This window comes from Kocuria oxytropis, assembly GCF_040981195.1.
GTDB lineage: Bacteria > Actinomycetota > Actinomycetes > Actinomycetales > Micrococcaceae > Kocuria > Kocuria oxytropis.
Map to the genome: position 1 here is coordinate 55,617 of NZ_JAVFXA010000006.1, position 112,533 is coordinate 168,149.

Sequence of the window (112,533 nt, forward strand, 5' to 3'; positions counted from 1 at the left end):
CTCCGTGTCGTTGGAGCCGGTGCCGGCCAGCAAGGGCACCCGGGAGCCGACGGCGTCCTTGACCGCGCGGAACACGGAGAGGTTCTCGTCGTCGGTCATGGTCGAGTACTCGCCCGTGGTGCCGCACACCACCAGGCCGTCGCAGCCGTCGTCGACGAGCTGCACGGCCAGGGCCGCGGTGGCGTCCAGGTCCACGGAGCCGTCCTCGGCGAAGACGGTGATCATCGCGGTGAGCAGCGTCCCGAACAGGGGCCGGGGCCGGGCCGCGGTCAGGTCGGCGGGGGAGGGCGAGGCGTTGGCAGTCATGGGTGCCAGGTTACCGTCTTCGCTCCCCCGGCACCGCCCGCGGACGGGTCCGCGGCGCCCGTGCGGTGGGCGGTCCCCGTGCCGGTCACGGGCCCGGGGCGCCCGGGCACGGCTCAGGCCCGCCCCTCGTCCGGGGTGTCGGCCGGCTCCACGTTGCGCGCGGGACGCCCGCGGGACAGGGCCACCGCGTCCCGCATCGCGGAGCGGGCACGGCTGCGGTCCCCGGCGGCCGAGTAGGCCAGCGAGAGCCGGTACCAGGTGCGCCACTCCCCCGGGTCCGCCTCGGTCTGCGCCCGGTAGGTCGCGAACCGCTCGTCGGCGGCCTCGCGCACGACCCGCCCGCCGGGGGTCCGCGGCAGGTCGTCGGGCGGCAGCCCGCCCTCCTCCTGCAGGACGCGGCCCAGCTGCTCGGTGCGGACCCCGAAGAGGACCTCGCGCACCAGCGCCCACACCCCGACCGCCGGCAGGACCAGCATGGCCACGCCGAACGCCTTCGCGATCCATCCCTCGGTGCCCAGCAGGAGCACGGCGCGGTGCAGGCTCAGCCCCAGGTAGACGACCAGCAGCGAGACCATGGCCGCGGCCAGCAGCTTCGCCCGGCTCGTGGACTCCAGGAGCGTGAAGACGCCCGCGAAGACGAGCACCGCGAGGATCCACAGCTTCGAGCCCCCGGGGATGGGCAGCAGCCACAGGGTGAGCAGGGCCGCCGCGAACAGGCCGCGGGTCCAGGCGCGGATCGAGTCCATCGGCGCTACAGGCCCAGCTGGAGGTAGTCCTCCAGCCCGTGCGTGAGCCCGGGGTGGGAGACGACCTCCCGGACGCCGAGCACCACGCCGCTCATGAAGGAGATGCGGTCGAAGGAGTCGTGGCGGATGGTGAGCTGCTCGCCGGTCCCGCCCAGGAGCGTCTCCTGGTGGGCGACCAGGCCCCGCAGCCGCACGGAGTGGACGTGCACGTCGTCGACGACCGCGCCGCGGGCCCCGTCCGGGTCCTGCTTCGTGGCGTCCGGGGACGGGCCCATCCCCGCGGCCCGGCGGGCCTCGCCCACGAGGGCGGCCGTGCGCGCGGCCGTGCCCGAGGGGGCGTCCACCTTCTCCGGGTGGTGCAGCTCGACGATCTCGACGGACTCGAAGAACCGGGCGGCCTGCGCGGAGAAGCGCATGGCCAGGACCGCGCCGATCGAGAAGTTGGGGGCGATGAGCACGCCCACGTCCGGGTGCTGGGCGAGCAGCGCCCGGGTCCGGTCCAGGCCCTCCTCGTCCCAGCCGGTGGTGCCCACGACGGCGTGGATGCCGTGCTCCACGGCGAAGCGCACGTTGTGCTCGGTGACCGACGGGACCGTGAAGTCGACGACGACCTGCGCGCCGGCGGGCACGAGGGCCTCGAGCGAGTCCTCGTGGTCCAGCTCCGCGACGAGCTGCAGCCCCTCGGCGCGGCGGACCGCCTGCGCGGCCTCGCTGCCCATGCGGCCCCGGGCGCCGAGGACGGCGACCCTCAGCTCCGCGGCGGGTGTCGCCGGGGCGGTGCTCGCCGGGGCGGTGGTGGTCTCGGGGGCGGTGCGCTCGGTCATGGCTCCAACTCTAGGTCACGGTGCGGGAGGGCCGCCGCCGGTGCTCCCGGCGGCGGCCGGTCAGCGGCGGGTGGGCGCCACCACGGTGGTCACGACGGGCCCCTCGGCCAGCCACGCGGCCAGCTCCCGGACCTGGTCCGGGCTCACGGAGCGGACCCGGTCCAGGGACTCGTCGATGTCGAGGAACTCCCCGGACTTCAGCTCCGCGGAGCCGAGGCGGGACATCCGCGAGCCGGTGTCCTCGAGGGCCAGGACGGTGCCCCCGCCCAGCTGGCCCACGACCTTGCGCAGCTCCTCCGCGCCGATGCCGTCCCGGGCGAGCGTCTCCAGCTCGCCCGTCATCAGCGCCACGACCTCGTCGGTGCGCGCGGGCAGGCACCCGGCGTACATCCCGAAGTAGCCGGCGTCCGAGTAGGCCCCCGAGAACGAGAACGTGCTGTAAGCGAGGCCGCGCTTCTCGCGGACCTCCTGGAAGAGCCGGGAGGACATCCCGCCGCCCAGGGCCGCGTTGAGCACGGTCATCGCGAACCGGCGCTCGTCCCCGGCCACGAGCCCGGGCCGGCCGACGATCACGTTGGTCTGCTCGACCGGCCGCTCCAGGAAGTGCTCGCCCCAGTCCGGCTCCAGGGGCGCCGGGGTGCGCTCCCGGCGCGGGAGGGGGGACGCGGGCACGGACGGGTCCCAGCCGGCGCGCTCCAGGGCCTCGGCGACGAGGGCGACGACGACGTCGTGCTCCAGCCCGCCGGCGGCCGTGACCACGAGGCCCTCGGGCCGATAGTGCCGGCGGTAGTGCTCGGCCACCGCCTCGCGGGGCACCGCGAGAATCTCCTCGGCGGTGCCGCCGATCGGCCGGCCCAGGGGGTGGGCGCCGAGCACGCGCTGGGTGAACTCCTCGAAGGCGACGTCCTCGGGGTCGTCCTTGTCCATCGCGAGCTCCTCGAGGATGACCCCGCGCTCCCGCTCGAGCTCGTCCGGGTCCAGGACCGCGGACGTCACCATGTCGGTGATGACGTCGATCGACATCGGCAGGTCCTCGGCCAGCACCCGCGCGTAGTAGCACGTGTGCTCCTTGGCGGTGGCCGCGTTGGACTCGCCCCCCACCTCGTCGAAGGCCTCGGCGATCTGCAGCGCCGAGCGCCGCGCGGTGCCCTTGAACAGCAGGTGCTCCAGGAAGTGCGTGGAGCCCAGCCGCCCGGGCTGCTCGTCCCGGGAGCCGACGCCGACCCAGAAGCCGACCGTCACGGCCCGCTGGGCGGGCATCCGCTCGGTGAGCACTCGGGTGCCGCACGGCAGCACGGTGCGGCGCACCACGTTGCCGCCCGCGCCCTCGTGCAGGGTGTGGCTGAAGCCCGCGGCGGCCGTGGTCAGGGCCGCCGCCGCGGCGGAGGGGGAACTGCGGGGAACCGCCGAGAGGCGGGCGTCCGGGCCCGGGGTGCTCCCCGGGCCGCGGTCACCCGCCTCCAGCGGCAGGTCGACTGCCGTCATCCAGCTGTGCTGCTTCCTGTGCTCGTGTCGGTGCGGTGCGCGGGACGGGCCCGGCTCAGGCCTCGGCGGCGTCGTCGTCCTCGGCGAAGACGTTCGGCTCCTCCGCGACCACGGGGGCCAGGGAGAGCTTGCCGCGGTCGTCCACCTTGGTGATCTCGACCTGGACCTTCTGGCCCACGCCCAGGACGTCCTCGACGTCGGTGACGCGCTTGCCCTCGTTGAGCTTGCGCAGCTCCGAGATGTGCAGCAGGCCGTCCTTGCCGGGGGTGAGCGAGACGAAGGCGCCGAAGGTCGTGGTCTTGACCACGGTGCCCAGGTAGCGCTCGCCGACCTCGGGGACCTGCGGGTTGGCGATCGCGTTGATCGCCGCGCGGGCCGCCTCGGCCGAGGGTCCGTCGGTGGCGCCGATGTAGACGGTGCCGTCGTCCTCGATCGAGATGTCGGTGCCGGTGTCCTCCTGGATCTGGTTGATCATCTTGCCCTTGGGGCCGATGACCTCGCCGATCTTGGAGACGGGGACCGTCACGGAGATCACGCGCGGGGCGAACTCGCTCATCTCGTCCGGCTGGTCGATGGCCGCGTTGAGCACCCCGAGGATGTGCAGGCGGGCCTCGCGGGCCTGGGTGAGCGCGGCGTCGAGCACCGAGGAGGGGATCCCGTCGAGCTTGGTGTCGAGCTGGATCGCGGTGACGAACTCCGCGGTGCCGGCGACCTTGAAGTCCATGTCGCCCAGCGCGTCCTCGGCGCCGAGGATGTCGGTCAGGGCGGCGTAGCGGGTCTCCCCGTCCACCTCGTCCGAGACCAGGCCCATGGCGATGCCGGCCACCGGGGCGCGCAGCGGCACGCCGGCGTTGAGCAGCGACAGGGTCGAGGCGCAGACGGAGCCCATCGACGTGGAGCCGTTGGAGCCCAGCGCCTCGGAGACCTGGCGGATCGCGTAGGGGAACTCCTCGCGCGAGGGCAGCACCGGGGTGATGGCCCGCTCGGCCAGGGCTCCGTGGCCGATCTCGCGGCGCTTCGGGGAGCCCACGCGGCCGGTCTCGCCGGTGGAGTACGGCGGGAAGTTGTAGTGGTGCACGTAGCGCTTGTGCTTGACCGGGGACAGCGAGTCGATCTGCTGCTCCATCTTGAGCATGTTCAGCGTGGTCACGCCCATGATCTGGGTCTCGCCGCGCTCGAAGATCGCCGAGCCGTGCACGCGGGGCAGGACCTCGACCTCGGCGGTGAGCTGGCGGATGTCCGTCAGGCCGCGGCCGTCGATGCGGACCTGCTCGGTGAGGATGCGCTGGCGCACGGTCTGCTTGGTGAGGGCCTGGTAGGCGCCGTTGACCTCGTCCTTGCGGTCGGCGAAGGGCGCGCCCTCCCCGGTGAGCTCGGCCAGGGTGCTCCGGTGCAGCTCGTCCGTGGCGGTCTCCCGCTCCTGCTTGCCGGCGATCGAGTAGACCTCCGCGAGCCGGGTGCCGACGGAGGCCGCGACGGCCTCCTTGACGTCGTCGCCGAAGCCGCCGAAGCGGGGCAGGTCCATGTCCGGCTTGCCGGCGCGGGCCTTGAGGTCGGACTGGGCGTCGCACAGCGCCTTGATGGCCGGCTTGGCGGCCTCCAGGCCCTGGACCACGAGCTCCTCGGTGGGGGCCACGGCGCCGTTGCTCTTGATCAAATTCCAGGAGTTGTCGGTGGCCTCGGCCTCGACCATCATGATCGCGACGTCCTCGGAGCCGTCCTTGCCGGTCACGACGCGGCCGGCCACGGCCATGTCGAACACGGCGTTCTCCAGCTGCGAGTGCTTCGGGAAGGCGACCCACTGGTGCGCGCCGTTCTCGCCGGCCATGAGGGCGACGCGCACGCCGCCGACGGGGCCCTGGAAGGGCATCCCCGAGAGGGTGGTGGCCATCGACGCGGCGTTGATCGCGACGGTGTTGTAGATCTCGTCCGGGTTGATGGACAGGATCGTGACGACGACCTGCACCTCGTTGCGGATGCCCTTGCCGAAGGCCGGGCGCAGCGGGCGGTCGATGAGCCGGCAGGTGAGGATCGCGTCCGTGGAGGGGCGGCCCTCGCGGCGGAAGAACGAGCCCGGGATGCGCCCGGCGGCGTACATCCGCTCCTCGACGTCGACCGTCAGGGGGAAGAAGTCGAAGCCCTCGCGGGGGGACTTGCCCACCGTGGTGGCGGCGAGCATGGTGGTGTCCTCGTCGATGGAGACGAGGGTGGAGCCGGCGGCCTGCTTGGCGAGGCGGCCGGTCTCGAAGCGCACGACGCGCTTTCCGTAGGAGCCGTTGTCGATGACGGCTTCGGCGTACTGGATCTCGGGACCCTCCAAGGGTCACCTCCGTTTCGTGTGGGCGGGACCGTCCGCGCGACACCCGGTCTTCGATCGAGATCCACGGAAGGTCCGGGGCCGCCCTGGGCCGTCCGGTGTCCGGAGATCACTACCGAGGACCGCGAATGATCGGCGCGGTGGCCCCGTCTGGTGTTCGTTGGTGCTGTCTCTGTGGTGCGTGGCCCGTCCGGCTGCCGTGCCGGGCGGGCGCGGTGCTCGGCGGCGTCCTCCCGTCGCCGGGGGGACGCCGCCGGGGGCCGACTAGCGGCGCAGGCCGAGCCGCTCGATGAGCGTGCGGTAGCGCGTGATGTCGGTGTCGCGCAGGTAGGTCAGCATGCGGCGACGGCGACCGACCAGGGCCATGAGGCCGCGGCGGGTGTGGTGGTCGTGCTTGTGCTGCTTCAGGTGCTCCGTCAGATCGGCGATCCGGCGGGTCAGGACCGCGATCTGCACCTCGGGCGAACCGGTGTCGCCCTCGTGGGTGGCGAAGTCCTTGATGATCTCCTGCTTGATGGCGGCGTCGAGTGCCACGTGTAACTCCGTTCGAGTCAGTACCGTGCGGCCCGGACGACGGGCTCGTCGCCGGGTCCCGGGGTGCCCGGGGGTCCGACAACCACGGACTGCAGTCGGACCGCGGTCCAGTCTAGCGGACGCGGGCCCGGCGCCCCACCCTCGGCCCGCGCGGCGCGCGGGGGTGGGCGCTCCCCCGCCGGTGGGCCAAGATGGGAGGAGCACCCGTCCCGGGCGCCCGGGCGCCCGGGACGGCCACCACGGGACGAGCACGACGAGACGAGCAGGAGCAGCACGTGAGCAAGGACGAGAAGGACGGGCAGGGCCTGGCGGTCGCCGACCGCACGCACACGATGCGGGACGGCCGGAGGATCCCCGCGATCGGGCTGGGCACCTATCCCATGGACGACGCCGCGGCGGAGGCCGACGTCGCCGAGGCCCTGATGCTGGGGTACCGGATGGTGGACACGGCCGTGAACTACGGCAACGAGACGGGCGTGGGCCGCGCGATCGCGGCGGCCGGGGTGCCGCGCGGCGAGCTGTTCCTGACCACCAAGCTGCCGGGCCGCGACCACGGCACGGACTCCGTGCGCCGCTCGCTCGAGGGCTCCCTGCGGCGGCTGGGCACCGACCACGTCGACCTCTACCTCATCCACTGGCCGAACCCCTCGGTCGGCCGCTACGTCGAGACGTGGCGGACCATGCTGGAGCTGCGCCAGGAGGGCCTGGTGCGCTCGGTGGGGGTGTCCAACTTCACCCCGGCCCACATCCGGCGCCTGGTCGAGGAGACCGGCGAGACGCCGGCGGTGAACCAGGTGGAGCTCCACCCGCAGTACCAGCAGGAGCGGCTGCGGGAGTTCCACGAGGAGCACCGCATCGTCACCCAGGCCTGGTCCCCGCTGGGCCGCAAGACCGACCTGCTCCAGCACGAGTGGATCGCGCAGATCGCCCGGCGGACCGGCCGCACCCCCGCGCAGGTCGTCCTGCGCTGGCACCTGCAGTCGCGCACCGTGCCGATCCCGAAGAGCTCCGACCCCCGGCGCATGGCCGAGAACCTCGACGTCTTCGACTGGGAGCTGGACGAGGACCAGATGCAGCGGATGCGGATGCTGCACACCGGGATCAGCGGCTCCGGCTTCGACCCGAACACGCACGAGGAGATGTGACCGGTCCGGTGTGACCGGGCAGGCGTGCCGGAGCACCGGTCACCGCCGGTCCCCGAGGACCGGTGACCGGGCCGGTGCGGCGCGACGGCGCTGGGCGGTGCGCCGGGACTCAGGCCTCGGCGGCCAGGATCTCCCGGGTGCGCTCGACGTCGTCCTCCATCTGGGCGATCAGCTTGTCGACGCCCTCGTAGGCGACCATCCCGCGCAGCCGGGCCACGAACTCCACGACCACCTCCTGGCCGTAGAGGTCGAAGTCCTCGACCCGCTCCTCGGGGCGGTCGATGACGTGCGCCTCGACCTGGCGGGGCACGTTCTCGAAGGTCGGGTTGGAGCCCACGGAGATCGCGGTGGGCCGGCGGGTGCCCGAGGCGTCGACCAGCCACCCGGCGTACACCCCGTCCGCGGGCACGAACCCGGCCGCGTCCGGGGACAGGTTGGCCGTGGGATAGCCCAGCTCCCGCCCCCGGGCGGCCCCGTGCACCACCTCGCCGCGCATCCGGTGGTGGCGTCCGAGCAGCCGGGCGGCAGCGCGCACGTCCCCCGCCTGCAGGCAGGACCGGATCCACGTCGAGGAGCAGCGCCGGCCTCCCGCGCCGGTCGCGTCCGGGGCGTGCTCCGGGTGCTCCTCGTGCAGGGGGTCGAGCAGGTCGTCGACCACGCGGACCTCGAACCCGTGCCGCCGGCCCAGCTCGCGCAGCGTGTCGATGTTGCCGGTGTTGTCCTTGCCCAGGCGCGTGTCCGCGCCCACCACCAGGCAGCGCGCGCCGAGGGGCTCCACGAGGGTGGTCAGCACGAACTGCTCCGTGGTCTGGTCCGCGAACTCGAGGGTGTACTCGAGCACGAGGGCGGCGTCCGCGCCGGTGTGCTCGAGGGCGTCCAGCTTGTCCTCGGTGCCCATGATCAGACCCGGGTGGCTCCCGGGGCGGTGCACCTGCGCGGGGTGGGGGTCGAACGTCACGACCACCGAGGACCAGCCGCGCTCGCGGGCGGAGTCGACGAGCTGGGACAGCACCCGCTGGTGACCCCGGTGGACACCGTCGAAATTGCCGATGGTGACCACCGACGGGCCGAAGCCCGGGGGGACGTCAGAGAGATCTCGCCAGCGGTACACGGTTCTCCTCGCAGGAACGGAACAGGCAGGAACGGAGCGGGTCGGGGTGCGGGCCGGGTCGGTGCGGGGCTCAGCGGGGTCCCGGGCGGTGCGGGTCGCCGGGGTCCCCCGCCCCGGGGGCCGGGGGCGGCGGGCCGTCCCAGGGGCTCTGCGGGACGCGCGGATCGTGCGCCCCGAGCGTCAGGACCCAGGCGTCGACCGAGGCGCCGCGCTGCTCCATGAACCCGTCGATCCGCACCGGGGAGCGGAACCCGAGACGCCAGGCGAGCTTGCGGCTGGCCCAGTTGGGCACCTTGGCCATCCAGTAGGCGTGGGTGAGGCCCAGGGTGCCGAAGGCGTGCTCGAGCAACAGCCGGCAGGCGGCCTCCGCGGCCCCGGTGCCGCGGGCGTGGGGGCCGAAGTTGAGCCCGATGTCGGCCGTGGTGCCCCGCAGGGCGTTGAGGCCCACGGTGCCGAGCAGGCGGTCGGTGCGGGCGTCCGCCGCGGCCCAGTTGTACTCGCGGCCGGCGCGCCAGGCGCCGGGGACGAACTCCCCGACGTACCAGCGGGCGTCCTCCTCGGTGTAGCCGAGGGGCACGGTGGTGAACTCCGCGGCCTCGGGGTCCGCGCAGTTGCGGGCCAGCTGCGGCACGTCGTGCTCCTCGAGCCGGCGCAGCACCACGGTGCCGTCGGTCAGGACGGGGACGTCGTAGTCCTCGGCGCCGTCGGGGCGTACGGGCATCGGCGGGGTTCCTTTCGGCAGGTGCGGGGCGCTCGGCCCGCGACCGAGCCTACCCGGTGCGTGCCGGGGCGCCGCGCGCAGCGGGTCGGGCGGAGGAGCGGGACGGGCGGAGGGGACGCGCGGACGGTCGGAGCGGGCGGCGGGGGTCAGTCGGCGGTCCCGCCGCGCGGTCGCGAGCGCCGCAGCCACGCGAGACCCACCACCGGCAGCACCAGCGGGACGTAGCCGTAGTCCTGCCCGAAGTGCGACCACACGCTGGCCTCGGGGAACAGCTGCGGGGCGAGCACCGACAGCAGGCCCACGCCCAGCACGCCGAGCAGCTCCACGCCCACGGCCGCCGTGGCCAGCCGGTGCCAGCGCGGACCGGGCCGGGCCAGGGCCACGGTGGCCACCACGTAGACGGCGGCGGCGAACGCCGAGAGCAGGTACGGCAGCGGTGCCGTCCCGAGGTCGGTGAGGATCTGGTACAGCGAGCGGACGCCTGCCGAGAGGGAGAACACAGCGTAGACCACGACCACGAGCCGGCCGAAGCCGGAGGACTTGCGATCGCCGCGCACCGGGCCCGTGCCGGGCCCGAAGCGCTGCTGCAGCCGGGTGGGGCCCTGCTCCGGGGGCTCGTGGGACATCGGGGTCTCTCCTGCGGGATCGGGACGGGGACTCACTGGTAGTACCAGATGACGTTCATGCGGTAGACCATGATCGCGACCACGGGCCCCGCGGCGGCGAGCACCCAGTTGGACCAGCCCGAGCGCTCCACGAGCGACCACACGAAGGTCCCTGCGGGGATGAGCAGGGCCGTCAGCAGGTAGCCCCAGTACTCGAGGGCCGACCCGGTGGGGCCCGGCCCCAGCACGTGCATGACCACCGTGCCCACCGCGTAGACGAGCAGGAACGCCTCCAGCAGCAGCACGGAGCCCTGGGTCCAGTCGTCGGGCCGCCGCCCCCGGAGGGCCTGCACGGCGCACACCAGGAAGGAGACGGCGCCCAGCAGGACCGCGGCCCAGAACCAGCCGTCGTAGCCGCCCAGCATCAGCGCTCCCCCAGGGGGTCCTCCGGCGGCGCGGTGAACCGCTCGCCGGGGAGGAAGACCAGCACGGGCTTGGCGGTGCGCTCGCCGCGGTGGCCGCGGTCGGACAGCAGGGCCACGAGCCGGCCGTCGGGGGCGAACCCGGCCGTGACCGTGTCGTTGTCCGGCGGGCCCGCCGCGGGAGCGGGGTCGCTGGGGCCGGTGCGGCGCCCGTGCGCGACGTCCTCGGCCTCCGCGGCGCTCAGCCGGCGGGCGGGGAACAGTCCTGCGGCGGCGTCCTCGAGGCTCGTCACGGGCAGCGGGCGGCCGGCGGCCACCTCCGCGGCGAGCTCCTCGAGGGTGGACGCGTGCCCGAGGCCCCATGCCCCCACGCGGGTGCGCCGCAGGGCCGTCAGGTGGCCGCCGACCCCGAGGTCGGCGCCGAGGTCCCGGGCGAGGGCCCGGATGTAGGTGCCCGAGCTGCAGGTGACGGTGACGTCGACGTCGACCACGGGGCGCCCGGCCTCGTCGGCGCCCCGGCCGATCCGGTGCACGGCGAACTCGGAGACCGTGACGGGGCGCGCAGCCAGCTCGACGTCGCGGCCCGCCCGGACCTGGGCGTAGGCCCTGCGGCCCTCGACCTTGATGGCGCTGACCTTGGCGGGCACCTGCTGGAGGTCCCCGGTGAGCCGGGCCACGCCGGCGGCCACCGCGTCCTCGTCCACGGCGGCCACGGCCGCGGGGTCGGCGACGTCGAGGACCTCGCCCTCGGCGTCGTCGGTGACGGTGGTCAGGCCGAGCCGGATCGTCGCGTCGTACGTCTTGTCCCGCCCCACGACCCAGGTGAGGAGGCGGGTGGCGCGGTCCACGCCGAGCACGAGCACGCCCGTGGCCATGGGGTCCAGCGTCCCGGCGTGGCCGACCTTGCGGGTGCCCGCGAGCCGGCGCGTGCGCGCGACGACGTCGTGGCTGGTCCAGCCGACGGGCTTGTCCACGACGACGAGCCCGGAGGGCGTCGGCAGGGACGGGTCCGGGCGCGGGACGTCAGGCGTGGGGCGGGTCACGTCCGCGGTGCCTGTCCGCTCAGCGGTCCGCGGAGGACTCGTCGTCCTCCTCGGCCGGCTTCCGGTAGGGGTCCTCCCCCGCGGCCCAGGTGGCGCCCGCCGCCTGGGCGGCGACCTCGGCGTCCTTTTCCTTGGCCGCGCGCAGCACCTCCTCGAGGTGGGAGGCGTTGACGGGGATCTCGTCCGGGACGAACGTCAGGGTGGGGGTCAGACGGGCCGTGATGTTCCGGCCGACCTCGCTGCGCAGCACGCCCTTGGCGGACTCGAGGGCGGCGCGGGTGCTCTCCTGCTCCTCGGCGGTGCCGAACACCGTGTAGTACAGCGTGGCGTGCTGGAGGTCGTTGGTGACGCGGGCGTCCGTGATGGTCACGAAGCCCAGCCGCGGGTCCTTCACGCGGCGCTCGAGCGCCTGGGCCACGACGACCTTGATCCGGTCGGCGAGTCGGGCGGCGCGTGCTGCGTCGGCCATGGTGGGTGCTCCTCGGGTCGGGACGGTGCTGGAACGGTCGCGGCGGCACAGGCGGGCGCTGGGCCCGCCCGTGCCGCCGCGGGTGTCCCGCGCTCGGGGCGCGGGACTCGGGACGGGTCAGGCGCGCGGCTTCTCGCGCATCTCCCACGTCTCGATGAGGTCGCCCTCGTGGATGTCGTTGAAGGAGCCGAGCCCGATACCGCACTCGTAGCCCTCGCGGACCTCGGTCGCGTCGTCCTTGAACCGGCGCAGCGAGTCGATCGTGAGGTTGTCCGCCACCACGTTGCCGTCGCGGACCAGCCGGGCCTTGGCGTTGCGCCGGATGGTGCCCTTCGTGATGTAGGCACCGGCGATGTTGCCCCACTTGGAGGACCGGTACACCTCGCGGATCTCGGCGGTGCCGAGCTCCACCTCCTCGTACTCCGGCTTGAGCATGCCCTTGAGCGCGCTCTCGACGTCGTCGATGGCGTTGTAGATCACCGAGTAGAACTTCATCTCGACGCCCTCGCGGTCGGCCAGTTCCGTCACGCGCTCGGCGGGCCGGACGTTGAAGCCGATGATGATCGCGTTGTCCACGGTCGCCAGGTTGACGTCGTTCTGGGTGATCGCGCCCACACCGCGGTGGATGACGCGCAGCTGGACCTCCTCGCCCACGTCGATCTTGAGCAGCGAGTCCTCGAGCGCCTCCACGGCACCGGACACGTCGCCCTTGATGATGAGGTTGAGCGTGTCGATCTTGCCGGCGGCCACGGCCTCGTCGAAGGACTCGAGCGTGATCCGCTTGCGGCGCTTGGCGAGCAGGGCGTTGCGGTCCGCCGCCTGGCGCTTCTCGGCGATCTGGCGAGCGGTGCGCTCCTCGGGGGTGGAGAGGAACGTGTCGCCCGCCCGGGGCACGGAGTCCAGGCCCAGCACCTGCACGGGGCGCGAAGGTCCGGCCTCCTCCACGGCCTGGCCGTTCTCGTCGAACATGGCGCGCACGCGGCCGTAGGCCGCACCGGCGACGATCGCGTCGCCGACGCGCAGCGTGCCGGACTGCACGAGCACGGTCGAGACCGCGCCGCGGCCCTTGTCCAGGTTCGCCTCGATGGCCACGCCGCGGGCGTCCTTGTTCGGGTTCGCCTGCAGCTCCAGCGCGCCGTCCGCGGTCAGCACGATCGCGTCCAGCAGCTCGTCGATGTTCAGGTTCTGGCGCGCGGAGACGTCGACGAACATGGTGTCGCCGCCGTACTCCTCGGGGACCAGGCCGTACTCGGTGAGCTGGCCGCGGATCTTGTCCGGGTTCGCCTCGGGCTTGTCGATCTTGTTGACCGCCACCACGATCGGCACACCGGCGGCCTGGGCGTGGTTGAGCGCCTCGACCGTCTGCGGCATGACGCCGTCGTCCGCGGCGACCACGAGCACGGCGATGTCCGTCACCTGGGCACCGCGGGCACGCATGGCGGTGAACGCCTCGTGGCCCGGGGTGTCGATGAAGGTGATGTCCCGCTCCTGGCCGTCCAGCTCGGTGCTGATCTGGTAGGCGCCGATGTGCTGGGTGATGCCGCCGGCCTCCCCCTCGGTCACCTTGGTGTTGCGGATGGCGTCGAGCAGGCGGGTCTTGCCGTGGTCCACGTGGCCCATGACGGTGACGACCGGAGGACGGGCCTCCAGGACGTCGTCGCCCTCGGCGGCGGCCTCGGCCTCCAGGTCGATGTCGAAGGACTCGAAGAGCTCGCGCTCCTCGTCCTCCGGCGAGACGACCTGGATCTTGTAGCCCAGCTCCGCGCCCAGCAGCTCGAAGGTCTCCTCGTCGAGGGACTGCGTCTGCGTGGCCATCTCGCCGAGGTGGATGAGCACCGTGACGAGGGAGGCCGGGTTCGCGTTGATCTTCTCGGCGAAGTCCGTCAGGGATGCGCCGCGGCGCAGCCGCACCACCGTGGTGCCGTCACCGTGGGGCACGGAGACGCCGCCGACGGACGGGGCCTTCATCTGCTCGAGCTCTTGGCGCTTCGCCCGCTTCGACTTGCGCTGCTTGCCGCGGGCACCGCCGCGCCCGAAGGCGCCCTGGGTGCCGCCGCGGCCGCCGCGACCGGGGCCGCCGCCGGGACGGGAGAACCCGCCCCCGCCGCCGCCGGGACCGCCGCGGCGCGGGCCGGCGCCGCCGCCGGCCGGGCGCGAGCCGATCGGGGCCACACCGGTGGTGTGCCCGGGCATCATGTTCGGGCTGGGGCGCGCCCCGCCGGGGCGGGGACCGCCCTGGGGACGCGGACCGCCCTGGCCCTGGCCCTGGGGTCGCGGACCGCCCTGGCCCTGGCCCTGCGGACGGGGACCGCCCTGGCGCTCGGGACGGCCCGATCGCATACCCTGCTGGGCGGCGAACGGGTTGTTGCCGGGACGCGGGCCGGCGGGCCGGGGACCGCCCGGCCGCGGCGCGGCCGAGCCCGGACGCGGCGCGGTGCCACCGGGGCGCGGCGCCGCGGAGCCCGGACGGGGCGCTCCGCCGCGGCCCATGCCCTGCTGGCTGGCGAACGGGTTGTTGCCGGGGCGCGGGCCCGGGGCGGGCGCCTTGGCGCCCGGGGACGCCGGGCGCTGCGGCGCGGAGCGCTCGGGGGCCGAGGGCTGCTCGGGCGCCTTCGCGGCGGGCTTCTGCTCTGCCGGCTTCTGCTCCGCGGGCTTCTGCTCGGCGGGCTTCTGCTCGGGGGCCTTCGCGGCCGGCTTGGCGGCGGCCGGGCCCGGGGCGGGTGCGGCCGTGCCGGGCTTGGCCGACGTGCTGGGCTTGGGCGCGGGCTTGCCGGCCGGGGCCTGCTGCGCGGCCTTCTCGGCCTTGCCGGCGAGGGCGGAGCGCAGCTTCTTGGCGACGGGCGGCTCGACGGTCGAGGACGCGCCTCGGACGAACTCACCCAGGGTCTGAAGCGTCGAGATCGCTTCCTTGGACGTTATTCCGAGCTCTTTCGCGAGCTCGTGAACGCGGGGCTTGGCCACTTCTCTCCTGTCTCGGTCCGCACCGAAACAGGCACGAACCACTTATTTTCCGTTGAGGCTCCCGGAGCGTCGGCCGTCGGTGACGGCGCGGGGTCGCGGGAGGCCGTTGGCAGAGCACAACGAAGCACTCATCGCTGGGCACTCATCGGTTTTCCATCGGTTCTCTGACTCGCTTTCCAGTTCTGCACCCGCGGACGGACGTGGTCACCGGTCCGGTCGGACCGCGCGGGCTGCCGTCCGGGGGACGGCTGTGGTCGGCACTCGTGCGCCCGGTCGCCGGACGGCCCCCGTGGACAGCAGGGCCTCCAGCTCGGGGGCGACCGCCTCGGTGTCCACGACCGCCCGGAACGCGCGCCGGAAGGCGCGCCGGCGCAGGGCCGTGTCCAGGCACTCGTGGGAGGGGTGGAGCCAGGCTCCGCGACCGCCGAGGCGTCCGTTCCGGTCGACCACGGCCCGGAGGCCGTCGTCGGTCGGCACGGTCACCACACGTACGAGCTGGTCAGGGTGTTCGGTGGTCCGGCATCCGATGCACGTGCGACGGGAGTCTGCACTCACTCGCTCGCCGCTCCTCGTCTCGCGCCGGGACGTCGGGGACGTCCCGCGCGGGCCGGGGCCGGCACCGGACAGGGACCACCAACAATCTGACCGCTGTCCAGTCTATCCCGGGGACCGCCCTGGGCCGAAACCGGGCGTGCCCGGACCCCGGGACCTGCCCCTGGCGAGGGTGCGGGTCCCGCCGGGCCGGCGGGGGATCAGTCGCGGGCGGCGGCCTTGGACTCCGGGACGATGTCGATCTTCCAGCCGGTGAGCTTGGCCGCCAGGCGGGCGTTCTGCCCCTCCTTGCCGATGGCCAGGGACAGCTGGGCGTCCGGGACGACGGCGCGCGAGGAGCGGGCCCGCTCGTCGAGCACGCTCACCCGGGACACCTTGGCCGGGGACAGGGCGTTGGCGATGCAGCGGGCGGGGTCGTCGGACCAGTCGACGATGTCGATCTTCTCGTCGTGCAGCTCGTTCATCACGGCCCGCACGCGGGAGCCCATCTCGCCGATGCAGGCGCCCTTGGCGTTGATCCCGGACTGGGTGGCGCGCACCGCGATCTTCGTGCGGTGCCCGGCCTCCCGGGCGACGGCCATGATCTCCACGGTGCCGTCCGCGATCTCGGGGACCTCCATCTCGAACAGGCGGCGCACGAGGTCCGGGTGGGAGCGGGAGAGCGTGATGGACGGGCCCTTCATGCCGCGCTTGACCTCGACGACGAACGCGCGGATGCGGGCGCCGTGCGGGTACTTCTCGCCGGGGGACTGCTCGTGCGGGGGCAGCACGCCCTCCACGGTGCCGAGGTCGACCTGCACCATGTGGGGGTTGTGGCCCTGCTGGATCTGCCCGGAGACGATCTCGCCCTCCCGGCCCTTGAAGTGGCCCAGCACGGCGTCGTCCTCGACGTCGCGCAGCCGCTGCAGGATGACCTGGCGGGCCGTGGAGGCGGCGATCCGCCCGAAGCCGGCCGGGGTGTCGTCGAACTCCCCGACGGCCTCGCCGTCCTCGTCCAGCTCCGGGGCCCAGATGGTGACGTGGCCGGACCGGCGCTCGATCTCGGCGCGCGCTCCGGGGAGCGCGCCGGCGGTCTTGTGGTACGCGAGCAGGAGGGCCTGCTCGATGGTGGGGATGAGCAGGTCCACGGGGATGTCGCGCTCACGCTCCAGCAGTCGGAGGGTGCTCATATCGATGTCCATGTCCGGCCTTCCTCACCTGTCGGCCCCCGGGGACGCAGCGGCGCGCCGTCGGGGATGACGGGGCGCCGACACGGGTCGTGCTCGCACACCCGTCGTCGCACTCGGTGGTCGTCGCGCTGTGGACCGCGGCGCCGGTGGACGCCGCGGTGTCAACGGCACATCTTACACTCGTGCCGCGGGGACCGGCCCCGTCAGTCCGTGAACTCGACCTCCACCCGGGCACGGCGCACGGCCTCGAAGGCCCAGCGCTCCGGCTCCAGCAGCCGCGGCGGCATGCCCTTCTTGACCTGGTGGCTGCGCTGCAGGACCACCCCGGCGGGCTCCACCTCGAGCAGGCGGGCCGTGAACTTCTCGCCCTCGAGCGGGGTGACGCGCACCAGCCGGCCGACCGAGCGCCGCCAGTGCCGCGGCGCCGTGAGCTCCCGGGTGGCCCCCGGGGAGGAGACCTCCAGCTCGTAGGCGGAGCCGGGCACGGGGTCCGTGCGATCGAGCAGCTCCGACACGGCGCGGGAGGCCTCGGCGATCCGGTCGATGTCCACGCTGCCGGTGCTCTCCTCCGGCAGGTCCACGAGCACCTGCAGCACGAGACCGGTGCCGGACGGCTTCAGGGCGACGTCCTCGAGGACGAGGCCGGACTCCTCCACGGCCGGGCGGATCAGCTCGGCCAGCCGGAGCTGGTCGTCGGGTCCGGTGGTGCTGTGCTCGCTCACGGGGTCTCCTGGTGCGCTCGGGTCGGCGGGGTCGGTCCAGGAGATCCTATGATGAACGCGCCCCCGCACACCCCCTCCCCCAGGAGCCTCCCGGTGACCGACCCCCGCACGCCCGCCTCGTCCCGGGTGCTCCCGGTGCTGCTGGGCGTCCTGCTGCTGACCGGGATCGCCGGGGCGTGGTGGCAGGACCCGGGCCGGCCGGTGCCGGCGGACGAGGTCGTGCGGGCCGACGCGTGGCTGCGCACCGAGGCGCTGCTGGGGAGCCCGTCCCCGGGCCCGGAGCCCGCTGTGCGGCGGGAGGACGTGCGCGCGGACCTGGCCCGCCAGCTCGAGGCCCTCGGTCCCGCCCCCGACGAGCGCACGCGGGACGCCGCCCGCGAGCGGCGCCCCGCCCCGGGGGCCTCCGCGGGGGACGCGGGCAGCACGCCGCCCGCCGCCCTGAGCTCGACGGCCGCGGTCCTGGCCCAGGACGCCATGAGCGCGCAGGACCCCGCCCTGGCGCGGGTGCTCGCGGCCGCGGCGGTCTCGCGCACGACGGCGTCCCGGCAGCCGGTCCCGACCGGGGCCGCGGCGCCGGCCGGAGACGCGCTCTGCGAGGTGCCCGCGGAGGCCCCGCCCGGCGGGGCCGGCGCCCCCGCCGCCGTCCTGTGGTCGGCGCTGGACCGCGCCGGCTACGCGGCCGAGGCGCTGGCCGCCCGCACGGCCGGCCCGGCCGGGGACGACGTGCCCGCCGGGCTGCCGGACCGGGTCCGGGAGGACGTCGAGGACCTGCTGGAGCTGCCGACCGCCCGGCACGTGCTCGCGGCCGAGCCGGGGCTGCGGGCGGGCGCCTACGTCCTGCCGGACGGCGTGCGGGAGCACCCCGGGCGGACCGCCGGCACCGTGGCCGGGGACGTGCAGGCGGCGGCCGCCCACGTCCTCGCCCGGGGGGACGCCGGCGCCCGGTGCTGGGCGGTCCTGGCGCTCGAGCGCGCGACCGGCTGGCGCGCCGAGCTCACCGGGGACGTCGACGCCCTGCCCGGCGTGGTCCCCGGCGACCCTCCCGGGTGATCGGCCGGTCCGCGCCCCTGGTGGTGCGGACCTCCTGCGCGCCCCGAGGGTGCGGGGCGACGGGACCGGCGGGCGGCTCAGGCCCCGCGCAGCACGTCGACGCCCAGCTTGAGGATGAGCAGCGACACCACGGTGAGGAACACCACACGGATGAAGCGGCTGCCGCGGGCCACGGCCGTGCGCGCCCCGAGGTAGCCGCCGAGCATGTTGGACAGCCCGAGCACCAGGCCCAGGCCCCAGAGCACGGAGCCGTGGCCGAAGAAGAACACGAGCGCCCCCACGTTGGTGGCGAGGTTGACGATCTTCGCCTTGGCGCTCGCGGCCAGGAAGCTGTAGCCCAGCAGCGTGATCATGGCGATGACCAGGAACGACCCGGTGCCCGGGCCCATCACGCCGTCGTAGAAGCCGATGACCGTGCCGATGACCATCGCGGTGCCGTAGTGCCTCGCCCCGCTGTGCCGCAGCTCGGTGAGCTGGCCCACGGTGGGCCGGGCCACGGTGAACAGGAGCACGGCCACGAGCGCGGCCAGGATGATGGGCCGGAACACCTCCTCGGGCAGGGACGCGGCCAGCGCCGCCCCGCCGAAGCTGCCGACCAGGGCCACCCCGGCCATGGGCAGCGCCGTGCGCAGGTCGGGGGACGTGCGGCGGTAGAACGTCACCGCGCTCGTGGCCGTGCCGAACACGGAGCCCATCTTGTTGGTCGCCAGCGCCTGCACGGGGCTGATCCCCGGGACCATGAGGACCACGGGCAGCTGCAGCAGCCCGCCGCCGCCGACCACCGCGTCCACGAAGCCCGCGGCGAGCCCGGCGGCCACCAGCAGGACGACCACGCCGGGGTCCATCTGCTCCAGGCCGGAGGGCCCGAGCCAGGCGGCGAGCCCCTGCACGGGCTCAGCCGCGCACGGCCGCGGCGACCACCGGGGCGACGCCCTCGCGCGGGACGTCCTCGCTGCTGCCGCTCGCGCGGTCCTTGAGCTCGAGCACGCCGTCCTTGAGGCCGCGGCCGACCACCAGCACGGTGGGTACGCCGAGCAGCTCCGCGTCGCCGAACTTCACGCCCGGGGAGACCTTGGGCCGGTCGTCGAAGAGCACCTCCAGGCCTTCCGCCTCCAGCTCGGCCACGATCCGCTCGGCCTCCTCGAGCACCTCGGGACCCTTGCCGGTGGCGACCACGTGGACGTCCGCCGGGGCGACCTGGCGGGGCCAGATCAGGCCCTTGTCGTCGTGGTAGGCCTCGGCCAGGGCCGCCACGGCCCGGGTGACGCCGATCCCGTAGGAGCCCATGGTCACCGTGACCAGCTTGCCGTTGCGGTCCAGGACCCGCAGCCCCAGCGCCTCCGCGTACTTGCGGCCCAGCTGGAAGATGTGCCCCATCTCGATGCCACGGGCCGCCTCGAGCGGGCCGGAGCCGTCCGGGGCGGGATCGCCCGCCCGGACCTCCGCGCACTCGATGACGCCGTCCCAGACGAAGTCGCGCCCGGCCGCGAGGTCGTAGACGTGCTGGCCGGCGACGTTCGCGCCGGTGATCCAGCGGGTGCCGCGGACCACGCGCGGGTCCACGAAGAAGGGGATGCCGGTCGCGGACTCCTCGCCGAGCACGGCCTGGTCGAGCGACAGGCCCGGGCCGATGTAGCCCTTGACGAGCAGGGGGCAGGCGCGCAGGTCCTCGTCGCCGGCCTGCTCGACCAGCAGCTCGCCGGAGACGTCCAGGGCGGCGCCGATGCCGGCCTCGATGCGCTTGAGGTCCACCGCACGGTCGCCGGGCAGCCCCACCGCCACGAGCCGCCGCGTGCCGTCGGGCAGGACCACGGCCAGGACCACGTTCTTGAGCGTGTCGGCGGCGGTCCAGGCGCCCTCGGACCGCGGGTGCAGCTCGTTCGAGCGCTCCACGAGGGTGTCGATCGTGGGGCTGTCCGGGGTCTCGAGCACCCGGGCCTCGGGGGCGCCGGCGAGGTCGCGCTCCTCGGGCACCACGGTGGTCACCGCCTCGACGTTGGCGGCGTAGCCGCCGGGCGAGCGCACGAAGGTGTCCTCCCCGATGGGCGTGGGGTGCAGGAACTCCTCGGAGCGGGAGCCGCCCATCGCCCCGGACTGGGCCGAGACGGCGACCACGGGCAGGCCGAGCCGCTCGAAGATCCGCACGTAGGCCTCGCGGTGCCTGGCGTAGGACTCGTCGAGCCCGGCGTCGTCGACGTCGAAGGAGTAGGAGTCCTTCATGACGAATTCCCGCCCCCGCAGCAGCCCCGCCCGCGGACGCGCCTCGTCCCGGTACTTCGCCTGGATCTGGTAGAGCGTCACGGGCAGGTCCTTGTACGACGAGTACAGGTCCTTGACGAGCAGGGTGAACATCTCCTCGTGCGTGGGCGCCAGGAGGTAGTCGGCCTCCTTCCGGTCCTTCAGCCGGAACAGGTTCTCGCCGTACTCGGTCCACCGGTTGGTCACCTCGTAGGGCTCGCGCGGCAGCAGCGCGGGGAAGTGCACCTCCTGCGCCCCGATCGCGCCCATCTCCTCGCGCACCACCTGCTCCACCCGCCCGAGCACCCGCAGGCCCATGGGCAGCCAGGTGTAGATCCCCGGGGCGGCGCGGCGGATGTAGCCCGCCCGGACGAGCAGCCGGTGGCTGTCCACCTCGGCGTCGACCGGGTCTTCGCGGAGGGTCCGCAGGAACAGGGAGGAGAGGCGCAGCGCCACGTGGGCTCCGTTTCTCCCGGGGAGCGCGGCACACAGCGGCCGGGCCCGGGCGTCAAGAGGGTGGGCGGCGCCGACGGCGCCGCTGATTCCGGTCAAATCTACACCCCCGCCCGGCGCGCGCCGCGCGGTGCCTCCGGGCGGCCGGCCTCAGAGCAGCACGGTGGCGAAGGTCCCGACCCGCTCGAAGCCGACCCGCCGGTAGGTGGCGAGCGCCCGGACGTTGTAGTCGTTGACGTAGAGGCTGACCACGGGGGTGCGGGCCCGGGCGAGACGCACGGCGGCGGCCATGCAGGGCGCCGCCAGACCCTGTCCGCGGTGGGCGGGATCGACCCACACGCCCTGCACCTGCGCCACCCCGCGCACCACCGAGCCGAGGTCGGCCTTGAACACCACCCGGCCGCGGTCGTCGGTCAGCACGAGGCAGCGGCCCGCCTCGACGAGCGCGCCGACCCGGTCCCGGTAGCCGCGGTCGCCGCCCGTGTACGGGGAGTAGCCGACCTCCTCCTCGAACATGGCCGCGCTCGCCGGGAGCACGGCGGGCAGGTCCTCGGGCCGCGCCACGCGGACGCCGGGGTGGGGCTCGGGCACCGGGTCGTGGTCGATGGCGAGCAGCGGCTGGACGGGCCGCAGGTCGAAGGGCCGGGGCCAGGTGCGCTCCACGCGCTCCCACAGCCCGAGCACGAGCTCGGCGGGGCCGAAGAGCGAGGCGTGCCGGGACCCGCCCCGCCGCAGGTGCCCGGCGACGAGGTCCAGGCCCTGGGCGTCGAGCGCCACGGGCACCACGTTCGTGCCCACCCAGCAGGCGCCGGTCAGCTCCCCGTCCGGGCCCGCGGTGCCGATCAGGGGCGGGATCCGGGAGCCCGCGCTCCGGCGGTAGGACTCGACGTGGGCGGCCACGAAGGCGTGGGCGACCGGGTCCGCCCCGAGCAGCCGGTCCAGCTGCGCGGGGTCGACCTCCCCCGCCGGCACCAGCCGCGGCGCCGTCCTCCGCTGCGTCCTCAACCGCCCGTCACCGGCCCGTCAGCTGACGCTCACGACGGGACTGCCCGCCGTGCTCTCCCCGTTCTCGTCCGTGTCCATCTCGGCGGCGATGCGGTTGGCCTCCTCGATCAGGGTCTCCACGATCCGGTCCTCGGGGACGGTCTTCACGACCTCGCCCTTGACGAAGATCTGGCCCTTGCCGTTGCCGGAGGCCACGCCGAGGTCGGCCTCGCGGGCCTCGCCCGGGCCGTTGACCACGCAGCCCATGACGGCCACCCGCAGCGGCACGGTGAGGCCCTCGAGGCCCGCCGTCACCTCGTCCGCGAGGCTGTAGACGTCCACCTGGGCGCGGCCGCACGAGGGGCAGGAGACGATCTCGAGCTTGCGCGGGCGCAGGCCCAGGGACTGCAGGATCTGGTTGCCGACCTTGACCTCCTCGACCGGCGGGGCCGAGAGCGAGACCCGGATGGTGTCCCCGATCCCCTGGGAGAGCAGGGCGCCGAAGGCGGTCGCCGACTTGATGGTGCCCTGGAAGGCGGGCCCGGCCTCGGTCACCCCGAGGTGCAGGGGCCAGTCCCCGCGCTCGGCGAGCATCTGGTAGGCCCGGACCATGGTGACCGGGTCGTTGTGCTTCACGGAGATCTTGAAGTCGTGGAAGTCGTGCTCCTCGAACAGGGACGCCTCCCACACCGCGGACTCCACGAGGGCCTCCGGGGTGGCCTTGCCGTACCGGTCCATGATCCGCTGGTCGAGCGAGCCCGCGTTCACGCCGATCCGGATGGACACCCCGGCGGCCTTGGCCTCCCGGGCGATCTGCCCCACCTGGTCGTCGAACTTGCGGATGTTGCCCGGGTTCACCCGCACGGCCGCGCAGCCGGCCTCGATGGCGGCGTAGACGTACTTCGGCTGGAAGTGGATGTCGGCGATCACCGGGATCGGGGACTTCATCGCGATGATCGGCAGGGCGTCGGCGTCGTCCTGGGACGGGCAGGCGACCCGGACGATGTCGCAGCCGGTCGCGTTGAGCTCGGCGATCTGCTGCAGGGTCGCGTTGATGTCCGTGGTGGGGGTGGTCGTCATGGACTGCACGCTCACCGGCGAGTCGGAGCCGACGCCCACGGAGCCCACCCGGATCTGCCGCGTCTTCCGGCGCGGGGAGAGGACGGGCTGGGGTGCGGCGGGCATGCCGAGGCTGACCGGGGTCAAGGAGTTCCTCCGAAGAATCGAGAACAAGAGTCGAGAACAGGGTTCGAGGTACAGGGCGCTGGAGCCGTGGCGGGCGGACCCGGTCCGCGGGCCCGTCGCCGGTTCCCATTGTGCCCCATGCTCCGGGGCGGGCGTCAGAACAGCTGGACGGGCTTGACGATGTCCGCGTACACCAGCAGGGCGGACATCCCGATCATGAGCACGGCCACCGCGTAGGTCACCGGCAGCAGCCGGGCGGGGTCGAAGGGACCGGGGTCGCGGTGGCCGAGCAGCCGCGCGCTCCCCCGCCGCAGCCCCTCCCACAGGGCGCCGGCGACGTGCCCGCCGTCGAGCGGCAGCAGCGGGAGGAGGTTGAACACGAACAGCGCCAGGTTCACGGAGCCGATCAGTCCCACGAGGGAGGCGGCCTTGTCCCGCAGCGCGATCTCCTCGTGCGCGGCGATCTCCCCGGAGATCCGCCCGACCCCCACCACGGAGATGGGTCCGTCCGGGTCCCGCGGGGCGTCGGAGAACGCGGCCTCGGCCACCTCGTAGACCCGCTGCGGCAGGTGCAGGACGACCCCGGCGATCTGCTGCAGGCCGTCGAGCACCGCCGGCGGCACCGCGGTCAGCGGCTGCCGGACCGGCTCGGTGGTGGGGCTGATCCCGATGAAACCGACCTCCTCGTAGCGGGGGGTCCCGTCCTCGCCGGTCACCGCGGCCCCGGTGTCGTCCAGCACGGGCCGCGAGGACAGGATCGGGGTCAGCTGGGTGGTCACGGTCCGCCCGTCCCGCTCGATCACCAGCGGGATCCGCTCCCCGGCCCGGTCCCGGATCCGGCCGGTGAGCTCGGTCCAGGAGGCGACCGGGGCGCCGTCGACGGCCGTGACGACGTCCCCGGGGCGCAGCCCGGCGGCGTTCGCGGGGGCCTGGGGGTCCTCCGGCCGGCACTCGGCCTGCCCCGCGCTGCTCCGCTCGGCGGCCACGACGCACTCGGAGACCCACGCCACCGTGGTGGTGGGCGTCGCCGTGCCGAAGCCGGAGAGCAGGACCGCGAGGCACAGCGCCCCGAGCAGCAGGTTCATGACCGGACCGCCGAGCATGATCACGATCCGCTTCCACACGGGCAGGCGGTAGAACGTGCGGTGCTCGTCGCCGGGGGCGAGCTGGTCCGCGGCGGCGCCGCGGGCCTCCGCGGCCAGCTGCTGGAACACCCCGGTGCTGGAGGCGCGGGCCGTGGTGCCCGCGCGCGCCGGCGGGTACATCCCCACCATGGAGATGTAGCCGCCCAGCGGGACGGCCTTGAGCCCGTACTCCGTCTCGCCCCGGCGGCGGGAGACGACCGTGCGCCCGAACCCGACCATGTACTGCGTGACGCGCACGCCGAAGAGCTTGGCCGGCACCAGGTGGCCGATCTCGTGGAGGGCGATGGAGACCGCGATGGCGACCGCGGCCAGCAGCACGCCCACGAGGAACAGCACGACGCCCATCCGTCGGACCTCCCGGGATCGTCGGCGGTCCCCGGCGGGCGCCGGGGACCGGGGGGACCGTGCGCTGCGCACGGCGAGGACCAGTGTGCACCACCATCCTGGACGGTGCCCGTCAGGCGCACCGGACGACGACGGCCGGTGCCCCTCCCGGAGGAGGCGCACCGGCCGTCGCGGGCGCGGGCGGAACCGCTCAGCGGCGCAGGATCCGGCGGGCCAGCCGGTTGCCCACCACCTGCACGAGCTGGACCAGGACCACGATCACGGCGACCGCGGCCCACGTGACCTCGTCGTTGAACCGCTGGTAGCCCAGCCGCAGGGCGAAGTCGCCCAGGCCGCCGGCGCCGATGGCCCCGGCCATCGCCGACATGTCGGTGATGCCGATGACGAGGAAGGTGTAGCCGAGCACCAGGGGTCCCAGCGCCTCGGGCAGGATCACCGTGGTGATGATCCGGCCGCGGGAGACCCCCATGGAGCGGGCCGCCTCCACGACGCCCGGGTCCACGCTCATGAGGTTCTGCTCGACGATCCGCGCCACGGCGAACATCGCCCCGATGGTCATCGCGAAGATCGCCGCGTTGGGGCCCAGGCGGGTGCCGACGACCTCCTGGGTCACCGGGCCGAGGGCGGCCAGCAGGATGATGAACGGGATCGGGCGGACGAAGTTCACCACGAGGTTCAGGCCCTCGTGGACCGCGCGGTTCTCCAGGATGTTGCCGCGGCGGGTGACGTAGAGCCCCACGCCCACGAGCAGTCCCAGCAGGCCGGCGAGCAGCAGCGTGACGGCCACCATGTAGAGGGTCTCCCCGAGCGCGGCCAGCAGCTCGGGTCCCAGGACGGACCAGTCGTTCACGCGGCCACCTCTCTCAGGGTCGTGATCCGGGACATCTCGTCGACCACGGCCTGCACGGCCGCGTCCTCGCCCGTGAGCTCGAAGGTCAGGGAACCGAACGACTGCTCCTGGAGCACGCTGATGCCCCCGTAGGCGATGGTGAAGCGGACCCCGCGGGCGGCGCCGTCCGAGAGCACCCCGCCGATGTCCACGCCGTCGCCGACGTCCACGATGACCAGGCGCCCCCGGTGGGTGCGGCGCAGCCGTGCCACGTCGCGGGCGTCGGGCTCCGAGTGCAGCACGGAGGAGACGAAGCGGTGGGCGGTCTCGGTGCGCGGCCGGGCGAAGATGTCCACGGTGGAGCCGTGCTCCACGACCTTCCCGTCCTGCATCACGGCCACCCGGTCCGCGATGGCCCGCACCACGTCCATCTCGTGGGTGATGATCACGATGGTGATCCCCAGCTCCCGGTTGACCCGCTGCAGCACCTGCAGCACCTCCTGCGTGGTCTCCGGGTCCAGGGCGCTCGTCGACTCGTCGGCCAGCAGCAGCTTCGGGCTGGTGGCCAGGGCGCGGGCGATGCCCACGCGCTGCTTCTGCCCGCCGGAGAGCTGCTCCGGGTAGTTCCCGGCGCGGGCGGCCAGGCCCACGAACTCGAGCAGCTCGGCCACCCGGGCACGGCGCTTCTCCTTCGGCCAGCCGGCCCGCTTGAGCGGGTACTCGACGTTGCCGGCCACGGTCCGGGAGGTGAAGAGGTTGAACTGCTGGAAGATCATGCCGATCTCCTGCCGCACGGGCGCCAGCTCCGTCTCGCGCCGGCCGGCCACCTCGAACCCCTCCACGGTCAGGGACCCGGAGGTCACCGGCTCGAGCCCGTTGATCAGGCGCACGAGGGTGGACTTGCCCGCCCCCGAGTAGCCGATCACGCCGAAGATCTCGCCGCGGCGGACCTCGAGGCTGACGTCGTCGACCGCCACCACCTCGCGGGCCGCCCGGCCCGTGCCGGTGCGGAAGGTCTTGGAGACGTTCTCGAAGCGGACGAGCACCTCCTCGGGGCGCCCGGACGGGGACGGCCCGGTGGGTCCCTCCGCGCTCACTGCTGCTGGTCCTTCAGCTCCTGCTGGTAGCGCTGGGTGAGGTCCTGCAGCTCCTCCGGCTCGAGCTGCAGCGGCACGGCGGTGCCCTTGGTCTCCTCCATCTCGGCGTCGATCACGGGCTGCTCGTGGTAGAGGGCCGCGACCTTCCGCAGGGTCTCGTCGTCGGCGAGCTCCTCCGTCGTGGTGAAGAGGTTGACGTAGGCCCGGGAGCCCTCGGCCTCGGGGTCGTCCTGGGCGAGCGCCGACTTCGGGTCGATGTCCGCCCGGGACAGGAAGTCGTTGTTGATGACCGAGCCGGCCACCGAGTCCAGGGACAGCACCGTCTGCTCCGCCGAGACGGGCGTGACCTTCACCGTGGAGGCCTCGGTGTCGACGTCGAGCTCGGTGGGGATGAGGGTGTCCGAGGTCAGCTCCACGAGGCCGGCGGACTCGAGCACGAGCAGCGCGCGGGAGAGGTTCACGGCGTCGTTGGGCACGGCGATCTCGTCGCCCTTCTGGAACTGCTCCACGGATTCGTACTGGTTGGAGTACAGCCCCAGCGGGTAGATCGAGGTCGAGCCGATCGGGGTGATGGAGCCCCCCGCGGAGTTGTTGTAGTCGGCGAGGAACGGGACGTGCTGGAACCAGGTCATCTCCACGTCGCCGGACTCGGTGGCGGGGTTCGGCTGGTTGTAGTCGGAGAAGTCGACGTACTCGACCGTGATGCCCTGCTCCTCGGCCAGCTTCTTCAGGGCGTCGTGGGTCGGGTCGGTGCCCACCACGCCGATGGTGACCTTGTCGTCGGCCAGGACACCCTCGCCGGAGGACTCCCCGGCGGAGCCGCCGCAGGCGGTGAGGGTGAGGCCGAGGGTCGTGGCCAGTGCGAGGAGGGGGAGGCGCTGCGATCGCATGTGGTGCCTTTCCGTGGGTCCGTTGGTGTCGGAGGTCTTCACCGGGGCCGGGGACCGGCGGCGACGGCCGATCGGCGCGCGGAAGGGCGCGGCAGGCGTCGAGCCGTACTTGCCGCCGGCCGTCCTCGGCCGTGGCCGGATGGTTCACCTGGGGCACCCCACTACGGGAGAGGGTTGCCGCCCAGCAAGCCAGGGCTCGGTGCTGGGACTCGTCATCCGGCCGACAGACTAGCACGGACGCGCCCGCTCGCGGCGCCGGGCCGGGAGCGCGGGAGGCGGGACCCGGGAGCGCCGGAGCCGGCGGCCGGGTCAGCCGGCCAGGACCTCCTGGGCGCGGCACCGTGCCCAGCGCTCGGCCTCGAGGACCGCCTCCAGGTCCGGCTCCCCGGACCCGTCGTGCTCCTCCAGCACCGCCTCGACCGTGTCCACGATGGCCGGGAAGCGGATCCGGCCGTCGTGGAAGGCGTGCACCGCCTCCTCGTTGGCGGCGTTGAACACCGCGGGGAAGGTCCCGCCCCGCTCCCCCGCGGCCTTGATCAGCTCCACGGCCGGGAACACCACCGGGTCGAGGGGTTCGAAGGTCCACTCGGTGGCGCGCGTCCAGTCGCACGGCAGCGCGGCCCCGGGCACCCGGTGCGGCCAGGCCAGGCCGAGGGCGATGGGCAGGCGCATGTCCGGGGGCGAGGCCTGGGCGAGGGTGGAGCCGTCCACGAACTGGACCATGGAGTGGACCACCGACTGCGGGTGGACGACCACGTCGATGCGCTCGAGGGGCACGTCGAAGAGCAGGTGCGCCTCGAGCACCTCGAGCGCCTTGTTCACCATGGTCGCCGAGTTGGTGGTCACCATCAGCCCCATGTCCCACGTGGGGTGCCGCAGGGCGTCCCGCGGGGTGACCGACTCCAGCTCCGCCCGGGACCGGCCGCGGAACGGCCCGCCGGAGGCCGTGAGGACGAGCCGGTCCACCTCCCCGGCCGTTCCGCCGCGCAGCGCCTGGGCCAGCGCGGAGTGCTCGGAGTCCACGGGGATCAGCGCGTCCGGGTCCCCGGTGGCCGCCGCGGCGGAGCGGACGAGGGCGCCGCCGGCGATCAGCGACTCCTTGTTCGCCAGGGCCAGCTTGTGCCCGGCCCCGAGCGCCGCCAGCGTGGGGGCGAGCCCGATGGACCCGGTGATCCCGTTGAGCACCAGGTCCGCGTCGGGATGGGCCGCGGCCGCCGACGCCGCACCGGGCCCGTGCTCGATGTGCGGGCGGTAGCCCCACGCCCCGGCGGCCCCGGCCCGCTCCGCGATCAGGCCGGCCAGTCGGGCGGCGTCCTGGCCGGTGCCGCTCGTGGCCACCAGGGAGGCCCGGGTCTCGACGGCCTGCTCGGCCAGCAGCTCGAGGTGGCCGCGCCCCGCGGCGAGGGCGGTCACGCGGAACGGCTCCGGCCCCTCGAGCCCGCGTGCGGCCCGGACGACGTCGAGGGCCTGGGTGCCGATCGAGCCCGTGGAGCCCAGGACGACGATCCTGCGGGGACCGGCGGCGGCCAGGGCCTGCAGCTCGGGCGTCGGGCGGGTGCGGGGCGAGGAGGCGGGGGACGTCATGGCCCCAGTATCCCCCGGCCCCGGCCCGCCCCGGGTCCCCGCCGGCACCGTGCGGGCCGCGGGGGCCCGGGGCGGGAGGCCCGGGTGCGACGAGGCCCCGTCCACCGGCAGCGGTGGACGGGGCCTCGGGGACCGGTGTGGTCGGGTCAGTGCGTCGTGCGGCCCTTGCGGCCGGTGACCGCACCCCAGATGAAGAGCACGATGAGCGCTCCCACGACGGCGGTGATGATGGTACCGATGTCGAAGACGGACTCCAGGTCGCCGATGCCGATCAGCGAGCCGAGGAAACCTCCGAGGAGGGCTCCGACGATGCCGAGGACCATGGTGACGAGAATTCCGCCGCCCTGGTTGCCCGGCATGATGAGCTTGGCGAGGGCGCCGGCGATGAGGCCGAGGACGATCCAGCTGATGATTCCCATGATGGCTCCTTATCCGTCCCGGGAGGGACTTTCAGTGTACGCAACCGGCGAGTATCCCTGGAATACCCTGGACCGGCTTCGGGGCCAACACTAACCGACGATCAGCCGCCTGTCTTTTCACGGAGGCGAATTCTCGGGGGCCGACGGGAAAACGGACCGGCCCGCCGGAAGCCGGGGCTTCGGGCGGGCCGGGGATCGTCCCAGGTGGGAGCGGAAGTGGCGTCAGTGGGCGACAGGCTTCTCCGCGCCGATGCCTGTGAGGGAGCGCACCTCCATCTCGGACTGCTTGACGGGGTCCTCGAGCCGGCGCTCCGTCATGGAACCGATGAAACCGAGGAGGAAGGAGGCCGGGATCGAGACCAGGCCCGGGTTCTGCAGCGGGAACCACGCGAAGTCCGCGGTCGGGATCATCGACGTCTCGGCTCCGGACATCACCGGGGAGAAGACGATCAGGCCCACGGAGATGAACAGGCCGCCGTACATGGACCAGACCGCGCCGCGGGTGGTGAAGCGACGCCAGTACAGGGAGTACAGGATGGTCGGCAGGTTCGCCGAGGCCGCGACCGCGAACGCCAGCGCCACGAGGAACGCGACGTTCTGGCCCTGGGCGCCGATGCCGCCCGCGATGGAGACCAGGCCGATGACCACCACGGTGGTCTTGGCGACCTTCAGCTCCTGGCGGGGGTCGGATTTCCCCTTCTTGATCACGCTGGTGTAGATGTCGTGGGCGAAGGACGCCGAGGCGGTGATGGCCAGGCCGGCGACGACCGCCAGGATGGTGGCGAAGGCCACCGCGGCGATGATGCCCATCAGCAGGGACCCGCCGAGCTCGAAGGCGAGCAGCGGGGCCGCGGAGTTCACGCCGCCGGGGGCGGCCTGGATCCGCTCGGAGCCGATGAGGGCCGCCGCGCCGAAGCCCAGGATGAGGGTGAAGAGGTAGAACAGGCCGATCAGGGAGATCGCCCAGACCACGGAGGTGCGGGCCTCCTTGGCGGTGGGGACCGTGTAGAAGCGCATCAGCACGTGGGGCAGGCCCGCGGCGCCGAAGACGAGGGCCAGGCCCAGGGAGATGAAGTCGAGCTTGCTGGTCTCGCTCACGCCGTACTTCAGGCCCGGCTCCAGAATGGCCGGGTTCCCGGAGACGGCGACCGCGTCACCGAGCAGCGAGGAGAAGTTGAAGCCGTACAGCGCCAGGATCCACACGGTCATGACCGCCACGCCCGAGACGAGCAGGACCGCCTTGATGATCTGCACGTAGGTGGTGCCCTTCATGCCGCCCACGAGCACGTAGACGATCATGAGCACGCCCACGATCACGATCACCAGCGACTGGCCGGCCTTGGAGCCGATCCCCAGCAGCAGCGACACCAGGGCTCCGGCGCCGGCCATCTGGGCGAGCAGGTAGAACGCGGACACGGCGAGGGTGGAGATGGAGGCGGCCACGCGCACGGGGCGCTGGCGCAGGCGGAAGGACAGCACGTCCGCCATGGTGAACTTGCCGGTGTTGCGCAGCAGCTCGGCGATGAGCAGCAGCGCCACCAGCCAGGCCACGAGGAAGCCGATCGAGTACAGGAACCCGTCGTAGCCCTGGAGCGCGATCGCCCCCACGATGCCCAGGAAGGACGCCGCCGAGAGGTAGTCGCCCGCGATGGCCAGCCCGTTCTGGGTGCCGCTGAAGCCGCGTCCGCCGGCGTAGTAGTCGGCCGCCGTGGACGTGGACTTCGAGGCCCGCAGGACGATGACCATCGTCACGACGACGAACGCGCCGAAGATGGAGATGTTGATCCAGGGCGTGCCCACCGTCTCCGTGGTGGCGGTCGTCATGGGCACGAGCGCGCTGTTGAGTGGGTTCATCGGTCAGTTCTCCTGTCCGTGGACGCCGCCGGCGGGACCGAGGCTGGGCTCGAGCCGCTCCCGGATGGCCGTGGCTTTCGGGTCCAGCTTGCGGTTGGCGAAGGACACGTAGGCGCCCGTGATCGCGAAGGTCGTGACGAACTGGAGCAGGCCCAGGACGACGCCCAGGTTGACGTTGCCGATCACCTGGATGGCGAACAGCTGCGGGACGTACATGGCGAGCACCACGTACAGCAGGTACCAGACCAGGAAGGCGACGGCGAGCGGGAAGACGAAGCCGCGGTGCGTCTTCCGCAGCTCCTGGAACTCGGGCGACCGCTGGGCCGCGGGGAAGTCGACGTCGGCGACGAGGTCGTCGGCGTCGATCGGTGGCTGGTGGGACATGGGCTACCTCCTCATGTGATGTGGCCCACACTAGGGCGTTGTATGCACAGAGGCAAGACGCACCGCCGAAAAGTTGCCCGATCGGGGTCATTCGCCACACATGATCGGAAATCTGGACGTTGCCTGGTCCAGCATGTATACACAGAGCGCTCCGGGCGCCCGGTTCAGCGCAGCGCCAGCAGCAGCTGCACGGCGCGGTCCAGGAAGGCGTCCACCTGGTGCTCCTCGTAGCCGCGCTCGCCGTGCGCGGGCGGGAACACGGCCCGGCGCACCTCGGCCGGCTCCAGGGGTCCCGTGCCGCCCAGCCGTGCCTCCAGGCGCTCGCACAGCACGTCCACGTGCGCCGCGGAGTAGCCCAGGGCACGGGCCCGGGAGGGGTGCCGGAAGCGCCGGGTGCGCGGGCGATCGAGGCGGTGGCGCAGCGACCGGGTCAGGGCGTCGAGGTGCTCCTGCCAGGCCCGGGGGCCCCGCTCGCGCAGGAACCGCGCGCGCTCGGCGGCGGCGAGGGCGTCCTCGGCCTCGTCGAGGAGCTCGTCGACGGCCGCGGGCCGGTAGCCGCCGCGGGTCCCGGCGAACACGGCCGCACGCACCTGCGTGCTCGTGAGGGTCCCGGGACGCACCGCGGCCTCGGGGCCGCACTCGAGGGCGGCGTGCACGGCGGCCAGGAACTCGTCCACCTGCGGAACGTCGTAGCCGAGCTCGGTCCGGGCGCACCGGGGGACGCGGGTGGCGGGCGGCAGGTCGTCCGGGCGGTCGGAGGGCATGGGCCGGCGGTCCTCGCGGTCCGGCTCAGGCGCCCGCGGCGAACAGCGCGAAGAGCAGGTAGCCGGCCGGGACGGCGAAGAGGATGGAGTCGATCCGGTCCATCACGCCCCCGTGACCGGGCAGCAGCGTGCCCATGTCCTTGATCCCGAGCTCGCGCTTGACCATGGACTCGGAGAAGTCCCCGAGCGTGGCGGCGAGCACGAGGGCGGCGGCCAGCAGGGCGCCCTGCCACCAGGCGTGGTCGAGCAGCAGGACGGCGCACAGCACGCCGATGACCACCGAACCGCCCAGGGAGCCGGCGAAGCCCTCCCAGGACTTCTTGGGGCTGATCCGCGGCGCCATGGGGTGGCGGCCCCAGATCACGCCCACGGCGTAGCCGCACGTGTCGGAGCCGACGGCCAGCAGGATCACGGTGAGCACTTTCAGGGGCCCGGCCTCGGTGTGGTAGAGCAGCAGCGCGATGCCGAGCATGAACCCCACCCACACCAGGGCGAAGACGGAGCCCATGATCGAGAGGATCATGCCGTCCCGGTGCCCCAGGGCCCGCCACACGATCACGAGGGTCAGCCCCACGATCACGGCCATCATGAGCGCCTCGCCGCCCCCGGCGAAGGCCGCCACGGGCATCAGCACGCCCGCGGCCACCGCCGGCACCCGCGGAATGGCGATCCCGCCGTAACGCAGCGAGCGTCCGACCTCCCAGACGCCGATCCCCGCGGCCGTCCCGGCGAGGAGCGCCAGCACGAGGGGCTGGACGAACAGGCCGACGAGCAGGGTCCCGATGAGCACCACGGCGACGCCCACGGCGGCGGGAAGGTTCCGCCCGGCGCGGGAGGGCGCGGTGTGCCGCCGTCCCGGGTCCGGCGACGCCCCGGCCGGAACCGGTGCGGGCCGGGCCCGTGGGGAGAAGACTCCCCCGGCGGCGCCGGGGGAGGTCCTCGTCTCCTGGTGCGGTCGTCGCTGGTCGGGCATCAGACCTGCAGCAGCTCCGCTTCCTTGTTCTTGAGCATCTCGTCGATCTGGTCGATGTGCTTCTTGGTCGTGGCGTCGAGGTCCTTCTCGGCGCGCTTGCCCTCGTCCTCGCCGATGTCGCCGTCCTTGACGGCCTTCTCGATCAGGTCCTTCGCGTGCCGGCGGATGTTGCGCACGGACACCCGCGCCTCCTCGGCCTTGTGCCCGACGATCTTGACGTACTCCTTGCGCCGCTCCTGCGTGAGCTCCGGCATGACCACGCGGATCACGTTGCCGTCGTTGGCGGGGTTGGCCCCGATGTCGGAGTTGCGCAGCGCCTTCTCGATGTCGTTGAGGGCGGAGCGGTCGTACGGCGTGATGAGCAGCGTGCGCGCCTCGGGGTTCTGGAAGGAGGCGAGCTGCTGCAGCGGGGTGGGGGTGCCGTAGTACTCGACCAGCAGGCCCGAGAACAGCGAGGGGTTGGCCCGCCCCGTGCGGATCGCGGCGAAGTCCTCCTTGGCGCCGTCCACGGCCTTGCCCATCTTGGTCCTCGCGTCGGACATGGTCTCTGAGATCATGTAGGGGCTCCTTCGTCGTGTCGCACGGAGTCCTCCGCGCGGAGTGGGTCCGGCCGGTCGCTGCGCGCGGCCCGGCCATGCTGGGCCCAGTCTAACCGTGGCCCGTCCCGCGCCGGCTCACGCGGTGACGAGGGTGCCGATCTGCTCGCCGAGGATGGCGCGGGTGACGTTGCCCTCCCCCTCCATGCCGAAGACGCGCATGGTCACGTCGTTGTCCCGGCACAGGCTGAAGGCCGTCTGGTCCATGACGCGGATGTCGCGGGCGAGGGCCTCGCCGTAGGTGAGGGTGGACAGCCGCTGGGCGTCCGGGGTGGTGCGGGGATCGGCCGTGTAGACGCCGTCCACGCCGTTCTTGGCCATGAGGACCTCGTCGGCGTGCACCTCGAGGGCGCGCTGGGCCGCCACGGTGTCGGTCGAGAAGTAGGGCAGCCCGGCGCCGGCGCCGAAGATCACGACGCGGTCCTTCTCCATGTGGCGGATGGCCCGGCGCGGGATGTACACCTCGGCGACCTGCTCCATCTTGATCGCGGACTGCACACGGGTGTCGACCCCGCACTGCTCGAGGAAGTCCTGCAGGGCGAGGCAGTTCATGACGGTGCCGAGCATCCCCATGTAGTCCGCCCGCGAGCGGTCCATGCCCGCCTGGGACAGCTCCGCGCCGCGGAAGAAGTTGCCGCCGCCCACCACGATGGCGGTCTCGACCTGGCCCACGGTGGCCGCGATCTGCTCGGCGATGTCCCGGACCACCCGGGTGTCCACCCCGATGGAGCCGCCGCCGAAGACCTCCCCGGAGAGCTTGAGCAGCACCCGGCGCCGGGTGGGGGCGACCCGCGGGTCCCTGCTCAGGCGCAGGGCCTCGTCCTGGATCTCGGAGGCAGAAGTGGTGGGCATGGTTCCTCCCGGCGACGACGGAGCATGGTGGACGGCCGGACCCCGCGCGGGTGCGGCTGGTGCGGGGGCGGCCTCCCTCAGCATACAGAACACCCCTGCCCGCCGAGGCCGGACGCCGGGGCCCCGACGGCGTCGCCGCAGGTCGGAGCGGGAAAGGTGCCGGCTCGAAAGGTGCCGGCCCGAAAGGTCGGGCTCGAAGGTTGGACGCGCACGAGGCGGGAGGAGAACGACAGAGGAGACGCCCCCGCGGTGCGGGGGCGTCTCCTCTCGTGCGGCGGGCGCGGGGCGCCCGGCGTGGACCGGTCAGGCGCCGACGCGGAAGCGGGCGAAGGCCGTGGCGGTGGCGCCGGCCTCCTCGAGCACCGTGCCGACGGTCTTCTTGGAGTCCTTCGCGAAGTCCTGCTCGAGCAGCACGACGTCCTTGTAGTAGCCCTTGAGCCGGCCGTTGATGATGTTCGGCAGGATCTTCTCCGGCTTGCCCTCGGCGCGGGCCGTCTCCTCGGCGACACGCTTCTCGGACTCGACGGTCTCGGCGGGCACGTCCTCCTGGGAGAGGAACGTCGGGGACATCGCGGCGATGTGCACGGCGACGTCGTGGGCGACCTGGCCCGCGTCGGCGCCGGCGACGGCCAGCAGCACGCCGACCTGGGCCGGGAGGTCCTTGGAGGTCTTGTGCAGGTAGACGGCCACGTTGTCGCCCTCGACGCGGGCGATGCGGCGCACGACGACCTTCTCGCCGAGCAGGGCACCGGTCTCGGTGACGAGCTCGGAGACGGCCTTGCCGTCGACCTGCGCGTCCATGAGGGCCTCGAGCGTGGTGGCATCGGCGGCCACGGCGGCGTCGAGCACCTTGTTGCCGAACTCGACGAACGGGGCGGACTTCGCCACGAAGTCGGTCTCGGAGTTGACCTCGACCATGTACCCGACGGTGCCCTCGACGCGCGCGGCGACGAGGCCCTCGGCCGTGGCCCGGCCCTCGCGCTTGGTCACGCCCTTGAGGCCCTTGACGCGGATGATCTCCTGCGCCTTCTGGAGGTCGCCGTCGGCCTCGTCGAGCGCCTTCTTGACGTCGAGCATGCCGGCGCCTGTGCGCTCGCGCAGGGCCTTGATCTCAGTGGCGGTGTAGTTCGCCATGGAAACTCCTCACGTAGTCGGTGGTGCCGGCCGGGGCGGGCACGGGCCCGCCCCGGCCGGCCCCGGGCTGGGACCGTGCCCGGCCCGGGGGAACGAACGGTGGACGGAGACTACTCGGCGGCGGTCTCGGTCTCGGCGGGGGCCTCGGTCGCGGCGGCGGTCTCGGCCGGAGCCTCGGCGGGGGCCTCGGCAGCGGTCTCGGCCGGGGTCTCCGCGGCGGCGGTCTGCTCGGCGGCGTGCTGCTCGAGCAGCTCGCGCTCCCACTCGGCCATCGGCTCGGCGGCCTGGTCGGCGCCGCCGGACTTCTTGTTGTGGCGCTCCATGAGGCCCTCGGCCACGGCGTCGGCGATCACGCGGGTCAGCAGGTTGACGGAGCGGATGGCGTCGTCGTTGCCCGGGATCGGGAAGGCGACCTCGTCGGGGTCGCAGTTGGTGTCGAGGATCGCGACGACGGGGATGCCCAGCTTCTGGGCCTCGTCCACCGCGAGGTGCTCCTTCTTGGTGTCCACGATCCAGATCAGGGACGGGGCCTTGGTCAGGTTGCGGATGCCGCCGAGGGTGCGCTCCAGCTTCTCCTTCTCGCGGCGCAGGAGCAGCAGCTCCTTCTTGGTGTACTGCGAGCCGGCGACGTCGTCGAAGTCGATCTCCTCGAGCTCCTTCATGCGCTCGATGCGCTTGGAGACCGTGGCGAAGTTGGTGAGCATGCCGCCGAGCCAGCGGTGGTTCACGTAGGGCATGCCCACGCGGGTGGCCTGCTCGGCGATGGCCTCCTGGGCCTGCTTCTTGGTGCCGACGAAGAGGATGGTGCCGCCGTGGGCCACGGTGGTCTTGACGGCCTCGTAGGCGCGGTCGATGAACGACAGCGACTGCTGGAGGTCGATGATGTAGATGCCGTTGCGCTCGGTGAAGATGAAGCGCTTCATCTTCGGGTTCCAGCGTCGGGTCTGGTGGCCGAAGTGCACGCCGCTGTCGAGGAGCTGGCGCATGGTAACGACAGACATGTCGTCTCCTTGTTCTCGTGCGGGAGGGCGTGCGAGGACGCCCGGCCCGCGGGTACGGTTATCGGCTGCGTCCGGCGGACGAGCCCCTGGCGCAGCGGTGGGCGGACCCTGGGGGCCCGTCACCCGGACGCCGTGCCGCACCCCGCCGGGACGGGGAACGCGGACCGGGGCGGCCGGGCCGGGAGCAGAACTCCCGGCGGCGCTGCGCGCGAAGTCAGCGGCTCGCCTCCGTGCCGTCGTGCCCGGCGTCGGGGCCGGGTCCGGGGTGGTCACGGGGGCACGCCACGATGGGCGCGGGAGAGCACACTGCGCCGCCCAGTGTACTACAGGGCCCGGTCCGCCCTGCACACGACCGGCACCCGCCGGGCGGGCTGCGGAGGCGTCCACAGCACGGTGCCGCACGGTCCCCGGGCGGCCGGACCGGGGGCGATGGTGGGGACATGTCCGTCCGCCCCGTTCCGTCCCCCCGTCCTCCCCGACCGCAGCGCCGGCGGGCGGGGCTCCCCCCGGCGAGCCGGGCGGCGCTGGTGCTCGCGCTCGTGCTCGTGCTCGGGTCCGCCCTCCCCTCCCCCGGCGCCGCGGCGCAGCGGTGGTCGTGGCCGCTGGCCCCGCGCCCGGCCGTGGTCGCCGAGTGGGTCGCACCCGCCCACCGGTGGGGACGCGGGCACCGCGGCGTGGACCTGGCGGCGGAGCCGGGCGCGGCGGTGCGCGCACCGGCACCGGGGACGGTGAGCTTCGTGGGGTTCGTGGTGGATCGCCCCGTGCTCACGATCGACCACGGCCGGGGGCTGCGCTCGAGCGTCGAGCCCGTCGAGTCGGACCTGGTCGCCGGTGACCGGGTCCGGCGCGGTCAGGTGGTCGGCGTGCTGCGGGGCGGCGGGCACTGCGCCCCGGGGTCCTGCCTGCACTGGGGCGTGCGCCGGGACGGCGCCTACGTCAATCCGCTCGGCTTCGTCGGCGCGCTCGGCCCGTCGGTGCTGCTGCCCGTGCCGGGCCGGGAGCGTGCTCAGCGCTGAGCGTCCTCGACGCCCTGCTCGACCTCCTGCTGGAGCTGCTCGGCACCCTCCTGCAGCTCCCCGGCGCCCTGCTCGACCTCCTGCTGGAGCTGCTCGGCACCCTCCTGCAGCTCCCCGGCGCCCTGCTCGACCTCCTGCTGGAGCTGCTCGGCACCCTCCTGCAGCTCCCCGGCGCCCTGCTCGACCTCCTGCTGGACCTGGTCGGCGCCCTCTTCGACCTCCTCCGCGGTGGTGTCGCAGCCGGTCAGCGCGGCGAGCGCCAGGAGGGCGACGGACAGGAGGCTCCACGGCGTGCGGCGGCTCATCTCGGGGTCCTTCGGTGTGGGTGGTGCGCGGCTGGGACCACCAGTGCACCACATCCGCGGCGGCCGCGCACCCGGTGGACGGACGGGGCCGGCAGGTGCACCCCTCCCCCGGGACGGGCACGGCGGGAGGGGTGCGGGAGTAGGGCCGGTGGGGCTTGAACCCACGACCGAAGGATTATGAGTCCTCTGCTCTGACCAGCTGAGCTACGGCCCCGCGCCGGGCCGGGCCCGGCGGCGCAGCACCACGTTACCGCACGAGCGCGGCCAGCCTGCTGCGCAGCCGCCCGGCGCCGGGGGTCCGGGGCCGGGCCGGCTCCGGGTACTCGCCGCGGTAGAGCCGCAGGAACGTCTCGAGGGTCCGCGGGAAGCTGTGCTGGGCGACCTTGCGGCGGCTCTCGCGGCCCATCCGCTCGCGCTCCTCCGCCGGGGCCTGCAGCACGAGGGCGAGCTTGCGGGCGAGGTCCTGGGCGTCGCCCGGGGTGAAGAGCCAGCCGTTGACCCCGTCCTCGGCCAGGTGCGGCAGGGCGCGGGCGTCGGCCAGGACCACGGGCCGTGACGCGGCCATCGCCTCGAGGGTCACCAGCGACTGCAGCTCCGCGGTGCCCGGCTGGCAGAACACGTCGGCCCGCAGGTAGGCCGCGCGCAGCTCCTCGTCCGGCACGTAGCCCCGGAAGCGGACCCGGTCGGCGACCCCGAGGCCCCGCGCGAGCTTCTCGAGCGCGGGGCGCTGCTCGCCGTCGCCCACCAGCTCGAGATGGGCGTCCAGCTCGGCGGGCAGCACGGAGAGGGCCTCGATGAGCACGTCGACGTTCTTCTCGACCGCCAGCCGGCCCGTGAACAGGATGGTCGGAGGTCCGGTCTGCTGCCGTTGCTCGCCCTCGTGGGCCTCGTAGTCGGTGATCCGGATGCCGTTGGACACGGCGAGCACGGAGTCGGGGAAGCCGTTGCGGCGCATCGTCTCGACGGCGAGCGGGGTGGGCGCGGTCACCACGTCGCATGCGCCGAACACCCGCACCATGTCCCGCCACGAGACCGCGCGGTAGCGCTCCAGCACCCACGCGGGGAACGGCAGGAACGGCTCCAGGTTCTCGGGGACGAAGTGGTTCGTGGCCACCGTGCGGATGCCCCGCCGGCGGGCTTCCCGCACCAGCATCCGGCCGAGGATGTAGTGGTTCTGGACGTGCACGACGTCGGGGCGGACGTCGTCGAGCACTCGGCGGATCTGCGCGGCGACCTGCCACGGGAAGCACAGCCGGAAGTACGGGTGCGTGAACGCCCGATGGGAGCGGAGGCGGTGCTCCACCACGCCGTCGTCCTCCTGCCGGCAGGACGGCCCCGGTCCGGGGCGGGCGCACAGCACGTGCACCCGGTGGCCCTGCTCGTGCAGTCCGCGGGCGAGCCGGTGCCCGAACTGGGCGGCCCCGTTCACGTCCGGCGGATAGGTCTCGGCGCCCAGGAGGACGGTCAGGGGGCGGTCTGAGGTCGTGGTGTCGGCGCTCAAGCGTGTCTTCCCGGTCGGTCGTGGGCTGGGCGGTCGTGGACGGGACGGTCGGGCACCGGTCGGCCGGGGGCCGCGGAGTGCCGCGCCGCCGGGTGCCGCGCCGGGGGTCCCGGCACGCGCCGCGCCCGGTGCTGCTGGGTGAGCCCGGCGCGGCGTTCCAGCACCTCCGGGTGGTGTTGGGAGAGCACGGCGACCCCGACTATAGCAATGCCGCCGGCCGCGGCCATGAGCACGCCGACCGGGACGGAGAAGCCTGGGGCGGCCTCGCCGAGGACCAGCATCCCCAGGAGCACGCCCACCATGGGGTCGATCACGGTGAGACCGGCGATCACGATGTCCGGGGGTCCGGCGGCGAAGGCGGTCTGCACGAACCACCCGCCGAGCACGGCCGCGACGGCCGCTGCGGAGACCGCCGCCCAGTTGACCTCGTCCAGGGGTGACCCGGCGCTGCCCTGGATCCGGATGAGCGTCAGGCGCACGAGCACCGCCACGAAGCCGTAGAGGATGCCGGCCCCCACCACGTAGAAGGTCCCGCCCAGGCTGCGCCCGAACATCGCCGCCGAGACCCCGAGGACGCAGGTCAGCACCACCAGCGTCACCACCACGGTCTGCTCGGCCCACTGCGAGATGCCCCGGGCCGGATCGGTGGCCGCCACGGCGCAGGTCACGAACACCGCGCCGCCCGCGGTGCACAGCCCGATCGCCGTCCAGGTGCGCCGGTTGATCCGCAGCCGGCGGTGCCGGGCGTGCAGGAGCGTGGTGATGACCAGGGCCACCACGCCGATCGGCTGGACGACCGTCACGGTGGCCAGCCCCAGGGCCGTGACGTTGAGCGCGGTGCCGGCGCCCAGCAGGCCGAGGCCGAGCAGCCAGCGGGGACGGCGCAGCAGGACGGCGATGCTGCGCAGACCCAGACGCCCGTGCGCCACGTCGGCCACGGCGCTGCCCTGCTGCTGCGTCCCCACGGCCAGGCACACCGCGGAGAGCAGCGCCAGGGCGACGGCCAGCCACTGGCTCACGGCGTCCTCCCTTCACTCGTCACGCCCGGGAGTCTATCGAGCCCGCGCGTCCCGCCGGCCCGGGATGCGTGGACGCCCGGTGAACGCACGGGGAAGGCCCGGAAGCCGGCGGCTTCCGGGCCTTCGCACGGTGCACTCGTCCACGGGCGGCCCGTGGACGGCGAGGTCACCGGAACAGCTTGCGCAGGAACACGACGAACGCGCTCCCCGCCACGGCCAGCACCGTGAGCGGCTGCCACCGCTCGCCGAGCCCGGACTGGCCGTTGCCCGTCTTGACCCCGCCCTGCGACAGCAGCCCCTTGACGTCCTTCGGGGTGGTCTTGACGGTGCGGCTGGTGCGGTCCACGAAGCCCTTGGTCGTGGCCTGGATGGTCTCCGCGCGGCCCTGGACGTCGTCGCGCAGCGTCTTGAGGTGCTCGCGGCGCAGCTTGAGCCGGTGACGCAGCTGCTCCTCGGTGGGCGCCGGGGGCTTCTGCCGGGCGGGGTCCTGGGCCGCCTCGCGCTTCTCCTGCTCCTTGCGCTCCCGGGCCAGCTGCTCCTCCCGCTGGACGCGTCCCTCGGTGTAGGCAGAGCCCTCCTTGACCACGCCGAGGTCGTACTTCGTCCCGAAGACCGCCTTGCGCGGCACGAGCGGCAGGGCCTTCTTGATGGTCGACACCCCGATGAGCGCGGCGACGGCGAGGACCACCAGGAACAGCACGGCGAGCAGCAGGGCGGCCAGCCAGGCCGGCATGACCTGCGCCAGCCCGGCGATCGCCGCGCCCACGAGGGCGATCGTGGCCAGCAGCAGGAAGACCAGGCCGACGACGACGAAGGCTGCGCCCTTGCCCAGCGTCTTCGCCTTCTCCGTCAGCTCGATCTTGGCGAGCTGCGCCTCGTCCTTGAGCTGCTTGGGCAGCAGCCGGGCGAAGACCTTGACGACGTCGAGGATCGAGGCCGATCCGGGGTCGGAGTGCTCCGACCGCGTTCCCGACGCCCCGCCCGTGCTGGGGCCTACCGAATGACTCATGCCCGCCTCCGTTGATGTGAAGAAAAGTACGTGGACTGAGGACCAAGCTACCACCGGGGACGCCGCGGGCGGACGAGCGCGCAGCCGTGACGCGGGCACGTCCGGACGTGCGGGAGGGCCCGTCCGGTGCTGCCGGACGGGCCCTCCCGTCAGTGGGTGGAACCGACCACGGAGTCAGTCCTTGTCGTCCTTGCCCTTGCCCTTGTCCTTGCCGTGGTCGTGATCGTGGTCGTGATCCCAGTCCTTGTCCTCGTCCTGCTCGAAGTAGACCTTCACGTAGCGCTTGTCGCAGACCTTGTCCGACTTGCCCGTGCGGTCCACCTTGCGGGCGTCCTTGTAGTAGCCCCACCAGTCGCCGCCGTGGCACTTCTCCTTGGCGATGGACGCGGCCTGCTTGAGGCTCTTGTCCTCGTAGGTCCTCGACTTCCAGTGGCCGTGGTGCCGGTACTTGACGACGACATCCACCTCGTCGTTCTTGCGCTCGTCCTTCTTGCCGTGCCCGTGTCCTTTGCCGTCGCGATGGTCATCGCCGGCAAAGGCCGGTGCCGCTGCGCCCCCGAACAGCAGACCCGCCACCGCGACGCTCGCTACCATCTTTTCCAGAGTTTTCACTGTGTTCCCCCTCGGTGAATATGGTGAGGTCAGCGTAATTCGCTTCTGACAAGGCGCTCAATAGCAAATGATGACGATCCGGACGCGGTCCGGTCACGCTTCGGAACTACCGCTGAGTGGACCCGCCGGTAGTGCTGAGGGTGCCCCCTGCGGCGTCGGCGCCGGCGCGAACTCCTCCGCCGCCGCGCTGTCGGGCAAAGAGTGGGCATTACTTCTGCGAGTGGATGCGACTCAATGGACGTGAGCTCCGATCCGAGCTCCCGCCGGAAGGACGACCACCATGACCACCATCCCCCACACCCACCCCTCCGAGGCCCTCGTCCGCAGCGGCGTCGTCGGAGCACTGGCCGCGCGGGGCGTCGTCGTCACGTCCGTGGAGGTGCTGTTCGACGGCCTGGAGTGGGCCGTGACCGTGTCCTCCTTCCCGCCGGGCCTGTCCGAGACCGACGTCCGTGTGGCGGTCTGGACCGCCGTCCTGAACTACACGGCCGTCTACGACGTGCCGGCGCCCCGGGACGGGGTCCGGATCTCGATCACCGGCTGAGACCTCCGCCCGGATCGCTCCGGGACGAGGGACCTGCCCGCGCGGTGCTCCCGTGGCCCTGCGCCTCCGTGAGGCCTACCATCGGTGCCACGGACGCCGTGCCCGGACGGCCACCGGAGCGAGAAGGAGCACCTCCATGCCCGACGACGCGCTGCTCGCCTTCCTGCGGGAGCACCTCGAACAGGAGTGCGGTGGCGACATCCACGTCCTGCGCAGCAGGGTCGCCCGCGCCGTCGAGGTGCTGGAGGAGGGCACCGACACGCTGTACGCCCTGGTGGTGGAGTGGGGCGCGGACGCCGGTCCCGGCTACGACGGACCCACCCGCTGGAAGGTCGTGGAGAGCGAGAGCGGAGCCGGCCCCGTCTTCGCCGCCGGCACCGTCACCGGCTACACGGGCGCCGACGAGGGCCAGGACCGGATCGCCCGGGCGGTCCGGGAGCACGGCTTCGAGCCGGTCGGGGCGTTCCTGTACGGCTTCGTAGCCGGCAGCAGCGTGGCCATGGTCCGCCGGCTCCCGCGCACCGGCTGAACCCCGCGAGCAACGACCGTCGGAGCCGGGGTCAGGCCGGGTCCCGGAACAGGAAGATGTCGGCCCACTCGGCAGGCCCGGGACGCAGGAGCACCGTGCCGCACACGACCTCCTCGCGCTGCCCTCCGCGGATGGGGTCGAAGACCGTCTTCCGGGCGTGGTACATGTTCGGGAATCCGCCCCCGACGTGATCCAGGCCCTAGCGGGCGTAGTGGAAGTTCGGGAAGCCGGTGGCGAAGCCCTTCGCGGCCACCTTCACCGCCCGTGTGCGGAAGGTCTCGATGACCTCGTCGTCGACCGAGGGGCCTGTGGTGGGAAAGACACCGAGGAACGGTGGGGACGGCGGAGGGGCGGCCGGCGCGGCGGGGCCCATGATCGCCTCCAGCTGCTCGCGCAGCGGTCGCAACGGGGCATCGGCGGCCTTGGGTGTGGCCGAGACCCAGGTCCACGGGGTGGGGGTGGCGTCCTTGCCGGGCGCGTACTCCACGGTGGCGAGGGCGTGGACGCCCACCAGCGCGTAGCCGGTGAAGGTCAAGGCGAACGACGGTCCGCCGCTGTCTCCTCCGGCGATGAATCCCCCGTCCTTGCTGGCGTACCAGTACAGGTCGGGGTCGGTGGCCTCGGTGACCCGCGCGTAGCCGACACGGTACTGCCCGTCGCTCTGGGAGGGGACCACGCCGTCCCCCGAGCCGGTGGCGAAGGCGAAGATGCCGCGCCCGAACACCGTCAGCGCCATGCCGCCCTCGGAGCCGAAGTACGGGAACTGCCCGTCGGCGTTGATCAGCCGGGTCCGGTCCGGAGCCAGGGTCCGTTGCACGAACGGGGAGGAGAGCTGGATCAGCGCCACGTCCGCGGGCCGGAACGTGTCGACGCGCACCACCGTGCGGGTCTGAGCGGTGCCGCTGCCGTCCCCGACGTCCCATGCAGCGGTGATCTTCACCTGCGATCGTCGCCCGCACCGTCGGTCCCCGCCCCGGGGGCCGGCTCAGGCCCGGCGGTAGTAGCGCTGCTCCAGCCGGCGGGCGACGCCCCGGCGCCGGGCCAGGGCCGCCAGCACCCGGAACGCCGGCATCAGGGCCCGGCCGGGGCCGGGGAGGTTGATGTCGGACTCCACGAGGATCAGCGCCGCGTGGGAGAGCTTCCGCGGTCGGCCGTCGGGGTGGGTCAGCCCGTCGTTGGCCATGTTCTGCAGGGTCACCAGCCACTTCTCGAATCCGGTGTGGGCGGGGCGGACCTCCAGCACGAAGCGCAGCCGCCGGTCGCCGGTGGAGCGCCAGCCGTGCACCGCGCGCGGGGGCACCACGGCCTCGTCACCGTCCTGCAACCGCACCGGGCGCCCGGCGATCCGGCCCTCGAGGGTGCCCTCGAACATTCTGAGGGTCTCGGTGTAGCGCGTGTGGTAGTGCGGGAACACGGTGATGCCCGGGTCGTACTCGGCGTACATGAGGCTGTACTCCCCGCCGGTCTCGTCCCCGGTGCGCACCCAGGTCAGGGCGGTCCCCTGCACCCGGTCCCGGTAGACCGCCCGGTCGGAGCGCATCTCGGTGACCTGTTCCTCGGTCCAGTCCATGACCGTCACCCCTGCCCCCCATTTTAGGACCGGTCGCTGCGAACGGCCACGGCGTGCAGCGCCGGGCACGCTGATCGGCCCGTTCCGCGACCGCCTGTTACGGTCTGAACCAGCAGACACCGGACGAGCACGACGGCCGCCGCCGATCCCATGAGGAGCACCCATGACCGCAGAGCACGTCCAGCACGTCCGGCGCACCGGACGCGGGCGGCCGGGCCGGGACCGGCACCCCGCAGGAGACCACGACGACCGGCGGCTCCGCCGCCGGTCCCGCTGAGCCGGGGACCGGGGAGGATGGACGAGCGGCGGAGACTCAACCAGGGAGGCGCCGTGTACGCCGGCGCCCGGGCCGTGGTCATCCCCGCCCGCACGGGCACCACCGGTGAGCCCACCACCCGCCGGGTGGTGGTCGCCGCGGACCGGAGGAGCTTCACCCTCGACGACGGCCAGGTCTACGACCGGCTCTCCGGAGCCCTGTGGTCCCAGCGCTACTCCGTGGACCTCGGCACGCTGCTGGTCCGCCAGGCCTACACCGAGGGGGCCGCCCTGTTCGAGGGCCTCTGGCGCTCCGCGGTCGACCCGGCACCCCGCACCGCCGCCGAGGTGGCCTCCGCCCAGGAACAGGTGGTCGTCGAGGAGCTGCGCGCCCACCACCGGATCCCGCCCTGGTCCAGGCCCGACTTCTACTACGACGTCGCGCGGGCCCGGGACGTCCTGGCGGGGCTGAGCACGGACGTCACCCGGATCCCCGACGAGAAGTTCTGGGCGGTGCTCGAGCACCACCGCCGCACCCCGGCCGAGATCGCCGGCCTCAACCAGCCGGTCGGGCCCGACTGCCTCACCGCCGAGCACGGCACCTGCCGGTTGTGCCGGCCCGTGCACGTGTGGGCCTGGGTCGCCGAGCGGCGCTGGAGCCACCACGGCGGGGACCCGTCGGTGTCCTACGACGTCGGGGCGATCCTCGCCCTCCTCGAACGCATCGACCCCGACTACCGGCACACCCCGGGGCGGGTCCTCACCCGCGTCCTCGACGAGCACCACCGCACCGATCCGGAGGTTCCACGATGAGCACCACCGAGCGCCGGCCGCCCGAGCTGCCGGATGCCGCCGGCCCCCAGCGCCGGCAGATGCAGGCCGTCCTCGAGAGGGCGGCCGGCATCGGCCTGGACGAGTCGCAGTCCCTGCGCAGGGCCTCCGAGCTGCACCGCAAGTTCGTGGCCGACCACTCCCCCGGTGCCGCGGACCACGACGCCCTCGCCCTCGCCGCCGTGGACCTCGCGATCACCGCGGTGGCGGCCGCCGGGCGCCAGGAGACCCTGGACCGGGCCCTCGGCTCCTGGCGGGACCTGTCCCGGGTGATCGCCACCGACCTGTTCCTGCAGCTGCACCGGCACTCCCGTCCGGGGTCCGCTCCCCCGTCCGGGGACGCCCTGGAGCGGGCGGCCGCGGCCACGGCCACCAGCTTCGAGATGCCGGTGGCCCACGCCCTGATCGGACTGGCCGCCCGGGACCTGATCGACGAGGACGGCTTCCCGCAGGCCGCCTACGACTTCCTGACCACCCCGTGGAGCTGGGCTCTCGGCGCCGCCCACCCGGACGACGACACCGGGCAGACGGTGGAAGCCCCCTGAGGCGGGCCAGGCGGTGAACCCGCGACCTCCCGGCAGGCGCCTCCCGCTCCGGTTCCCGTCACGCAGCACCATGTCGTTGCCGCGCCGCGCGGACCCGCCTACGCTCGCGCCAAGCAGCTGACCCCTCGTCCCCGGAGCACGGCATGGCCTCGCACCGCCACCCCGACCAGGCATCACCGGGCACGGGCCCGACCTCCCGCAGGGGCCGGCCGCCACGCCCGTGGTGGCGCCGCGCCGGACGCTTCATCGGGTTCGCGGTGCTGGCCGTCCTGGCGCTGGTGCTCGTCTCCGCAGGGCTCAACGCCGCGCTGACCCAGTACGAGCGCACCAGCGCCGACCCGTACGGCCGGCGGGTCGCGGTGGACGGTGGCTCGGTCAACGTCGTGGACCATGCCACGGAGGGCCCCACCGTCGTCCTGCTCAGCGGGCTGGGCACCGCGGCCCCGGCGCTGGACTTCGGACCGCTGGTCCGGCAGCTCGAGGGCTACCGCGTGGTGGTCGTGGAGGGGTTCGGCTACGGCTACGCGGACCTGACCGCCCCCGATCGGACGGCCCGGAACGTGTCCCAGGAGCTGCACTCCGCGCTGGAGGCCGCCGGGGTCGAGGCGCCGTACGTGCTGGGCGGCCACTCCCTGGCCGGCTTCTATCTCCTCGACTACGTCAACCGGTATCCCGGCGAGGTCGCCGCGGTGGTCGGCATCGACACCACCGTGCCCGCCTTCGCCGCGGCACAGCACGACGCACCGGCGGCCGACGGCGGAGGCATCCCCTGGGACCGGCTGGCCGCCTCCAGCGGGCTGCTCCGCTGGGTCCTGCTCGCGTCCCCCGATCTCGCCCTGCCCGGGACGACGGCGCACACCACGCAGGAGCGGGAGCAGATCCACCGGATGACGGTCTGGAACTTCGCGAACCCGGCCGTGACCGACGAGACGCGGCGGATCGGGGACAACGCCCGCAGGTTGCAGGACTTGGGGTTCCCGCGCGACCTGCCGGTGCTGATGCTGCTGGCCCAGGACACCGTGGACGAGTCCCCGGACTGGCTGGCCTCCCACGAGGAGCAGCTGCAGGGCGTGGACGAGCACGAGCTCGCCGTGCTGGACGGGCCCCACTACCTGCACTGGACCCGCTCCCCCGAGATGGCCACGAGGATCACCGCGTTCCTCGGTGCGCACGGCATCGCCGCCCGGGACGGAACCGGCATCGCCGCCCCGGTGGCCGCGGGCTGAGCGCAGCACCGGTTGCTCGTCTGCCGGCGCGTCCCTGTCCACAAAACGCATCGCCGGGACGGGTTGCGCGAGGGGCACAGTAGGGTCTCAGCCATGGTGGATCTTCCCTACGAGTCGATGACCGCCCGTGAGGCCGCCGATGCGCTCGATGCCTACCTGGCCGAGCGCGACCCAGCGCTCCAGGACCTGCGCACGTCACTGTCCGGACACGGCCTGAACACCGACGAGATGCTCGACGGCTCGGTCTACTCCCTCTCCCCGCTGTGGGCCTGGGTCACTGCCCGTGCCGCCGAGCTCGGTACGGTGGCCCATTCCCTGGCCGAGGATCCGACACGGCCGGGCTGGCCCTCCTGGGCCCGGCACGGCCGTCTGGTGGACCCGCACCCGCCGGCGGAGACGATCGGGCTCGTCGACGGCTTCGTCTCCTACCTCGGCCAGGTCCTGCGCACCGCGGCGCCGCAGACCACCTGGCAGGTCGGCGAGCACATCATGGCCGACCACCCGCTGCTGAACTACCCGGTGTTGGGCACCGACCACCACCACCTCTTCCTGCCCGGTCTCCCGCTCTACAGCGTCTACCAGTCCGCCCACGGGCGGCATCCCATGAGCGGCACGGAGATGCTCGCCCACACCCGCCGCACCATCGCCGCCTTCCACGGAGAGGGACCCGAGGCGGCGGCCCTGCAGGAGCCCCTGGTGACGGTGGTCGCCGAGCTGGACTGCTTCGACGTGGGACTGCGCGAGGACATCCCGGACCAGCACCCGGGCCTGGTGGAGCACCTGATCGCCGAGCTGCGCGACCGTGACGGCGTCGTCTCCGTCCACCGCTACGGCCCTGCCGCCCTGGTCGTCGACATCCCGGACTGGGACGAACTGCGGGTGAAGATGTGGTGCACCCTGTGGCTGCAGCGTCACCTGCCGCGGTGACCTTCACCGGCCTCGTGGTCGCTCCGCTCGACGACCGTGTTCCGGCGCGAGGACGGTGAGTGGAGAGTCTGTCACCGCCACGTCAACGCCGTCACCACGCCCCGGCCGATGGAGTCCATCGTCGAGCACGCCTGAGAGCGGGGAGCCCTGGCAGCCGATCGCGCCGGCGACCGGAGGGCCGGACGACCCGGTGGAGACCGGGCACGAACGCCGCACGGTGCTCCCGCCTCTGGTGATGGACGTCGGCCAGCGCCGCCGCGGCTGGTCATGGCCCGCGGGGAACGGGGCGGACCGCGCAGCTAGGATGTGTCGGACGACGCCCCCCACGTCACCGAGAGGTCCCACCCCCCTTGACCGTACTCATGGCCCTGGCTGCCCTGACGATCCTGACAGTGCTCCTGCGGCGGTGGCACCGTGCCCGCCGATCCGCCCGCGTGAGCGCGGCGCTGGCGGCCGTGGAGGCGTCAGCACCCCTCGTGATGGCGGACTGGCCGCCCGCCGCACGCGGCCGGCTCACCTCGGTGCTCGTCGGCGAGGAGAGGCGCCGGTCCGCGGACTACCGTCACGGGATGCACACCGGCTCCGAGGGGCGCGAGGCGGACTACCTGATGCTGGACCGCGTCGGCCATGCCCTGAGTCGGGTGCGCGAGGCCGAAGCCCGCAGCACGGCTCCGGGTCCGCTCGTGGGCACCACGGAGGAGGTCTGAGCCGTGGACGAGGAGACCGTCTGGGCGCTCGAGGCGCTGATGTTCGCCCTGCCGCTGCTGGGCTATCCGGCACTGATCGTCGCCTCGCTCGTCGTCGACATCCCGATCCTGCGCCGTGAACCGGTCACCGGGCGGAGACGGACCGCCGCGACCGTTCTGGCGATCCTCTCGCTCATCGCCGCAGCGCCCCTGTTGCTGACCGCCTGGTTCCTGGGGATCTTCGGGCTGCTGCTGCTCAGCGGACTCGTGATCCCCGCCGTGCTCACCCTGGTACGCCTGCGCCGGCTGCCCCCCACGCCCCGGAGCACCTGACCCAAGGACCCACAGTAGGCCAGGTGCTGCTGGCTGGGTCCGGGGAGCAGGCCCGATGCTGAAGGCCACCGACGAGGCCGTTGTCGCCACTTCCCGCTGACCTGGTCCCCGCCCCGCCGCCCCGCACCGGGGTGCGGGGCGGTGCTCCCACCGGCGACGCCGTAGGATGCCCCGGACATGCCGATGTGCAATGCGGAGAAGAGTGAGACATGAACGGTGCGTTCCCCACCCCGCCGGAGTCCGGCACCGATGCGGACCGCTCGGGGGAGAACATTCGCCGGTTGCTGCTGGAACTGGGGGCGGACCTGCTCGGTGGGGGTCTGCCCGTCAACGACGTCGAAGACGCCCTGCGGCACCTCGGTGCCGCCCTCGGACGACCCGACGTCGCGGTAGCGGCATTCCCCACAGGTCTCTTCGTCACCCTCGAGAGGGCAGGCACTACCGGCTTCCAGCCGACGGACAACCCACTGAGGTTCGAACAGACGGCTGAGATCCTGGAACTCGGGCAGCAGGTTCGCCTCGGCCGCCTCAGCACCGGCGATGCGCTGACCGATCTGCACCGGATTCGGCGTTCGCCCGCACGCTGGCCCGCATGGGTGTCCGACCTCGGTGCCGTCCCCGTCGGGGTGGGGTTGTGCATTCTCCTCCAACCCGCCCTGCCCAACATCGCCGTCGCCGCCGCCGGGTCCTTGATCGTCGCAGGACTCTCCACGGTGGCCCGTCACTGGGCTGCGTTCAGGCCGCTGCTGCCGGTAGCGGCCGCGTTCACCGTTTCCTTCGTGATGCTCCTGGCGGTGGAAGCATCCCTCCTCGACGGTGCTCTGCGCACGATCGTCGCCGTTCTGGCGATCCTGCTCCCAGGAGGCCTGCTGGTCACCGGTCTGTCCGAGATCGCAGCCGGTGCAGCCAGCGCCGGCTCTGCCCGACTTCTCAGTGGAAGCGTGCAGCTGGTGCTCTTCCTCACCGGGGTCCTGACGGCGGCAGCACTTCTTCAAGCCCCCGCTGCCGCCCTGGCCAACACGTACGTCACCTCTGCTCCCGGGTGGGCCATGGCGCTCGGGGTGACGGTCACGCTTGCTGGGCTCATGATCCGATTCAACACACCCCTGTCCGCCACCCCTCACATCGTTGTCGTTGCCGGTCTCACCGCTGCCGTTCAGCTCACGGTCCAGTCGATGTACGGTGCCGCCGTCGGAGGTCTGCTGGGCGCCATCGTCGCTGCCATCGCGGCAACCATCGCCCATGCGCTGCCCAGAGCCCCCGGGTGGCAAGTCATCTACCTACCGGCGTTCTGGGTCCTCGTTCCCGGCTCCTTCGGCCTCATCAACGCCACCCAGATGCACCCCGGCAACGGCCTTCAAGACCTCGTCACCGCAGGATCAGCAGTGCTCGCCGTCGCCATCGGCACCTTGATCGGCTCCCTGATCAGCCGGCTGCCACTCATCCACCACCGTGGCGTCCGGTTCCTGTAAGAGCTTCTCCGCCGCCGCCCTTCTTCCTTCATCCCGGGACCGCCGCTGCGCCGGTGTTCCCCTGTGCGGCTACGCGGGGCGCCACCTGCCGTCGATTCCGCGTCGTCCGTTCCTTCCCCACGACGAACCGATCACAAGAACCATGTGTCCCCATGGAGCGGCCGTGGGGGGTGGGACGAGGAAGGCCCCCACCGGCGTTTCCGCCGGTGAGGGACTTCTGTGCTGCTCCCCCGACTGGAATCGAACCAGAAACTCTTCGTTTTACAGTCAATTCAATCGGGTGACTTGGTTCGGCCCGGAACATTCGCCTGAAGGCTTGAAAACTAGGGGTCAAGCCATCACGAATGGGACTGCCGCCAGAGCACGCAGGTGGGCGATCACCCTGCCCTGGGGCGTGGGCTGCGGATACGCCGGGTGCTCCCCGCCGTTGATGCGGTACACGAAGGAGGTGCTCGGCCAGCGCTTCTCGAACACGTTCCACACCGCGTCGGCGAACACCTCGGCCGGGTCCATCGGCGTGCCCGCACGGTCGGTGCACCCGTGCGCTCCGGCCGGCAGATCGATGGTCCTGCCGTGGTCGGCGGCGTAGGAGAACAGGTGGCCGAACACGCAGGTGGCGGCCCTGTCGGGCGAGCGCAGCACGTCGGTGCACCAGGAGCGCTCGGTCGTGGTCTCCAGGGAGGCGATGAACGCGGGGAGGTCTTCGATGAAGTCCTCGGCAGCCCGGTGGACGGTACCGGCGGGCTACGGCAGCTGCCCGCAGCCCTCAGCCGCGGCGGTCAGCGATCCGGCCTTGGGCACCGCCCTCTGCATGGAGTTGGGGCCGGTCAGGACTCCCCTGTGTGCTGATGCTGCTCAAGCTGTCGCAGCCCTCGCCAGGAGTCGCAATCCGACATGCAGCAACGAACCGATTTCTGACCTGTCCGTAGCGTGGAGCGCCGCCGGCGTGGGGCGAACACTGAAGTCAGAACAGTGACACCTGCAGCACCGATCGGAGGGGATTACCGTGGCGGCATCAGATCTGGACCAGGTGATCGAGGAGTACCACCAGGCCATCAGCGCAGTGGCCCGCGGAGACGCCGGACCGCAGAAGCGGCTGTTCTCCCGGCGTGACGACGTCACCTTGGCCACCCCGATCGGCCCGCCGATTCGCGGCCGCCATGCCGTGGAGGAAGCCTTCGACCGTGTGGTGGCCCAGTTGCGGGACGGTGAACTGCTCAGCGCCGAGAACATCAGCCGGGTCGCCACCGACGAGATGGCCTACATCGTCGAGCTCGAGCATTCCCGGGGGAAGGTCGGAGGATCCGAGGAGACGGCCTCGTGGTCGCTGCGGTCCACGACTGTCTTCCGGCGTGAGGACGGGGAGTGGAAGGTCTGTCACCGCCACGCCGACACCGTCACTGAGTCCCGGCCGATGGCATCCATCCTGCACCGCGACTCTTCGGCCTCCGACGGCTAGGCGGCCGGCCGGCTCGCCGGATGGAGTGGCCCGCTCAGCTCTGGACCTCGGAGCCGTTTGCGGACAGGCCGTGCGGGCATCCGCCGCAGCGCAGGGCGCCCAGACGCACGTGGCGCCGGTTGCACTCCACGCACTGGGCGCGCAGGACCTTCGGCACCCCGGTGTTGGAGTACGGGCCGCCGTAGGACTCCAGGTCGGTGCCGGCCTCCGACACGAGGGGCGGGGTGGTGAGCTGTTGGCCCGGCGGTGGGAGGACGTCAACCTCGGGAACTCCCCCGTCACAGCGACCGTGACCGGCACCGTGGTCCGCACCCCGGGCTGCCTGGTGCGGCAGGTCCGTCCGAGGACGGCGGTCGGCCACCGGACGACCTCGCTCCCCCGGTTCGCCGCGGACGTCCTGTTGAGGCTCTCGGTGGTCGAGGAGGCCCACCACCGGGACCTCGTGTTCCCGTCGTCCACGGGGACACTGCGCGAGGTGAACACTGTGGAGCGGCGGTGACAAGACGCCCGGGCGTCGAAGCACCTGCGTGGTCTCTCCTGGGTCACCTGGCACCCTTTTCGGCGAACGGTGGCCACGGTGATCGACAGAACCACGGGCACGGAGGACGCGGCCGCGGTCCTCGGGCACTCGGGGACCGCGGTCACGAGCAAGCACTACGTCCAGCGAGCGCTTGTGGCTCCAGACGTGTCGGCGGCCTTGGACGCGCCCGGACAGGATGCGGTTGACAACGCGGGACAAGCGGGGGAAACCGTTGCTCGTAACGGTCAACAGAAACGGCCCGGCTGGGCGTGATGCCTAGCCGGGCCGCTCATCAGCTGCTCCCCCGACTGGACTCGAACCAGTAACCCTTCGATTAACAGTCGAATGCTCTGCCAATTGAGCTACGGGGGACCGTGCACGCACGCGTGCAACGAGCCATCACTTTACCGTCCCCACCGGGCTTCGACAAATCCGCCCCGGCCGGGACGGTCAGTCCTGGCGGAGACCGCGGCGCTGCATCTCCAGCTCCAGCAGCTCCCGCTGGAGCTGCTGGTAGCGCTCGCGCTGACCGGCGGGGTCCGTGCGCTGGAGCTCCGCGAGCCGGTCCGACTTCCGCCGGTTGATCTGCAGCTCGAAGAGCCGGTCGAGGATGTCCGAGGTGTAGCGCTCCAGCTGCTGCTGGGTGGTGGCCGGCAGGGGTGTCACGGCGAGCTCGGCGAGGTAGCCGTGCAGGGGATCCGGCAGGTGCGTGCGCACCGCGTCCACCCAGACCTGGCCGTTGGGGACCGCGGCCCCGTCGCCGAGGAGCCCGGCCCGGGCGGCCATGACGGCGTCGTGCACGGCCCCGTGCACGGGGTAGCGGAACACGCTGAGGCCGAACTCGTCCCAGTGCCGCTCGAGCATCAGGTCCGGGCACTGGATCACGGTCTCCAGCGCCTCGCGCTCCATCCGGGCCACGGGCTCGCGCGGGTCGGGGAGCTCGACCGGGGCGGGCCCGGACCCCTCGGGCTCCTCCGGACGCTGCGGCGCCGGGCGCTCCCCGGACCCGGCGCGGCCCGCGGAGTCGACGGCCCGCTGGACCTCGGCGGGCTCCAGGCCGAGCCAGCCCGCCAGCTGCCGGGCGTAGGCGGGCCGCAGGGAGCGGTCACGGATCCGCGCCACGATGGGGGCGCACGCCCGCATCGCCCGGATGCGGCCCTCGATCGTGTCCAGGTCGTAGTTCTTCAGCGTCGCTCGGATCGCGAACTCGAACAGGGGGCGGCGGTTCTCCACGAGCTCGGCCACGGCGGCGTCCCCGCGGGCGAGCCGGAGGTCGCACGGGTCCATCCCGTGGGGCTCGACCGCCACGTAGGTCTGCGCCACGAACTTCTGGTCCTCCTCGAAGGCGCGCAGGGCGGCCTTCTGCCCGGCGGCGTCGCCGTCGAAGGTGAAGACCACCTCTCCCCCGCCGCCGTCGTCGGAGAGGAACCGGCGGACGATCTTGATGTGCTCGGCGCCGAAGGACGTCCCGCACGTGGCCACCGCCGTGGTCACGCCCGCGAGGTGGCAGGCCATGACGTCGGTGTAGCCCTCGACGACGACGAGCCGGCGCTGCTTGGCGATCTCGCGCTTGGCGAGGTCGATGCCGTAGAGGACCTGGGACTTCTTGTAGAGCGCGGTCTCGGGGGTGTTGAGGTACTTGGGGCCCTGGTCGTCCTCGTGCAGCTTGCGGGCGCCGAAGCCGATGACCTCGCCGGCGACCGCGCGGATGGGCCAGACGAGCCGGCCGCGGAAGCGGTCGTAGAGCCCGCGGTTGCCCTCGGAGAACATGCCGGTGAGCTTGAGCTCCTGGTCGGTGAAGCCGCGGTCCCGCAGGTGCTTGAGCAGGTGGTCCCAGCCGCGGGGCGCGTAGCCCACCCCGTAGCGCCGGGCGGCCTCGCCGTCGAAGCCTCGCTCGCCCAGGAACTGCTGGGCCGGGGCCGCCTGACGGGTGTAGAGGTTGCGCTGGAAGAACTCCGCGGCGACCTTGTGCGCGTCCAGCAGCCGCTGCCGCCGCCCGGTCTCCTCCCGGCTCGGTCCGGAGCCCTGCTCGTAGTGCAGCTCGTAGCCCACGCGGGCCGCGAGCTTCTCCACGGTCTCCGCGAAGGTGGTGTGGTCCATGGTCATCAGGAACGAGATGACGTCCCCGGACTCGTCGCAGCCGAAGCAGTGGTAGGTGCCCATCTGCGGGCGCACGTGGAAGGACGGGGTCCGCTCGTCGTGGAACGGGCAGAGCCCCTTCCAGGAGCCGATGCCGGCGCTCTTGAGGGTGACGTAGCCGTCGACGATCTCCTTGATGTCGGTGCGCGCCCGCACCTCGTCGATGTCCTCGCGCCTGATCAGTCCTGCCACACGCCCAGTCTAGGCGGGCGGCCCGACGCCCGGGGCCCGGCCGCCCCGGCGGTGGAGCACCGACGGGAGCGGCCCGGCCCCGGGCGGGCACCGCGGGCGGGAGGTCAGCGCGAGGTCAGCGCGAGCGCCGGCGCAGGTCCTGCCGCGTCCGGGTGCCGGTGAGGGCGAGGCCGCCCAGGGCGCCCACCGCGGCGAACGCGAAGAAGCCCCACGGATAGGCCAGGCCGGCGGTCAGCAGGGTGCCGCCGACGATGGGCCCCGAGATGGCCCCGAGCCGGCCCACGCCGGCGGACATGCCCAGCGCCGTGGCGCGGACCCGCGGAGGGTGGTTGGCGGCGGTGAACGCGTAGACGAGCACCTGCGAGGAGAACACGAAGCAGCCGGTCACGAAGATCAGCACGTAGATGCCCAGCAGCGGGAGCTTGATCGCGAGGGCGGCCAGCAGCAGGGCCGAGCCGAGGAACCAGATGATGCCCGCGGTCCGGGGGGTGATCCGGTCGGCCACCCGCCCGGCGACCCCCAGCCCCGCGATGGCGCCCACGTTGAGGATCAGCAGGAAGCCGAGGGAGTTGCCGAGGTCGTAGTCGGCGGCGCGCATGATCTGCGGCAGCCAGGTGTTCAGGCCGTAGACGAGCAGCAGGCCCATGAAGGACGCGATCCAGATCGCGATCGAGTTCCGCCGCCACCCGGCGGAGAGCAGCGACGTGGCGCCGACCTTCTCGGTCTGCTCCCCGGCGGGGTGCTCCTCGAGGTGCACGCCGTAGTGCTCGGCCACGGCGCGGGCCTCGGCGGTGCGCCCCTTGGACGCCAGGAAGGAGGGCGACTCCGGGAGGAACACGAGCATGAGGGGCACGAGCACCAGCGCCGGCAGGGAGCCCAGGACGAACATCTCCTGCCAGCCGAACTCGCGCACGACCACGATCGCGATCGCCGCGGTGAGCACCGCCCCGACGTGGTAGCCGGTCATCACGAGGGTCGTGGCGTTGGAGCCGCGCCCGAGCCGGGCGAACTCGGTGACCATCGCGATGGCGGTGGGCAGGCAGCCGCCGAGGCCCAGGCCGGCGAGGAAGCGCAGGAGACCGAAGACCAGGACGCTCGGGGAGAACGCCGCGGCGAAGGTCAGCAGGGAGAACAGCACCACGGCCCCGATGAGCATCTTGCGCCGGCCGAGCCGGTCGGTCAGGTAGCCCATGGTCAGGGCGCCGATCATCATGCCCACGAGGCCCACGGTGGCCACGGCGGTGCCCTGGGCGGTGGTCATCCCCAGCTCGCCGTTCTCGAGCATGGAGGGCAGGACCGCTCCGAGCACCACGGCGTCGAAGCCGTCGAGCAGCACGGCGATCCAGCACAGCGGCGCCACCCACGCGCGGGAGTGCAGGACGGGGCGGGCGCCGGGGGTCGAGGGGGCGGCCGCGCGCGGGGCGGATCCGGTGGGGTTGTCCATGGGAGTCGAACCTTTGTGAGGAGGAGCACAAACGCGCCGAGTCTAGGGAGCCGCACCGTGCGCGGCACAGCCCACGGTCATTGAACGGGAACCGGTGCCGTTCCGCCGGGGCGGGTCACCAGAGGGGCTTGTCCCCCACGCGCCAGTGGGTGCCCCGGATCCGGTCGTGCAGGGCCACCGCGGACAGGTCGGTGAGGGAGGCGATCTGGTCCACGACCAGGCGCAGCCGCGCGGACTCCGTGCCCGGGCCCTCGCCGAGCTCGTGCCAGTCGGCGGCGAAGGCGGGCGAGAGGTACCGGCCGTCCGAGTCCATCAGCGCGCCCACCAGGATGGAGAGCACCTCCTGCTGGTTGTCGTAGATCGGCTGGGCGTCCCGCACGGTGATGACGTAGGTGGTGGCGATGCCCTTGAGCACGCCGATCTCCTCCGCGGTCCCCTCCGGCACCACGAGCCGGGCGTCGTAGCGGGTGAGCGGGTCCTCGCCGTAGATGTCGCGGGTCGCCCCGACCGCGGACATCGCGAAGCGGCCGATGAGCTGGCTGGTCATGTTCTTGAGCCGTGCCAGGTCCTTGCGGGACCCGTCCATCTCCCGCACCCACAGGGACGAGTCCTCGAGCCGGGTCAGGGCGGCGTCGAGGGACTCCGGCGCGGCCTGGGGCAGGTACCAGCGCCGGGTGAGCTCGAGCACCCTGTCCCGCTGGGTGGTGTCGGCCAGCCAGCCCAGCTGCACGAGCCCGGAGGCGATCGCGTCCTCGACGTCGTGCACCGAGTAGGAGATGTCGTCGGAGAGATCCATGACCTGGGCCTCGAGGCACTTGGTGCGCGCCGGGGCGCCCTCGCGCAGCCAGCCGAACACCGGCAGGTCGTCCGTGTAGACCCCGAACTTCGGGGAGCGGGTGCCGTCCGGGCGCAGCGGCGCCTCGTGGGCCTCCCACGGGTACTTGCAGACCGCGTCCAGCACGGCGCGGGTGAGGTTCAGGCCGGCGGGTGCGCCGTCGTCGTCGAGCACCTTGGGCTCGAGCCGGGTCAGCAGGCGCAGGGTCTGGGCGTTGCCCTCGAAGCCGCCGATGTGCTGGGTGAGCCCGTGCAGGGCAGACTCCCCGTTGTGCCCGAACGGCGGGTGGCCGAGGTCGTGGGAGAGGCACGCGGCGTCGACGACGTCGGGGTCGCAGCCGAGCATCCGGCCCAGCTCCCGGCCGATCTGGGCGACCTCGAGGGAGTGGGTCAGCCGGTTGCGCACGAAGTCGTCGGTGTCCGGGGAGACGACCTGGGTCTTGGCGGCCAGGCGCCGCAGCCCCGAGGAGTGCAGGATCCGGGCCCGGTCCCGCTCGAAGTCGGAGCGGTACTTGTTGTGGTGGTCCTCGGCCACCCAGCGCGCCACGTCCCGGGCCTCGTAGCCGGGGGCCGGCGCGCCGGTGCGGTCGATCTCGAGAGACGTGTGGTGCATGCCCGGTCCTTTCCGTGTCATGAGGGGCCGGCTCAGCCGCCGGAGACGTCGAGCTCCGCCGCGACCAGCCCGAGGCGCTCGGCGTCCCCCAGCTCGCGGGAGTCGAGCCAGCCGTGCGGGAGCTGTGCCCGCTTCGGCGTTCCGGCCCGGCCCCGGGGACCCTCGACGGCGTCCCCGGGGTAGCCCTGGTCGAGGTCGAGCTCGGCGAGCAGCTCCCGCAGGGTCGCGAGGTCGGGCACCTGGGCCATCCGGGCGCGCAGGGCCCCGCCCACGGGGTAGCCCTTGAAGTACCAGGCGACGTGCTTGCGGATCTCGCGCAGACCCTTGGCCTCGTCGCCGAAGGTCTCGACGAGCAGCTCCGCGTGGCGGTAGATCGTGCGGGCGACGTCGGCCACCCCGGGGCGGAAGCGGTCGGGGCGGCCCTCGAACGCGGCCTGCAGGTCCCCGAAGAGCCAGGGCCGGCCCTGGCAGCCGCGGCCGATCACGACGCCGTCCACACCGGTCTGCTCGACCATGCGCACGGCGTCCTCGGCGCTCCAGATGTCCCCGTTGCCGAGCACGGGCACGTCCGGCAGGGCCTCGCGCAGCTGCGCGATCGCGTCCCAGTCGGCGATGCCGGAGTAGTGCTGCTCGAGAGTGCGCCCGTGCAGGGAGACCGCCGCCACGCCGCTGTCGCGGGCGATCCGGCCGGCCTCGAGGAAGGTCAGGTGCTCGTCGTCGATGCCCTTGCGCATCTTGATCGTCACGGGGACGTCCCCCCGGGCGGCCTCCTCGACGGCCGTGCGCACGATGGCGGTGAACAGGTCGGTCTTCCAGGGCAGGGCGGAGCCGCCGCCGCGCTTGGTGACCTTGGGCACGGGGCAGCCGAAGTTCAGGTCGATGTGGTCGGCCCGGTCCTCCTCGACCACCATCCGCACGGCCTGGCCGACGTGGACGGCGTCGACCCCGTAGATCTGGATGGAGCGCGGCGTCTCGTCGGGGTCGTGGTCGATGATCCGCATCGACTCGGGCCGGCGCTCCACGAGGGCGCGGGCGGTGACCATCTCCGTGACGTAGAGACCGCCGCCGTACTCGCGGCACAGCCGGCGGAACGCCTTGTTGGTCACCCCGGCCATCGGCGCCAGCACCACGGGGACGTCGATCGTGAGGTCGCCCAGGTGCAGCGGCGGCAGGTCGAGCCGGGCAGGGTGCTTCTCGGTAGAGGTGTCCATCACCGGGGAATTCTCTCACGGACGGGGACAGGGACGGGCACGGGTCCCGGGGCGGACCCCGGGACCCTGCGCACGCCGGACGCCGTCCGGCACTCCGGCAGCCTGCTCAGTCCCCGGGCTCGGCGAGGACCACGGAGGTCTCCACGACCGTGGCGGCGCCGGCCGCCAGGAGGTTGTCGACCACGGCGGTCAGCGGCTCCATCGACCCGTCCACCTGGAACTGCACGGGGTGGTGGTGGGCCAGCAGCGCGAGCAGCTGCTCGAGCGCGGGGCCCGCCGCGGTGTCCTCCGGCGCCCAGCCGAGCATCACGTGGGCGGGCTCGTCCGGGGTCTCCTCCGGGGCCGGGGCGCCGGGGGCGGCGTCGAGCTCCACGGGCCGGTAGCTCACGGCGAACGCGGAGATCCTCCCGCGCTCACCGGGGCCCACGCCGTTGCGCAGCACGAGCGCGCCGTAGGCGTGCGCGGCGTCGGAGAGGAACAGCTGGTTGACCCGCCCCACGGGCAGGTCGGCCGGCTCGTCCCATGCGTGGACCGCGCGGTAGAACGCCCACAGCGCGCGGGTGAGCTCCACGGAGCCGGTCGCCAGGTCCTCGACGGCCTGGGCCGGCGTCCCGTCGGGGCGCTCGCGCAGGGGCTGCAGCGGCAGCGCCCCGGCCTGCACGCGGACCACGCGGGACTCCTGGACGGGCTCCAGCCCGGCGGTACGGGCGAACCGCTCGCCGGCCGACCCCGGCGCGGCCTTGGTGCGCAGCGCCTGCACCCCGGAGGGCGAGCCCGCCGCCTCGGTGCGCAGCCGCTCCAGCAGGGCCCGTCCGAGGCCTTCGCCGCGGCGGTCGGGAGCGACCTCCACGTAGGCCCAGAGCCGGGACGGGTGCAGCGCGGACTCGTAGACCGTGCCGGCGGCGACCGGCACCCCGGAGTCCTCGGCCACCACGGTGCGGGACCACGGGGCGTCGTCGTCGGGGCGCAGGGTCGCCCGGAAGGCCGCGGCCTGGGGGGTCTCCGGGTCGGGCCAGACCTCGAGCAGCCGCAGGTCGTCCCCGTCCCGCCAGGGCCGCAGCCCCGGACCGGTCAGCGCGCCGCTCATCAGCGGACGAGCTTCCCGGCGAGGTAGGACTTCACCTGGTCGAGGGCCACGCGCTCCTGGGTCATCGCGTCCCGCTCGCGGATGGTCACGGCCTGGTCCTCGAGGGTGTCGAAGTCCACCGTGATGCAGTACGGGGTGCCGATCTCGTCCTGGCGGCGGTAGCGGCGACCGATCGCCCCGGAGTCGTCGAAGTCGATGTTCCAGCTCCGGCGCAGCTCGGCGGCCAGGTCCTTCGCCTTGGGCGAGAGGTCCTCGTTGCGGGACAGCGGCAGCACCGCGGCCTTGACCGGCGCCAGGCGCGGGTCCAGCTTCAGCACCGTGCGCTTGTCCACCCCGCCCTTGGAGTTGGGGGCCTCGTCCTCGGTGTAGGCGTCCACGAGGAACGCCATCATGGACCGGGTCAGCCCGAAGGACGGCTCGATCACGTAGGGGACGTAGCGCTCGTTGGTCTGCTGGTCGAAGTAGCTGAGGTCCGTGTTGGAGTGCTCGTTGTGCACGCCGAGGTCGTAGTCGGTCCGGTTGGCCACGCCCATGAGCTCGCCCCACGGGTTGCCCTGGAAGCCGAAGCGGTACTCGATGTCGATGGTGCCGGCGGAGTAGTGCGCCCGGTCCTCCTGCGGGACGTCGTAGCGGCGCATGTGGTCCGGGTCGATGCCCAGGTCGGTGAACCAGCTCCAGCACGCCTCGACCCACTCGTCGAACCAGCGGTCCGCCTCGGACGGGTGCGTGAAGTACTCGATCTCCATCTGCTCGAACTCGCGCGTGCGGAAGATGAAGTTGCCCGGGGTGATCTCGTTGCGGAAGGCCTTGCCGATCTGCCCGATCCCGAACGGCGGCTTCTTGCGCGCCGCGGTGACCACGTTGTTGAAGTTCACGAAGATGCCCTGGGCGGTCTCGGGACGCAGGTAGTGCAGCCCCTCCTGGTTGTCGACCGGGCCGAGGAAGGTCTTGAGCAGCCCGGAGAACTGCTGCGGGTCGGTCCACTGGCCCTTGGTGCCGCAGTTGGGGCAGGGGATCTCGGCCATGCCGTTCTCGGGGGCACGGCCCTTCTTCTCCTCGAAGGCCTCGACCAGGTGGTCCTGGCGGGCGCGCTTGTGGCAGGAGGTGCACTCCACGAGCGGGTCGGTGAAGGTCGCCACGTGCCCGGAGGCCTCCCACACGGCCTTGGGAAGGATGATCGAGGAGTCGAGGCCCACCATGTCCTCGCGCCCGCGCACGAAGGTCTGCCACCACTCGTGCTTGATGTTCTCCTTGAGCTCCGCGCCGAGGGGACCGTAGTCCCAGGCCGAGCGGGAGCCGCCGTAGATCTCACCCGCCTGGAACACGAATCCGCGGCGCTTGGCCAGCGAGATGACGTTGTCCAGCGTGGACTTGGGGGCCATGTGGGTTTCCTCCAGGGTCTCGCCCGACCGCCGGCTGCGGACGCGCGTGGTGGGTGGGGTGCCCCGCCCGGCGCACCGGGCGGGAGCCGGCCGTCGTCGGCCGTCACGAACGAGGACGCCGCGTGCGACGTCCCGCTCCCCAGGGTAGCCAATTCCCGCCGTGCCCGCCGACGGGCCGGACCGGGGACAGCGGCGGCCCGGAACGGGGACAATGGGGCCATGACGACATCCCAGCAGCCCGGCGGACCCGACGAACTGCCCATCCGTGACGACATGATCCGGCTGGGCCAGGCCCTGAAACTGGCGAACCTCGCCGAGGACGGGGCGCACGCCCGCGGCCTGGTGGAGGACGGTCAGGTCACGGTCAACGGCGAGGTCGAGACGCGCCGCGGCCGCCAGCTGCACCCGGGGGACGTCGTGGCCGCCGGGGGCGCCTCCGTGCGGATCACCGCGGGGGGCTGACCGGGCTCCCCGCGCCGGCCGGCACCACCTGGGTGAGGTACTCCCGCACGTGCCCGATCTCCTGGGGGCTGATCCCGTGCCCCACCCCGGTGTAGTGCACCTTCATGACGTCGGCGTGGTCCAGCGCCCACTGCGCCGTGGAGTCGACGAGCCCCGGCGGGATGACCGGGTCCTGCGGGTCACGGCCCCAGAACATCCGCAGCGGCCGCTCCCGGAGCCGCTCGTCGGCGAACAGCGGGTGCTCCCCGGGCACCACGAAGCCGGAGAGCCCGACCACCGCGGTGATCTCGTCCGGCATGTGGCGGGCCAGCGACGTGGCCATGGCCATGCCCTGGGAGAACCCGAGCAGCGTGATGCTGGGGTGCTCCGCGGCCAGGCCCCGCAGCCAGGCGGCGACCGGCTCCACGGCCGCGGCCACGCGGTCCAGGGAGAAGCTGAGGTCCGCGGCCAGCGGGAACCACTGGTAGCCGGGACCGGCGGGCTCCGGGGCGCGCAGGGACGCCACGCTGAAGCCGCCCGGCAGGGCCGGGACGAGGCCCATGAGGTCGCGCTCGTGCGAGCCGTAGCCGTGCAGGAGCACCAGCAGCGGGGTGCCGGGCCGGGCGTCGGCGTCGTTGCTCCACACGGCGAAAGAGGTGTCGGTCCCGGTCGGGACGGAGGCGTCGGTCATGGCACCAGTGTGCCATCCGTGCCGCGGGTCCCCGGAGCGGGCCCGGCCTCCGCCCGGCCCCCGCCCGGCCTCCGCTCGGCGCGGCACCGGTGCGTGCCCGTGGACCGGCGCCGGGACCGGTGGTAGACCGGAGGGATGACCGATGCGACGCCAGAGCCCCCGGACCCCGCAGCCCGCCCGCACCCGTGGCGGCGCATGGTGGCGATCGGCGACTCCTTCACCGAGGGCATCGGGGACCCCGACCCCGGGTCCCCGGGCGGGCACCGCGGCTGGGCGGACCGGGTGGCGGAGGAGCTGGACCGCCTCTCCCCCGGCCTGTCCTACGCCAATCTCGCGATCCGCGGCCGGCTCTTCCGGCAGATCGTCGACGAGCAGCTGGAGCCCGCCGTGGAGCTGTCCCCGGACCTCGTGACGGTCTGCGCCGGCGGCAACGACATGCTGCGCCCGGGCGGGGACCCGGACGCGATCGCGGAGGAGCTGGACGACGTCGTCGGCCGGCTCGGGGCGGACGGGGCGACGGTCGTGCTGTTCGACGGCCCCGACGTCGGGGCCACGCCCGTGCTGCGCGGGATCCGGGGCCGGATCGCGGTCTACAACGAGAACGTGCGCGTGGTGGCCTCCCGGCACGACGCGGTGCTGGTCGATCTGTGGGGCCTGCGGGAGCTCGCGGACCCGGCGATGTGGGACCCCGACCGGCTGCACTTCTCGGCGCTGGGCCATCACCGGATCGCGGTGGAGGTCCTCGACACCCTGGGCCTGGAGCACGGGCTGGTGCCCGAGGTGGTGCCCGGCCGCCCGCCCTCGTCCTGGCGTCAGGCCCGCCGGGAGGACCTCGTCTGGGCCCACCGCTACCTGCGGCCGTGGGTGGCCCGGCGGATCCGGCGCACGAGCTCCGGGGCGCAGGTCCGGCCCAAGCGCCCGCACTTCGGCACCGCGACCGCCCCCGGCGGCGGGCTCGCCCCGGGGAGCGCGAGCCCGGACGGCTGAGCCGGCGGCACCGGCTCAGCCCTCGCGGAGCACGGTCTCCACGAGCAGCTTGCCGAGCTGCGGCGTCTCGATGAGGAACCCGTCGTGGCCCGAGGGCGAGGTGATGGTGTGCCGCCGGACGTCCCCGGGCAGCGCGGCGGCCAGGACGTCGGACTCCCGGGGCAGGTACAGCCGATCGGAGTCCACCGCCGCCACGAGCCACTCGCAGGAGGTCACCGACAGTGCCTCCTCGAGCGTGCCGCGGTCCCGGGCGACATCGTGGGACATGAGCGTCTCGTTGACGGCCAGGTAGCTGTTGGCGTCGAAGCGCCCGGCGAGCTTGGACGCCTGGTGGTCGAGGTAGCTCTCCACCTGGTAGCGACCCCGCCCGCCCGGGTGGGTGCCGATGACGTGCTCGTCGGCCTGCGGCGAGCGCCCGAAGCGGTGGTGCAGCTCGTCGGCCGAGCGGTAGGTGATGTGGGCGATCCGGCGCGCCAGGCCCAGGCCCGTGACCGGCAGCGGACCGTCGTAGTAGTCCCCGCCGCGGAAGTGCGGGTCCTGACGGATCGCGAGGTTCTGCGCCTGGCCCCACGCGAGCTGCTCGGCGCTGGACTGGGCGCACGCGGCGACCACCGCGCAGGCCCGGACCCGGTCCGGGTGGGTCACGGCCCACTCCAGGGCGCGGGCACCGCCCATGGAGCCGCCGATGACCAGGCGCCACGCGTCGATGCCGAGGGCGTCGGCCAGGGCCGCCTCGGCGTGCACCGAGTCCCGGACGGTGATGAGCGGGAAGCGGGAGCCCCAGGGGCGGGCCTCGGGGTCCACGTCCGGCGGGGCGGGGGTGGCGGGACCGGTGGACCCGTAGCAGCCGCCCACGATGTTGGTGCAGACCACGAACCAGCGGTCGGTGTCGATGGCGGCGCCGGGCCCGACCAGGCCCTCCCACCAGCCGCCGCTCTCGGCCGCGCGCCGCTGCTCCTCGGGGGCCCCGGGGCGGGCCCGGCCGGCGGCCACGTGGGTGTCCCCGGTGAGGGCGTGCTCGACCAGCACCGCGTTGGAGCCGTCCGGGGCGAGGGCGCCCCAGGTCTCGTAGGCGATCCGCACGTCCGGCAGCCGGAAGCCCGACTCGAGCTCCAGCTCGCCGATGCGGGCCGTCCTCAGCACGCCGTCCTCGCGGACACCGGTCCCGGTGCCGGTGCCCCCCACCACGGTCACGGTCACTCCTGTCCCCCGGACGCGGCCGCGGCCGCGGCGAAGCCCTGCTCGAGGTCCGCCAGGATGTCGTCGATGTTCTCCAGGCCCACGGACAGGCGCACGAAGCCGGGCTCCACGCCGGCGGCCAGCTGCTCCTCGGGCAGGAGCTGGCTGTGCGTGGTGGAGGCCGGGTGGATCACCAGCGAGCGGACGTCGCCGATGTTCGCGACGTTCGAGTGCAGGGTGAGGGCGTCCACGAAGGCGGCGCCGGCCTCCCGGCCGCCGTCGAGGACGAAGCCCAGGACCGATCCGGCGCCGCGGGGGGCGTACTTGCGTGCCCGCTCGTGCCACGGGGAGGACTCCAGCCCCGCCCAGGACACCGAGCGCACGTCCTCGCGGTCCTCGAGCCAGCGGGCCACCGTCCCGGCGTTGGCCACGTGCCGCTCCATCCGCAGGGACAGGGTCTCGATGCCCTGCTCGATGAGGAACGCGTTGAACGGCGAGATCGCCGAGCCGAGGTCGCGCAGCAGCTGCACCCGGGCCTTGAGGATGTAGGAGAGGTTGACGCCGAAGGGTCCCTCCGCGCCCAGGGCCTGGGCGTAGACGAGCCCGCCGTAGGACTCGTCCGGCTGGTTGAAGCCGGGGAAGCGCTCCGGGTAGCGGCCGAAGTCGAAGGCCCCGGAGTCCACGATCACGCCGCCGATGGCCGTGCCGTGCCCGCCGAGGAACTTGGTGGCCGAGTGCACCACCACGTCGGCGCCCCAGCGGAAGGGCTGGACCAGGTAGGGGGTCGCCACGGTGTTGTCCACGATGAGCGGGACCTCGTGCTCGTGGGCGATCCCGGAGACCGTCTCGATGTCGAGGACGTCGTTGCGCGGGTTGGGGATGGTCTCCGCGAAGAAGGCCTTCGTGTTCGGGCGCACCGCTTGCCGCCAGGCCTCGGGGTCGTCCGGGTCGGTCACGAACGTGGTCTCGACGCCGAGCTTGGGCAGCGTGTACTTGAAGAGGTTGTAGGTCCCGCCGTAGAGGCTGGGGCTGGCCACGATGTGGTCGCCCGCGCCGGCGACGTTGAGCACCGCGAACGTCGTCGCCGACTGTCCTGCGCTGAGCATGAGGGCGCCCACGCCGCCCTCCAGGGCGGCGATCCGGTTCTCCACGACCTCCGTGGTGGGGTTGCCGATCCGCGTGTAGATGGGGCCGAGCTCGGCGAGGGCGAAGCGGTCGGCCGCGGCCCGGGCGTCCGGGAAGACGAAGGACGTGGTCTGGTGGATCGGCAGCGCGCGGGAGCCGGTGACGGGGTCGGGGCTCTGCCCGGCGTGGATCTGCCGGGTCTCGAACGCCCAGCCCGCCGGGTCGCCGGGGGTGGGACGGCCGGTCGCGGGGACGTCGGCGACCGCGAGGTCGGCGGCGGAGGAATCGGTGCCGGAAGCGGTGGTCTCGGACATGCCGTGGGACTCCTTGCGGTGTCAGGGGTCCCGTCCGGGGCGTGCGGCCGGGAGGGCCGGGCGCCGGGGACCCGCGCTTGCTCGCTCGCCGGGCGCGAGGAGCCTGGTCCTCACCCAGGGCACCCCACCGCGGTGGAGGGTTGCCGGCCAGCTAGCTGGGGCTTGGACGCTGGCACTCATGACCTGGACAGCATTCTCCGGATTCCGGCGACACGGCGTCAAGCCGGGTCCGGCGATCACGCCCGGCGGCGCGCCCCGGACGCACCGCGCCGGGCGTGCCGCGGACCGATTTGGAGACGAAACTCACACGGTGCCACGATGTGCCCATGAGAGTCGACCACGTGTCCTACGCCTGCCGCCCGGAGGGCCTGGCGGCCACCACCGAGCGCATCGCGGACCAGCTCGGGATCGAGCCGGTCAAGGGTGGGGTGCACCCCCGTTTCGGCACCCGCAACATGATCCTGCCGCTCATGAACCACCAGTACGTGGAGGTCGTCGAGGTCCTCCAGCACCCGGCGGCGGAGAAGGCGCCCTTCGGCCAGGCAGTGCGCGCCCGCTCCGAGGCCGGCGGCGGCTGGCTGGGGTGGGTCGTGGAGGTCGAGGACCTCGCCCCCTTCGAGCAGCGCCTGGGCCGCCGGTCGGTGCCCGGCCAGCGGGTGTTCCCGGACGGCCGGTGCCTCGAGTGGCGCCAGATCGGCGTCAAGGGCCTGATCGCCGACCCGCAGCTGCCGTTCATGGTGCACTTCGAGTCCGGCCCCGAGATGCACCCGTCCCAGGCGCGGATCACGGACGTGGCGCTCGCGGGGATGTGCATCGCCGGGGCCCCGGAGCGGGTCGCCGAGTGGCTGGGCGCCCCGGTCGAGACCGCGCTCGAGGACCTGGAGGTCGACTGGCGCTATCCGGAGGGCACCCCGGGGGTGCTCTCCGTCACCTTCAGCACCCCGGACGGCCCGGTCACCATCTGAGCCCGGCCACCGTCTGAGCCCGGACGCGCGCCGGCCCGGTCCGCAACCGGGCCGGCGGTGCCCGCCCCGCGGGGCCGGGGCTCAGCCCAGCAGCCGGGCGGCGCCCAGGAAGCCCACGGCGTCCAGCAGGAAGTGCGCGACGACGAGGGGCATGATCCGGCCGGTGCGCCGGTAGAGCTCGGCGAAGACCAGTCCCATCACCACGTTGCCGAGGAACGGCCCGATGCCCTGGTAGAGGTGGTAGCTGCCGCGGAACAGTGCCGTGACCACCAGCACCACGGGCCAGCTCCACCCGATGCGGGTCAGTCGGTCGGTGAGGAACGCGACCACCACGACCTCCTCGACCAGGGCGTGGCGCACGGCCGAGAGCAGCAGCACGGGCACCGTCCACCAGTGCTCGGCGAGCCCGGACGTGGTGACCTGAGCGGTCACACCCAGGGCCCGTCCCGCCGCGTAGAGGCCCAGGGTCCCCAGCCCCATGAGCAGGAACAGCAGGGTGCCCAGGCCCAGGTCCGGGGCCGGCATCCGGGCGTCCAGCCCGATCCGCCGGCGGACCGTGCCCAGGGCGCCGGCGGAGCCCGCGAGCAGGTAGAGGGCCAGCAGCACCGGCACCAGGTCCAGGGCGATCCCGGTGAGCTGGCGCAGCAGGTCGAACAGGGGCTGCAGGCTCAGGGGCGGGTTCATCGTGGCCTGCGCCTCGGACAGCGGGCCGCGGGCGAGGTCCTCGGCCAGGGACAGCACCGCGTAGACGGCCGAGGCGCCCAGGGACACGCCCAGCACCAGGAGCACCTGCAGCCAGAGGTCCGCGCGGGTCGAGCCGAAGGCGGGCGGTCGGGGGGCGAGGTGGGCCGGAGAACTCATGCGGCCATTCTGGCACCGGCCCGCCCGCCCTGCGGCCGCCCGCCCTCCCCGGCACCGTCCTCCCGCCGGGGCCGCCCGCCCTCCCCGGCACCGTCCTCCCGCCGGGGCCGCCCTACCGCCGGGGCCGCCCTTCCGCCGGGGCGTCTTCCCTAGGATGGACACCATGACAGTGCTTCCCCCGCAGATCCGCCAGCAGCCCGTCGAGCGCGCCTTCCACGGCCACGTGTTCTCCGACCCGTACGAGTGGATGCGGGACAAGGACTCCCCCGAGGTGCTCGCCCACCTCGCGGCCGAGAACACGTACGCCGAGGGCGCCACCGCCCACCTGGCGGGACTGCGCGAGACGATCTTCGGGGAGATCAAGGGCCGCACCCAGGAGACCGACCTGTCCGTGCCCAGCCGGCGCGGGGACTGGTGGTACTTCGCCCGCACGGTGGAGGGCGGCGCGCACCAGGTGTTCTGCCGGGTCCCGGCGGTGCCCACCGGTGACGTCATCGCGGACTGGACCCCGCCGGTCGTCGAGGCCGGGGTGCCCATGACCGGGGAGCAGGTGCTCCTCGACGCCAACGCGGAGGCCGCGAAGCACGAGTTCTACTCCCTCGGCAGCTTCGACGTCTCCGAGGACGGGGAGCTGCTGGCCTGGGCCGAGGACGTCACGGGCGACGAGCGGTTCACGCTGCGGGTCCGGGACCTCACCACGGGGGCGATGCTCGCCGACGAGATCCCCGGGACCTTCTACGGGTCCTTCCTCACCCCGGACGCCCGCGCCGTGTACTACACCGTGGTGGACGAGTCCTGGCGCCCGCACCAGCTGCGCCGGCACGAGCTGGGCACCCCGGTGGCGGAGGACGTCGTGGTGCACGAGGAGACGGACCCCGGACTCTGGCTGGGGGCGGGGCTGTCCGCGGACCGCCGCTGGATCGTGGTGGAGGCCATGTGCTCCGAGTTCTCCGAGCAGCTTCTCCAGCCGGTCGCGGACCCGTCCGCACCGCTGCGCGTGGTGCTGCCGCGCTCCGACCGGGTGCTCTACGAGGCGGAGCCTCTGCTGCTGGACGGGCGGGAGCAGATCTTGCTCACCCACGACCACGACGCCCCGAACTCCCGGATCTCCCTCATGGACCCGGCCGATCTCGGCCGCCCGGTCGCGGAGGTGACCCTGCGCGACGTCGTGCCGGCCTCGGACACCGTCCGGGTCAACGGCTGCGCGGTGACGGCCACCCACCTGGTGGTCTCCGTCCGGGCCGACACCACGCTGCGCGTGCGGCTGCTGCCGCTCGCCGGGCTGGGCACGCCCGCCCAGGCCGCCCCCGTGGAGCCCGCGTTCCCCGAGGAGCTGTACACGGCGAGCGTCTCCGCCGCGGAGCACGACGCCCCCGTCGTCCGGCTCTCCTACACGTCCTTCACCACGCCCCCGCGGGTCTACGACGTGTTCACGGCGGGCGCCACCGGGGACGACGACGCCCTGCCGGGCGAGCCGCTGCTGCGCCGCGAGGCCACGGTGCTGGGCGGCTACGACCCCGCCGACTACGCGGTCGAGCGGGACTGGGCCACCGCGGCGGACGGCACCCGGATCCCGGTCTCCCTGGTCCGCCGGGCGGACCTCGACCCCTCGGTGCCGGCGCCGGTGCTGCAGTACGCCTACGGCTCCTACGAGCACAGCACCGACCCGGCGTTCTCGGTCTCGCGGCTGTCCCTGCTGGACCGCGGCGTGGTGTGGGCCGTGGCGCACGTGCGCGGCGGCGGGGAGCTCGGGCGCAGCTGGTACGAGCACGGCAAGAAGCTGCACAAGACGAACACGTTCACCGACTACGTGGCGGTCACCGAGCACCTGGCCGCCCGGCCGGACGTCGACGAGCGGCGGATCCTGGTCATGGGCGGGTCCGCCGGGGGCCTGCTGGTGGGCGCGGTGCTCAACCTCGCCCCGGAGAAGTACTGCGGGGCGCTCGCCGCGGTGCCGTTCGTCGATCCCCTGACGTCCATCCTCGACCCGTCCCTGCCGCTGACGGCCCTCGAGTGGGAGGAGTGGGGCAATCCCATCGAGGACGCCCACGTCTACCGGTACATGCGGGACTACTCCCCCTACGAGAACGTCCGCGAGCTCCCCTATCCCCCGGTGCTCGCGGTGACGAGCCTCAACGACACCCGGGTGCTCTACGTGGAGCCCGCCAAGTGGGTGGCCGCCCTGCGGGGCGCCTCGACCTCCGGGGAGCCGGTGCTGCTGCGCTGCGAGATGGCCGGTGGCCACGGCGGCGCCTCCGGGCGGTACTCGCAGTGGAAGGACACGGCCTGGGAGTACGCCTGGGTGCTGGACCGGATGGGCCTCGCCCGGGCCTGACCCACCGGCGGGGGGGCTGTGCTCGGACCCCGCCGCGGCGGGAGTAGTCTGAGCGGATGGAGCACGCGTCCGCGGGCGGCAGGGCCGAGCTGGCCACCGGCGTGACCCTGGCCTGGTCGGCGACCGGGCCCTCGGCGGGCACGCCGGTGGTGATGCTGCACGGCTGGGCGGAGTCCCGCGGCGTCTTCTCGCGCCTGGTGTCCCTGCTGCCGCCGAACGTGCGCACCGTGGCTCCCGACCTGCGCGGTCACGGCGAGGCGGACAAGCCGCCGCACGGCTACGCGCTGGCCGACTGCGCCGGCGACGTGGTGGCTCTGCTGGACGCGCTCGGCCTGCCGGAGGCCGTCCTGCTGGGCTCCTCGAGCGGCGGGTACGTGGCGCAGCAGGTGGCGATCGAGCACCCTGGGCGCGTGGCGGGTCTCGTCCTGGTGGGGTCCCCGCGCAGCCTGCAGGGCCGGGCGCCCTTCGCCGACGAGATCGACCGGCTGCGGGACCCCGTCGATCCCGCGTGGGTGCGAAAGAGTCTCGGCTGGTTCCCCACGGTCCGCCCGCTGCCCGCCCGCTACCTGGAGGACCGGGTCCGGGACGGCACCCGGATGCCCGCCGCCGTGTGGCGGCGGACTCTCGAGGGCCTGACCACGGCACCGCCGCCGACCGAGGCCGGGACGATCACGGCGCCGGCGCTCCTCCTGTGGGGCGAGTGCGACAACGTCCTGACGCGGGACGAGCAGCTCTCGCTGGCCGCGGCAATGCCCGGTTCCCGCTCGGTCGTCTACGAGGACACGGGCCATCTCGTCCTGTGGGCGCGCCCCGAGCGCGTGGCGGCCGACGTCGTGGCGTTCCTGGACGAGCTCGGCCGCTGACCGGAGCACGCCCGGCCCGTGCGCGCGCCGGTCCGGTCACGTCACCCCGAGCAGCCGCTCCCCCGCAGGTTCAGCCGGCGCCGGGGCCGCCCTGGAACCGGCCCGGGTCCAGGGCGGTGGCCGTGGCCGGGGAGCACCACGGGCCCACGGCCCCGTTGAAGAGCAGGTCCGCGGCGGCGCGGGCCATCGCGGAGCTGGTCTGGAAGCCGTAGCCCCCCTGGCCCGCCAGCCACAGGACCCCTGGCACGGCGGCGTCGAAGCCGCACACGGGCACCCCGTCCGGGGCCTCGGTGCGCAGTCCGGTCCAGGCCCGCTCGATCCCGGTGGCGCCCAGGGAGGTCACGGTGTTCAGCCGCGCCAGGAGGTCCTCGACGTCCTCGAGCACCGGCTGCGCGTCGCAGGGCGCGCTGGGCACGGCCTCGGACGGGGAGACGAGCGCGCCGTTCCCGGCGCGCCGGTAGTACCAGCCGTGGTCCGCGGCGACCACCATGGGGTGGTCCGGGGCCAGGGGTTTTGCCAGCCGCACGAGGGCGGCGGTGCGCCGCAGCGGGCGCAGCCCCAGCGGGGCGCCGCCGAACAGGGCCGCCACCTGGTCCGACCAGGCGCCCGCGGCGACCACGACCTGCCGGGCCCGCAGCCGGTGCTCCCCGGCCGTGACGCGCCAGCCGGACCCGTCGGGCTCCGCCGCGGTCACGGGGGCGCCGGTGCGCACCTGCGCGCCCGCCGCCTCGGCGCGCTCCCGGTGCCACGCCACGAGGGCCGCGGCGTCGGTGCGCACGGAGGTGCTGTCGAGACGGCCGGCCTCGACCACGTCCGCCGGGGAGCAGGCCAGCTCGGGGCACAGCTCCACGAGCTCCGCGCGCGACAGCCCCCGCGTCCCCGGGGCGGCCTCGGACTGCAGCCGCTCCTCGGTCCCCACGAGGACCATGCGGCTGGGCCAGGCCAGGGGCCGGGGCGTGGCGGGCCGCGGGTCGAGCAGCCGGGCCACGGTCCACGCGGTCAGTTCGCGCACGGGTGCCGGGCCGTAGCTGGGGATCAGCTGCTCGGCCGAGCGTCCGGAGGTGTGGTGGGCCAGGGACCGCTCGGTCTCCACGAGCACGATCCCGGCTCCGCTGTCCCGCCGGTCGGCCAGCTCCGAGGCAAGGGACAGCCCGGCGATGCCGCCGCCGATGATGAGCACGTCGCACGCAGTGTCCATGGGCCCATGCTCGCACGCCGCGCAACGAGGGGTCGCCACCAGTACCCGCCACCCAGCGAGGGGTCGCTACCAGAACCCGCCACCCAGCGAGGGGTCACTATCAGAGCTCGCCACGCGGCGAGGGGTCGCGTCCTGCCGGAATCCGTGGCGGATTCCCACAAGAAGCGACCCCTCGGTGCTGTGCGGGCGCGCGGGCGGTGGTTCGGGCTCAGCCCTGGACGCCGAGCTTCTCCAGGATCAGCTCGCGCACGCGGGCCGCGTCGGCCTGCCCGCGGGTGGCCTTCATGACCGGGCCGATCAGGGCGCCGACGGCCTGGACCTTGCCGGCCTGCACCTTCGCCACGACGTCGGGCATCTGCGCCATGGCGTCGTCGATCGCCGCGGTCAGCACGCCGTCGTCGGAGACGACCGCCAGGCCGCGCTGGTCGACGATCTCGGCCGGGGAGCCCTCGCCCTCCAGGACGTGGGCGAGGACCTTCTTGGCGAGCTTGTCGTTGATCTTCCCGGCCTCGATGAGCCCGTTGAGCTCCACCACGTGCTGCGGGGTGACGCCGAGCTCGGCGATCTCCACCTCCCGCTGGTTGGCGAGGCGGGCGATCTCGCCCATCCACCACTTGCGGGCCACGGCCGGGGCGGCACCGGCGGCGACGGTGTGCTCGATCTCGTCGAGGACCCCGGCGTTGACGACGTCCCGGAACTCCTCGTCGGAGAAGCCCCAGCCGGTCCGGAGCCGCTTCCGGCGCTCCGCCGGGGGCTCGGGCAGCTCGGCCCGCAGCCGCTCGATCCACTCGTGGTCGGTGACGACCGGCACGAGGTCGGGCTCCGGGAAGTACCGGTAGTCGTCGGCGTCGGACTTGGGGCGCCCGCTCGTGGTGGAGCGGGTGTCCTCGTGCCAGTGCCGGGTCTCCTGCACGATCGTGCCACCGGAGTCCAGGACCGCGGCGTGGCGCTGGATCTCGAAGCGCACGGCGCGCTCCACGGCGCGCAGCGAGTTCACGTTCTTGGTCTCGGAGCGGGTGCCGAACGTGGCGCTGCCCTTGGGCATGAGGGACACGTTGGCGTCGCAGCGGACGTTGCCGCGCTCCATCTTCGCGTCCGAGATCCCGAGGTTCTTCACGATCTCGCGGATCATCGCCACGTACACCCGGGCCAGCTCGGGCGCCCGGGAGCCGGCGCCCACGATGGGCTTGGTCACGATCTCGATGAGCGGGACCCCGGCGCGGTTGTAGTCGACCAGGGAGTAGTCCGCGCCCTGGATGCGCCCGGCGGTCCCGCCCAGGTGCGTGAGCTTGCCCGCGTCCTCCTCCATGTGGGCACGCTCGATCTCGACCGTGAACACGGTCCCGTCCTCCAGCTCCACGTCCACGGAGCCGTTCTCGGCGATCGGCTCGTCGTACTGGGAGGTCTGGAAGTTCTTGGGGGTGTCCGGGTAGAAGTAGTTCTTCCGGGCGAAGTGGGAGACCGGGCGGATCTCGCAGCCCAGGGCGAGCCCGAGCTTGATCGCCGACTCCACGGCCACCCGGTTCACCACGGGCAGCACCCCGGGCAGGCCGAGCGAGACGGGAGTGACGTTGGTGTTCGGCTCGTCCCCGAAGACGTTGGGGGCGGCGTCGAACATCTTGGTCCGGGTGTTGAGCTCCACGTGGACCTCGAAGCCCAGCACGGGGTCGTACTTCTCCATGGCCTCGTCGAAGGACAGGACCTCTTCGGTGCTGCGGTTCATCAGCGGGCTCCTCCCCGGACGGCTGCGGACGGATCGGACGCGGCGGCGGTACCCGCCGGGTCCCGGACCAGCTCGGCGGTGTCCGGCAGCTCCTGCCAGAGCGGTCCGCCCCAGCGCTGCCGGAGCAGGGCCTCGAGGCCGGCGCCGGCGCGGTAGAGCCGGGCGTCCTGGCGGGCCGGGGCCATGAACTGGATGCCCACGGGCAGCCCGTCCTCGGGCGCGAGACCGCCGGGGACGGAGATCGCGGGGACCCCGGCCAGGTTGGTCGGGATGGTGGCGATGTCGTTGAGGTACATCTGCATGGGGTCGGCGGACTCGTCCACAGCCCCGCGCTCGAAGGCGGTGGTCGGGGACGTCGGGGACACCAGCACGTCCACCTGCTCGAACGCGGCCGCGAAGTCCCGCTGCACGAGCGTGCGGACCTTCTGCGCCGAGCCGTAGTAGGCGTCGTAGTAGCCCGCGGACAGGGCGTAGGTGCCCAGGATGATGCGGCGCTTGACCTCCGCGCCGAAGCCCGCGGCGCGCGTGGCCCCCATCACCCGCTCGATGGTCATCGGCCCGTCCTCGGGCAGCACGCGGTGGCCGAAGCGCACGCCGTCGTACTTGGCGAGATTCGAGGAGACCTCCGAGGACATGATGAGGTAGTAGGCGCCCAGGGCGTAGCGGAAGTTCGGGGTGGAGACCTCCACGACCTCGGCGCCGGCGGAGCGCAGCAGCTCCACCGCCTCCTGGAAGCGCTGCTGGACGCCGGGCTGGAAGCCCTCGCCCGTGAGCTCCTTGACCACGCCGACGCGCAGACCGGCCAGGCCGCCCTCGGCGGCACCGGCCCGGGCCTGGGCGGCGAGATCGCCGACCGGGTCCGGCAGGGACGTGGAGTCCTGGGGGTCGTGCCCGCCGATCACCTCGTGCAGCAGCGCGGCGTCGAGCACGGTGCGCGCGACGGGGCCGACCTGGTCGAGCGAGGAGGCCATGGCGATCACGCCGTAGCGCGAGACGCCCCCGTAGGTCGGCTTCACCCCCACCGACCCAGTCAGGGCGGCGGGCTGGCGGATGGAGCCGCCGGTGTCGGTGCCCAGGGCCAGCGGGGCCTGGAACGCGGTCACGGCGGCGGCGGACCCGCCGCCGGACCCGCCCGGGATCCGGGACAGGTCCCAGGGGTTGCGGGTGTCGCCGAAGGCGGAGTGCTCGTTGGAGGAGCCCATGGCGAACTCGTCCAGGTTCGTCTTGCCCAGCACCGGCATCCGGGCGGCGCGCAGCTTCCGGACCACGGTGGCGTCGTAGGGGCTCATCCAGCCCTCGAGCATCCGGGACGCGGCCGTGGTGGGCTGGCCCGTGGTGACGATGAGGTCCTTGACGGCGATCGGCACGCCGGCGAGCTCGGGCAGCTCCTCGCCGCGGGCGCGCGCGGCGTCCACCTCGGCGGCCGCGGACAGGGCCTGCTCCTCGTTCACGTGCAGGAAGGCGTTGAGGCCGGTCCGGCCGCGGCTGCGGTCGGCGGGGTCGACGGGGTCGCCGTCGGTGGCGCGGATGCGGTCCAGGTGGGCCTGGACGGCGTCGACGGACGTGACCTCACCGGCGGCGAGCTGCCGGGCGAGCTCGGCCGCGGACAGGCCGACGACGCCCTGCGGGGTTCCAGTGCTGGTCATGGGGCTACTCCTCGTCCAGGATCGCGGGCACCTTGAACTTGCCCTCGGCGGAGTCCGGGGCGTTCATCAGCGACTCCTCGGCGGTGAGGGTCTCCCCCACCACGTCCTCGCGGAACACGTTCTGCAGCGGGATGGGGTGGCTGGTGGCCGGGACGTCCGGCCCGGCGGCCTCGCTGACGGACGCGACGGAGTCGACGACGAGGTCCAGCTCCGTCGCCATGGACCGCAGCTCCTCCTCGGTCATCTCGAGGTGCGCGAGCTTCGCCAGGTGGGCGACCTGCTCGCGGGTGATCGCAGACATGCGCACTCCTGCTCGTGATCGGGGGTGGTTTCCGGTCCAGTCTAGCCGCGCGGCACGGGGCTCCCGCCCGGCTGGAGGGGCCCCCGCAGGGGCATACCCTGGAGGGACGCACCGACCACCGCACAGGAGCATCCGGACATGGCCAAGAGCACCCCCGCCCGCACGAAGAAGGACCGCGGCGCCAAGAACCGGCGTCCCGGCGCCCGGCCCGGGAAGGCCGCGCGCGCGACCTCCGCGACGGACGCCGCCAACGCCTGGCGGCAGCGGGTCAGCAAGGACGCCGCGGCGACGATCGACACCGTCATGGCCCACGTCCAGGCCGTGGCCGAGCAGCAGCTGGGGCAGCACGGGGCGTTCCCCGCCTTCCTCGTGACCGCCCGCAAGGACGGCGAGTACGAGCTCGACAGCCTGCCCGCCGAGCAGGTCGAGGAGCTGGCCCCGGACGCCGCCCTCGACGCCCTGCGGGAGCGGGCGGCGGAGCTGCGCGACGACGTCCTGTGCGCCGCCGTCGCCTTTCCCGTGACCCTGCCCGACCGCTCCGGGCAGACCGCCGCGGCCGTGCAGGTCCAGCACCGGGAGGGCGAGTCCCTGCTGGTCGTCCAGCCGTACCGGGTCAAGGGCGCCGAGCGCTCCGTGAGCTTCGGCGACGCCGCGGTGGAGCCCACCGAGCCCTGGCTGTGGACCTGAGCGCACCGGCTGCGCCGCCCGTCCGGTCCCCGGGCAAGACGAAGGGCCCCTCCGATCGGAGGGGCCCTTCGTCGTGCTGTCGCGCGGCAGGGCCGCGCGGGAGCGGTCCGCCGGGAATCAGGCGGGGATCTGCAGCACCTGACCGGGGAAGATCAGGTCCGGGTCGGAGATGATGTCCGCGTTGGCGGCGTACAGGTCCTCCCAGTTCTCGATGCCGAGCTTGTCGGCGATGGAGCCGAGGGTGTCGCCGGCGACCACGGTGTAGGTCTCGGCGGAGACCGCGGTGGAGGCCGGGGCGGCGGCGGGAGCCGGGGCCACGTACTCGACGACCGGGGCCTTGGCGACGGCCGGGGCCGCGGGGGCCGGGGCGGCGACCGGAGCGGGGGCGGCGGCGGGAGCCGGGGCCTCGACCGGGGCCGGGGCGGCGACGGACTGCGGGGTCACGACCGGGGCGTTGGCGCTGGCGTTGCCCATGGGGTTGGCGGAGGGAGCGGCGGAGCCGGTCAGACCGAGCTTCGCGGAGCAGGCGGGCCACGCGCCCCAGCCCTGGCCGTCGAGGACGTTCTCGGCCACGGCGATCTGCTGCTCGCGGGAGGCGTCCTGCGGGGCGCCGGTGCCGCCGAAGGCGGCCCAGGTGGAGGGGGTGAACTGCAGGCCACCGGAGAAGCCGTTGCCGGTGGCGGTGCTCCAGTTGCCACCGGACTCGCACTGGGCGAGGGCGTCCCAGGTGGACGCGGGGGCGGCGTTGGCCGGGAGGGCCATGGCGCCCACGGCGGTCCCGCCGAGGATCAGGGCGGCGGCACCGCGACGGACGTTGCGACGAACAGCGGAGGTGTTGGTCATGATGCTCCCTGGGCCACCTGCGCTCGTTTCCGTCCCCGGATGTCTTCGCGCCGTCGTCTACCCGTCAGAGTGTTGTCGGGTAAGTGCTTACAGGTGTCTGCCCTTTAGACGACGTGCGGTGTTACGGCAGCACCTAGCATGATCGGGTGGCGCGCCGGGAGTTCGGGCTCCAGGCACACCGGATCCCCGGAGGTGTCCTCGGGGAAGCTGTTTATCACGATAGCGTAACGATTATTGTCACGCCACCCTTTTCGCGCCCACGTGATGTATCACACGTTCGGTCGGTCCAGGGGTGCCGGCCCGTGACGGCGACCGGCGGACGGAACTCTCGTTCCGGAAGCGGAGGGCAGGCCCTCGGGAAGAACGCTTCTTCGGTAACGCTATGGCAACGTTTTGGTCTCGGTCAAGTGACGAGAGGCGTCTCACATCCGCGGGAGGAGCACCGTGCGCCCCGCTCAGCCCGGGATCCCGCGCTCGCGTGCGGTGATCCAGGCCGCGAGGCGGTCCGCGGCGGGCACCTCTCCCGCCGCCGGGGAGGGCAGCTCCGGCCGGGTCACGAGCGCGCCGGCCTCCTCGGCGACGAGCGCGCCGGCGGCCCAGTCGTGCTCGTGCAGGCCCTGCTCGCCGTAGCCGTCGAGCGTGCCGTCCGCGACCATGCACAGGTCCAGCGCCGCCGACCCCAGCCGGCGCAGGTCCGCGTAGTTGCGCATGGTGGCCAGGAAGCCCGGGATCTGGCGCTCGCGCCGGTCGGCGTCGAAGGAGAACCCGGTGCCGTAGATCCGGCCCGGCCGGCCCGGCACGGGGCCCTCGAGCCGGCGGGACGTCCCGTCCTCCTCCACCCACGCCCCGGCGCCGCGCACCGCGAAGTAGGTGCGGCGCAGGGCCGGGGCGTTGACGGCGCCCACGAGCCAGTTGCCCTCGGCGTCGGCGGCGGCCACGGACGTGCAGTAGTAGACGATGCCGCGGATGAAGTTGGTGGTGCCGTCGAGCGGGTCCACGGACCAGCGGATCCCGGAGGGGTGCTCCGGCCGGTGGGTTCCGGACTCCTCGCCGGTGACCGTGTCGTGCGGGCGGCGGTCCAGGATCGTGCGCAGCACGGCCTGCTCGGCGGCCACGTCGAAGCGGGTGACCCAGTCGCCCGCGCCGGACTTGCCGGTGACGCCCAGGCGGTCGGTGTCGCGGCCCCGCAGCACCTCCGCCCCCGCCTCGGCGGCCGCCAGGGCCAGGTCCAGCAGCTCCTCCAGCTGGGCGCCCGTGGGGCCGAGGCCCTCCAGTGCGTCGTCGTGCCGTCCCATGCTCAGGCCCCGTCCTCGTCGTCCGTGCTGCTGTCCTCGCCCGCGCTGCGGTGCGTGCTGTCCCCGCCGGGCTCCGCGCCGGACCCGGGGTCCGCCCCGGGCCCGGAGTCCGCCCCGGGCCCGGCGTCGGCTCCGGGTTCGTCCTGCGGGTCCCCGGCGTCGAAGGCCTCCGGCCCCTCGGCCAGGAGCCGTTCGAAGCCCTCCTCGTCGAGCACCGGCACGCCGAGCTGCTCGGCCTTGTCCAGCTTGGTGCCGGCGTTCTCGCCGGCCACCAGGAAGTGCGTCTTCTTCGACACGGAGCCCGAGGCCTTGCCCCCGCGCACGAGCACCGCCTCCTTGGCGGAGTCGCGGCTGAAGCGCTCGAGGGTGCCGGTGATCACCACGGTGGTGCCCTCGAGGGTCCGCGGCACGGACTCGTCCACCTCGTCCTCCATGCGCACGCCCGCCGCCGCCCAGCGCTCCACGATCTCGCAGCGCCAGGGCTCGGCGAACCACTCGGTGAGGGCCGCCGCGATCACCGGTCCCACGCCGTCGGCCTGGGCCAGGGTCTCCTCGTCGGCGTCCCGGATGGCCGGCAGCGAGCCGAAGGCGGTGGCCAGGGAACGGGCCGCGGTCGGTCCCACGTGCCGGACGGACAGGGCCACGAGCACGCGCCACAGCGGCTGCGCCTTGGCCTTCTCCAGCTCCTCGAACAGCTTGCGGGTGGTGGCGGTGGGCTCGGACGGCTTCTTGGCGGTGCCCTTGGTCCAGAAGTAGGGCACGAGCTCGGTCTCGCCCGTGGGCGTGCCGCGCGTCCTCTTCTCGCGCCGGATCCGCACCTCGCGCAAATCCTCGGGCGTGAGGTCGAACAGGTGCGCCTCGCTGGTCAGCGGCGGGACCTCCGGCTCGTCGGGCCGGGTCAGGGCGAGGGCGGCCTCGTAGCCGAGGGCCTCGATGTCGAACGCGCCGCGGCCGGCGGCGTGGAAGACCCGCTCCCGCAGCTGGGACGGGCAGCTGCGGGCATTGGGGCAGCGGATGTCCACGTCGCCCTCCTTGGCCGGGCGCAGCTCGGTGCCGCAGGACGGGCAGTGGGTGGGCATCACGAACTCCCGCTCGGTGCCGTCCCGCAGCGCCACCACGGGCCCCACGATCTCGGGGATCACGTCCCCCGCCTTGCGCAGCACCACGGTGTCCCCGATGAGCACGCCCTTGGCCTTCACCACGTCCTGGTTGTGCAGGGTGGCCATCTCCACGGTGGAGCCGGCGACCCGCACCGGCTCCATGAGCCCGAAGGGGGTGACCCGTCCGGTGCGGCCCACGTTCACCAGGATGTCCTTGAGCTTCGTGTGCACCTCCTCGGGCGGGTACTTGTAGGCCACGGACCACCGCGGCACCCGGGAGGTGTGCCCGAGCCGGAACTGGGTGCGGCGGTCGTCGACCTTGACCACGATGCCGTCGATCTCGTGGATGAGGTCGTGCCGGCGGCGGCCGTACTCCTCGATGAAGTCGAGGACGTCCTCCGTGGACGGCAGCACCTTGTAGTAGGGGCTGACCGGCAGGCCCCACCGCTCGAGCAGCGCGTAGACCTCGGACTGGGTGTCGGCGTGCAGCCCCGTGGCGGCGCCCACCCCGTGCACGTACATGGACAGCCGGCGCCGGGCCGTGACCTCCGGGTCCTTCTGCCGCAGCGAGCCCGCCGCGGCGTTGCGGGGGTTGGCGAAGGGCGCGCGCCCCTCGGCCACGATCGCCTCGTTGAGCGCTCGGAAGTCGCGCGAGGAGATGAACACCTCGCCGCGGATCTCCACCTCCTCCGGGACGTCCTCCCCGGAGAGCGCGGTGGGGATGCTCGCGATGGTGCGCACGTTGTGCGTGACGTCCTCGCCCGTGGTGCCGTCCCCGCGGGTCGCGGCCCGCACGAGCTCGCCGTCCCGGTACAGCAGGTTCACGGCGAGGCCGTCGATCTTCAGCTCGGTGAGCCACGCGGACTCCGGGGCGTCCGGCAGCGCCTCGACGGAGGCGGTGGTCTTCTCCAGCCAGGCCGTGAGCTCGTCGATCGAGAAGACGTCCTCGAGGGAGTACATCCGGGCCAGGTGGGTCACCGGCGCGAACGCCGCGGAGACCTCGCCGCCGACCTCCTGGGTGGGCGAGTCGTTGGCCACGAGCTCGGGGTTGAGCGCCTCGATCTCCTCGAGCCGCCGGTAGAGCTCGTCGTACTCCGCGTCCGAGATGGTGGGCGCGTCCTCGACGTAGTAGGCGGTCCGCGCCGCGCGCACCCGGTCCGCGAGCTGCGCGTACTGCTCCTTGAGGTCCTCGCTGGGCGGGGCGGGGTTGAGGTCCTGACCGGTGGCGTCGACGGGGCGTGCGTCTGTCCTCTGCTGTGGGCTCACCCGACCATTGTGGCCCACCGGGCGGACGTGCCGTGGCCCAGGCGCCCGGGGCCGGAGTGAGCGGCCCCCGGCCGGCCGGGGCGGCGGGTCCCGGACGCCGCTGCGGTCCGCCCCGGCCCGGGACCGCGATTGACGGTGCGGGGCCCAGGGTATGAGCTGTGCTGTGACAGGCGCGCTGACCGGTGCGGCGACACGTGACGGAGGACGAGGAGGGGCTGGTCGTGCCCGAGTGGGTCCTCGCCGGCGGTGCCGGCCTGCTGGCGGGCGGCGCGCTGCTGCTGGGCAGCGCGATCGCGTGGTTCGTCACCGTGCCCACCCGGGTGGTGGCCGTCGTGATGGCCTTCGGTTCCGGGGTGCTGATCTCCGCGCTGTCCTTCGAGCTCGTCCAGGAGGCGGTGGAGCGGGGCGGACTCGCGGCCACCTCCCTCGGCTTCCTGGTCGGCGCCGTGGTGTACGTGGGGCTCAACGTCCTGCTGGCCCGGCACGGCGCCCGGCACCGGAAGCGGTCGGGGACGCAGCAGCCCTCGCAGGCCGAGCACAGCGGCAGCGGCGGGGCGATCGCCGTCGGGGCCCTGCTCGACGGGGTGCCGGAGTCCATGGTGCTGGGGCTGAGCTTCCTGACCGGCCCCGGGCTGAGCCTGCCGATGTTCGCCGCGGTGTTCATCTCCAACGTCCCCGAGGGTCTCTCGAGCGCGGCGGGGTGGAAGAACGCCGGGCGCGGACCCGGCTACGTCTTCGGCATCTGGGGGTCGATCGCGGTGGCCTCTGGCCTGGCGGCCCTGACCGGCTACGTGCTGCTGGACGGGGCGGCCCCGACCGTCCTGGCCTTCGTCAACGCCCTGGCCGCCGGGGCCATCCTGGCGATGATCACCGACACCATGATCCCCGAGGCCTTCGAGTCGGCAGCCCTGTACTCCGGGCTGATCGCCACCCTGGGGTTCCTGGCGGCGTTCAGCCTGCACTCCCTGGGCTGACGGTGGCGTGGCGGGCCGGGATCGCGGTGTCGCTGCGCTCGGCGCGTCCGTGGTGGAGCTGCAGGGCGCTGCCGACGAGGCTGAAGTGGCTGAACGCCTGGGGTGTGTTGCCCAGGGCCCGTCCGGCGCGGGGGTCCCACTGCTCGCTGAGCAGCCCCACGTCGTTGCGCAGGCCCAGGAGCCGTTCGAAGAGCTCCACCGCCTCGGCCCGCCGACCGGCACCGGCCAGGGCGTCCACGAGCCAGAAGGAGCAGGCGAGGAACACGCCCTCGCCCCCGGGCAGCCCGTCCTCGGTGTGCTCGGGGCGGTAGCGCAGCACCAGGCCGTCCACGCTCAGCTCCCGCCGGACCGCCTCGATGGTGCCGAGGACCCGGGGGTCGTCCGGGGGCAGGAACCCGACGCGCGGGATCAGCAGCAGCGCGGCGTCCAGGGCCCGGCTGCCGTAGGCCTGCACGAAAGTGTTGCGCTCGGCGTCGAAGCCGTGCCGCAGGACGTCGGCGTGGATGGTCTCCCGCAGCGCCTCCCACCTCTCGACCGGTCCGGGCAGACCGGAGACCCGCACGCCGGCGGCCATCCGGTCCGCGGCGACCCAGGCCATGACCTTGGAGTGGGTGAAGTGCTGCCGCGGGCCGCGGACCTCCCAGAGCCCGTTGTCCGGGGTCCGCCAGGCTCCCTCGAGGTGGTCCATCAGGGCGGTCTGGATGTCCCAGGCCTCCTCCTGCGGGCCGAGCAGGGTGGTGCGGGTCAGGGCGAGCCCGTCGAGCACCTCCCCCCACACGTCCAGCTGCAGCTGGTCGGCCGCGGCGTTGCCGACCCGCACCGGCGTGGAGCGTTCGTAGCCGCCCAGCCACGGCAGGGTCAGCTCGGGCAGCCGGCGGCGGCCGTCGACGCCGTACATGATCTGCAGCTCGGCCGGGTCCCCCGCCACCGCCCGCAGCAGCCACTCCCGCCACGCCGCGGCCTCCTCGGTGTAGCCGGCCGCGAGCATCGCCTGCAGCGTCAGCGTGGCGTCGCGCAGCCAGCAGTAGCGGTAGTCCCAGTTCCGCGGTCCGCCGGGCTGCTCGGGCAGCGAGGTGGTGGCCGCGGCCACGATCCCCCCGGTCGGGGCGAAGGTGAGGGCCTTGAGCGTGATCAGGGAGCGCTGGACCGCCTCCCGGTAGGGCCCGGCGGCCCGGCTGCGCGCGGACCACCGGTCCCAGAACGCCTGTGTGGCCCGGCGCGCCGCGAGCGCCTCCACCCGGTCCGGGCGCGGCCGGTGGCTCGGCGCACGAGTGAGCACGAAGGGCACGGTGTCCCCGGCGCGGACGGTGAACTCCCCCACGGTGCGGAAGTGCTCCCCGCGCAGCGGCACCGGGGTCGTCAGGTACACGGCGTCCGGTCCGGCGATCGCCTGGATCCCCCCGGGCACCTGCCGCACCCAGGGCACGACGTGCCCGTAGTCGAAGCGCAGCACCAGCTCCGTGCGCACCTCCACGGACCCGGTGAGGCCCTCGACGATGCGCACCACGTCGCAGTGACCGTCCCGCGGGGGCATGAAGTCGACCACCCGCACGCTGCCTCCCGGGACGTCCCACTCCGTCTCGAGCACCAGCGTCCCGGGGCGGTAGCGGCGCCGGGTGCACCGCGCGGCCCCGGCCGGGGCCAGCACCCAGCGCCCGGCCTCGGAGGTGTCCAGCAGCGCGGCGAAGCACGCCGGGGAGTCGAAGTCGGGCAGGCACAGCCAGTCCACGGACCCGTCGCGGCCCACCAGGGCGGCGGTGTGCAGGTCCCCGATGAGCGCGTAGTCCTCGATCCGGCCCACGGTCCCCACCGGCTCCTTCCTGCCCGCCCGGCGGCCCCCGGGGCGGGGACCGGTCGGTCGGTGAGCACACCGTAGACCCGGCCGGTGCGGATCACCACACCCGAACCGGGTCCCCCGGCACCGGACGGGCGTACGATGAGCCGCGCCGGCGCCGCTCCGCCGGAGGAAGGGGTCCCCGTGCACCCTGTGCCGCCCGGTGGCCGGGAGCAGCGGCCGGAACGGCCCCGCGGGGCGCGCTCCGGGTTCCGGGCCATGCCCGCCCGGGTGGTCCGCGCCGCGCCGCCGGCGCCCCGGCACCGGGTGTCCCGGTGGCTGGCGGTCCACCAGGTGGCCCCGGTGGGGCCGGCGGTGGCTGCGTCCGACGAACGGGTCCAGCCCTGGTGGAAGGTGATGTGCCTGACCGGGGTGGACTACTTCTCCACCCTGTCCTACCTGCCGGCCATCGCGGCGCTGACCGCCGGGGTGTTCTCCCCGCTGGCCACGCTGCTGATCGTGGTGCTGACCCTGGCGGGGATGCTGCCGATGTACCGCCGGGTCGCCGCCGAGAGCCCGCACGGGCAGGGGTCGGTGGCGATGCTCGAGAACCTGCTGCCGTTCTGGCGCGGGAAGGTCTTCGTGCTGGTGCTGCTGGGCTTCGTGGCGACGTCCTGGATCATCACGATCACCCTCTCGGCGGCCGACGCGACCGTGCACGTGCTGGAGAACCCCTACGCCCCGGCCGTCCTGGACGGTCACCAGGTCGGTCTGACGGTGGGGCTGCTGGTGGTGCTGGGGGCGGTGTTCCTGCTGGGCTTCACCGAGGCCGTGGCGGTGGCCGTGCCCCTGGTGGCGGTGTTCCTGGGCCTGAACGCGGTGATCATCGCCGCCGGGGCGGTCGAGATCGCCGCGGACCCGGCGCTGATGGCCGGCTGGGGCGAGGCGCTGACCCGCAGCGGGGGCCCGGCCCACGTGGTGGCCCTGTCCGTGCTGGCCTTCCCCCTCCTGGCGCTGGGACTGTCCGGGTTCGAGACGGGGGTGTCGATGATGCCGCTGGTGGCCGCCGCCGGGGACACCCCGGCCGAGCGGCTGGCGCAGCGGATCCGCAACACGCGCCGGCTGCTCACCGCCGCCGCCGTGATCATGAGCGGCTATCTCCTGGGCTCCTCCTTCGTCACCACGGTCCTGATCCCGGCCGAGGAGTTCGAGCCGGGCGGGGCCGCCAACGGCCGCACCCTGGCCTACCTGGCCCACGAGCACCTCGGGGAGGGCTTCGGCACCGCCTACGACCTCTCCAGCATCCTGATCCTCTGGTTCGCCGGGGCCTCGGCCATGGCGGGGCTGATCAACATCGTCCCGCGCTACCTGCCCGGCTACGGCATGGCCCCGGAGTGGGGGCGGCTGGTTCGCCCGGTGGTGCTCGTCTACACCACGATCAGCATCGGGATCACGCTGGCCTTCCGCGCCGACGTCGACGCCCAGGCCGGGGCCTACGCCACGGGGGTGCTCGTGATGATGCTCTCCGGGGCCGTGGCCGTGACCGTCTCGGCCCGCCGGCGCCGGCGGCGCGGGGCCGCGGCCGGTTTCGCGGTGCTGGTGCTGGTGCTCGGCTACGCCCTGGTGGACAACGTCGCCCTGCAGCCCGGCGGCCTGGTCATCTCGGGGTTCTTCATCACGGGGATCATCGTGATCTCGATGGTCTCCCGGGTCTACCGCACCACGGAGCTGCGCGCCGAGCGCATCACGTTCGACGCCGCGGCGCGCCGGTTCATCGAGGACTCCCTGGTCTACGACGGCCGCCTGGACATCGTCGCCCACCGCCCCGGGGGCAGCAGCGGAGGCCGGTACGCCGCCAAGGAGGCCGTCCAGCGGCGGGTCAACCCGGTCCCCGGCAGCGCGGACGTGATCTTCCTGGAGGTCGGCATCAGCGACCCCTCGGACTTCAGCACCGAGCTGACGGTCCACGGCGTGGAGGTCCACGGGCACCGCATCCTGCGCACGGCCAGCCCGGCGGCGCCCAACGCCATCGCGGCAATCCTGCTGGCCCTGCGCGACGCCACCGGCGTGGTCCCGGAGGCGTACTTCGACTGGTCCGAGGGCAACCCGGTCACCCACCTGCTGCGCTACCTGCTGCTGGGCCAGGGCGACACCGCCCCGGTGGTGCGGGAGATCCTCCGCGAGCACGAACCGGACCCCGGCCGGCGCCCCGGCGTGCACGTCGGCTAGCCAGGGCACCGGAGGCGAGCACACCGGCGGCCCTCAGCGCGCCCACAGCTCCGGAGGGCTGGAGTCCGGGGCACCGGGGCCCGGTGCTCGTCCCCCGGCCCACGACCGGTTCCGGCACGGGTGCGCTCTGCCGGTGCGGTCCGCACGAGAGGTGTTCCCATGCTCGAGGTCCTCGGTCTGCCCACCCACATCCTGCTGCTGCACGCGGTGGTCGTGCTCGCACCCCTCGCCGGGCTGGGCGGGATCCTCTACGCCGTCCGGCCCCGCTGGCGCCGGGCCCTGGAGCTCCCCGTGGCCGTCCTGGCCGTGGTCGCCGCCGGGTTCACCGTGCTGACCGCCAGTGCCGGGGAGGCCCTGGAGCACGCCCTGCCCGGCAGCCGGCTGATCCACGAGCACGCCGAGCAGGGGGACCTGCTGGAGGTCGCCGCCGCGGTCCTCGCCGGCGCCGTCGTCGTGCTGGCCGCGCTCACCGGCCCGTGGCTGGCCGCGAGGCTGCCGGTCCTGGACCGGCTGCGGGTCTCCCGTCCCCTCACGGTCTCCGTGCAGGTGCTCACCGTGCTGGCCGGTGCGTTCCTGATCTACCAGACCGTGGTCACCGGCCACACCGGGGCCGCGGCCGCCTGGGCCGACTGGCGCACCCGGTGACGCCCGCGGCGCCGGCCTGGTGCCCGGGCGGCGCCGCGGGCCCGGGCACCGCCCGGCCTCAGTCCTCCAGCCGCCGGACGGCCACCGTGAAGTGCGGGCGCCGGCGCCGCGGGTCCCACCCGGTGACGTGGGAGCTGCGCCAGCCGGCGCCCCGCCCCTCCTCGCTGACCGCGACGGCCACGGTCCCCGGCAGCGGGACCGGGGCGGCGAACTCCACCGTCCAGCGGAAGGCCGTCCCGGGCGGCACCCCGGCCCCGGCCAGCGCGCGGGAGGCGCAGTACATGCCGTGGGCGATGGCCTGCGGCAGGCCCAGCGCCCGGGCGGTGGGCCCGGAGAGGTGGATGGGGTTCCAGTCCCCGCTCACCGCGGCGTACTCCCGGCCGGTGCCGGCCGCCAGCCGCCAGGACCCGGTGGGCACCGGCGGCACGAACTCCTCCCGCGGGGCGCTCTCGGCCGTCCCGGGCACGCGGACGCCCTTGGCGAGGTAGGTGGAGCGGCCCGTCCAGACGGTCTGCCCGTCCTCCCGCGCCAAGCGGGCGACGACGTCGACCTGCGCCCCGGACCGGTGCGGGCGCAGCCGCTCGGCGTGGGCCGTGACGGTCAGGTCCTCCCCCACGGCCACGGACCCGCGGTGCTCGACCTCGTTGGCCAGGTGCACCATCCCGAGGACCGGCAGCGGGAAGTCCGGGCGGGTCAGCACGCTCATGGCCACGGGGAACGCCAGGGCGTGCAGGTACCCGGAGAACGCCTCGACCCCGCCGGGTCCCTCGCGCAGCGGCGCGCCGACGGTGCGGCAGAAGGCCTCGTGCCCGGCGGCGTCCACGACCGCGGCCTCGACCACGTGGGCCACCGCGGGCAGCGCGCCGGGGGCTCCGCCGTCGCCGCGGCGCCGCCCGCCCGGCCGCCCGGGCAACCGGGCAGCAAGGGCGCGCGGCAGCAGTGCGCCGGCCGCGTCGGCGGCGGCGCGGGCGTAGAGCGCGCCCAGGGAGGGGATGTCGTCGAGGACCACGGTCCGGGGGCCCTCGCCGGCCGCGCTCACGCGCCCACCAGGTTCTGCCCGCACACGCGCAGCGTCTGCCCGTTGATCCCGCCCGCGGCGTCCGAGGCCAGGAAGAGCACGGCCTGGGCCACGTCCTCGGGCAGCCCGCCCTGCTGCAGGGAGTTGAGCCGGCGGGCGACCTGACGGCGGGCCGCCGGGATCCGGGCGGTCATCTCCGTCTCGATGAACCCGGGCGCCACGGCGTTGATGCTGCCGCCGCGCCGGGCCAGCAGGGGTGCGGCGGCGGCGACCATCCCGATCACCCCGGCCTTCGAGGCCGCGTAGTTGGTCTGCCCGCGGTTGCCCGCGACCCCGCTCGTGGAGGCCAGGCACACGATCCGCGGGGCCTCGCCCAGGCCCTGACCGGCCAGCAGCTGCTCGTTCATCCGCAGCTGGGACTCGAGGTTCACGGCGAGCACCGAGGACCAGCGGGACTCGTCCATGTTGGCCAGCAGCTTGTCCCGGGTGATCCCGGCGTTGTGCACCACCACGTCCAGGTGCCCGAAGCGCTCCCGGGCGAGCCCGAGGATCCGCTCCCCGGCATGCTCGTCCGTCACGTCGAGCTGCAGGGCCACGGCCCGGAGCTCGTTGGCGAGCGCGGCCAGGGGCTCGCCGGCGGCCGGGACGTCCACGACGACGACGTGCGCGCCGGCGCCGGCGAGCGTGCGGGCGATCTGGGCGCCGATGCCGCGGGCCGCGCCGGTGACGGCGGCGACCCGGCCCCGCAGGGGGGCCTCCCAGTCCCCGGGCAGGGTCCCGGCGTCGTCGCCGACGGTGAGGAACTGCCCGGAGACGAAGGCGCTGCGCCCCGAGAGCAGGAACCGCAGGGCGCCGAGCACGCTCGGGGCCTCGGGGGCGACGCCCTCGGCGAGCAGGACGCCGTTGGCGGTGGCCCCGCCGCGCAGCTCCTGCGCGGCGGAGCGCAGGAGACCGACGACCGCCTGGCGGGCCGCGGCGAGGGCCGGGTCGATCGGCTCGGCCGCGGCGGGCGTCGCCGAGGCCGCACCCGTGCCGATGCCCGGGGCGGGCCGGGACACGGTGACCACACGGCCCCCGGGGGCGAGCGAGCGCAGCACCCCGCCCAGGCCGAGGGCGGGCTCGGCGAGGTCCGCGGGCCGGGTGAGCTCGGTCAGGGCCAGGACGACGGCCCCGAACCGGTGCACGTCGTCGGGGTGGCGCCGGACGTCCAGGTCCCAGCCGAGCAGGGCCGAGGCGATCCGGTCCGCCTCCTCCCCGCGGCCGAGCACGAGGACGGGGCCGGGCACGAGCGGGTCCCCCGCCCGGTGGCGGCGCAGCCGGGCGGGCGCCGGCAGCCCGAGCTGCCGGGCGAGCCTGCCGCCGGGGGCGGAGCTGACGAGGTCGAGATAGGTGTCTGCCATGGGGGTCCTTGCTGTGGGGGTCGGCGGGGTGTCGGCGGAGGGCTCAGCGGGCCTCGAGGACCGCGGTGACGCCCAGGCCACCGGCGGCGCACACGGAGATCAGCCCGCGGGCGGGGCGCCCCGTTCCGTCGGCGCGCTCGCGCAGCAGCTTGGCGAGGGTGCCCACGATGCGCCCTCCGGTCGCGGCGAAGGGGTGCCCGGCGGCGAGCGAGGAGCCCGTGACGTTGAGGCGGCTGCGGTCCACGGCGCCGAAGGCGCCGTCCAGACCCAGGCGCTCGCGGCCGAACTGCTCGTCCTCCCACGCGGCGAGGGTCGCGAGTACGGTCGCGGCGAAGGCCTCGTGGATCTCGACGACGTCGAAGTCCTCGAGGGACAGGCCCTGGCGGGCCAGCAGGCGGGGCACGGCGTAGGCCCCGGCCATCAGCAGCCCCTCGTCCCCGTGCACGAAGTCCACGGCGGCCGCCTCGACGTCCACGACGTCGGCGAGCACGGGCAGGGAGCGCTCCGCGGCCCAGTCCTCGGAGGCGAGCAGCACGGTGGAGGCGCCGTCGGTCAGGGGCGTGGAGTTGCCCGCCGTCATGGTGGCCTCGGCGTCGAGGGACTTCCCGAACACCGGCTTGAGCCCCGCGAGCTTCTCCACGGTGCTGTCCGGGCGCAGGTTGTTGTCCCGGGACAGGCCGCGGAAGGGGGTGACGAGGTCGTCGAAGAAGCCGCGCTCGTAGGCGGCGGCCAGGTTCCGGTGGCTCGCGGCGGCGAACTCGTCCTGCGCCGCGCGGGTGATGCCCCAGCGGGCGGTGGTGAGGGCCTGGTGCTCGCCCATGGACAGTCCCGTGCGCGGCTCCCCCGTGCCGGGGGCCACCGGCTTGAGGTCGGCCGGGCGCAGACCCGCGAGGGCCCTGAGCTTCTGCGGGGTGGTCTTGGCCCGGTTGAGCTCGAGCAGGGTCCGGCGCAGCCGCTCGCTGACCACCACGGGGGCGTCCGAGGCGGAGTCGACCCCGCCGGCCACGGCCGAGTCGATCTGGCCGAGCCGGATCTTGTTGACCAGCGTGGAGACGGCCTCCATGCCGGTGGCGCAGGCCTGCTGCACGTCGAAGGCGGGGGTGCGCGGGTCGAGGACCGAGCCCAGCACGGACTCGCGCGTGAGGTTGAAGTCCTTGGGGTGCTTGAGCACGGCGCCGGCGGCGACCTCGCCGATCCGCTCCCCGGCGAGGCCGTAGCGGGCGGCCAGGCCGTCGAGGGCGGCCGTCAGCATGTCCTGGTTGCCGGCGTTCGCGTAGGCGCCGTGCGCCCGGGCGAAGGGGATGCGGTTGGCGCCGACCACGACGGCGCGGCGGGCCACGCCGGTGCGCCCGGCACCGCTGGGGGTCGTGTGCTCGGCGGTGGGCTCGACGGTCTGCTCGGGGGTGGACTCGCTCACAGGTGACTCCTCGGTAATGGTGTGATGGCGCTCACGTCACCGACGACATTACCTGATACTCTGGGTATCGTGAAACAGGTCGATGGCACAGACTCCGCCGCCCCGGGCCGCCCGCCCGCCGCGGACGGCCGCTCGTCCCGCTGGGCCCGGCACCGGGCCCAGCGGCGGATCGAGCTCATCCGCACGGCGCGCAGCGCCGTGGACGAGCTCGGCGCGCAGGCGTCCATGGAGGAGATCGCCACCGCGTGCCAGACCTCCAAGTCCGTCTACTACCGGTACTTCGGGGACAAGGCCGGGCTGCAGCGGGCGGTCGGCGAGTACACCGTGACGCGGATGCGCGACCGGCTCGAGGGGGCCGCCCGCGCGGCCGGCTCCTTCGAGGACTCGGTCGAGGCGATGGTCGCCGAGTACCTGCTCAGCATCGAGCGCTCCGCGGCCGTGTACCGCTTCGTCGTGGCCCTCTCCCCCGAGACCGGGCGCTCCCGGCACGAGCGGCACCGCGCCGAGCGGGCCCGGGGCGAGCGCCCGGGCGGGCAGGACGCGCCGGCCCAGGACGGCGAGCGCTGGCTGATCCAGGAGTTCACCGAGTCCGTCAGCGGGCTGCTCGCGGAGGCGCACGTGCGCCACACCCCGCCCGAGCGCCGGCTGGAGGAGCCGGTGCTCAGCTACTGGGCCGCGTCCACGATCGGCATGGTGCGCGGCGCCGGCGAGGCCTGGATGAACACCCCCGAGGGCACACCGCGCCCGTCCCGGGCGCGGATGACGGAGCTGATCGTGGGCTGGGCCGTCGACGGCCTGCGCCCGCCCGGCGCCCCGGTGCCGGAGCAGCAGCCCGACTGACCACCACCCGGGCCGGCACGGACCCCGTCCGGCCCCCACCACCCGTGACCGCACCGGCCACCGCCGGTCATCCACGACAGGAGCGACCATGACCACCACCGTCGATCGACCCACCACCGCCCGAGCCGGCACCGGGTCCACCGCCGGAGCCGGCGCCGCGGACGACACCGCGGCCCCGGCCCCCGCCGTGGACGTCGCCGCCCTCGGCGAGGTGCTGCTCGGGCGCTGGGCCGAGGTCCGGCGCGAGACCCGCCGGATGCTGCTCGACGAGCGGCTGCACCAGCGGCCGGAGCTCGGCCACCACGACCAGCGCGAGCGCGTGCTGGGCCAGCTGCACCTGCTGGTGGAGCACGGGGCGATGAGCCGCGGGCTGCCCGAGGAGTACGGCGGGCACAACGACCCGGGCGGCAACGTCTCGGGCTTCGAGGAGCTGCTCCTGGGGGATCCCTCGATGCAGATCAAGGCCGGCGTGCAGTGGGGCCTGTTCGGCTCCGCGGTGCTCAACCTCGGCACGGAGGAGCACCACCGCCGCTGGCTGGCCGACATCCGGGACCTGCGGATCCCGGGCGTGTTCGCGATGACCGAGATCGGCCACGGCTCCGACGTGGCCTCCATCGGCACGACCGCCACCTACGACCCCGCCACGGAGGAGTTCGAGATCCACACGCCCTTCCGGGCCGCGTGGAAGGACTACCTCGGCAACGCCGCCGTGCACGGGCGCGCCGCCGTGGTCTTCGCCCAGCTCGTCACCCTCGGCGTGAACCACGGCGTGCACGCCTTCTGGGTGGACCTGCGGGACGAGGACGGGAACTTCCTGCCCGGCGTGGGCGGCGAGGACGACGGCCACAAGGGCGGTCTCAACGGCATCGACAACGGCCGGCTGCACTTCACCCGGGTGCGGGTCCCGCGCACGCACCTGCTGGACAAGTACGGGGCCGTGGCCCCGGACGGCACCTACAGCTCCCCGATCGCGAGCCCGGGCCGCCGCTTCTTCACGATGATCGGCACCCTGGTGCAGGGCCGGGTCTCCCTCGACGGCGCGGCCGTGCTCGCGAACAAGGCCGCGCTGAGCATCGCGATCCGCTACGGCAGCGAGCGCCGCCAGTTCAACGCCTCCTCCGACATCCAGGAGGAGGTGCTCATGGACTACCAGCAGCACCAGCGGCGGCTGCTGCCGCGGCTGGCCGAGACCTACGCGATGCACTTCGCCCACCAGGAGCTGCTGCACAAGTACGACGACGTCTTCTCGGGCCGCGCGGACACCGACGAGAACCGGCAGGACCTCGAGACCCTCGCCGCGGCCCTGAAGGCGCTGTCCACCTGGAGCGCCCTCGAGACCGTCCAGGAGTGCCGCGAGGCCTGCGGCGGCGCCGGGTTCCTGACGAAGAACCGGCTCACCGCGCTGCGCCACGACCTGGACATCTACGCCACGTTCGAGGGCGACAACACGGTGCTGCTCCAGCTCGTCGCCAAGCGGCTGCTGTCCGACTGGGCGGAGGAGTTCAAGCAGGTCGACATGGGCGTGATGGCCCGCTACGTGGCGGGCCGGGCCACCGAGGCCACCTACCACCGGTCCGGGCTGCGCAAGCTCGGCCAGGCGTTCCGGGACACCGGGGACGTGCGCCGCTCCGTCAACGCCCTGCGCGAGGAGTCCGCCCAGCGCTCGCTGCTCACGGACCGGGTGGAGACCATGGTCGCCGAGGTCGCGGAGAACCTGCGGCCCAGCGCCAAGCTCCCCCGCGCGGAGGCCGCGGCGCTGTTCAACCAGAACCAGCACAAGCTCATCGCGACGGCCCGGGCCCACGCGGAGCTGCTCCAGTGGGAGGCCTTCACCCGCGGCCTGGAGCAGGTCGAGAACCCGGGCACCCGCAGGGTGCTCACCTGGCTGCGCGACGTCTTCGGGCTGCGGCTCATCGAGAAGAACCTCGCCTGGTACCTCTCCTACGGGCGGCTGTCCATGCGGCGCGGGCGCAGCCTCGACGAGTACGTCGACCGGCTGCTCGCCCGCCTGCGCCCGCACGCGCTGGACCTCGTGGCCGCGTTCGAGCTCGAGCCCGAGCACCTGCGGGCCGAGATCGCCACGGGCATCGAGGCGCGACGCCAGGAGGAGGCCGCCGAGCACTACCGGCGGCTGCGGGCCTCGGGCGGCGCCCCGGTCAAGGAGCGGGCCCCGCGGCGGGAGTCCACCACCTCCGCCGCCGGCGCCCCGGGCGAGAAGGCCCCGGAGGAGCGCAAGGAGGAGAAGAAGAAGGAGCGCCGGGCCGAGAAGCAGGCGGAGCGGCGCACGGAGCGCCGGGCCGAGCGCAAGCACGAGCGCCGGCTCGAGCTCAAGCCGCGGAAGCTGGCGGCGCAGCGGGCCGCGGCGTCCGGAGAGCCGGCCGACGCACCGGCCGAGGGCGCCTCCGCTCCGGCCGGCAGCCCCGTGGGGGCTGCCGGGCGCCCCGGTGGCACCGCGCCCGCCGAGGAGGCCGGAGCCCGGCAGGACGCCTGAGCCCGGCGGGACCCGCGCACAGCAGGACCCGTGCACGGCGCCGCCCCGGGACTGCCGGGGCGGCGCCGTCGCCCGGTCCGGGACCGGGGTGGGCTCAGCGGGCGTCGGCGCCGGCGAGGAGGTCGTCGATCTGGCCCATGGCCTGTCGCATCCCCTCCTCCATGCCCATCGAGGCCATCTGTGCCAGCTGCTCCGCGCTCTCGAAGGTCGAGACGGTGGTCATCCGCGTGCCGCCGTCCACGGCCTCGAGCGTCACGACGGCGTGGGTGGCGCCCAGGGCCGGGTCCGGCTCGCCGTCCTCGTCCGCGAAGCCGTCGTCGAACTCCAGCCGGCGCGGCGGGTCCACGGCGGTGACCGTCCACCAGCCGCGGGCCTTCTCCCCGTCGGGGCCGGTCATGAAATAGCGGCACCGTGCCCCCTCCGAGAGCTCGTGCTCCTCGAAGGTGGCGGGCCACTCGGGCGGCCCCCACCAGCGCTCGAGCCGGCGCGGGTCCGCCCAGACCTGCCAGACCCGTTCGACGTCCGCGGCGAACTCCGCGACGAACGTCAGGGTCAGCGCCTCCGTGTCCTGGTGCACGTCGATGACCGGCATGTCCTGCTCCTTTCCTCCTGGGTCCCCGGTCAGCCGGGGTCCGTCTCCTCGGCGAGGATCTCCTCGGCGAGCTTTTCCTCGGCGAGGAGGTCGTCGATGGCGCGGGCGCGCCCGCGCCAGATCTGCTCGTAGTCCGCCAGCAGCCCGGCCGCCCGCTGCAGGGTGGCCACGTTGCCGTGCACCACCTGCTCCCGGCCGCGCCGGTGCTTGCTGACGAGCGAGGCCCGCTCGAGCACCGCCACGTGTTTCTGCACCGCCGCGAAGCTCATCCGGTAGTGCCCCGCCAGCGCGGACACCGACTGCTCCTGCCGCAGCACCCGCGTGACGATGTCCCGCCGGGTGGTGTCCGCCAGGGCCTGGAAGATGCGGTCGACCTCGTCGTCCGTGAGCTCATTTCGTACAACCATTTGGTTGTACATTAGACCGCGCCGAGGCCCCGCACAAGAGGGTGTCCGCCCCGTGACGCCGCCGGCAGCCGCTCAGTAGAGCCCGCCCGGACCGGTCAGGTGCCGGTGCAGGCCGTGCGCCACGATCGTGTTGCCCAGGGCGTTGAGGTGCCGCCGGTCGCCGCCGACCACCGAGCGCGGGGGCAGCCCGAGCCCCAGCCACCGCCGGTCCGCGGCGGAGGCGCCGATCCGGTGGGGCCGCAGCTGCGGCAGGGACCACAGCGCGGGATCGCGCAGATCGGCCATCGTGTCGTAGAACCGGTCCCCGTACTCCCGCCGGTGGACCGCGTTGACGGCGCGCACCTGCTCCCAGCCCTCCGTGCCGGGCCGGTCGGCCACGGTGTGCCACTGGCCCATCACCACGGACGTCCCCGGCTCCACCTCCCACGCCGCCCGGGTGTCGGCGACCACCTGGTCCTGGTCCTCGATGTTGTTCTTGCCCGTCCACAGCAGGTGCACGTGCCCCCGGTGCCGCTCCTCCAGGGCGGTGCGCCACCGGGCGGCCGAGGCGGGCGCCACGTCCACCCGGGCCCCGGGCACCGCGCGGCGCAGCACCACGTCGGTCCCGTCCCGGGTCACGGCCTGGATCGTGCACGGGATCCCGGAGACGGTTCCCGGGACCTCGACGAGCGCGCTCGGCACCCGGCCGTCCACGGTGGGCACGACCACCGCCCCGTGGGCCGGCAGCCGGCCCACCCCGTAGCCGGAGCCCAGCCGCGGCAGGTAGGGGTGGGCGGTGCTGCGCATCGCCAGGGTCTGCCACGAGCGGTCGCCGCTGACCGCGCGGGAGGCGCCGGGCGCCTCGAGCAGCTGCGCGAGCAGGTCCTCGATGCGCACCGCGGGGAAGCCCCGCGGGCGGTCCCGGTAGCGCGCGCTGGCCGCGGAGGAGGAGCCCCAGAGCACGAACGGGCGCCGGTCGGCGGTCGGGCCGGGCAGCGCCCCGCCGAGGGCACCCGAGGCGGCGAGCACCAGGCCCGAGAGCACGAAGGAGCGGCGCGAGACAACCATGTTCTCAAAGGTAAACAGAACGGGGCGGGGTACTCCCGATGTGACGGTTGTTGCCCTCCCCCTCTTCGGGGGACGCCGCGGTCCCCCGCGCGCGGCCTCAGAAGCCGGGGGCGTACTCCCCCGGACGCACGGCGTCGGCCACGATCACGGTGACGTTGTCCCGCCCGCCCGTGCGCAGCGCCGCCTGCAGCAGCACGTCCGCGGCCTCCTTGGGGTGCGGCACGGAGGCCAGCACGCGGGCCATGTGCGCGGGGCTCAGCTCGTTGGTCAGCCCGTCCGAGCAGAGCATCAGCCGGTCCCCGTGCCGGGCCGGGATCACCCACACGTCCGGCTCCCAGACCTGGCCGGTGCCCAGGGCCCGGGTGATCACGTTGCGGCGCGGGTGCACGAGCGCCTGGGCCGCGGTGAGCTGCCCGATCGACACGAGGTACTGCACCTCGGAGTGGTCCACGGTCAGCTGCTCGATCACCGGCCCGCTCCCGTCCTCGTCCTGCCCGGGCCCGGGCGCCACCAGCCGGTAGGTGCGGGAGTCGCCGGTGTTGAACACGATCCACAGCATGCGCCCGTCGATCCGGTGCAGCCACACGCCCGTGACGGTGGTGCCCGCCCGGCCCTCCACGGCGTGCTGGATGTGCTGGTCCGCCTGCCACAGGACCGAGCGGACGCGGCGGACGGCCTCGATCGCGTCGTCCGGGATCTCCGGGTCCAGGCGCAGCTCGCGCTCCACGGTGGCGCGGAACCGGGCGATGTCCCGGGGCGGCTCCGGCTCCAGGATCTCGAAGCCCCGGAAGTCCTCCAGCTGGAACAGGGGGGACGCCCCGAGCGTGCGCACGCACAGGGCGCTGGCGACCTCGCCGGCCTCGTGCCCGCCCATCCCGTCCGCCACGGCGCACATCGTGGCCGTGACCACCAGGGCGTCCTCGTTGGACTCCCGGCGCAGGCCGCGGTCCGTGGAGGCGCCGGCGCGGATGACGAGGGGGTCGCTCATTCGAAGTCGACCTCCAGCCCGGGACCGGCGCCCTGGGAGAGCGCGACGGGCTGGACGTCGCCGAAGCCGCGCACGTTGCGGGTGGTCTGCGGCAGCAGGATGAAGCGGTCGTCGCCGGAGAGCACCGCCGCGGTGGAGGCGTCCACGAGCACGGAGCCCGGGTCCGTGAGGGACACGAGCCGGGAGGCGAGGTTCACCGTGGGCCCGTAGATGTCGCCGAGGCGCGGCAGCACGCGCCCCCAGACGAAGGCCACGCGTGCCTGCGGGAGCTCGGGGTCGTCCCGGATGGCGCGGGCCAGGGCCAGGGAGATCTGCGCACCGCCCTCGGGGGTCTCGGCGAGGAACATGACCTCGTCCCCGATGGTCTTGATGAGCCGGCCCCCGCCCACGGCGATCACCTCGGCGCAGCGGTTCTCGAAGCGCTGCACGAGGTTCGCCAGGGTCCGCTCGTTCATCTGCCGGGACAGCGAGGTGTAGGAGACGAGGTCGGCGAAGCCCACCCCGCGGGCCAGCGGGAGGATCGAGGACGCCCCGTCGTCGTCCGTGGGGCCGGTGGCGGTCGAGCCGTCCGGGCGCTCCACGCGCATCGCCAGGCGCTGCACGGCGGCGTTCATCTGGCGCCGCCACGAGTAGACCAGGAGGTTCTCGATCGCGTCGATGAGGTCCGGCAGCAGGTGCAGCAGCTGCCGGCGGGCGGCGGCGTCGGTCATCCCCCGGTGGACGACCATGTCCTCGACGAGGGCCTCGACCTGCCACACGACCATTCGGTCCGTCATCTGCCCGATCGAGCGGACCAGGGACAGCGCCGCCTCCTCGGTGACCTTCTCCTCGAGCACCATCGTGGAGAGCACCCGGAGGGCCTCGGAGTCCCGCTGGGTGAACCAGACGTCGTCGTCGGTGAGGTTCGGGAAGCCCAGGGCCCGCCACACCTTCCGCGCGGACAGCAGGGACAGCCCGCCCCGGCGCGCGGCCTCCCGGCGCCGCAGGTCGCGCTCCGAGCCCAGGAGGGTCTGCTCGAGGGCCTGCACGGCGGCCTTGGACTCCTCCGAGCGGTAGAGGTTCGCCTGGACGGGATTGTGCAGGTTCAGGTTCAGCTGCGCCGTCTGGGGGCCGAGCACCGGCTCGCCCCGGGTCTCCGGGTCCTCACTCGCCACACGTCACTCCTCTTCCTGGTGGACGGCCCGCCGGTGCCACGGCCGGCGCGGGTCGGCGGACGGGTCCGGGCGTGGTGCCACGACCGCGTCGCGCTCCACTCTAGTGGCCGCGGGCCCCGGCGCACCCCCGCCGGGGCCGGGACCCCCGGGCCGGCCGGCGCCGCCGCCCGCGGCCCACCGGTCCTCGGCGGCCCGCCGGATCAGCTCGGCCAGGCGCTGGGCCTCCGGGGCGTGCTCGAGGCGCAGTCCCCCGAGGTGCCCGAAGTCGGCCACCACGCGGCCGTCGCGCCGCCCCAGGGCCGGGCTGCGGCGGCGCTCCACGTCGACCCGCCGCAGCTGCTGCAGGGGCAGCGCCACGGTCCGTCGGGCCCCGCCGGGCCGCAGCAGCACGAGGTGGTGGGTGGTGAGCACGTAGCGGGTGCGCCACCAGCGCAGGAGCGGGCGCACGCAGCTGCGCAGCAGCACCCAGCCGGCCGCGACGAGCAGGGTGAGCTCCAGCCCGGCGTGCACCGTGGTCCACGGCTCGGCCACGGGGCGCCAGCGCAGCTCCAGGGCGCGCTGGGCGCCCGAGAGCGCGAACACCGTGAGCAGCAGCACCAGGAAGGGCCGGGTCAGCCGCGCGCCGTGGGCCCGCGTGGACACGAGCACGCGCTCCCCCGGCTGCAGGGCGGGTCGGGCGGGCACGCTCAGTCCGTCCCGCGGGGGTCCGGGGCGGGACGCAGGTGCACCACGTCACCGGCCGTGACCTCGCGCGCGGCGCCGGAGGCCTCGCGCACCAGCAGCCCCCCGTGCTCGCCGAGGCCGGTCGCGGTGCCCGTGACGGGAGCGGCCCCGCCGGGCAGCTCGGCGCGCACCGCCCGGCCGAGGGTCTCCATCCGCCCGGTGATCCGGGCGCGCAGCGGGCCGTCGGGCCCCACGGCGGACGGGTCGGCGCAGAGCTGCCGGTAGAGGGGGACGAAGGCCCCCAGCACGGCGCGCAGCACGGAGGCGCGCTCGACGGCGCGGCCGGTGGCGCGGCGCACGGACGTGGCCGTGGCCACGGGCGGATGCTCCTGGGCCACGTTGATGCCTGTGCCCAGCACCACCGCCGGCGGGCGCTGCTCGTCCAGGACGAGCCCCGCGAGCAGTCCGGCGACCTTGCGCCCGTCCACCAGGACGTCGTTGGGCCACTTGATCCTCGCCCCCGTGCCCGCGAGGCCGTCCAGGGCGTCCACCACCGCGGAGGCCATCAGCAGGGTCAGCCACGGGAAGTGCCGGGTGGGCAGCGGGCGGCCCCGGGGGTCGGCGGGGCGCAGCAGGACGCTGAAGGTCAGCGCGGTGCCGGGCTCGGTGGTCCACACCCGGTCCAGGCGGCCGCGCCCGGCGCTCTGGTGCCCGGCGAGCACGAGGGACAGGTCGCCCCACGGCCGGTCCGGGCCGGGCGCGCGCCCCTGCCGGGCGACGGCGGCCGTGAGGTGCTCGTTCGTGGAGCCGACCTCGTCCAGGACGTCGACCCGTCCCAGGCCGAGGTCCGCCAGGGCTGCGAGCACGGCGGGGGCGCGCAGGTCGGCGGCGCTGGGGTCGGGCACGGTTCTCCTCGGGTGGGTCGTCGCGGGCGGATCGCCGGTCGTCCTCGCGGGCCGGCCGCGGCGGACCGGCCCCGGAAGGCCGGTCCTCCCCGGCGGGCGCTGCTGACCGGCGGGGCGCCGTCCGCGTAGTGTTCGGTCCGTATCCACACTAGTAGCCCGCCTCCCCGGGAAGCGGCTGGACGGGGAGTCCGGCCGGCGGGGACCGCGGCACGATGCGAAGGAGCAGTCGTGAGCGACGCCGAGAACCGCACCACGTTCGCCGTGACCTACGTCTACGGGGGCCCCGCCGACGTCCTGGCCGCCCGCCGCCCCGAGCACCGGGAGTACCTCGGCGGGCTCGTGGCGCAGGGGGACCTGCTCGCGTCCGGGCCGTTCGAGGACGACGGCGCCCCCGGCGCGCTGCTGGTCTTCGCCGCCGAGGACGCCGCGGCCGTCGAGCGGCTCACCGACGAGGACCCGCTGGTGCGCCACGGGGTGGTCACCGAGCGCACGGTGCGCCCCTGGAAGGTCGTCCTCGGCCGCGTCGGCTGAGCCCGCTCCGGGGGCCCCCGGCCCGGGACCCGGAATTTGTAGGAGTTCTACAACGGAGGCCCCCGCGGCCGCGGACTAGAGTGGGCAGGTCCCCAGACCACCCCGGACCGGACCGCTCGGCCCGCCGGGCCGGCCGCGTACCAGACCACGAGGTGCTTGTGACCCACGACCTGACGACCACCGCCGGCAAGATCGCCGACTTCCACGACCGCAGGGCCCGCTCCGAGGCCCCGGCGGGGCAGGCGGCGATCGAGAAGCAGCACGCCCGCGGCAAGAACACCGCCCGCGAGCGCGTGGAGATGCTCCTGGACGAGGACTCGTTCGTGGAGTTCGACGCCCTGGCGACCCACCGCTCCACGGCCTTCGGCATGGCCTCCAAGAAGCTGCCCGGCGACGGCGTGGTCAGCGGCTACGGCACGGTGGACGGGCGCCTGGTGGCGGTCTACTCCCAGGACTTCGCCGTGTTCGGCGGGTCCCTGTCCCAGGTCAACGGCGAGAAGATCGTCAAGGTGCAGAAGTTCGCCCTGCGCAACGGCTGCCCGGTGATCGGGATCAACGACGGCGGCGGGGCGCGGATCCAGGAGGGCGTGGCCTCCCTGGCGATGTTCGCGGACATCTTCAACATGAACGTCCGCTCCTCCGGGGTGGTCCCGCAGATCTCGCTGATCATGGGCCCGTGCGCGGGCGGGGCGGCCTACTCCCCGGCCCTGACCGACTACATCGTGATGGTCGACAAGACCTCGCACATGTTCATCACCGGCCCGGACGTCATCAGGACGGTCACGGGCGAGTCGGTGGACATGGAGACCCTGGGCGGGGCGCGCCAGCACAACACCACCACGGGCACGGCCACGTACCTCGCCGAGGACGAGCAGGACGCCTTCGATTTCGTGCACGAGCTGCTCGAGTTCCTCCCGGCCAACAACCTGCAGGAGGCGCCCCTGCTGGACCACGACCAGGAGGACGAGGTCACCGACGTGGACCTGGCCCTGGACACGCTGGTCCCGGACTCCGCGAACCAGCCCTACGACATGCGCGCGGTGATCGAGGCGGTCGTCGACGACGGGCACTTCCTGGAGATGCAGGCCCTCTACGCCCCCAACGTGATGATCGGCTACGCCCGGGTGGAGGGGCACACCGTGGGCATCGTGGCGAACCAGCCCCTGCAGTTCGCCGGCACGCTGGACATCGCGGCCTCCGAGAAGGCGGCCCGGTTCGTGCGCCACTGCGACGCGTTCAACGTCCCGATCCTCACCCTTGTGGATGTGCCCGGGTTCCTGCCCGGCACCGACCAGGAGTTCAACGGGATCATCCGCCGCGGCGCCAAGCTGCTCTACGCCTACGCCGAGGCGACCGTCCCGCTGGTCACCCTGATCACCCGCAAGGCCTACGGCGGGGCCTACATCGTGATGGGCTCCAAGAAGCTCGGCGCGGACATCAACCTGGCCTGGCCCACCGCGCAGATCGGCGTGATGGGGGCCCAGGGGGCCGTGGAGATCCTCTACCGCCGGGACCTCAAGGCCGCCGCGGACAACGACGAGGACGTGGAGGCCCTGCGCGCCGAGCTGGTGCGCAAGTACGAGGAGAGCCTGCTGAACCCGTACCAGGCCGCCGAGCTGGGCTACGTGGACGCGGTGATCCCGCCCTCCGAGACCCGGGTCCAGGTGCTCAAGGCGCTGCGGGCGCTGCGGGACAAGCGGGCCACCACGCCGGCCAAGAAGCACGGGAACATCCCGCTGTGACACCCCGCGAGCCCCGAGAGGGCGCCCCGTCCCTGCGCTTCACCGCCGGCAGCCCCACGCCGGAGGAGATCGCCGCCGTCACCGCCGTCCTGCTCGCCCTGCCGGGCGGCGGCGAGGACTCCGCCCAGGGCGGACCGGGGCGCCGGGACCAGTTCCGCCGGATGCGGCTGGGGATGCGGCTGCGCCCGGGCCGCGGTGCGTGGCGGCGGAGCCGCCCGGAGGAGTGACCGGGGCCCCGGAGGACTGACCGGGGCCCGCAGCGGCCCGCCGGGGGCCGTCCCGCGCAGGAGCTGCCCGGGTCCCGCCCCGGGGCGGGACCGTGGCCGCCGGGCGCTCAGCCCTCCCCGGGGATCCGCCGGGACACCGCGAGCGCCACCACGATGCCCGCCACGGCCAGCCCGGCCGTCACCGCCCAGGTGAGGTCCCAGGTGCCGGTCAGCTGCGCCACCGAGGCGACCGCGGGCGGGCCGGCGAACTGGCCCAGGGCGTTGAACTGCTGGCCCAGGCCCAGCGTGGTCGCCACCGTGGTGGGGGTGGGGGCGACCCGCATGAGGCTGGCGATCGCCGTGGTCGGCACCACGCCGCCGACCGCGGAGAAGACCAGCAGCGCGCCGTAGCGCACCCCGAAGCGCGCCTCCTCCGCCAGCAGCGGGGCGAGGCCGAACGCGACCACGGCGGCCAGCCCCAGCACGGTGAAGCCCGTGCACCACAGCACCACCGGGCGCACCCCGCGGTGCAGGGCACGGCCCGCCCCCAGGTTGCCCAGCACGTTCACCCCCGCCGCGAGCGCGCTGAGCCCCGCCGCGGCGGCCGCCTCGATCCCGGCCTCGGCGTACATGGAGGGCAGGAACTGCACCACCCCGTTCCACTGGGCGGTGTAGAGCCCGAAGACCGCGGCCACCAGCCACGGCCCCGGCGCGCGCAGGGTCAGCCCGAGGCGCTGCCGCACCCGGTGCACCACCACGTGGGCCGGATCCGGCGGGAGCACGGCGAGCACCAGCACGCCCAGGAGGGCGGAGCCGGCCGCGGCGGCCGCCCACCAGGGGCGCCAGCCGAGGGCCTCGCTGAGCAGACCGCCCAGCAGCAGCGACAGCGCGGCGGCCACCGGGATGTGGCAGCCCCACAGGCCCACCAGCAGGGGGACCCGGGCCGGGGCCACGGTGCGCCGGATCAGGGCGGGAGCGCAGATGGAGACGAGCATGAACCCGACCCCCTCCAGCACCCGGGAGCCCAGCAGCGGTCCGTACCCGGTGGAGAGCAGCCCCGTGAGCGAGCCGGCCGTGAGCAGGCCGAGCCCCAGCACCAGTCCCCGGCGCAGCCCGATGCGGTCCCCGGACAGGCCCACCACCACCCCGAGCAGCATGCCGGCCACCTGCACCGTGGAGAGCAGGAACCCGCCCTGCACCAGGCTCAGGCCCAGCTCGGCGGAGAGCACGGGCAGGGCCGGAGCCAGCTTCCACACGTGCAGGGCGCCCACCACCCCGGCGAGCACCACGAGCAGGGCGGGGCCGGTGCCGGCGGTGCCCGTGGGCCCCTCGGGCACGGCGGGAGACGCGGGGATCGCGGGCGGCACGGGGGCGGTCATGCTCGGCAGTCTAGGGAGCGCCCGGCGCTAGGGTGACGTGCATGACCGATGAACGGACCGTCCCCCTGTCCGCCGCCGGCCCGGCGCCCCTGGGCACCGGGACGCGCGAGCCCACGGCCGTCGACGCCGTGGCCGAGCGCTGGTTCGAGCGCACCCTGGAGCTGGACCCGGCCCAGGCCACGGTGCACGGCTTCCCCGGGCACGGGAGCGGGTACCGGGACTTCGGGCCCGAGGGCCTGGAGGCCCGCGCCGATGCCGCCCGCCGGACCCTGGCCGAGCTCGGGCGCGCGGCTCCGGCCGACGACGTCGACCGGATCACCGGCCACGCCCTGCGCGAGCGCCTGGGCCTGGACCTGCTGCTGCTCGAGGAGGGGCTGCGGGGCTGGGAGGTCAACAACATCTCCTCCCCGGTCCAGGAGATCCGGGAGGTCTTCGACGACCTGCCGCGGCACACCGCCGAGGACTGGGCGCGCGTGGCCGGGCAGCTGCGCGCGGTGCCCGCCGCCGTGGACTCCTACGTCGCGGGCCTGCGGCACGCCCGCTCCCTCGGCCGCTCGGCCTCCGCCGCGCAGCTGCGCAACGCGGCCCGGCAGTGCACCGGCTACGCGGGCCGCCGCGGCTTCTTCGCCCGGCTCGGGCGCGGCCCGCACGTGCCGGAGTCCCTGCGGCAGGAGGTCGGGGAGGCGGCCGAGGCGGCGCGGGAGGCCTACGGCGGCCTGGCCGGCGTGCTGGGCCAGGAGCTGGCCGCGCACGCGCCGCACACGGACGCGGTGGGCCCGGACGTGTACGTGCTGCGGCTGCAGGAGTTCCTGGGCGCCGTGCTGGACCCGGCGGCCGTGTACGCGTGGGGGGTGGAGCAGCTGCGCACGATCGTGGCGGAGCAGGAGCTGCTCGCCCACCGCATCGCCCCCGGCGCCACGGTCGCCCAGGCCATGGCGGCCCTGGACGCGGACCCGGCGCGGCAGCTGCACGGCACCGACGCGCTCCGGGCGTGGATGCAGGACCTCTCCGACGCCGCCGTGGACGCCCTCGCGGACACCCACTTCGAGCTGACGGAGCCCATGCGCCGGCTCGAGTGCCGCATCGCCCCGACCCACGACGGCGGGATCTGGTACTCGATGCCCAGCGCGGACTTCTCCCGCCCGGGGCGGATGTGGTGGTCCGTGCCCGAGGGCACCACGACGTTCACCACGTGGGAGGAGACCACCACCGTCTACCACGAGGGCGTTCCCGGCCACCACCTGCAGTTCTCCACCGCGCTGGCCAACTCGGCCGAGCTGAACCGGTGGCGGCGGATGGGCGTGTGGGTCTCCGGGCACGGGGAGGGCTGGGCGCTGTACGCCGAGCGGCTGATGGACGAGCTCGGGCACCTGCAGGACCCCGGGGACCGGATGGGAATGTTGGACTCCCAGCGGCTGCGGGCCGCGCGGGTGGTCTTCGACGTCGGCTTCCACTGCGGCTACCGGATCCCGGCGGAGCTCGGGGACGCCCTGGGCGGGGCCCGCCCCGGCGAGGTCTGGACCCCGGAGGACGGGTGGCGGTTCCTGCGCTCCAACATCGTGATGGCGGACCCGATGCTGCGCTTCGAGTGGATGCGCTACATGGGCTGGCCCGGGCAGGCGCCGTCCTACAAGGTGGGCCAGCAGCTGTGGGAGCAGGCCCGGGAGTCGGCCCGCGCCGCGGCGGGCCCGGACTTCCTGCTCAAGGACTTCCACACGCGCGCCCTGCGGATCGGGTCCGTGGGCCTGGACACCCTGCGGTACGCCCTCGATCTGTGAACCGCGTCATAGTGGCGTCACATTTCGTCACGGCCATTGGGTGTTGTATATTTCCGCGCCCTATCGTGGGCGCATGATTTCCGCAGAAAGCACTCGACGACTGCCCCGGTGGATGACCTCCTTCGGCCCGCAGATCGTGCTCGCCCTCCTCCTGGGCGTGGCCCTGGGCACCGTCGCCGACACCCTGGGCGGCGACCCGGAGACCGACCCCAACTGGCTGATGACCGCCCTGGACACCATCGGCACCAGTTACGTCAGCCTGCTCAAGGCCGCCGTGGTCCCCCTGATCGTGACCGCGGTGATCTCCTCCATCGCCAACCTCCGGGAGGTCTCGAACGCCGCCCGGCTCGCGTGGAAGACCCTACTGTGGTTCGGGATCACCGCGCTGATCGCCGTGACGGTCGGGCTGGTGCTCGGGCTGGTCGTCCAGCCCGGGGCCGGCAGCGGCGCCGCTGCGCCCGCCGAAGCGTACACGGGGACCCAGGGCTCGTGGCTGGGCTTCCTCACCGGCCTCGTCCCGGCCAACTTCCTGGGCCTGCAGGTGTCCTCCTCCGTGGTGGACCCGGAGACCGTCCGGACCTCCCTCGGCTTCAACGTGCTGCAGGTGCTCGTGGTCTCGGCCGCCGTCGGCATCGCGGCCCTCAAGGTCGGCGCCCCCGCCGAGCCGTTCCTGGCCGTGGTGCGCGCCGCGCTGGCCGTGGTGCAGAAGGTCGTGTGGTGGATCATCCGCCTGGCGCCGCTGGGCACCCTGGGCCTGATCGGCCGGGCCGTGTTCGAGTACGGCTGGACGTCGATGGGCGGGCTCCTGGCGTTCGTCGCGACCGTCTACGCGGGCCTGCTGGTCGTGGCCTTCATGGTCTACCCGGTGCTGGTGAAGGCGCACGGGCTCTCCGTCAAGCAGTACTTCTCCGGGGTCTGGCCGGCCGTGCAGCTGGGCTTCGTCTCCCGGTCCTCGGTGGGCACCATGCCCCTGACCCAGCGTGTCGCCGAGCGCAGCCTCGGCGTGCCCCGCGCCTACGCATCGTTCGCCGTGCCGCTGGGGGCCACCACCAAGATGGACGGCTGCGCCGCGGTCTACCCGGCCATCGCCGCCCTGTTCGTCGCGCAGTTCTACGGGATCGACCTGGACGTCACCCACTACGTGCTCATCGCCCTGGTGTCCGTGCTGGGCTCCGCGGCGACCGCGGGGACCACGGGCGCCACCGTGATGCTCACCCTGACGCTGTCCACGCTGGGCCTGCCGCTGGACGGCGTGGGGCTCCTGCTGGCCGTGGACCCGATCATCGACATGGGCCGCACCGCGCTCAACGTGGCGGGCCAGGCCCTGGTGCCCACGATCGTCGCCCACCGCGAGGGCCTGCTGGACCGCGGGCTCTACGACGCCCCGCGCCACGGCGACCCGTTCGTGCCCGAGGACGCCGCCGCGGACGCCACCGAGCACACCGCCGCGCACAGCGGCCCGCAGCCGGCGGGTTCCGCCGCCCGGTCCGGCCCGGAGCCGCGGCTCGAGGAGGCACCGGCCGCCGCCCGCTGACACCGGTCCGGCACCGGCCCGCCACCGCCCGGGGCGGGGAACTGGGGAGATGCTCGACGCATTCCGCCAGTTCCCCGCCCCGAGCCCGTCCCGGCGCCGGCACGGGCTACGCTGAGCACCGGCACGAGAGCTGGGTCACACCCGGCGGGCACGGCAGGGAACAGGGGGCGGCGCATGGGCGCAGCGACGGAGGGACCGACGACGACGACGGACCCGCAGCTGCGGCTCTCCTGGGCCCGCTCGCTGAGCCACCTCTCGGCCCCCGAGCGCTGTACCCCACAGGTGGTGCTCGACCACACGGACGTCCGGGAGGCCCGCGCCCCGCTGCGGCTGCTGATGCCCGTGCTGGACGAGCTGCTGACGCCCCTGGCCGAGGACACCGGGCTGGTGGTGGCCGTGACGGACCCCTGCGGCGTGCTCCTGCGGGTCCGGGGCAGCACCGCCACTCGTAGGCGCGCCGAGTCCATGGGCTTCGTGGAGGGCGCCGACTGGTCGGAGAACGCCGTGGGCACCAACGCCCCCGGCACCGCGCTGGTCCTGCGCCGGCCGGTGACGGTCCACCGCGACCAGCACTTCTACCCCGAGGCCCGGCCCTGGTCCTGCACCGCGGCGCCGCTGCTGCACCCCGTCACGGGGGCGCTGCTCGGGGCCGTGGACCTCACCGGCGGGGACGCGGCCGCCGACCCCGCCACCCGGGCCCTGGTCGGCGCGGCCGTGCGCGCCGCCCGGGCCGAGCTGGCCCTCGCGCTGCGCGCCGGGACCCCGGGCCCATCCCGCGCGGCAGGCCGGTCGGGGGCCCGGGAACCCGCCGCCGGGGCCTTTCTGCGCGTGCTGGGCGACGCCCCGCCGGCCCTGGTGCTGGGCGGGCACCCGCTGGAGCTGACCGAGCGCCACGCCGAGATCCTCCTGGCGCTCTCCCGCGCCCCCGCCGGACTGAGCACCGCGGAGCTGTCGGTGCAGCTGTGGGGCGGCCGGGCGCAGGAGACCACGGTGCGCGCCGAGGTGCTGCGGCTGCGCCGGCTGCTCGGCTCCCGGGGAGGGCCGGCGATCGCCTCGCGGCCCTACCGGCTCGAAGCGCCCCTGCCCTCGGACGCCGGCCGGGTGCTCGAGCTGCTCGCCCGCGGCTCCCACCGCCGGGCCCTGCGGGAATACACCGGGGCGCTGCTCCCGCACTCCGAGGCGCCGTCCGTGGTGGCGCTGCGCCACCGCGTCACGGGACTGCTGCGCGAGGCTGTGCTGGCCGACGGCTCCGCCGAGGCCGTGCGCGAGTACCTGACCCTGCCGGAGGCCGCCGAGGACGCCGAGGCCTGGAAGCTACTGCTGCGCCTCCTGCCCGCCCGCTCCCCCGCCCGCGCCCGCGCGGTGCTCGAGCTGGAGCGGCTGCGCCGCTGACCCGTCCCCGCACCCCGGACGCCGGGCGTGCAACGTACGTGCAACGTGACCCTGCGTAGCGTGAGCTGCATCACAGCGCGGTGCGGACCGGAGGGCCCGCGCCCGCACCGGCAGCACCGTCCCGACACCAGGAGCAGGTCACCATGAGCGTCGAAACCCAGTCCCTCACCACCGTCTACGCGCAGCCCGGCACCGAGGGCTCCAAGGTCTCCTTCAAGCCCCGCTACGAGCACTGGATCGGCGGGCAGTGGGTACCGCCCGTGCAGGGCCGCTACTTCGAGAACATCTCCCCGGTCAACGGCAAGCCCTTCACCGAGGTGGCCCGCGGCACCGCCGAGGACATCGACGCCGCGCTCGACGCCGCGTGGGCCGCCGCCCCCGCCTGGGGCAAGACACCGGTCGCCGAGCGGGCGCTGGTGCTGCACCGGATCGCCGACCGGATGGAGCAGAACCTCGAGATGCTCGCCGTGGCCGAGACCTGGGACAACGGCAAGCCGGTGCGCGAGACCATCAACGCGGACATCGCCCTGGCCATCGACCACTTCCGCTACTTCGCCGGGGCGATCCGCGCCCAGGAAGGCACGCTCTCCCAGCTCGACGACAACACCACGTCCTACCACTTCCACGAGCCCCTCGGCGTGGTCGGCCAGATCATCCCCTGGAACTTCCCGATCCTCATGGGCGTGTGGAAGCTCGCCCCGGCCCTGGCCGCGGGCAACGCCGTGGTGCTCAAGCCGGCCGAGCAGACCCCGGCCTCGATCATGGTGCTCATGGAGCTGCTCGCGGACATCCTGCCCCCGGGCGTGGTCAACGTGGTCAACGGCTTCGGCGTGGAGGCCGGCAAGCCGCTGGCCTCGAGCCCGCGGATCCGCAAGATCGCCTTCACCGGCGAGACCACCACCGGCCGGCTGATCATGCAGTACGCCTCCCAGAACATCATCCCCGTCACCCTCGAGCTGGGCGGCAAGTCCCCCAACATCTTCTTCGAGGACGTGGCCGCGGCCCAGGACTCCTTCTACGACAAGGCGCTGGAGGGCTTCGCGTTCTTCGCCCTCAACCAGGGCGAGGTCTGCACCTGCCCCTCCCGCGCCCTGATCCAGGGCTCGATCTACGACCGGCTGCTCGCGGACGGCGTCGAGCGGGTCAAGGGCATGGTCCAGGGCAACCCGCTGGACCTGGACACCCAGGTGGGCGCCCAGGCCTCCAACGACCAGCTGCAGAAGATCCTGTCCTACATCGACATCGGCCGGCAGGAGGGCGCGAAGGTCCTCGTGGGCGGCGAGCGCAACGTCCTGGACGGGGACCTCGCCGAGGGCTTCTACGTCTCCCCCACGGTGTTCGAGGGCGAGAACTCGATGCGCATCTTCCAGGAGGAGATCTTCGGTCCCGTCCTGTCGGTGACCCGCTTCACCGACTACGCCGACGCCATGGCCACCGCCAACGACACCCTCTACGGCCTCGGCGCCGGGGTGTGGGCCCGCAACGGCAACCTCGCCTACCGCGCCGGCCGGGACATCCAGGCCGGGCGCGTGTGGGTGAACCAGTACCACAACTACCCCGCCCACTCGGCCTTCGGCGGCTACAAGTCCTCCGGGATCGGCCGCGAGAACCACCTGATGATGCTGGACCACTACCAGCAGACCAAGAACCTGCTGGTCTCCTACTCCGAGGACGCGCAGGGCTTCTTCTAGGCCGCAGCGGCGCCCACGCCGCCCGCACCACCGGTGCGGGCCCGCACCCGCCGGGCCCGCACCCGCCGGACCCGCACCACCGGTGCGACCCGTCCGGCGATTCCGTCCTGCCCGTCACTGCCGTCCCACCCGTCGAATCCGTCCCGCCCGTTCCAGGAGGAGCACCATGAACGCCCAGCAGGCCCCGACCGTCCAGCAGTCCACCACCACCGTCCCCGGGACGATGACCGCCGCCGTGGTCACCGCCTTCGGGGAGCCCCTCGAGGTCAAGGAGATCCCCGTCCCGGAACCGGGCCCCGGCCAGGTCCTCGTCGAGCTGATCTCCACCGGCGTGTGCCACACCGACCTGCACGCCGCCCACGGCGACTGGCCGGTCCAGCCCAGCCCGCCGTTCGTCCCGGGCCACGAGGGCGTCGGCACGGTCGTGGCCCTCGGCCCCGGCGTCACGGAGCTGCAGGTGGGCGAGCTCGTGGGCAACGCCTGGCTCGCCTCGGCGTGCGGGCACTGCCGCAACTGCCGCACCGGCTGGGAGACGCTGTGCGAGGAGCAGGTCAACGGCGGCTACAGCATCGACGGCTCCTTCGGCCGGTACATGCTGGTGGACGCCCGGTTCGCCGCGCGGATCCCGGCGGGCGCCGACCCGTACGAGGTGGCGCCGGTGCTGTGCGCCGGGGTCACGGTCTACAAGGGCCTGAAGATGACCGAGGCCCGGCCCGGGGAGTGGGTGGTGATCTCCGGCATCGGGGGCCTGGGGCACCTGGCCGTGCAGTACGCGGTGGCGATGGGCCTGCGCGTCGCGGCGGTGGACGTCGCCGACGACAAGCTCGCGCTCGCCCGCAAGCACGGCGCGGAGATCACCGTGAACGCGTTCGCCGAGGACCCGGCCGAGGCCGTGCTCGCGCAGGTCCCCGGCGGGGCGGACGCCGTGCTGGTCACGGCGGTGCACCCGGCCGCCTTCGGGCAGGCGATCGGCATGGTCCGCCGCGGCGGGACGATCGTGTTCAACGGCCTGCCGCCGGGGGACTTCCCGGCGCCGATCTTCGACATCGTGCTCAAGGGCCTGACCATCCGCGGGTCCATCGTGGGCACCCGCCAGGACATGGTCGAGGCCCTGGACTTCTACGCCCGGGGACTGATCCACCCGACCTACAGCACCCGCCCGCTGGAGGACGTCAACGCCGTCCTCGACGAGATGGAGAAGGGCAAGATCGAGGGCCGCGTGGTCGTCGAGTACTGATCCGGGCGCTCGCAAGGGGTCGCGTCCTGTCCCGAACGCTCGCGAGGGGTCGCATCCTGTCCCGAACGCTCGCGAGGGGTCGCGTCCTGTCCCGCGCGGACACGAGGGGTCGCGTCCTGTCCCGCGCGGACACGAGGGGTCGCGTCCTGTCGGTGGGAGAACGTCTCACCAGCAGGGCGCGGCCCCTCGCGCGTGGGCAGGTCCGATCGCGACCCCTCGCGTGCGGGCAGGTCCGATCGCGACCCCTCGGGCGTGGGCAGGCCGATCGCGACCCCTCGCGTGCGGGCAGGCCCGATCGCGACCCCTCGCGCATGGGCAGGCCCGATCGCGACCCCTCGTGTGCGGCCTGCGTATCCTGGGACGGTGACTCCCCGCCTCGTCCTCGCCTCCCGCTCCCCCGCCCGCACCAAGCTCCTGACCGACGCCGGGATCGGCCACGACCGGCTCGTCTCGGACGTGGACGAGGACGCCGTGGTCCGGGAGCGCGGGGTGACCGGCGCGGAGGAGAC

107 protein-coding genes, 2 tRNA genes and 2 riboswitches (2 of these 111 running past the window's edge) are annotated in these 112,533 nt (G+C 73.7%); of the genes, 34 read left to right on the forward strand and 75 right to left on the reverse strand.

All coding sequences use genetic code 11. From position 1 onward, the window contains the following. From dapA to rpsO, 6 genes are all read right to left on the reverse strand, one after another. Positions 1-306, reverse strand: partial view of a 4-hydroxy-tetrahydrodipicolinate synthase gene (dapA, locus tag QYM41_RS07930; RefSeq protein WP_368799197.1) — the beginning only. Its footprint begins 651 nt before the window's first position; only the first 306 of its 957 coding nucleotides appear in the window; it begins with the start codon at positions 304-306; the stop codon falls past the left edge of the window. A 113-nt stretch (positions 307-419) separates the two neighbouring features. After that, positions 420-1,052, reverse strand: a complete 633-nt coding sequence (locus QYM41_RS07935; RefSeq protein ID WP_368799198.1) for a hypothetical protein — start codon at positions 1,050-1,052, stop codon at positions 420-422. 5 nt (positions 1,053-1,057) lie between these two features. Continuing rightward, positions 1,058-1,876, reverse strand: coding sequence for a 4-hydroxy-tetrahydrodipicolinate reductase (gene dapB, locus QYM41_RS07940; protein ID WP_368799199.1), 819 nt, complete (start codon positions 1,874-1,876; stop codon positions 1,058-1,060). A 60-nt stretch (positions 1,877-1,936) separates the two neighbouring features. Continuing rightward, complete coding sequence (locus tag QYM41_RS07945; protein WP_368799200.1) at positions 1,937-3,361, reverse strand: M16 family metallopeptidase; 1,425 nt, start codon at positions 3,359-3,361, stop codon at positions 1,937-1,939. Positions 3,362-3,416: 55 nt separating this feature from the next. Continuing rightward, positions 3,417-5,681 carry a polyribonucleotide nucleotidyltransferase gene (locus QYM41_RS07950; RefSeq protein WP_368799201.1) on the reverse strand — a complete coding sequence of 755 codons (2,265 nt, stop codon included), beginning with the start codon at positions 5,679-5,681 and terminating at the stop codon, positions 3,417-3,419. 261 nt (positions 5,682-5,942) lie between these two features. Continuing rightward, on the reverse strand, positions 5,943-6,212 hold the full coding sequence (rpsO, locus tag QYM41_RS07955) for a 30S ribosomal protein S15 (RefSeq protein ID WP_017832923.1): 270 nt from the start codon (positions 6,210-6,212) through the stop codon (positions 5,943-5,945). 332 nt (positions 6,213-6,544) lie between these two features. Here rpsO and QYM41_RS07960 point away from each other — a divergent pair, with 332 nt between their 5' ends. After that, positions 6,545-7,357, forward strand: a complete 813-nt coding sequence (locus tag QYM41_RS07960) for an aldo/keto reductase (RefSeq protein ID WP_438612566.1) — start codon at positions 6,545-6,547, stop codon at positions 7,355-7,357. A 109-nt stretch (positions 7,358-7,466) separates the two neighbouring features. Here QYM41_RS07960 and QYM41_RS07965 read toward each other — a convergent pair whose 3' ends face one another. The 10 genes from QYM41_RS07965 to rimP all read right to left on the reverse strand — a co-directional run bounded on the left by QYM41_RS07965 (position 7,467) and on the right by rimP (position 17,132). After that, positions 7,467-8,468 (reverse strand): bifunctional riboflavin kinase/FAD synthetase, encoded by a 1,002-nt coding sequence (locus QYM41_RS07965; protein ID WP_368799203.1) that lies wholly within the window; start codon positions 8,466-8,468, stop codon positions 7,467-7,469. Positions 8,469-8,538: 70 nt separating this feature from the next. Then, positions 8,539-9,189 carry a GNAT family N-acetyltransferase gene (locus QYM41_RS07970; RefSeq protein WP_368799204.1) on the reverse strand — a complete coding sequence of 217 codons (651 nt, stop codon included), beginning with the start codon at positions 9,187-9,189 and terminating at the stop codon, positions 8,539-8,541. 146 nt (positions 9,190-9,335) lie between these two features. Beyond that, positions 9,336-9,815, reverse strand: coding sequence for a hypothetical protein (locus QYM41_RS07975; RefSeq protein WP_368799205.1), 480 nt, complete (start codon positions 9,813-9,815; stop codon positions 9,336-9,338). A gap of 32 nt (positions 9,816-9,847) precedes the next feature. Then, complete coding sequence (locus QYM41_RS07980) at positions 9,848-10,219, reverse strand: hypothetical protein (RefSeq protein WP_368799206.1); 372 nt, start codon at positions 10,217-10,219, stop codon at positions 9,848-9,850. After that, a complete protein-coding gene (truB, locus tag QYM41_RS07985; protein ID WP_368799207.1) occupies positions 10,219-11,259 on the reverse strand; it encodes a tRNA pseudouridine(55) synthase TruB in 1,041 nt (346 codons plus the stop codon). Before truB ends, QYM41_RS07980 begins: the two co-directional genes overlap by 1 nt. A gap of 19 nt (positions 11,260-11,278) precedes the next feature. Then, complete coding sequence (rbfA, locus tag QYM41_RS07990) at positions 11,279-11,728, reverse strand: 30S ribosome-binding factor RbfA (RefSeq protein WP_368799208.1); 450 nt, start codon at positions 11,726-11,728, stop codon at positions 11,279-11,281. Between the two features lie 117 nt (positions 11,729-11,845). Next, entirely contained in the window at positions 11,846-14,689 is a 2,844-nt protein-coding gene (gene infB / locus QYM41_RS07995; protein WP_368799209.1) for a translation initiation factor IF-2, read from the reverse strand. A gap of 204 nt (positions 14,690-14,893) precedes the next feature. Beyond that, the gene (locus tag QYM41_RS08000) at positions 14,894-15,244 is read right to left on the reverse strand and encodes a YlxR family protein (RefSeq protein ID WP_368799210.1); all 351 of its coding nucleotides are present in this window, start codon (positions 15,242-15,244) and stop codon (positions 14,894-14,896) included. 197 nt (positions 15,245-15,441) lie between these two features. Then, complete coding sequence (gene nusA, locus QYM41_RS08005; protein WP_368799211.1) at positions 15,442-16,422, reverse strand: transcription termination factor NusA; 981 nt, start codon at positions 16,420-16,422, stop codon at positions 15,442-15,444. Between the two features lie 191 nt (positions 16,423-16,613). After that, positions 16,614-17,132, reverse strand: a complete 519-nt coding sequence (gene rimP, locus QYM41_RS08010; protein ID WP_368799212.1) for a ribosome maturation factor RimP — start codon at positions 17,130-17,132, stop codon at positions 16,614-16,616. Between the two features lie 93 nt (positions 17,133-17,225). Here rimP and QYM41_RS08015 point away from each other — a divergent pair, with 93 nt between their 5' ends. Further along, entirely contained in the window at positions 17,226-18,182 is a 957-nt protein-coding gene (locus QYM41_RS08015) for a hypothetical protein (protein WP_368799213.1), read from the forward strand. Positions 18,183-18,259: 77 nt separating this feature from the next. On the opposite strand, the gene QYM41_RS08020 is transcribed toward QYM41_RS08015, so the two are convergent. The 18 genes from QYM41_RS08020 to rpsB form a co-directional block, all read right to left on the reverse strand. Next, positions 18,260-19,027, reverse strand: a complete 768-nt coding sequence (locus QYM41_RS08020) for a TSUP family transporter (protein ID WP_368799337.1) — start codon at positions 19,025-19,027, stop codon at positions 18,260-18,262. A gap of 49 nt (positions 19,028-19,076) precedes the next feature. Further along, a complete protein-coding gene (locus tag QYM41_RS08025) occupies positions 19,077-20,876 on the reverse strand; it encodes a proline--tRNA ligase (RefSeq protein ID WP_368799214.1) in 1,800 nt (599 codons plus the stop codon). 147 nt (positions 20,877-21,023) lie between these two features. Then, a complete protein-coding gene (locus QYM41_RS08030; protein WP_368799215.1) occupies positions 21,024-21,845 on the reverse strand; it encodes a GNAT family N-acetyltransferase in 822 nt (273 codons plus the stop codon). A 51-nt stretch (positions 21,846-21,896) separates the two neighbouring features. Further along, positions 21,897-23,063, reverse strand: a complete 1,167-nt coding sequence (gene ispG, locus QYM41_RS08035; protein WP_368799216.1) for a flavodoxin-dependent (E)-4-hydroxy-3-methylbut-2-enyl-diphosphate synthase — start codon at positions 23,061-23,063, stop codon at positions 21,897-21,899. A gap of 134 nt (positions 23,064-23,197) precedes the next feature. After that, on the reverse strand, positions 23,198-24,532 hold the full coding sequence (locus QYM41_RS08040) for a M50 family metallopeptidase (RefSeq protein ID WP_368799217.1): 1,335 nt from the start codon (positions 24,530-24,532) through the stop codon (positions 23,198-23,200). Positions 24,533-24,722: 190 nt separating this feature from the next. Then, complete coding sequence (locus QYM41_RS08045; RefSeq protein ID WP_438612567.1) at positions 24,723-25,322, reverse strand: methionine ABC transporter permease; 600 nt, start codon at positions 25,320-25,322, stop codon at positions 24,723-24,725. A 56-nt stretch (positions 25,323-25,378) separates the two neighbouring features. Next, on the reverse strand, positions 25,379-26,458 hold the full coding sequence (locus QYM41_RS08050) for a methionine ABC transporter ATP-binding protein (RefSeq protein ID WP_368799219.1): 1,080 nt from the start codon (positions 26,456-26,458) through the stop codon (positions 25,379-25,381). Then, positions 26,455-27,348: a MetQ/NlpA family ABC transporter substrate-binding protein gene (locus tag QYM41_RS08055; RefSeq protein WP_368799220.1), complete on the reverse strand. Its 894-nt coding sequence runs from the start codon at positions 27,346-27,348 to the stop codon at positions 26,455-26,457. Before QYM41_RS08055 ends, QYM41_RS08050 begins: the two co-directional genes overlap by 4 nt. Positions 27,349-27,448: 100 nt before the next feature. Beyond that, a riboswitch (SAM riboswitch) is annotated at positions 27,449-27,565 on the reverse strand. A gap of 92 nt (positions 27,566-27,657) precedes the next feature. Beyond that, positions 27,658-28,932: a 1-deoxy-D-xylulose-5-phosphate reductoisomerase gene (gene dxr / locus QYM41_RS08060; RefSeq protein WP_368799221.1), complete on the reverse strand. Its 1,275-nt coding sequence runs from the start codon at positions 28,930-28,932 to the stop codon at positions 27,658-27,660. A gap of 146 nt (positions 28,933-29,078) precedes the next feature. Next, positions 29,079-29,351 carry a GlsB/YeaQ/YmgE family stress response membrane protein gene (locus QYM41_RS08065; RefSeq protein WP_368799222.1) on the reverse strand — a complete coding sequence of 91 codons (273 nt, stop codon included), beginning with the start codon at positions 29,349-29,351 and terminating at the stop codon, positions 29,079-29,081. Positions 29,352-29,573: 222 nt separating this feature from the next. After that, positions 29,574-31,205 carry a monocarboxylic acid transporter gene (locus QYM41_RS08070; protein WP_368799223.1) on the reverse strand — a complete coding sequence of 544 codons (1,632 nt, stop codon included), beginning with the start codon at positions 31,203-31,205 and terminating at the stop codon, positions 29,574-29,576. A 3-nt stretch (positions 31,206-31,208) separates the two neighbouring features. Next, positions 31,209-31,589 carry a DUF485 domain-containing protein gene (locus QYM41_RS08075; RefSeq protein ID WP_368799224.1) on the reverse strand — a complete coding sequence of 127 codons (381 nt, stop codon included), beginning with the start codon at positions 31,587-31,589 and terminating at the stop codon, positions 31,209-31,211. 164 nt (positions 31,590-31,753) lie between these two features. Continuing rightward, positions 31,754-32,353 carry a DivIVA domain-containing protein gene (locus tag QYM41_RS08080; protein WP_368799225.1) on the reverse strand — a complete coding sequence of 200 codons (600 nt, stop codon included), beginning with the start codon at positions 32,351-32,353 and terminating at the stop codon, positions 31,754-31,756. Between the two features lie 25 nt (positions 32,354-32,378). Continuing rightward, the gene (locus tag QYM41_RS08085; protein ID WP_368799226.1) at positions 32,379-33,158 is read right to left on the reverse strand and encodes a phosphatidate cytidylyltransferase; all 780 of its coding nucleotides are present in this window, start codon (positions 33,156-33,158) and stop codon (positions 32,379-32,381) included. A 167-nt stretch (positions 33,159-33,325) separates the two neighbouring features. Beyond that, on the reverse strand, positions 33,326-33,883 hold the full coding sequence (frr, locus tag QYM41_RS08090) for a ribosome recycling factor (RefSeq protein ID WP_368799227.1): 558 nt from the start codon (positions 33,881-33,883) through the stop codon (positions 33,326-33,328). Between the two features lie 117 nt (positions 33,884-34,000). Beyond that, positions 34,001-34,774 (reverse strand): UMP kinase, encoded by a 774-nt coding sequence (gene pyrH, locus QYM41_RS08095; protein ID WP_368799228.1) that lies wholly within the window; start codon positions 34,772-34,774, stop codon positions 34,001-34,003. A gap of 303 nt (positions 34,775-35,077) precedes the next feature. Beyond that, positions 35,078-35,908 carry a translation elongation factor Ts gene (gene tsf / locus QYM41_RS08100; protein WP_368799229.1) on the reverse strand — a complete coding sequence of 277 codons (831 nt, stop codon included), beginning with the start codon at positions 35,906-35,908 and terminating at the stop codon, positions 35,078-35,080. Positions 35,909-36,018: 110 nt separating this feature from the next. Beyond that, positions 36,019-36,909, reverse strand: a complete 891-nt coding sequence (gene rpsB / locus QYM41_RS08105; protein WP_368799230.1) for a 30S ribosomal protein S2 — start codon at positions 36,907-36,909, stop codon at positions 36,019-36,021. A gap of 440 nt (positions 36,910-37,349) precedes the next feature. Between rpsB and QYM41_RS08110 the strand changes: the two genes are divergently transcribed. Then, positions 37,350-37,925, forward strand: coding sequence for a murein hydrolase activator EnvC family protein (locus QYM41_RS08110; RefSeq protein WP_368799231.1), 576 nt, complete (start codon positions 37,350-37,352; stop codon positions 37,923-37,925). On the opposite strand, the gene QYM41_RS08115 is transcribed toward QYM41_RS08110, so the two are convergent. The 6 genes from QYM41_RS08115 to QYM41_RS08140 all read right to left on the reverse strand — a co-directional run bounded on the left by QYM41_RS08115 (position 37,916) and on the right by QYM41_RS08140 (position 42,224). Further along, entirely contained in the window at positions 37,916-38,230 is a 315-nt protein-coding gene (locus QYM41_RS08115; RefSeq protein ID WP_368799232.1) for a hypothetical protein, read from the reverse strand. The two genes, QYM41_RS08110 and QYM41_RS08115, sit on opposite strands and share 10 nt — an antisense overlap. Positions 38,231-38,370: 140 nt before the next feature. Then, positions 38,371-38,444 (reverse strand) — tRNA-Ile (locus QYM41_RS08120). Between the two features lie 33 nt (positions 38,445-38,477). Next, complete coding sequence (locus tag QYM41_RS08125; RefSeq protein ID WP_368799233.1) at positions 38,478-39,731, reverse strand: glycosyltransferase; 1,254 nt, start codon at positions 39,729-39,731, stop codon at positions 38,478-38,480. Further along, entirely contained in the window at positions 39,728-40,750 is a 1,023-nt protein-coding gene (locus QYM41_RS08130) for a DMT family transporter (protein ID WP_368799234.1), read from the reverse strand. Before QYM41_RS08130 ends, QYM41_RS08125 begins: the two co-directional genes overlap by 4 nt. 166 nt (positions 40,751-40,916) lie before the next feature. Continuing rightward, on the reverse strand, positions 40,917-41,759 hold the full coding sequence (locus tag QYM41_RS08135; protein ID WP_368799235.1) for a phage holin family protein: 843 nt from the start codon (positions 41,757-41,759) through the stop codon (positions 40,917-40,919). A 174-nt stretch (positions 41,760-41,933) separates the two neighbouring features. Further along, on the reverse strand, positions 41,934-42,224 hold the full coding sequence (locus tag QYM41_RS08140; protein WP_368799236.1) for a hypothetical protein: 291 nt from the start codon (positions 42,222-42,224) through the stop codon (positions 41,934-41,936). Positions 42,225-42,651: 427 nt separating this feature from the next. Here QYM41_RS08140 and QYM41_RS08145 point away from each other — a divergent pair, with 427 nt between their 5' ends. Both QYM41_RS08145 and QYM41_RS08150 read left to right on the forward strand, forming a co-directional pair. Next, entirely contained in the window at positions 42,652-42,915 is a 264-nt protein-coding gene (locus QYM41_RS08145; protein ID WP_368799237.1) for a hypothetical protein, read from the forward strand. Between the two features lie 136 nt (positions 42,916-43,051). Beyond that, a complete protein-coding gene (locus tag QYM41_RS08150) occupies positions 43,052-43,444 on the forward strand; it encodes a hypothetical protein (protein ID WP_368799238.1) in 393 nt (130 codons plus the stop codon). Positions 43,445-43,475: 31 nt separating this feature from the next. On the opposite strand, the gene QYM41_RS08155 is transcribed toward QYM41_RS08150, so the two are convergent. From QYM41_RS08155 to QYM41_RS08165, 3 genes are read right to left on the reverse strand one after another with little or no spacing between them, the layout of a single operon-like run. Continuing rightward, a complete protein-coding gene (locus QYM41_RS08155; protein WP_368799239.1) occupies positions 43,476-43,610 on the reverse strand; it encodes a hypothetical protein in 135 nt (44 codons plus the stop codon). Between the two features lie 33 nt (positions 43,611-43,643). Further along, a complete protein-coding gene (locus QYM41_RS08160; RefSeq protein WP_368799240.1) occupies positions 43,644-44,384 on the reverse strand; it encodes a hypothetical protein in 741 nt (246 codons plus the stop codon). 45 nt (positions 44,385-44,429) lie between these two features. Continuing rightward, the gene (locus QYM41_RS08165; protein WP_368799241.1) at positions 44,430-45,014 is read right to left on the reverse strand and encodes a cupin domain-containing protein; all 585 of its coding nucleotides are present in this window, start codon (positions 45,012-45,014) and stop codon (positions 44,430-44,432) included. A gap of 330 nt (positions 45,015-45,344) precedes the next feature. Between QYM41_RS08165 and QYM41_RS08170 the strand changes: the two genes are divergently transcribed. The 7 genes from QYM41_RS08170 to QYM41_RS08200 all read left to right on the forward strand — a co-directional run bounded on the left by QYM41_RS08170 (position 45,345) and on the right by QYM41_RS08200 (position 51,289). Beyond that, positions 45,345-46,082, forward strand: coding sequence for a hypothetical protein (locus tag QYM41_RS08170; RefSeq protein ID WP_368799242.1), 738 nt, complete (start codon positions 45,345-45,347; stop codon positions 46,080-46,082). Further along, on the forward strand, positions 46,079-46,645 hold the full coding sequence (locus QYM41_RS08175) for a hypothetical protein (protein WP_368799243.1): 567 nt from the start codon (positions 46,079-46,081) through the stop codon (positions 46,643-46,645). The genes QYM41_RS08170 and QYM41_RS08175 overlap by 4 nt, the downstream gene beginning before the upstream one ends. A gap of 143 nt (positions 46,646-46,788) precedes the next feature. Continuing rightward, positions 46,789-47,871 carry an alpha/beta fold hydrolase gene (locus tag QYM41_RS08180; protein WP_368799244.1) on the forward strand — a complete coding sequence of 361 codons (1,083 nt, stop codon included), beginning with the start codon at positions 46,789-46,791 and terminating at the stop codon, positions 47,869-47,871. 93 nt (positions 47,872-47,964) lie between these two features. Continuing rightward, positions 47,965-48,798, forward strand: a complete 834-nt coding sequence (locus QYM41_RS08185) for a hypothetical protein (protein ID WP_368799245.1) — start codon at positions 47,965-47,967, stop codon at positions 48,796-48,798. Between the two features lie 350 nt (positions 48,799-49,148). Continuing rightward, positions 49,149-49,505 carry a hypothetical protein gene (locus QYM41_RS08190; RefSeq protein ID WP_368799246.1) on the forward strand — a complete coding sequence of 119 codons (357 nt, stop codon included), beginning with the start codon at positions 49,149-49,151 and terminating at the stop codon, positions 49,503-49,505. A 3-nt stretch (positions 49,506-49,508) separates the two neighbouring features. Continuing rightward, positions 49,509-49,817 (forward strand): hypothetical protein, encoded by a 309-nt coding sequence (locus tag QYM41_RS08195; protein WP_368799247.1) that lies wholly within the window; start codon positions 49,509-49,511, stop codon positions 49,815-49,817. Between the two features lie 209 nt (positions 49,818-50,026). Next, entirely contained in the window at positions 50,027-51,289 is a 1,263-nt protein-coding gene (locus tag QYM41_RS08200; protein ID WP_368799248.1) for a threonine/serine exporter family protein, read from the forward strand. A gap of 330 nt (positions 51,290-51,619) precedes the next feature. Here the strand turns inward: QYM41_RS08200 and QYM41_RS08205 are convergent, their stop codons facing one another. Beyond that, a complete protein-coding gene (locus QYM41_RS08205; RefSeq protein ID WP_368799249.1) occupies positions 51,620-51,931 on the reverse strand; it encodes a hypothetical protein in 312 nt (103 codons plus the stop codon). 364 nt (positions 51,932-52,295) lie between these two features. Between QYM41_RS08205 and QYM41_RS08210 the strand changes: the two genes are divergently transcribed. Then, entirely contained in the window at positions 52,296-52,748 is a 453-nt protein-coding gene (locus tag QYM41_RS08210; RefSeq protein WP_368799250.1) for a YybH family protein, read from the forward strand. 34 nt (positions 52,749-52,782) lie between these two features. Here the strand turns inward: QYM41_RS08210 and QYM41_RS08215 are convergent, their stop codons facing one another. Beyond that, positions 52,783-52,962, reverse strand: coding sequence for a hypothetical protein (locus QYM41_RS08215; protein WP_368799251.1), 180 nt, complete (start codon positions 52,960-52,962; stop codon positions 52,783-52,785). A 21-nt stretch (positions 52,963-52,983) separates the two neighbouring features. Between QYM41_RS08215 and QYM41_RS08220 the strand changes: the two genes are divergently transcribed. Next, positions 52,984-53,247, forward strand: coding sequence for a hypothetical protein (locus QYM41_RS08220; protein WP_368799252.1), 264 nt, complete (start codon positions 52,984-52,986; stop codon positions 53,245-53,247). A 320-nt stretch (positions 53,248-53,567) separates the two neighbouring features. On the opposite strand, the gene QYM41_RS08225 is transcribed toward QYM41_RS08220, so the two are convergent. The 7 genes from QYM41_RS08225 to QYM41_RS08255 all read right to left on the reverse strand — a co-directional run bounded on the left by QYM41_RS08225 (position 53,568) and on the right by QYM41_RS08255 (position 62,170). Then, positions 53,568-53,640 (reverse strand) — tRNA-Asn (locus tag QYM41_RS08225). 78 nt (positions 53,641-53,718) lie between these two features. Continuing rightward, positions 53,719-55,599, reverse strand: coding sequence for a DNA primase (gene dnaG, locus QYM41_RS08230; RefSeq protein WP_368799253.1), 1,881 nt, complete (start codon positions 55,597-55,599; stop codon positions 53,719-53,721). A 115-nt stretch (positions 55,600-55,714) separates the two neighbouring features. Next, positions 55,715-57,043, reverse strand: a complete 1,329-nt coding sequence (locus tag QYM41_RS08235; RefSeq protein ID WP_368799254.1) for an MFS transporter — start codon at positions 57,041-57,043, stop codon at positions 55,715-55,717. A gap of 115 nt (positions 57,044-57,158) precedes the next feature. Beyond that, on the reverse strand, positions 57,159-58,490 hold the full coding sequence (locus tag QYM41_RS08240; protein ID WP_368799255.1) for a deoxyguanosinetriphosphate triphosphohydrolase: 1,332 nt from the start codon (positions 58,488-58,490) through the stop codon (positions 57,159-57,161). 32 nt (positions 58,491-58,522) lie between these two features. Beyond that, positions 58,523-59,701 (reverse strand): tRNA dihydrouridine synthase DusB, encoded by a 1,179-nt coding sequence (dusB, locus tag QYM41_RS08245; RefSeq protein WP_368799256.1) that lies wholly within the window; start codon positions 59,699-59,701, stop codon positions 58,523-58,525. Positions 59,702-59,807: 106 nt separating this feature from the next. Next, positions 59,808-60,788, reverse strand: a complete 981-nt coding sequence (locus QYM41_RS08250; RefSeq protein ID WP_368799257.1) for a GNAT family N-acetyltransferase — start codon at positions 60,786-60,788, stop codon at positions 59,808-59,810. Next, entirely contained in the window at positions 60,788-62,170 is a 1,383-nt protein-coding gene (locus QYM41_RS08255) for a glycine--tRNA ligase (RefSeq protein WP_368799258.1), read from the reverse strand. The genes QYM41_RS08250 and QYM41_RS08255 overlap by 1 nt, the downstream gene beginning before the upstream one ends. 219 nt (positions 62,171-62,389) lie before the next feature. On the opposite strand from QYM41_RS08255, the gene QYM41_RS08260 reads away from it, so the two are divergent. Then, on the forward strand, positions 62,390-62,632 hold the full coding sequence (locus tag QYM41_RS08260) for an RNA-binding S4 domain-containing protein (protein ID WP_368799259.1): 243 nt from the start codon (positions 62,390-62,392) through the stop codon (positions 62,630-62,632). On the opposite strand, the gene QYM41_RS08265 is transcribed toward QYM41_RS08260, so the two are convergent. Next, positions 62,616-63,302 (reverse strand): alpha/beta hydrolase, encoded by a 687-nt coding sequence (locus tag QYM41_RS08265; protein WP_368799260.1) that lies wholly within the window; start codon positions 63,300-63,302, stop codon positions 62,616-62,618. The genes QYM41_RS08260 and QYM41_RS08265 overlap by 17 nt on opposite strands. Positions 63,303-63,437: 135 nt before the next feature. Between QYM41_RS08265 and QYM41_RS08270 the strand changes: the two genes are divergently transcribed. Then, complete coding sequence (locus QYM41_RS08270; protein ID WP_368799261.1) at positions 63,438-64,289, forward strand: SGNH/GDSL hydrolase family protein; 852 nt, start codon at positions 63,438-63,440, stop codon at positions 64,287-64,289. A gap of 15 nt (positions 64,290-64,304) precedes the next feature. Here the strand turns inward: QYM41_RS08270 and metX are convergent, their stop codons facing one another. Then, complete coding sequence (gene metX, locus QYM41_RS08275; protein ID WP_368799262.1) at positions 64,305-65,489, reverse strand: homoserine O-acetyltransferase MetX; 1,185 nt, start codon at positions 65,487-65,489, stop codon at positions 64,305-64,307. Next, positions 65,486-66,907: a bifunctional o-acetylhomoserine/o-acetylserine sulfhydrylase gene (locus tag QYM41_RS08280; RefSeq protein WP_368799263.1), complete on the reverse strand. Its 1,422-nt coding sequence runs from the start codon at positions 66,905-66,907 to the stop codon at positions 65,486-65,488. The genes metX and QYM41_RS08280 overlap by 4 nt, the downstream gene beginning before the upstream one ends. A gap of 68 nt (positions 66,908-66,975) precedes the next feature. Beyond that, positions 66,976-67,091: riboswitch (SAM riboswitch) on the reverse strand. Between the two features lie 142 nt (positions 67,092-67,233). Here QYM41_RS08280 and QYM41_RS08285 point away from each other — a divergent pair. Next, entirely contained in the window at positions 67,234-67,872 is a 639-nt protein-coding gene (locus QYM41_RS08285) for a VOC family protein (RefSeq protein ID WP_368799264.1), read from the forward strand. An 81-nt stretch (positions 67,873-67,953) separates the two neighbouring features. On the opposite strand, the gene QYM41_RS08290 is transcribed toward QYM41_RS08285, so the two are convergent. Beyond that, positions 67,954-68,733 carry a CPBP family intramembrane glutamic endopeptidase gene (locus QYM41_RS08290; RefSeq protein ID WP_368799265.1) on the reverse strand — a complete coding sequence of 260 codons (780 nt, stop codon included), beginning with the start codon at positions 68,731-68,733 and terminating at the stop codon, positions 67,954-67,956. A gap of 163 nt (positions 68,734-68,896) precedes the next feature. Between QYM41_RS08290 and QYM41_RS08295 the strand changes: the two genes are divergently transcribed. Together QYM41_RS08295 and QYM41_RS08300 are read left to right on the forward strand one after the other, a co-directional pair. Next, entirely contained in the window at positions 68,897-71,068 is a 2,172-nt protein-coding gene (locus QYM41_RS08295) for a S9 family peptidase (RefSeq protein WP_368799266.1), read from the forward strand. Between the two features lie 56 nt (positions 71,069-71,124). Then, positions 71,125-71,931 carry an alpha/beta fold hydrolase gene (locus tag QYM41_RS08300; protein ID WP_368799267.1) on the forward strand — a complete coding sequence of 269 codons (807 nt, stop codon included), beginning with the start codon at positions 71,125-71,127 and terminating at the stop codon, positions 71,929-71,931. A 70-nt stretch (positions 71,932-72,001) separates the two neighbouring features. Here QYM41_RS08300 and QYM41_RS08305 read toward each other — a convergent pair whose 3' ends face one another. The 4 genes from QYM41_RS08305 to gatC form a co-directional block, all read right to left on the reverse strand. Next, positions 72,002-73,129: an NAD(P)/FAD-dependent oxidoreductase gene (locus QYM41_RS08305; RefSeq protein WP_368799268.1), complete on the reverse strand. Its 1,128-nt coding sequence runs from the start codon at positions 73,127-73,129 to the stop codon at positions 72,002-72,004. 208 nt (positions 73,130-73,337) lie between these two features. Continuing rightward, positions 73,338-74,852: an Asp-tRNA(Asn)/Glu-tRNA(Gln) amidotransferase subunit GatB gene (gatB, locus tag QYM41_RS08310; protein ID WP_368799269.1), complete on the reverse strand. Its 1,515-nt coding sequence runs from the start codon at positions 74,850-74,852 to the stop codon at positions 73,338-73,340. Further along, on the reverse strand, positions 74,852-76,498 hold the full coding sequence (gene gatA / locus QYM41_RS08315; protein ID WP_368799270.1) for an Asp-tRNA(Asn)/Glu-tRNA(Gln) amidotransferase subunit GatA: 1,647 nt from the start codon (positions 76,496-76,498) through the stop codon (positions 74,852-74,854). The genes gatB and gatA overlap by 1 nt, the downstream gene beginning before the upstream one ends. Positions 76,499-76,502: 4 nt before the next feature. Continuing rightward, positions 76,503-76,799, reverse strand: a complete 297-nt coding sequence (gene gatC / locus QYM41_RS08320) for an Asp-tRNA(Asn)/Glu-tRNA(Gln) amidotransferase subunit GatC (protein WP_368799271.1) — start codon at positions 76,797-76,799, stop codon at positions 76,503-76,505. Positions 76,800-76,937: 138 nt separating this feature from the next. On the opposite strand from gatC, the gene QYM41_RS08325 reads away from it, so the two are divergent. Continuing rightward, positions 76,938-77,486 (forward strand): hypothetical protein, encoded by a 549-nt coding sequence (locus QYM41_RS08325; protein ID WP_368799272.1) that lies wholly within the window; start codon positions 76,938-76,940, stop codon positions 77,484-77,486. Positions 77,487-77,603: 117 nt separating this feature from the next. Here QYM41_RS08325 and QYM41_RS08330 read toward each other — a convergent pair whose 3' ends face one another. From QYM41_RS08330 to ligA, 3 genes are all read right to left on the reverse strand, one after another. Beyond that, positions 77,604-78,329, reverse strand: coding sequence for a LysM peptidoglycan-binding domain-containing protein (locus tag QYM41_RS08330; RefSeq protein ID WP_368799273.1), 726 nt, complete (start codon positions 78,327-78,329; stop codon positions 77,604-77,606). 455 nt (positions 78,330-78,784) lie between these two features. Then, positions 78,785-79,624 (reverse strand): inositol monophosphatase family protein, encoded by an 840-nt coding sequence (locus QYM41_RS08335; protein ID WP_368799274.1) that lies wholly within the window; start codon positions 79,622-79,624, stop codon positions 78,785-78,787. A gap of 2 nt (positions 79,625-79,626) precedes the next feature. Then, complete coding sequence (gene ligA / locus QYM41_RS08340; protein WP_368799275.1) at positions 79,627-81,990, reverse strand: NAD-dependent DNA ligase LigA; 2,364 nt, start codon at positions 81,988-81,990, stop codon at positions 79,627-79,629. Between the two features lie 221 nt (positions 81,991-82,211). On the opposite strand from ligA, the gene QYM41_RS08345 reads away from it, so the two are divergent. Continuing rightward, positions 82,212-82,964, forward strand: coding sequence for a ZIP family metal transporter (locus tag QYM41_RS08345; RefSeq protein WP_368799338.1), 753 nt, complete (start codon positions 82,212-82,214; stop codon positions 82,962-82,964). On the opposite strand, the gene QYM41_RS08350 is transcribed toward QYM41_RS08345, so the two are convergent. After that, the gene (locus tag QYM41_RS08350) at positions 82,942-84,765 is read right to left on the reverse strand and encodes a glycoside hydrolase family 15 protein (protein ID WP_368799339.1); all 1,824 of its coding nucleotides are present in this window, start codon (positions 84,763-84,765) and stop codon (positions 82,942-82,944) included. The two genes, QYM41_RS08345 and QYM41_RS08350, sit on opposite strands and share 23 nt — an antisense overlap. A 252-nt stretch (positions 84,766-85,017) precedes the next feature. Between QYM41_RS08350 and QYM41_RS08355 the strand changes: the two genes are divergently transcribed. Both QYM41_RS08355 and QYM41_RS08360 read left to right on the forward strand, forming a co-directional pair. Then, positions 85,018-86,967: an APC family permease gene (locus tag QYM41_RS08355; RefSeq protein WP_438612568.1), complete on the forward strand. Its 1,950-nt coding sequence runs from the start codon at positions 85,018-85,020 to the stop codon at positions 86,965-86,967. 159 nt (positions 86,968-87,126) lie between these two features. Then, positions 87,127-87,612, forward strand: coding sequence for a hypothetical protein (locus QYM41_RS08360; protein WP_368799277.1), 486 nt, complete (start codon positions 87,127-87,129; stop codon positions 87,610-87,612). 58 nt (positions 87,613-87,670) lie between these two features. On the opposite strand, the gene QYM41_RS08365 is transcribed toward QYM41_RS08360, so the two are convergent. From QYM41_RS08365 to QYM41_RS08375, 3 genes are read right to left on the reverse strand one after another with little or no spacing between them, the layout of a single operon-like run. Continuing rightward, entirely contained in the window at positions 87,671-88,651 is a 981-nt protein-coding gene (locus tag QYM41_RS08365) for a MaoC/PaaZ C-terminal domain-containing protein (RefSeq protein ID WP_368799278.1), read from the reverse strand. Continuing rightward, positions 88,648-90,030: a 3-oxoacyl-ACP reductase gene (locus QYM41_RS08370; RefSeq protein ID WP_368799279.1), complete on the reverse strand. Its 1,383-nt coding sequence runs from the start codon at positions 90,028-90,030 to the stop codon at positions 88,648-88,650. Before QYM41_RS08370 ends, QYM41_RS08365 begins: the two co-directional genes overlap by 4 nt. A 43-nt stretch (positions 90,031-90,073) precedes the next feature. Further along, a complete protein-coding gene (locus QYM41_RS08375) occupies positions 90,074-91,447 on the reverse strand; it encodes an acetyl-CoA C-acetyltransferase (RefSeq protein WP_438612563.1) in 1,374 nt (457 codons plus the stop codon). Between the two features lie 69 nt (positions 91,448-91,516). Here QYM41_RS08375 and QYM41_RS08380 point away from each other — a divergent pair, with 69 nt between their 5' ends. Then, positions 91,517-92,287, forward strand: coding sequence for a TetR/AcrR family transcriptional regulator (locus QYM41_RS08380; RefSeq protein ID WP_368799280.1), 771 nt, complete (start codon positions 91,517-91,519; stop codon positions 92,285-92,287). A gap of 88 nt (positions 92,288-92,375) precedes the next feature. After that, positions 92,376-94,778 carry an acyl-CoA dehydrogenase family protein gene (locus QYM41_RS08385; protein WP_368799281.1) on the forward strand — a complete coding sequence of 801 codons (2,403 nt, stop codon included), beginning with the start codon at positions 92,376-92,378 and terminating at the stop codon, positions 94,776-94,778. A gap of 94 nt (positions 94,779-94,872) precedes the next feature. On the opposite strand, the gene QYM41_RS08390 is transcribed toward QYM41_RS08385, so the two are convergent. The 7 genes from QYM41_RS08390 to QYM41_RS08420 form a co-directional block, all read right to left on the reverse strand. Then, positions 94,873-95,370, reverse strand: coding sequence for an SRPBCC family protein (locus tag QYM41_RS08390; protein WP_368799282.1), 498 nt, complete (start codon positions 95,368-95,370; stop codon positions 94,873-94,875). 29 nt (positions 95,371-95,399) lie between these two features. Continuing rightward, on the reverse strand, positions 95,400-95,777 hold the full coding sequence (locus QYM41_RS08395) for an ArsR/SmtB family transcription factor (RefSeq protein WP_368799283.1): 378 nt from the start codon (positions 95,775-95,777) through the stop codon (positions 95,400-95,402). A gap of 72 nt (positions 95,778-95,849) precedes the next feature. Then, positions 95,850-96,824, reverse strand: coding sequence for a hypothetical protein (locus QYM41_RS08400; RefSeq protein ID WP_368799284.1), 975 nt, complete (start codon positions 96,822-96,824; stop codon positions 95,850-95,852). Between the two features lie 97 nt (positions 96,825-96,921). Further along, the gene (locus QYM41_RS08405; protein ID WP_368799285.1) at positions 96,922-97,812 is read right to left on the reverse strand and encodes a PP2C family protein-serine/threonine phosphatase; all 891 of its coding nucleotides are present in this window, start codon (positions 97,810-97,812) and stop codon (positions 96,922-96,924) included. Continuing rightward, complete coding sequence (locus tag QYM41_RS08410; protein WP_368799286.1) at positions 97,809-98,966, reverse strand: adenylate/guanylate cyclase domain-containing protein; 1,158 nt, start codon at positions 98,964-98,966, stop codon at positions 97,809-97,811. The genes QYM41_RS08405 and QYM41_RS08410 overlap by 4 nt, the downstream gene beginning before the upstream one ends. 3 nt (positions 98,967-98,969) lie before the next feature. After that, positions 98,970-99,650 (reverse strand): PH domain-containing protein, encoded by a 681-nt coding sequence (locus QYM41_RS08415; protein WP_368799287.1) that lies wholly within the window; start codon positions 99,648-99,650, stop codon positions 98,970-98,972. A 2-nt stretch (positions 99,651-99,652) separates the two neighbouring features. Then, positions 99,653-100,534 carry a biotin--[acetyl-CoA-carboxylase] ligase gene (locus QYM41_RS08420; RefSeq protein WP_368799288.1) on the reverse strand — a complete coding sequence of 294 codons (882 nt, stop codon included), beginning with the start codon at positions 100,532-100,534 and terminating at the stop codon, positions 99,653-99,655. A 228-nt stretch (positions 100,535-100,762) separates the two neighbouring features. Here QYM41_RS08420 and QYM41_RS08425 point away from each other — a divergent pair, with 228 nt between their 5' ends. From QYM41_RS08425 to QYM41_RS08435, 3 genes are all read left to right on the forward strand, one after another. Then, on the forward strand, positions 100,763-101,065 hold the full coding sequence (locus QYM41_RS08425; RefSeq protein WP_368799289.1) for a YciI family protein: 303 nt from the start codon (positions 100,763-100,765) through the stop codon (positions 101,063-101,065). 158 nt (positions 101,066-101,223) lie between these two features. Continuing rightward, positions 101,224-102,807, forward strand: a complete 1,584-nt coding sequence (locus QYM41_RS08430; RefSeq protein WP_368799290.1) for an acyl-CoA carboxylase subunit beta — start codon at positions 101,224-101,226, stop codon at positions 102,805-102,807. Beyond that, positions 102,804-103,034, forward strand: coding sequence for an acyl-CoA carboxylase subunit epsilon (locus QYM41_RS08435; RefSeq protein ID WP_368799291.1), 231 nt, complete (start codon positions 102,804-102,806; stop codon positions 103,032-103,034). The genes QYM41_RS08430 and QYM41_RS08435 overlap by 4 nt, the downstream gene beginning before the upstream one ends. Before the next feature lie 107 nt (positions 103,035-103,141). On the opposite strand, the gene QYM41_RS08440 is transcribed toward QYM41_RS08435, so the two are convergent. Next, positions 103,142-104,392, reverse strand: coding sequence for an MFS transporter (locus QYM41_RS08440; RefSeq protein ID WP_368799292.1), 1,251 nt, complete (start codon positions 104,390-104,392; stop codon positions 103,142-103,144). Positions 104,393-104,433: 41 nt separating this feature from the next. Between QYM41_RS08440 and QYM41_RS08445 the strand changes: the two genes are divergently transcribed. The 6 genes from QYM41_RS08445 to QYM41_RS08470 all read left to right on the forward strand — a co-directional run. After that, positions 104,434-106,170, forward strand: a complete 1,737-nt coding sequence (locus QYM41_RS08445) for a DUF885 domain-containing protein (RefSeq protein WP_368799293.1) — start codon at positions 104,434-104,436, stop codon at positions 106,168-106,170. A 73-nt stretch (positions 106,171-106,243) separates the two neighbouring features. After that, the gene (locus QYM41_RS08450; RefSeq protein WP_368799294.1) at positions 106,244-107,704 is read left to right on the forward strand and encodes a dicarboxylate/amino acid:cation symporter; all 1,461 of its coding nucleotides are present in this window, start codon (positions 106,244-106,246) and stop codon (positions 107,702-107,704) included. A gap of 174 nt (positions 107,705-107,878) precedes the next feature. Beyond that, a complete protein-coding gene (locus tag QYM41_RS08455) occupies positions 107,879-109,096 on the forward strand; it encodes a transcriptional regulator (protein ID WP_368799295.1) in 1,218 nt (405 codons plus the stop codon). Between the two features lie 143 nt (positions 109,097-109,239). After that, positions 109,240-110,787 (forward strand): acetaldehyde dehydrogenase ExaC, encoded by a 1,548-nt coding sequence (gene exaC, locus QYM41_RS08460; protein WP_368799296.1) that lies wholly within the window; start codon positions 109,240-109,242, stop codon positions 110,785-110,787. A 223-nt stretch (positions 110,788-111,010) separates the two neighbouring features. Continuing rightward, positions 111,011-112,024: an alcohol dehydrogenase AdhP gene (gene adhP / locus QYM41_RS08465; RefSeq protein WP_368799341.1), complete on the forward strand. Its 1,014-nt coding sequence runs from the start codon at positions 111,011-111,013 to the stop codon at positions 112,022-112,024. 363 nt (positions 112,025-112,387) lie between these two features. Beyond that, on the forward strand, positions 112,388-112,533 hold the 5' portion of the coding sequence (locus tag QYM41_RS08470) for a Maf family protein (RefSeq protein WP_368799297.1). It continues 490 nt past the right edge of the window; the window shows 146 of its 636 coding nt (coding positions 1-146); its start codon is at positions 112,388-112,390; its stop codon lies off the right edge, out of view.

Excerpts from the sequence above, each read along its gene's own strand:
- QYM41_RS08360 (WP_368799277.1), top strand. The coding sequence starts at position 87,127 with ATGCTCGAGGTCCTCGGTCTGCCCACCCACATCCTGCTGCTGCACGCG.
- QYM41_RS08200 (WP_368799248.1), top strand. The coding sequence starts at position 50,027 with ATGAACGGTGCGTTCCCCACCCCGCCGGAGTCCGGCACCGATGCGGAC.
- pyrH (WP_368799228.1), bottom strand. The coding sequence starts at position 34,774 with ATGCCCACCACTTCTGCCTCCGAGATCCAGGACGAGGCCCTGCGCCTG.
- dapB (WP_368799199.1), bottom strand. The coding sequence starts at position 1,876 with ATGACCGAGCGCACCGCCCCCGAGACCACCACCGCCCCGGCGAGCACC.
- QYM41_RS08305 (WP_368799268.1), bottom strand. The coding sequence starts at position 73,129 with ATGGACACTGCGTGCGACGTGCTCATCATCGGCGGCGGCATCGCCGGG.
- QYM41_RS08455 (WP_368799295.1), top strand. The coding sequence starts at position 107,879 with ATGGGCGCAGCGACGGAGGGACCGACGACGACGACGGACCCGCAGCTG.
- QYM41_RS08265 (WP_368799260.1), bottom strand. The coding sequence starts at position 63,302 with ATGACCGACGCCTCCGTCCCGACCGGGACCGACACCTCTTTCGCCGTG.
- QYM41_RS07975 (WP_368799205.1), bottom strand. The coding sequence starts at position 9,815 with ATGTCCCACGAGCCCCCGGAGCAGGGCCCCACCCGGCTGCAGCAGCGC.
- QYM41_RS08115 (WP_368799232.1), bottom strand. The coding sequence starts at position 38,230 with ATGAGCCGCCGCACGCCGTGGAGCCTCCTGTCCGTCGCCCTCCTGGCG.
- QYM41_RS08385 (WP_368799281.1), top strand. The coding sequence starts at position 92,376 with ATGACCACCACCGTCGATCGACCCACCACCGCCCGAGCCGGCACCGGG.
- QYM41_RS08155 (WP_368799239.1), bottom strand. The coding sequence starts at position 43,610 with ATGTACCACGCCCGGAAGACGGTCTTCGACCCCATCCGCGGAGGGCAG.
- QYM41_RS08280 (WP_368799263.1), bottom strand. The coding sequence starts at position 66,907 with ATGTCCGAGACCACCGCTTCCGGCACCGATTCCTCCGCCGCCGACCTC.
- tsf (WP_368799229.1), bottom strand. The coding sequence starts at position 35,908 with ATGGCGAACTACACCGCCACTGAGATCAAGGCCCTGCGCGAGCGCACA.
- QYM41_RS08285 (WP_368799264.1), top strand. The coding sequence starts at position 67,234 with ATGAGAGTCGACCACGTGTCCTACGCCTGCCGCCCGGAGGGCCTGGCG.
- QYM41_RS08370 (WP_368799279.1), bottom strand. The coding sequence starts at position 90,030 with ATGGCAGACACCTATCTCGACCTCGTCAGCTCCGCCCCCGGCGGCAGG.
- QYM41_RS08020 (WP_368799337.1), bottom strand. The coding sequence starts at position 19,027 with ATGGACCCCGGCGTGGTCGTCCTGCTGGTGGCCGCCGGGCTCGCCGCG.
- QYM41_RS08295 (WP_368799266.1), top strand. The coding sequence starts at position 68,897 with ATGACAGTGCTTCCCCCGCAGATCCGCCAGCAGCCCGTCGAGCGCGCC.
- QYM41_RS08235 (WP_368799254.1), bottom strand. The coding sequence starts at position 57,043 with ATGGACAACCCCACCGGATCCGCCCCGCGCGCGGCCGCCCCCTCGACC.
- QYM41_RS08390 (WP_368799282.1), bottom strand. The coding sequence starts at position 95,370 with ATGCCGGTCATCGACGTGCACCAGGACACGGAGGCGCTGACCCTGACG.
- QYM41_RS07980 (WP_368799206.1), bottom strand. The coding sequence starts at position 10,219 with ATGCTGGGCGGCTACGACGGCTGGTTCTGGGCCGCGGTCCTGCTGGGC.
- QYM41_RS08055 (WP_368799220.1), bottom strand. The coding sequence starts at position 27,348 with ATGCGATCGCAGCGCCTCCCCCTCCTCGCACTGGCCACGACCCTCGGC.
- QYM41_RS08175 (WP_368799243.1), top strand. The coding sequence starts at position 46,079 with ATGAGCACCACCGAGCGCCGGCCGCCCGAGCTGCCGGATGCCGCCGGC.
- QYM41_RS07970 (WP_368799204.1), bottom strand. The coding sequence starts at position 9,189 with ATGCCCGTACGCCCCGACGGCGCCGAGGACTACGACGTCCCCGTCCTG.
- QYM41_RS08080 (WP_368799225.1), bottom strand. The coding sequence starts at position 32,353 with ATGCCCTCCGACCGCCCGGACGACCTGCCGCCCGCCACCCGCGTCCCC.
- QYM41_RS08290 (WP_368799265.1), bottom strand. The coding sequence starts at position 68,733 with ATGAGTTCTCCGGCCCACCTCGCCCCCCGACCGCCCGCCTTCGGCTCG.
- QYM41_RS08405 (WP_368799285.1), bottom strand. The coding sequence starts at position 97,812 with ATGAGCGACCCCCTCGTCATCCGCGCCGGCGCCTCCACGGACCGCGGC.
- dxr (WP_368799221.1), bottom strand. The coding sequence starts at position 28,932 with ATGACGTCCCCCGCCTCCTCGCCCCGCACCCGCCCGACGCCCGAGCTG.
- QYM41_RS08040 (WP_368799217.1), bottom strand. The coding sequence starts at position 24,532 with ATGGGCGTCGTGCTGTTCCTCGTGGGCGTGCTGCTGGCCGCGGTCGCC.
- dusB (WP_368799256.1), bottom strand. The coding sequence starts at position 59,701 with ATGGACACCTCTACCGAGAAGCACCCTGCCCGGCTCGACCTGCCGCCG.
- QYM41_RS08185 (WP_368799245.1), top strand. The coding sequence starts at position 47,965 with ATGGTGGATCTTCCCTACGAGTCGATGACCGCCCGTGAGGCCGCCGAT.
- QYM41_RS08110 (WP_368799231.1), top strand. The coding sequence starts at position 37,350 with ATGTCCGTCCGCCCCGTTCCGTCCCCCCGTCCTCCCCGACCGCAGCGC.
- exaC (WP_368799296.1), top strand. The coding sequence starts at position 109,240 with ATGAGCGTCGAAACCCAGTCCCTCACCACCGTCTACGCGCAGCCCGGC.
- rbfA (WP_368799208.1), bottom strand. The coding sequence starts at position 11,728 with ATGGCCGACGCAGCACGCGCCGCCCGACTCGCCGACCGGATCAAGGTC.
- QYM41_RS08300 (WP_368799267.1), top strand. The coding sequence starts at position 71,125 with ATGGAGCACGCGTCCGCGGGCGGCAGGGCCGAGCTGGCCACCGGCGTG.
- QYM41_RS08165 (WP_368799241.1), bottom strand. The coding sequence starts at position 45,014 with ATGGACTGGACCGAGGAACAGGTCACCGAGATGCGCTCCGACCGGGCG.
- rpsB (WP_368799230.1), bottom strand. The coding sequence starts at position 36,909 with ATGTCTGTCGTTACCATGCGCCAGCTCCTCGACAGCGGCGTGCACTTC.
- QYM41_RS08355 (WP_438612568.1), top strand. The coding sequence starts at position 85,018 with ATGCCCGCCCGGGTGGTCCGCGCCGCGCCGCCGGCGCCCCGGCACCGG.
- frr (WP_368799227.1), bottom strand. The coding sequence starts at position 33,883 with ATGATCTCAGAGACCATGTCCGACGCGAGGACCAAGATGGGCAAGGCC.
- QYM41_RS07960 (WP_438612566.1), top strand. The coding sequence starts at position 6,545 with ATGCGGGACGGCCGGAGGATCCCCGCGATCGGGCTGGGCACCTATCCC.
- QYM41_RS08395 (WP_368799283.1), bottom strand. The coding sequence starts at position 95,777 with ATGGTTGTACGAAATGAGCTCACGGACGACGAGGTCGACCGCATCTTC.
- QYM41_RS08445 (WP_368799293.1), top strand. The coding sequence starts at position 104,434 with ATGACCGATGAACGGACCGTCCCCCTGTCCGCCGCCGGCCCGGCGCCC.
- QYM41_RS08070 (WP_368799223.1), bottom strand. The coding sequence starts at position 31,205 with ATGAACCCACTCAACAGCGCGCTCGTGCCCATGACGACCGCCACCACG.
- gatA (WP_368799270.1), bottom strand. The coding sequence starts at position 76,498 with ATGACCAGCACTGGAACCCCGCAGGGCGTCGTCGGCCTGTCCGCGGCC.
- QYM41_RS07945 (WP_368799200.1), bottom strand. The coding sequence starts at position 3,361 with ATGACGGCAGTCGACCTGCCGCTGGAGGCGGGTGACCGCGGCCCGGGG.
- QYM41_RS08450 (WP_368799294.1), top strand. The coding sequence starts at position 106,244 with ATGATTTCCGCAGAAAGCACTCGACGACTGCCCCGGTGGATGACCTCC.
- nusA (WP_368799211.1), bottom strand. The coding sequence starts at position 16,422 with ATGGACATCGATATGAGCACCCTCCGACTGCTGGAGCGTGAGCGCGAC.
- QYM41_RS08065 (WP_368799222.1), bottom strand. The coding sequence starts at position 29,351 with ATGGGAATCATCAGCTGGATCGTCCTCGGCCTCATCGCCGGCGCCCTC.
- QYM41_RS08180 (WP_368799244.1), top strand. The coding sequence starts at position 46,789 with ATGGCCTCGCACCGCCACCCCGACCAGGCATCACCGGGCACGGGCCCG.
- QYM41_RS07935 (WP_368799198.1), bottom strand. The coding sequence starts at position 1,052 with ATGGACTCGATCCGCGCCTGGACCCGCGGCCTGTTCGCGGCGGCCCTG.
- QYM41_RS08330 (WP_368799273.1), bottom strand. The coding sequence starts at position 78,329 with ATGACCAACACCTCCGCTGTTCGTCGCAACGTCCGTCGCGGTGCCGCC.
- QYM41_RS08335 (WP_368799274.1), bottom strand. The coding sequence starts at position 79,624 with ATGGGACGGCACGACGACGCACTGGAGGGCCTCGGCCCCACGGGCGCC.
- QYM41_RS08145 (WP_368799237.1), top strand. The coding sequence starts at position 42,652 with ATGACCACCATCCCCCACACCCACCCCTCCGAGGCCCTCGTCCGCAGC.
- QYM41_RS08440 (WP_368799292.1), bottom strand. The coding sequence starts at position 104,392 with ATGACCGCCCCCGTGCCGCCCGCGATCCCCGCGTCTCCCGCCGTGCCC.
- gatC (WP_368799271.1), bottom strand. The coding sequence starts at position 76,799 with ATGTCTGCGATCACCCGCGAGCAGGTCGCCCACCTGGCGAAGCTCGCG.
- QYM41_RS08255 (WP_368799258.1), bottom strand. The coding sequence starts at position 62,170 with ATGGCCCCCAAGTCCACGCTGGACAACGTCATCTCGCTGGCCAAGCGC.
- QYM41_RS08045 (WP_438612567.1), bottom strand. The coding sequence starts at position 25,322 with ATGGTGGCCGTCACGCTGCTGCTCGCCGGCCTGCTGGGACTGCTCGTG.
- QYM41_RS08240 (WP_368799255.1), bottom strand. The coding sequence starts at position 58,490 with ATGCACCACACGTCTCTCGAGATCGACCGCACCGGCGCGCCGGCCCCC.
- QYM41_RS08260 (WP_368799259.1), top strand. The coding sequence starts at position 62,390 with ATGACGACATCCCAGCAGCCCGGCGGACCCGACGAACTGCCCATCCGT.
- QYM41_RS08325 (WP_368799272.1), top strand. The coding sequence starts at position 76,938 with ATGGCCAAGAGCACCCCCGCCCGCACGAAGAAGGACCGCGGCGCCAAG.
- QYM41_RS08135 (WP_368799235.1), bottom strand. The coding sequence starts at position 41,759 with ATGAGTCATTCGGTAGGCCCCAGCACGGGCGGGGCGTCGGGAACGCGG.
- gatB (WP_368799269.1), bottom strand. The coding sequence starts at position 74,852 with ATGAACCGCAGCACCGAAGAGGTCCTGTCCTTCGACGAGGCCATGGAG.
- QYM41_RS08400 (WP_368799284.1), bottom strand. The coding sequence starts at position 96,824 with ATGGTTGTCTCGCGCCGCTCCTTCGTGCTCTCGGGCCTGGTGCTCGCC.
- QYM41_RS08270 (WP_368799261.1), top strand. The coding sequence starts at position 63,438 with ATGACCGATGCGACGCCAGAGCCCCCGGACCCCGCAGCCCGCCCGCAC.
- QYM41_RS08075 (WP_368799224.1), bottom strand. The coding sequence starts at position 31,589 with ATGTCCCACCAGCCACCGATCGACGCCGACGACCTCGTCGCCGACGTC.
- QYM41_RS08250 (WP_368799257.1), bottom strand. The coding sequence starts at position 60,788 with ATGAGCGGCGCGCTGACCGGTCCGGGGCTGCGGCCCTGGCGGGACGGG.
- adhP (WP_368799341.1), top strand. The coding sequence starts at position 111,011 with ATGACCGCCGCCGTGGTCACCGCCTTCGGGGAGCCCCTCGAGGTCAAG.
- QYM41_RS08150 (WP_368799238.1), top strand. The coding sequence starts at position 43,052 with ATGCCCGACGACGCGCTGCTCGCCTTCCTGCGGGAGCACCTCGAACAG.